Genomic DNA, 113069 nt, shown 5'->3' on the forward strand with positions numbered 1-113069 from the left:
ACGACGAGGCGCAGAGCGCGGACACGACCGATTGGCCGCAGATCGCCGCGCTGTACGAGGTGCTGACGGGGATGTCGGACAACCCCGTGACGCTGCTGAACCACGCGGTCGCGGTGGCGATGAGCCGGGGCCCGCGGGCGGGGCTGGACCTGCTCGACGGGCTGGAGGGTGACGAACGGCTGGCCCGTGACCACCGCCTGCCCGCGGTGCGCGCGCACCTGCTGGAGATGGCCGGAAAGCGGGCGGCGGCACGCGAGGCCTACCTGGCGGCGGCCCGGCGGGCGGCGAGCCTGCCGCGCCGGCGCTACCTCAACGCCCGCGCCGCCCACCTGGGTGACGACGCCTGACGAGCCGGCCGGAGTCCCGGCGACACCGTCCCACGGCCGGATCGCGGTCAGCCGGACTTCCGGCTGGACATGGACGTCGACCTGGACCTTCTGCGCCGCCTCGGCGTCGTGAGCATCGCTGGGCGACGCTCCTGCCGCTCTGTGACCCATGCCACACGCAGTTCCTGTCAGCAATCGGGGCGACGTTCCGCTCAACTCACCGAGAGCGAGCGAACCGACAGGAGCGTCACATGAAGCACCACATCGTCGTCCTCGGCGCCGGCTATGCCGGGGCCTACGTGGCCGGGACCCTGGCCCGCCGGCTGTCCCCGGCGAACACCGAGATCACCGTGGTCAACGCCGTGCCGGACTTCGTCCAGCGAATGCGGCTGCATCAGTTGGCGGCCGGCCAGGACGTCGAGGCTCCGAAGCTCGCCGACGTCTTCGCGGGCACGGGGATACGGCTGCGCGTGGCCCGCGTCACCGCCGTCGACCCCGAGCGCCAGGTCGTCGCCGTGGCCGACGCCGCCGGCGGCGTCGAACTCGGCTACGACACGCTTTTGTACGCGCTCGGCAGTCACGGTGCCGACCGCACTGTCCCCGGCGCGGCCGAGCACGCCTTCGACGTCGCCGCCAGGCCCTCGGCACTGCGCCTGCGCGAGCGCCTGGACAGCCTGGACAGCCTGGGCAGGCGGGACGAAGGCGGGCGCGTCGTGGTCGTCGGCGACGGGTTGACCGGCATCGAGACCGCCACCGAGATCGCCGAATCCCGGCCCGGCCTGTCGGTGGCGCTGGTCGCCCGCGGCGAGCTGGGCGGCCGGCTCTCCGCCGGGGCCCGCAGCCACCTGCGCCATGCCTGCGACCGGCTGGGCGTCACCGTCCTGGAGTACACCAGCGTCGAAGCCGTCGAAGCGACGCGGGTGCTGTGCGCCGACGGCACCGCCCTGGCGTCCGACGCAACCGTCTGGACGGCCGGGTTCGCGGTCGACCCCATCGCCGCCGCCGGCGGGCTGGACGTCACCGAGAACGGTCAGATCGTCGTCGATCGCATCATGCGGTCGGTCTCGCACCCGAACATCTACGCCGTCGGCGACAGCGCGTACGCCATCGGCGACAACGGCCGGCCGCTGCCGATGTCCTGCGCTTCGGCCGGCTACACCGGCCGGCAGGCTGTCGAGGCGATCGTGGGAGGCCTGACCGGCCGCAAGATCGCGAACACCAAGCTGGTCTACACGTACAACCACATCAGCCTCGGGCGGCGGGACGGGATCCTGCAGATGGTCGACGACGAAGGGCGAGCAAAGCCGAAGTACATGGGCGGCCGGAAGCCCGCGCGGATCAAGGCGGGCATCCTCAAGATGTCGCTGTGGGCCACCTCGCACCCGACCTTCGGCGTGCCCAAGCGCAAGCACCGCCCGGCCGCCGCGCCGTGACGAACGCGCCTACCGGCCCCTGACTCACTTCTGAAGGGTGGTCCGCGTGGACAGCACCGCCACTGATCGCTTCGGCACCGGCCGGTTCGAGGCCGGCCGGAGCCGGCTGGCCTCACTGGCCTACCGGCTGCTGGGCTCCGCCGCCGACGCCGAGGACGTCGTGCAGGACGCGTTCCTGCACTGGCAGACCGCGGACCAGCAACGGATCAAGGTGCCGGAAGCATGGCTGGCCAAGGTCGTCACCAACCTGTGCCTCGACCGGCTCCGCTCGGCGCGAGTCCGCCGCGAACGCACCGCCGGCGCCTGGCTGCCCGAACCGCTCCTCGACGGCGACCCGATGCTCGGCCCGGCCGACTCGTTCGAGCAGCGCGAATCGGTCTCCCTGGCCGTGCTGACGCTCATGGAGCGCCTGTCGCCCTTCGAGCGGGCCGTCTACGTCCTGCGCGAAGCGTTCTCCTACAGCCACGCCGAGATCGCAGAGATCCTCGACATCACCGAGTGCGCGAGCCAGCAGCACCTCCACCGGGCCCGGCGCCGCATCACCGCCGCGCGCCGCGGCGGCGAAGTCGACCCGGCATCCGCCCGCAGGGTCGTCGAGGAATTCCTCGCCGCTGCCTCCTCGGGCCGCACCGAACGGCTGGTGGCGCTGCTCACCGACGACGCGACCGCGATCTCCGACGGCGCCGGCCTGGCCGAGAAGCTGCTGCGCTACGACGCTCCGCAGCGCATCGCCGCCGTCGTACGGGCCGGCTTCAGACCCACACCCGCCAAGCGGCGATTTGCCGGCGGCACGCCCGCCATCCACTACGCGCTCGTCAACGGCGCCCCCGCCGTCCTCTTCGTGATCGGCGACCACGTCATCGGCGCCGTGACCTTCGACATCACGGGTGGCAAGATCGCGACCGTGCGCGGCATCGCCGCCCCCACCCGCCTGGTCCGCCTCACCGAAGCCTGGCGGCGGCACGGACCGGACACGCCGCTCATCAGCCAGTGGTGACCCGACGCCGACCGCAGCCAGGCGCAGCGCCCGCATTTCGAACCGCTCCCACGGCGCCGCCCGCCCCGGATGCCGCCTCCGTCGCTGAGGCTCCGCCGCTTCAGGGGATGGGGACGCGTCATCCGGGGGGAGTGAAGCGGGACAGGTCGTAGATGCCGAGCGCCTTCTCGATATCGGCGACCTGGTCGACCACCCCTTCGAAGCCGCGCGGCCCGAAACGCCGGTGCTCTTCGTCTTCGAAGACCTCGGCCAGGCGGAGGAACTCCTTGGCGGGCACGACCTCACGGAAGGCGGGGAACACCACCGTGTCCTCCCGCGCCTCGTGCGGCTCGTACATGCGGACGAACGCCGCCATGTCGGCGACCAGGGTGTGGGCGGCCCTGGCCCCCCTGGTATGCCGGGTGGCGGTGAGGATGCGCCCGGTCAGCTCGCGTCCTCGGCGGTGCTGCAGCAGCAGGACCGAGACGGTGCCGGTGAGCCTGCCGGCCTCGCGCAGCCGGGGGAAGACGTACTTCTCCTCCAGGTGCTCGTGGTAGTCCTCGATGAAGCCGCGGATGATGCGGGCGGCGGCGTTCAGCGGCTGTGTGGGCGCCCGCTCGCCGCCCTCGATCCGCCTGATGCCCTCCCGGTAGACGAGCAGGAGACGCTTCAGCACGCCGTGCTCGCGCATGAGGTCCTCGGGCGGAGTCACCTCCGCCTCCTGTTCAGGGGCTCGCGGCGCGGCCGCCGCGGCGGGGGCCGTGACGGCCGCCGCCCCCGCGAGGGCGGCGGCGGACAGGCCAAGCAGGTCGCGGCGGCGCACCGCCGGTGAATCACGATCGTCCACGCCGTCTCCGTCCTCGCCCGGTCGTCGGGCGCCGCCCGCGTGCTCGTACGCGATCGGAGACTCCCCCGCACGGCCGGACGCCACGCGGCGGCGCGGGTAAACGCTTCGCCTGGCGATCCGTGTCACGCGATCAGCCTGGCCGGCCGAGGTCAGGACCGATTGGCGGGCTCGAACAGTTCGACGAGATTGCCGGCGGGGTCGGGGAGCAGGATCTGCCGGCCGCCGGGGCCGGTGACCACCTCGCCGTGGAACGACAGGCCCGCGGCGTGCAGCCGGCCGATCTCGGCGTCCAGGTCGTCGACGACCAGCTGGATGCGGTTGCGGCCCGCGCCGGTGGCCTCGGCCGGTGTGGCGCGGGCGCCGGAGCTGGCGGGTCCGGACAGCAGCAGCCGCAGCGGCCCGCGTACCACGTCGGCGAAGGCGGGTGCGGCGCTGCTGTTCAGGGTGAAGCCGAGATGGGCGGTGTAGAAGCCGACGGCCGCCTGGACGTCGTCGACGATGTAGCGGACGCAGGCGTAGTGGTCGGTCGCCGTCATGAGTGAGCCTCCGGAGTCTGAGCCAGGACAGGCAGTAGGTAACGGACGCGCGTGTCGATGTCCGCCGCCGCTCGGCCGAGCGCGGCATGGACGTCCTGCTCCGACCGGCCCGCCGCAGCCGGATCGGGGGTGCTCCAGTGGATCCGCCGCGCGTGGTCGCCGAACTCGGGGCAGGCTTCGCGGACCCTGTCGCACAGGGTGATGACGTAGTCGAACCGGCGGCCGCGCAGCGTGTCCAGATGGCGGGGACGCCGGTCGGCGATGTCGATGCCGTACTGCTCACGCAGCACGCGTACGGCATGCGGGTGCACCCGTGCCGCGGGCCGGCTGCCGGCGCTGGTCACGGTCACGCGACCGGCGGTGTGATGGCGCAGCAGAGCTTCGGCGATCGGTGAGCGGGCGCTGTTTCCCGTGCAGGCGAACAGCACCGAGAGACGGGGCCACCGCGGCGGAGGCGCCGGCGGCTCGGGGACGCCGCGCAGTGCGGGATGCAGGGCGGCCCCGGCGCCTGCCAGGGCCTGGGCGCAGCGGTCCAGGTTGAGCCGGTAGTAGCTGTCGCGGCCGTCGCGGCTGCTGCGTGTGGCGGTGACCAGGCCGCCGTCGCGCAGCAGCCGCAGGTGGTAGGAGACCAGATTCTGCGGCGCCCCGACCAGCGTCATCAGCTCGCGGACCCGCAGGTCGCCCGCCGCGAGCTCGGTCAACAGCCGCCAGCGCAGCGTGTGGGCGGCCAGGCGCACGAACGCCGGAAGGGCTTGCTCGGACGACGCCATGACCCGGACAATACATCAAACCCATTTGATGGAACACTGCCGAAGAGGCGGGCTCCGGGGCCGCAGCCTCGTGGCGTATCCGGAACGGGCGCCGGGAGAGGAAGTCGAGTTCTGGCAGGCCGACCGCGACCGCCGGCACACCCGTCTGCGCTACACGCGCGAGGAGGCCGGCTGGGCGCGGCACCGCCTGTGGCCCTGAGACGGAACGCCCGGCCGGTCCGCACTCGCAGGCCGGGAAGTACGGTGATCGATGTCACTGGAGGTGGCCATGGGCACACCGGCCCGCGCTGGGCAGGGACCGCTGGAGCGTCGGCTGGGCCTGTCCGACGCCGTGGTCATCGGGCTGGGTTCGATGATCGGCGCGGGGATCTTCGCCGCCCTGTCGCCGGCGGCGCGGGCGGCCGGCTCCGGACTGCTGCTCGGGCTGGCGGCGGCCGCGGTGGTCGCCTACTGCAACGCGACCTCCTCGGCCCGGCTGGCCGCGCGCTACCCCGCCTCCGGCGGCACCTACGTGTACGGGCGGGAGCGGCTGGGGGACTTCTGGGGCTACCTGGCGGGGTGGGCGTTCGTGGTCGGTAAGATCGCCTCGTGTGCGGCGATGGCGCTGACCGTCGGCTCCTACGTGTGGCCGGAGCAGGCCCACGCGGTGGCGGCGGCGGCCGTGGTGTCGCTGACCGCGGTCAACTACGCGGGGATCCACAAGAGCGCCTGGCTCACCCGCTTCATTGTCGGGGTGGTCCTCGCGGTCCTGGCCGCCGTGGTGATCGCGGGCCTGACCTCCGGCGCCGCGGACCCGGGCCGGCTGGACGTCGGAGCCGACGCCACCGCCGGCGGGGTGTTGCAGGCGGCGGGCCTGCTGTTCTTCGCCTTCGCCGGTTACGCCCGCATCGCCACCCTCGGCGAGGAGGTGCGCGACCCGGCGCGGACCATCCCCCGCGCGATTCCGCTCGCGCTCGGGCTCACCCTGGTCGTCTACGCGGCGGTCGGGGTGTCCGCGCTCGCCGTGCTGGGCGGCGCGGCCCTGGGCGACGCGGCCGCACCCCTGGCCGCCGTCGTGCGGGAGGCCGGGATGCCCGGCCTGGCCCCGGTCGTACGGGCGGGCGCCGCGCTCGCCGCGACCGGCTCGCTGCTCGCGCTGATCCTCGGGGTGTCCCGCACCACGCTCGCCATGGCACGCGACCGGCACCTGCCGCACGCGCTCGCCGCCGTCCACCCGCGCTTCGCGGTGCCCCACCGCGCCGAGCTGGCCGTCGGCGCGGTCGTGGCGATCCTGGCCGCGACGGCGGACCTGCGGGGCGCGATCGGGTTCTCCTCCTTCGGCGTGCTGGTCTACTACGCCGTCGCCAACGCCAGCGCCTGGACTCTCGGCCGCGATGAGGGACGGCCGCCGCGTGCCGTGCCCGCCGTCGGCCTGGCCGGGTGCCTGATCCTGGCCTTCGCCCTGCCGCTGTCCTCGGTGGTCTCCGGTGCCGCCGTGCTGGCGGCCGGCGCCGCCGTCTACGCCCTGCGCCGGGCCGTCACCTGACGAGCGGCACTTGAGACTCGCAGGCGCTTATCATGAGCGGATGCGACCCGAAGCCTCAAGTCCGGTGAGCCACAGGTGAGTCACAGGGCGCTGCGCCCGGTCGATCTGGCGCGGGAGGCAGGAGTCTCCACCCAGCAGATCCGCAACTACGCCGACGCGGGAATCCTCCCGCCTGCCGAGCGGACGGCCGCCGGCTACCGCAGGTTCGACACGCGGCACCGCGAGGCCCTGCTCGCCTACCGGGCGCTGGCCAAGGGGTACGGGTGGGAGGCCGCCCGCACGATCATGCTGGCCGTGCACGACGGCGACCTGACGGGCGCGCTCGCCCTCGTGGACGCCTGCCACGCCGCGCTGCACCAGCAGCGGCTCGCCCTGCGGGCGACGGGGGAGGCGCTCGAAGCGGTGGCCGGGCAGGATCCCGGCGGCCCGGCCGCGCCGCAGTCCGCCCTGCGCGTCGGGGAGGTGGCCGCCCTCCTCGGCGTACGCACCTCGGCGTTGCGGGTGTGGGAGGCCGCCGGGCTGCTGACGCCGCAGCGCGAGCCCGGCACCGGCTACCGGTGGTACGGCCCGGCCGAGGTCCGCGACGCCCGCATGATCCACATGCTGCGGCAGGGACGGTATCCGCTGGCGCGGATCGGAGACGTGCTCGACGGCCTGCGCCGCACCGGCAGCACCGAGGCGCTGCGCGCCGCCCTCGCCGAACGCGGCGCCGTCCTCGCATCCACGGCCGTCGCCATGCTCGAAGGATCGGCGCGTCTGCACGAGTACGTCACCGGCGCCGCCGGGCGCTGACACACCTATCCATTGATCCTTACGACCGCTTAACATCTATATACCTAAAGTGCTAGGAACCTAGATGAATAGAGGTTGTGATGATCGAGCTCTACCTGGACGGCCGGTCCGGCGTCTCGCCGTACCTGCAGCTCGTCCAGCAGGTGCGGCACGCGCTGCGGCTGGGCCTGCTGCGTGAAGGCGATCAGCTTCCGACCGTCAAGGACGTGGTGGCGCGGCTGGCGATCAACCCGAACACGGTGCTCAAGGCCTACCGGGAACTCGAGCACGAGGGCCTGGTGGCGGCCAGGCCGGGGGTCGGGACGTTCGTGACCAGGACGCTGACCGACGCCTCGCTGGCCGCGCACGGCCGGCTGCGGCAGGACCTGCGCCGATGGCTGACCAAGGCCCGCCTGGCCGGCCTCGACGACGAAAGCATCGAGGCGCTGTTCATGACCACCTTCCGGACCGCCGCTCAGGAGGACATCGCGTGAGCGCCGTCCTGCAGGCCCGCGACCTGGGCAAGAAGTACGGCAAGCGATGGGCGCTGCGCGAGTGCACCGTCGACATCCCGGCCGGCCACGTCGTCGGGCTGGTGGGCCCCAACGGCGCCGGCAAGACCACCCTGCTCAAGCTGGCCGCCGGCCAGCTGACGCCGACCTCGGGAACCGTCGCCGTGCTCGGCGGCCGTCCCACGGGAGACCCGGCGCAGCTGGCCAGGATCGGATTCGTCGCCCAGGACACCCCCGTCTACGCGGGCCTGAGCGTCGCCGACCATCTGCGGCTGGGCGCCCGGCTCAACCCCGGCTGGGACGCCGCGCTCGCGCGAGAACGCATCGAACGGCTCGGCCTCGATGCCCGGCACCGGGCGGGGAAGCTGTCGGGCGGGCAGCGCGCCCAGCTCGCCCTCACCCTGGGCCTGGCCAAACGGCCCGAGCTGCTGATCCTGGACGAGCCGGTCGCCGCGCTCGACCCGCTGGCCCGCCGCGAGTTCCTGCAGGGCCTGATGGAGGCCGTCGCCGAGCACGAGCTCAGCGTGGTGCTCTCCTCCCACCTGGTCTCCGACCTGGAACGGACCTGCGACTACCTGATCGTGCTGGTCGGCTCGCGCGTGCAGCTCGCGGGGCAGGTGGACGACCTGCTGGCCACCCACCACCGGCTCACCGGCCCGCGCCGCGACCCCGACCGGCTCCCGGCCGGTCAGCACGTCGTCTCCGCCAGCCACACCGATCGGCAGAGCACGTTCGTCATCCGCACCGAGGACCCGATCCACGACCCCGCCTGGACCGTCAGCCGGCTCACCCTGGAAGACCTCGTCCTGGCCTACATGGAAGGGCCGACTCCCGCCCAGGGGCGACCGGTCCTGGAGGTGCGGCGATGATCTGGCTGACCTGGCGCCAGTTCCGCGTCGCGGCCGCGACGACGGCCGCCGCGCTCGTCGTGCTCGCCGCCGCCCTGGCACTGACCGGGCCGGAACTGGCCTCCGACTACTCCGCCGGCATCACCGCCTGCACCCGGGACGGCGGCTGCGCGCACTTCTTCGACCGGTTCTTCGACGACTACGAGGCCCCCTTCCAGGCCGCCACCGTCGTCGTGCTGGTTCTTCCGGCCCTGATCGGTCTCTTCTGGGGCGCGCCGCTGATCACCCGCGAGCTGGAGGCCGGCACGCATCTGCTGGTGTGGAACCAGAGCATCACCCGCGCCCGCTGGCTGGCCGTCAAGCTCACGGTCACCGGCCTGGCCGCCGCGGCGGCCGCCGGGCTGTGCAGTCTCGCGGTGACCTGGTGGTCCGCCCCCCTGGACAAGTCCGCCGCGCCGGGCTTCACGCTCATGGATCCCCTGGTGTTCGGCGCGCGCGCCATCGTCCCCATGGCCTATGCGGCGTTCGCGTTCGTGCTCGGCGTGACCGCGGGGCTGATCGTCAGGCGCACCCTGCCCGCCATGGCTCTCACCCTAGCCGTCTTCGCGGCGGTTCAGATCGTCATGCCGTTGACGGTCCGGCCCCACCTCCTCCCTCCGGTCAGCTCATCCTTCGAGCTCGGCCCGGAGAACGTGGACTCGTTCAACAAGTCCAGCGACGAGGCGTTTCCGCAAGTGATCCTGGATAAGGCAATACCAGGGCACACCGGCGCCTGGGTGCTGTCCAGCCGCCTCACCGATCCGTCCGGACACGTGGTCGGCGGCGACGGCGCCCCCGTCACCGTTCGCGTGTCCGTGACGTCAGGACCGTGCGCGCCGTCCCAGCAGGCCCAGGATCCGGCACAGGGCTTCGACGCCTGCATCGCCGAGATCAACCGGCTGGGCTACCGGCAGGAGGCGATCTACCAGCCGTTCGAGCGCTTCTGGCCGCTCCAGTGGATCGAGACCGGGATCTACGTCCTCGTCACCGCCGGCCTCGCCGGTCTCTGTTTCCGGTGGATCCGCAGGCGCCTGTCATGACCGCCAAGTTCATGACGGCCGGGCTCGTGCTCTTCCTGGCGGTCGCCTGCACCACGACGCCGCCGCGCACCGAGCCCGCCGCGACGACCGCCGGCGGATCGTCCGTCTGCGCCGAGCCCCAGGGGAATCCCCCACCGGAGACGCCCACCACGATCGACGTCGTCGGGCAGGCGTACTTCTGCATCCTCGCCAACTACTACGGCAGGGCCACGCTGGACGCCCGCGCACTGCTGATCGCGGGATTCGCCGCCTTCACCCGGGAGCTCAACCGCGGCGGGCGCGACCTGCCCGAGGCGACGATGCCGGCGTTGACCGGTGACCGTCACGCCGACTGGGCCGCGTTCGAGGCGGCGTACCGGCGCGTCGCCAGCCGGCTGCCGGACGACGCCGGCCTCCAGGGGAAGCTCGCCGCCGCCACCCTGCAGGCCATCGTGGCCGGCCTGGGTGACGACCACGCCCGCTGGACGCACGGCGTCAAGCGGCCGCCGGACTACTACGACGGCGACCAGTACGGCCTGGGCCTGCGCGCCAACGTCGGCCCCCAGGTGAGAGCCGACCCCGGAACCGCTCTGCCTCCGCTGTTCATCACCGGCGTCCTGGGCGGACCGGCGAAGGACGCGGGGCTGCGCCCCGGCGACGTCATCGAGTCGATCAACGGATCGGCGCCCTTCGTCGACGGAGAGGTCACCCCGGCCGCCGTCGCCGCGCTCTACCCGCAATACCCGGAGGCCAGAGCGGTCCGGCTCCAAATCCTGCGGCAGAAAACCGGCCGGCGCCGGACCGTGACGCTGAAGCCGGGGCTGTACCAGCCCGATCCGGCCACCCTGCAAGTGGTGACGACGAAGCTGCTGCGAGACGGCATCGCCTACGTACGGCTGAGCGGTTTCGCGCCCGACGTCGCGGACCGGGTCTTCCGGGCGATCTCCAGGCTGGGCTCGGGCCGCACGCTCACCGGCCTCGTGCTCGACCTGCGTGGCAACGGCGGCGGCAGCCCCGGCGAGGCGATCCGGCTGCTGAGCGGGTTCGCCCACGGCAAGGTCACGGCCTACCAGTGCGCGGCGGACGGCGCGTGCGACCCCATGCGGACCGACGACAGCGTCGCGCTGCTCGGCCTGCCACTGGTGGTGCTCACCGACCGCGGTTGCGCCTCGGCCTGCGAGCACTTCAGCTCCGCCGTCAAGGACCTGCGTCTCGGCCGGCTGGTCGGAACGCGAACCGCGGGCGCCGTCTCGGGTCCGGCGCAGCCGTACCTCCTCGGCGACAACTCCACCCTGACGTTCCCGTCGACGCATCACCTGGCGCCCAGCCGTGAGGTGATCGACCGGGTCGGCGTGGCACCCGACCACTACGTGCCGCTGACCCCGCAGGACGCCGCCGCAGGGCGTGACCCCGCCCTCGACGAGGCCCTGAACCTGCTGCACAAGTGACCGGCGCGCACGTGAGCACGTACCGCGTGAAAGGACGAACCGCTTCATGAGTCATGCCGTCAAAGACCTGGCGGTCGCCGGGCTGGTCGTCCTCGCCGCGGCCGCCTGCGCCGCACCGGCCCCGCCCAGGTCCGTCGCCGCCGCGACCGCCCCGTCGTCCGCACCCACCGGCGCCGCGACCCTGCCCGCGCCCACCGGCCCCCATCCGGTCGGCGCGACCACCCTGTATCTGAAGGACACCTCCCGCCCCGACCCGTGGGTGCCCGAAGTGAGGGCCAGGGAGCTCATGACCACCCTGTGGTATCCGGCCCAGGCGGGGGAGGGACGGCGGGCCTCCTACATGACCGCCAAGGAGTCCGAGCTCACGCTGAAGGGCAAGAAGGTGACCGGCGTGCCGTACGACGTGCTGAGCCGCACCCGCACCAATGCCCTCAAGGACGCGAAACCGGCCGGGCGCGAAGGCGGCCTGCCCCTGGTGGTGCTGTCGCCGGGGTTCACCTTGCCCCGGAGCACGCTCACGGCCTTGGCCGAGGAACTGGCCAGCAGGGGGTATGTGGTGGCCGGGGTCGACCACACCTACGAGAACTACGCGACGACGTTCCCGGACGGGCGGGTCGCCGAATGCGTCGCGTGCGACAGCGACACCGACCCCGGCTTCGGCGCGAAGGTGGCCGGGGTCCGCGCGGCCGACGTCTCCTTCGTGCTCGACCAGCTGACCGGACCGGACGCGAAGTGGGAGGGATCCTCCCTGATCGACCCGTCCGAGATCGCGATGGCCGGCCAGTCGATCGGCGGTGCCGGCGCCGTGGCGGCCATGCTGAAGGACTCCCGGGTGCGCGCCGGGATCGACATGGACGGCACCACCTACGCCCGGATCGCGAAGAGCGGGCTGTCGCGGCCGTTCCTGTTCATGGGTTCGGCCGGACACCAGCCCGCGGGCCGCGACAACTCCTGGGACCGCGACTGGAAGCTTCTGACCGGCTGGAAGCGCTGGCTCGTCCTGCCCGGAGCCGACCACCAGTCCTTCACCGATGTGCCGCTCCTGGCGGGCGCTCTCGGCATCGCGGTCCCGGGCGACCTGTCCGCGGCCCGCTCCACGGAGATCACCCGCACGTACGTCCGCGCCTTCCTCGACCGGCACCTGCGTCACCAGCCGCAACCCCTTCTGGACGAGCCGTCTCCGCGCTACCCCGAGGTGCGGTTCTGCACCCCGGGCGAGAGGTGCCGGTAGCGCGCGGGACGCTCCCGGCATCCAAGGACCACCAGTGCGCGGCCAGGCAGTCGAGAGTGGGCCGCGGCGGCGCGGGCATCCGGGTGTTCCGCCTCCCCGGCCGCTCAGCGAGCGGGGCTCGGCCTGATATCGGCCGAAGAGGCCGGCCTGCACAGGGGAGAAGAGCTCACGGCCGCCGCCGGAACGGGGCGAGTGTGGCGCGCACGAGGTCGGCGGCGCCCCAGTCGGGGTCGAACTGGGCGATCACGGCCAGGTGCTGGCGTAGCTGGAGGATCGGCATGCGTTCGCGCCAGTCGCGGTCGAGCCCGGTCAGCTCCGCGTACAGCTCGAAGAACACGTGCGCCTCGGGCGGCGGCGCAGTCGTCCACACGTGGGCCAGGTCGACCTCGGCCCACGTGTACGACACGGCCGGGTCGATCAGCGCGGGCCGCCCGCCGGGGGTGGCCATGACGTTCAGCGCCCACAGGTCGCCGTGCGTCAGGCACGCGGGCCTGACCGGCAGCAGTTCGGGCAGCCGATCGCACAGCCGCTCCAGCGCCGCCCGGTCCGCGGTGTCGAGCGCCTCCTGGACGCGACGCTCGCCGAGCCAGCGCAGCAGACGGTGCTGGGCGAAGAACTCGAACCCGTCGTCATCCCAGGTGTTGACCTGCCGACGACGGCCCAGCCAGTTGTCCCGGTGCCACCCGAATCGGGGGTACCGCGTGGTGGTGTGCAGGTGGGCGAGCACATGCGCGAACCGCTCCCAGAAGGCCTCGGTGCCCGGCCGGGGCTGCAGCACGGACAGCACGAGCAGGTCGCGGTCCGCGAGGATGATCTCGGGCGTGGCGACGCCGCCCGCCTCGCGCAGCGCGGTGAGCCCTTCGGCCTCCGCGGCGAAGGCGTCGTCCGACGGCGGCTCGCCGAACGCCTTGACGAACACCGACGTGCCGTCACCGCGGCGCGCGAGCCCCGCGGTCGCGGCGAGGCCCCCAGTGGCCGGCTCGACCGCGACGACGTCGGTCAGGCCGGCCGCATGCAGGCGTTCCAGCAGGAAGGACGTCGTGTCTGTCACGGGTATGCTCCTTTACTCCCCGAGGGCCTGGACAAGCGCACCCGGAGCCGATCAGCCGGTTTTGCGTCTTCGTGGCCGCTCAGTGAGCGGGGCTCGGCCGGGTGCCGATCACGGCGGTCGCGTCCAGTTCCTCGTCGTGTGTCAGGCGGGCGGTGAGCCCCGCGCGGGCGACAGCCTCGGCGGTCTCCTCCGCCTGGCTCTCGCTCGTCTCCACGAGCAGATGGCCGCCCGGCGCGAGCCAGAGGTCCGCCCCGGCGACGACCCGCCGTACGACGTCGAGCCCGTCGGCACCGCCGTCGAGCGCGACCTGCGGCTCGTGCTCGCGCGCCTCCGGCGGCAACAGCCCGATCGCGCCGGTGGGCACGTACGGCGGGCTGGCGACGAGGACGTCCACCCGGCCCCGCAGCGCGGCCGGCAGGGCCGCGTACAGGTCGCCCTCGTACACCCTGCCGCCCACCGGGGCGAGGTTGCGGCGGGCACAGCGTACGGCGGCGGGGTCGACGTCCACGGCGTGCAACTCCACCGGCCCCGCGGCGGCGGCCAGCGCCGCGCCCATCGCACCCGAGCCGCAGCACAAGTCGACGACGACGGCGCCCGGCCGGGCGAGTGCGGCGGCCTGGCGGACCAGGAACCCGGTGCGCGGCCGGGGCACGAAGACCCCCGGATCGACGGCCAGCCGAAGGCCGCAGAACTCGGCCCACCCGACGACGTGTTCCAGGGGCAGGCCGCGGGCGCGCCGGTCCACCATGTCGTCGAGCTCGGCGGGCGTACGCGCGGCGGAGACCAGCAGACGGGCCTCGTCCTCGGCGAACACGCATCCGGCGGCCCGCAGCCGGGCCACGATCGAGGGAGGAGCGGGGGAGAAGGACAGTGACAAGGGAGAGCCTTTCGGAGTGCCGAGGGCGCTCCCGCGGTCGTCTGTCTCTACGCGACCGTACGCATGGGGAGAAGGGAGCACCCGACGTGTTCAGCGGTAATGGGGCTCACCTCCTCGTGTCGTCGCCGCCGTGACCGGCACCCTACACCAGGCCGTAGGTGCACCCCTCACACGGCCTGGCCCACAAGAGCGAGGTCCAGAAGAGCGAGGTCCAGAAGAGCGAGGTCCAGCGCGCGCAGGCGCGCCGGGTCGGCCACCACGTCGATCTCGGCGATCCGCTCGCCCTCGACCGCCAGGGCGAGGGCGAGCAGCAGCCGGCCGCGCGGCGCCACCACGACGCCCACGGCCCCGTTGACGAGCGCCGGTTCGGCGAACCGGGCCCGCCGGCCGAGGACGACGGTCTCCCGCGCGACCGCCCCCGCACCGCGCACCACCACCGGCACACCCGGCGGCAACGCGGCCGGATCGGCCCGGCGCACCACTCCGGGCGCCAGCACCGCCATCAGCCCGTCCATGTCGCCCTCGCGTGAGGCGGTGAGAAAGGCGTCCACGACGCGCCTGTGCCGCACGGCCTCCGCACCGGCGGTCTCTGGCCTGCCCCGCAGCCGGTGACGTGCCCGGCTGGCGAGCTTCTTGGCGGTGGCCGGCGACCGCCCCACGATGGGGCCGATCTGGTCGAACGGCACGGCGAAGACGTCGTGGAGCACGAACGCGACCCGTTCGGCGGGAGTCAGCGTGTCCAGCACGACGAGCAGCGCCCGGCCCACGGAGTCGGCCAGCACGGCCTCCTGCTCGGGGTCGCCCGCGCCGTTCCACACTGCGCCGTCCCACACCGTGCCGTCCACTGCCTGGTCGTCCCGCGCCTGGTCGTACGGCCGCGGCGTTGCCTCCTCCCGGCGGGCGGCCCGGGCGCGCAGCATGTCGAGGGACACGCGGGAGACGACCGTGGTCAGCCATCCGCCCAGGTTCGCGACCCCGCCGACGTCGGAGCGGCTCAGCCGCAGCCAGGTCTCCTGGACGGCGTCGTCGGCCTCGCCCCCGGTGCCGAGCATGCGGTGGGCGACCGCACGCAGATGAGGACGGTGCGTCTCGAACAGTTCCGCCAGCCCGTCGTGCTCGCCCATCGGTCACCTTTCCCCCGCGTGCCTCGTCACCACCATGACGTACACGAGACAGGAGAGGTGACAGGTGACGTCATTGCTGCATGTCGATTCCAGCGCGAGCCTCGCGGGCGATTCGGTCACCCGGCGGCTGACGGCGTCGTTCGCCGACGTCTGGTGCCGGCGGCACGGCACGATCGGGTACCGCTACCGGGATCTGGCGGCCGACCCCGTGCCGCTGGTGTCCCACGCCTACACGACGCTCGGCCGCCGGGTGGAGCGGCACGGGGTCGTCCCGCTCGCGCGGGTGGCCGCGATGGCCACCGACCCGGCCGAGGAACGCGAATGGGCGCTGACGCTGCCGCTGATCAGGGAACTGCTGGCGGCGGACACCGTGCTGGTCGGCGTCCCGATGTACAACTTCACGGTGCCCGCCGCGCTCAAGGCGTGGATCGACCGGGTGACGTTCCCGGGGGCGTACGTCGATCCCGCCACGGAAAGCAGGCGCCTGCGCGACACGAGGGTGGTCGTGGTCACCGCCAGGGGCGGCGCCTACGGTCCCGGCACTCCGCGGGAGGGCTTCGACTTCCAGACGCCCTACCTGCGGACGTACTTCCGCGAACTCGGGGTGGCCGAGGAGAACCTGCACGTCGTGCAGGCCGAGATGACCCGCGCCGGGGACGTCCCGGCGCTGGCCCGCTTCAGGGAGCTGGGCGACAGGTCACTCGCCGAGGCGTACGCCGCGGTGGGCGCGCTGGCCGGGGAAGGGGAGGGTGACCGGGCGTTTCCGCAGGCTCTCGGCTCGCGACCGTGACGTCGTCTACTCGCGGCGGAGGGGCGGGCGGCGGACCCAGGTGGCCCAGCGCCACAGCCACTCCAGCGGGCCCTGCCGGTAGCGGCGCAGCCAGAGGGTGGACCACACCCACTGGACGGCGAGGATGACGCCGGCGATCAGGGGCACGGCCGGGGCCGGCCAGGTGTCCGGCGGGCCGTCGAGGGCGCGGCCCGCCGCCAGCACGAGGACCGTCGCGGACAGGTAGTTGGTCAGCGCCATCCGTCCGAGCGGCGCGAACACGGCCCGCAGCACCGGCCGCAGCGGGGTCCTGAGCACAAGCAGCAGGGCGCAGACGTACACCCCGGCGATCAGCAGTCCTGCACCGGCCAGGGAGACGCTGAAGCCGCGGTCGGCCGAGTCGAACCGGGTCTGGAGCCACAGCACGGGCGCCGCGGCGGCGGCCAGGACCAGCCCGAGCGTGGCCGGCACACGCGCCGACCGCTCCAGCCGGTCGATCACGCCGTACCGGACCAGTGCCGAGCCCAGCAGGAACAGCCCGGCGATCAAAGCGAACCGGTCGCCCCCGACGAGCAGCGACACCGCGACGAACGCGGGAGCGAGGGCGGCGACGGCCAGGCGGGGCAGCCAGGTCGAGGGAAGCAGCACCAGCAGGCCGATGACGGCGTAGGTGCTCAGGATGTCGCCGTGCCACAGCAGCACGAAGTGCGCCACGCCGAGCGCGAGCAGCGCCAGGAGCCGGCGCAGCAGGACCACGCGCGGGCGGGCGGTGCGGGCGGCCGCGGAGTCCAGCAGCAGCGAGAACCCGACGCCGAAGAGCAGGGAGAAGATCGGGAAGAAACGCTGCTCGACGAGCAGGCCCAGCCAGGCGGCCTCACTTCCCCCGGGGGTGGACGGCGCGACGAACGCGCCGGTCGCGGCGATCGGCTGGACGTTGGCGAGCAGGATCCCGCACAAGGCGAACCCGCGCACGACGTCGAGCGCGGCGATGCGCGGGCGGCCCGCCGAGGTGGTGGCGTGGCCGGGCTCGCCGGGCCGGAGGCGCACGGCGGGGGAGGTGGCGTTCTCAGGATGCATGGGGCCTCATCCTGCGGGCGGCGGCCCCCTGTCGTTATCGGCCGGAAGCATGGTTCGCGCCGCCCGCGATCGTACTTCCGGCCGGTTCCGGAGGCCGGACCCAGCGTGGCGTTCCTCTGGTACGGCCAGGCCGGCGGCGCGACCCGGCGCCCCTCGTCCCGCTCGGGCGGGCCGCCCGGCACGTCACCGGGCGCCGACAAGGCACTCCAGGCCGCCGCGACGATCCGAGTGGCGCGAAACGCGATCAGTACTGGCCGGCTTGCCGCGCCGTCTGCTCCAGCCGGTTCCGGTAGCTCTCCCACCACTCCTGATCGCCGGAGGGCAGGTTGAGGTTGCCGTCCCGCATCCCGGCCTCCCCGTCGATGAGCTCCCTGACGATGTCGGCGTGGCCGGCGTGCCGGTTGGTTTCGGCGATCACGTGCACCAGGATCTGGTGCAGCGTCACCTCGCTCCGCTCGTCCGGCCACCACCGCACGCGGCCGGTCGCGTCGAGCGCCAGCGCGGCGATCGTGCTGTCCGCGTGCTGCCATACCCGGCGGTACAGCCCGACGATGTTGTCGCGCGACTCGTCCGCCGTGGCCCACATGTCCGCGTTGTCCTCGGCGTCGTCCTCCATCCACGGCAGCGGTTCGCCGAACGGCCGCCCGAAGGTCTCGCCGAAGTAGCCCGCCTCCACCCCCGCGAGGTGTTTGACGAGCCCCAGGAGGTTGGTGCCGGTGGGGGTCAGCGGGCGGCGGATCTCATACTCGGAGAGCCCGTCGAGCTTCCACAGCAGAGCGTCGCGGGCGGCTTGCAAATAGCGGTGCAGATCATTCTTCGGTTCCCATGCGATCATCCACGCAGTCTTTCAGCCGGCGCCGGCAGCCCGCATCGGCGTTTCTCCGGCTCGGGCGTCGAGCCGCGCGGCGGTGGGAGCGATCGCCGGTATGGCCCAGCCGGGGCGCGGCCGGGAGGCGGTGGTCCTCCTGCAACGCGGAGCGCCCCGCCCCCGGAGGGTCCCGGGGACGGGGCGTGGCGGAGCCGGGGTCAGCAGACGATGAATATGCTCTTCCAGCCGACCGGAGTCCTCTGCTCCGCGTTCCTGTCGGCGGCGAGCGTGAAGTGGGCCACGCCCTGCGCGTCGGGCTGGTTGTACATCCGGCCGCTCTGGCCGTCGCCGTACCACCGGTACGACCCGTGGAAGGGGATGTTGGACACGCCGCAGCGGTCGATGACCACCGACCTGCCGCTGAAGCCGGGTCCCTCATAGGCGACGTACTGGGAGGCGTAGGCGGCGCCGGCGCTGATCGCGATTGTCGCGGCCGTCAGGGCGGGGACGAGGACGAACCTTTTCATGACGCTCCTTGGGCGGGCCGAACTTCTACTCTTAGTAATCGAATAGTAACGCAGAGTGCTCAGCCCGTCACCCCCTGCGCATGGGGAGCTCAGGTGACGGTCGGCGTCGTCACCCCCGTCGCTCCGGTGAAGCCCGTGGTGAGGCACTCGTCGGCGAAGCGGGCCGGCGGGCGGCCGAGGACGTTGCGGTCCTGCTCGGACCGGTGGGCGACGGCGCCGGTGAACACATGCCGGCCTGCCTAGGACTCCTAGGAGGATGCATAATCGATTGCCGCTAAAACCGGTCATCGGTAGGTTCGGGCCTATGAGGCCAATTGCCGAGCGCGAGATCCGCGCCTCGTTCGTCAACTGCACCAAGGGCGAGGCCAAACGCCTTGCCGTACCGAGGGACCTGGATGTGCGGCCCTGGGACGACCTGGACTTCCTGGGCTGGCAGGATCCCTCCTCGCCGGGTCGCGCATACCTGGTCGCCGAGCAGGGTGACCGTCTGGTGGGGGTGGCGCTACGACGGGCCACCTCCAATGCCGGACATGTACGGCGCAGCATGTGCTCGCTCTGCCTGACCACGCACACCGGCGACGGGGTGTCGCTGATGACCGCCCGCCGCACCGGCGGCAGCGGCAACTCCGTTGGCGCCTACATCTGCACCGACCTGGCCTGCTCCCTCTACCTGCGGGGCAAGAAGGACGTCGGGCCCGGCGGGCGGATGCCCGAGTCGCTCACGCTCGAAGAGAAGATCAGCAGGACCGCGGTCAACGTGAGCGAGTTCCTCCAGAAGGTGACCGCGTGACCGCCACTGTCCACACGCGCGGCCTCCTGCGTACGCCGAGGCGGCCGGTCGGCCGTCCCACGCCCTCGACCGGTGTCAGCGGGCGCCGCCACGCCGGTTGATGCCGGTCGCGCCGGCCGGCGCGCCTGCTCCTCGGCGACCGGATGCCGGAGGGCGGCCGCGCTGCCGGGCTCCTGGAACCGCGCCCGTCTCGACCTCGGCCTGCCGATCCCGCCCTGCCTGAACGCCCCTGACTCCACCGATCGGTGGAGTCGCTCCACCACGTGGGCGAGCGGCCGATTCCACCGCCCGCTCGGGAGATCGGGCGATCCGCACGGGGTGCCTCCGTTGCGACGCTGATTCCCGTCAGGGAACGAAGAGACGGAGGCAACCGACATGCGCAATGTGGTCTGGCTGATCAGCGGGTACGCCGCGGTCAGCCTGCTGACACTGGTGGCGGTGATCGTGTTTCGGCACGACGCGACGATGGTCACCACCGCGGTCTGGATCCGCAGCACCATCGTCGCCGCCTCCTCGCTGCTCACGCTGCTCTTCGCGGTCCGGGCGGCCCGCGGCGACCGCCGGATGCTGCTGCGGCTGCGCGTCGTCACCGCGGTCATGCTGGTCGCGATCGTGGTGATCATCGCGCTGCCCGGCACGTTCCCGCTCTGGCTCAAGTTCGAGCAGGGCATCTGCGGCCTGCTCCTGCTGGCCGTGGTCGTGCAGATCAACCGGCGCCGGGCGGTCCGGCCGTGAGTGCGGTGATCGAGGTGGAGAACCTCCACAAGAGCTACGGGGGCACGGTGGCCCTGGATGACGTCTCGTTCACCGTGAGGCAGGGGGAGATCTTCGGCATCCTCGGGCGCAACGGCGCAGGGAAGACCACGGCCGTGGAGTGCCTCGTGGGCCTGCGGGCGCCGGACCGCGGCCGGATCCGCGTACTGGGCCGCGACCCGGGGCGCGACCACGCCGAGCTGACCCGGCGGGTGGGCGTGCAACTGCAGGACAGCCGGCTGCCCGAGCGGCTGCGGGTGGGGGAGGCGATGCGGCTCTACCAGTCGTTCTATCCGGACCCGGCCGATTCGGGGGAGTTGCTGGCACGGCTCGGGCTGGCCGGGCGGGAGAAGACACCGTACGGGAAACTCTCCGGCGGCCAGAAGCAGCGGCTCGCCATCGCGCTCGCGTTGATCGGGCGGCCCCGGATCGCCGTACTCGACGAACTCACCACCGGGCTGGACCCGCACGCCTGTCGCGACACGTGGGATCTGATCGCCGGCGTCCGCGCCGCCGGCGTCACGATTGTGCTGGTCACCCACTTCATGCCGGAGGCCGAACGCCTCTGCGACCGGATCGCGGTGATCGACGCCGGCCGGGTGCTCGTCACCGGTACGCCGGCCGAGCTCCTCCAGCGCGCCGGGCAACCCACGCTGGAGGACGCGTTCGTGGCGCTGACCGGGAGGACCTCATGACCACGCTGACGATGACCGAGCTGAAGCTCTTCCTGCGGGAGAGGTCGGGGCCGGCCTTCGGCGTCGGGCTGCCGTTGCTCCTGCTGATCATCTTCGGCAACCTGCCGTTCTACAAGGAGCACAGGACCGACCTCGGCGGGCTGACGCTCCTGGACACGTACGTACCCATCCTGGTCGCCTTCGCCCTGGCCATGCTCGCCCTGAACGTGCTGCCGCCGGTGCTCGCCGGCTACCGCGAGAAGGGGGTGCTGCGGCGGCTGCGGACCACGCCGGTCGGGCCGGTCCGGGTGCTGGCCGCGCAGCTGATCGTCATGCTGCTGACCGCCGCGGTCGCGGTGGCCGCGTTGCTGCTGGTCGCGCGGTTCGCGTTCGGAGTGGTACTGCCCCGGCAGATGGCAGGCTTCCTGCTGACCACGCTGCTGGCGGCGCTCGCGCTGATGGCCGTCGGCCTGCTCGTCACCGCGGCCGCACCCGGCGGGCGGGCGGCCAACGCGCTCGGCGCCGTCGTCTTCTACCCGCTGGTCTTCCTCGGCGGCCTGTTCCTGCCGATCCCGACCATGCCGGCGATGCTGCGGCAAATCAGCCAGGCCACCCCGATGGGCGCCGCGGTCACCGCGATGCAGGACGCGACGAACGGGCGCTGGCCGCACTGGCTCGCTCTGGTCACGTTGCTCGCGTGGGCGGCCGGGGCGGCCGTGGCGGCGGCTAGATTGTTCCGCTGGGAGTAGGTACGCGATGCAGAGTTGGCAGATGGCCGGGCCGGCGGGCTGGGAACAACGGTTCCGGCCCATGGTCACCGTGGTCCCGTACGTGCTGCTGGCCGTCATGGCCGCCCTGACCATCGCCTTCAAGCACGACCAGCCGGGCTCCCTCGCCATCGACCTCGCGCTCTGCGCGGCGGCCGCGGTGTGGAGCCTGGCGCTCTTCACGCTGCGTCCGGCGTGGCGCGACCGGATCGGCGTGATGGGCGTCTTCCTGGCGGGCCTGATTCTGTTCGGCCTGGTCATGGTCCTGCGCAACCCGTGGTTCGGCTTCTACACGCCGGTGCTGTACTTCTACGCGTACCGGATCATCGGCTGGCCGCGCGAGCTGTACTTCGTCGCCGGCGCCGCGGTGGTGGCCGGCACGGCACAGGCGGCCGGCCTGGACCCCGGCTCCTGGATCGGCCGCCTCGAGTACCTGGGGATCCTGGTCGTCAACATCGCGCCGATGTGCCTGGTGGCCTGGATGGGCGAGATCGGCACGCGGTACTACGCCTCCCGGGAGGCGGCGCTGCGCGAGGCCCGGGAGGCCAACGCTCGGCTGGCCGCGGCGCTGGCCGAAAACGCGGCGCTGCAGGAACGGCTGGTCGAGCAGGCCCGCGCGGCCGGCGTCCTGGACGAGCGGGCCCGGATGGCTCGGGAGATCCACGACACGCTGGCACAGAGCCTGACCGGCATCGTCACCCAGTTGCAGGCCGCCGAGCACGCGGCCGACGATCCGGCCGCGTGGCGCCGGCACCACGCGGCGGCGACCTCGCTGGCCCGGGAGAGCCTGACCGAGGCGCGGCGCTCGGTGAACGAATTGCGCCCGGAGCCGCTCGAGACCGGCCGCCTGGCCGACGCCATCACCGAGGTGGCGGCCAAGTGGTCGGCCCGCCACAGCATCCCGGCCCAGGTCACCGTCACCGGCGAGACCCGCACGATGCGCCCGGAGGCCGAGGTCGCCCTGTTACGGGTCGCCCAAGAGGCCTTGGCCAACGTCGCCAAGCATGCCGGCACCGCCACCCGTGTCGGTCTCACCCTTTCCTACATGGACCGGCAGGTGGCCCTCGACGTCCGCGACGACGGCCGCGGCTTCGACTACCCGACCATCCAGGTCCAGCGCGACGGGGGCTTCGGGTTGGTGGCGATGCGGCAGCGGATCGAGGCGTTGTCGGGCACGTTGCAGATCGAATCGGAGGTGGGGGGTGGGACCGGGATCTCGGCCTGCCTGCCCGCCGAGGCGCCGGAGGTGCGTTCGTGAGTGACCCGATCAAGCTGCTCATCGTCGACGATCACCCGGTGGTACGGGACGGGCTGAGCAGCATGTTCGCCCGCGACCCCGAGTTCGCCGTGGTCGGCGAGGTGGCGGACGGGGCGGAGGCGGTCCGGCTGGCCGAGGCGCTCGGGCCGGACGTGATCCTGATGGACCTGCGGATGGCCGGCATGGACGGCGTCACCGCGATCGGCGAGCTGACCCGGCGCGGCGTACCGGCCCGGGTGCTGGTGCTGACCACCTACGACACGGACAGCCACGTGCTGCCCGCGATCGAGGCCGGCGCCATCGGCTACCTGCTCAAGGACGCGCCGCGGGACGAGTTGCTGCGCGCCGTACGCTCGGCCGCTCGCGGCGAGGTCGCGCTCTCTCCGTCGGTCGCCGCCCGCCTGATGAGCCGGCTGCGCACCCCGGCTCCGTCGACCGGCCCGTTGAGCCAGCGCGAGCTGGAGGTGCTGCGCCTGGTCGCGGCCGGCCACACCAACCGGGAGGCGGCCGCCCGGCTGTTCATCACCGAGGCTACGGTCAAGACGCACCTGCTCAACATCTACGCGAAGCTCGACGTCAACGACCGTGCGGCAGCGGTCGCGGAGGGTTACAACCGCGGCCTGCTCGCTGCTCCCGAGCGTCCGTGACAGGGGTGCCGTCGGAAGACGGTAGCGTCGCCGGTTGTACGCAGTGCCCCGCATGACCGGCGGACGTCAGCAGCCGCCAGTCGAGCGATTGACGAGGGCATCAGTCAGCCGCGGCGCCGTCCGCGCCCAGCTCTCGCAGATCGAGCCTGCCGTCACCATCCGGGTCCGAGGCGGTTGGGGTGGCTACGCGCGTACCGTCAAACGATCCGAGATGCTGATCGATCGTGATCGAACTCGACGTCGAGGAACACGCTAATGCTCAGCGGTCAGGTCACCGTGGGTTTCGAGATGGCTGTTCGGTTCAGCCGTTTGTGATCCGGCGTCCGTCCGGGTGGGTGTTGTCCGGGCCATGGAGGCGAGGAGGCGTAGTTTCTCGTCGCTCTCGCTGCCCTGATCGGCGTAGTAGAGGACCAGGAGCAGGTCGTCTACAGGGAGCTTGTCTCGGTGCAGGCGCAGCTCACCGACAACGGGATGGTTCACGGTAGTGGTGCCGCCCTCGAGATTGCGGATGTCGTGGCGCGCCCAGAGGGTTCGGAAGCGCTCGCTCGACAGGGCGAGCTCGCCCACGAGTTCCACGAACCGCGGGTTGTCGATGTCGTCCCCGACGGACTTCCTGAAGGCGGCGACGAATCCTTCCGTGGAGCGCGTCCAATGCTGCTGGAACGCCTGCTCCTCGGGATCGAGCAGCAGCGACCGCAGACGGTTGTACCCGGGCTGGAGGCGCGGAGAGAACGCGACCGCGAGCCGGTTGGACGCGAGCACGTCGAACGCGCGCCCCTCCACGAAGGCGGGAACCTGCAGGCTCGCCAGGAGCTGGTGCAACCGTGCGGGGACACGTTCGGGCTTCCTACGCCGCTGAGGCTTCGGGCGCGCGGCGGCCAGGCCGAGAAGGTATTCCTCTTCGAGCTCGTCGAGGCGCAGGACCCGCGCGAGCGACTCGAGGACCTGAGATGAGGGATTCTTGTCGCGGCCGCGCTCCAGCCGCAGGTAGTAGTCGGCGCTGATGCCCGCGAGCATGGCGACCTCTTCACGGCGAAGCCCCGGAACGCGACGGTTTGCACCCGGCGCAAGCCCGGCCTGCTCCGGGGTGACCAGGGCCCTCCGGGCACGCAGGTAGCCGCCGAGCAGGTTGGCGCGGTCGTCGTCGCTCATATTCGCCATCGTATTTCGGGCTCTCCCGGCCAAGGGGGGCCCTGACAGGACCCTGGAAGAAGGGGGCACTGCCTCCAGCCGGAGAACGGATCGACACTGAAGGTGTCGCCGCGCCCCCAGGCGGGCGGCAACGGCCTGTTCTCCCGTCCGCGTGACGCGCCCGACGGGAACCGGAACTCAGAACTTCATCGACCGCGCCCACCGGCTTGTCGCTGACCGGCGCGCCCTGAGCAGGAGCAATCAGTGGACATCACCAATCGCACCGTCTTCATCGCCGGCGCCACCTCGGGAATCGGTCTCGAGCTCGCTCGCCGGTTCGCCGCGGCCGGCAGCTCTGTCGTCGTCGGCGGCCGACGAGCCGACCTGCTCGACCAACTCGCAGCTGAGGGGTTCGACACCGTTCCCATCGACGTGACCGACCAGGACAGCGTCGACCGTGCCCGCGACGCGATCCTCCGCAGCCACCCGGGCCTCGACACGATCGTGACGATGTCCGGGATTGGGATCCCTGAGGACCTGCGCGATCCCGCGCACTTCGGTGCCGCACAGCAAATGATCGACACCAACCTCCTTGGCACGATCCGCGTCATCGACGCGTTCACCCCGCACCTGGTCGGGCGCGGCGCCGGAACCATCATCACGGTTACCTCGGGTATCGGGTTCCTGCCGTTCCCGCTCATGCCGACCTACGCAGCCTCGAAGGCCGGCGTGCACGCCTACTCCGAGGCGTTGCGCGCGCAACTGGACGGCACAGGCATCGAGGTGTCCGAACTCGTCCCCCCGGCTGTCGCCACCACGCCGGAGCAGGCTCAGCGCAACCCCCGCGCGCTCGACCTGGCCGAGTTCGCCACCGAGGTGATGGACCTGCTCCAGACCAACCCCACTCCGCACGAGATCCTCGTTGAGGGCGTGCTGATGCACCGGTGGGCCGAGCGCGACGGCACCTACGCCGATTTGGTCGCCCAGCGGTCGCAGGCGCTCGCGATGCTCCCAAGCCGTCAGTAGGCACGAAGCCGCTCGGGGCGTCGAGACGCGGCGGCCTCATCCTCAGCGACGGACTCGGACAACTCGCCGAAGGCGACATCGATCGGGGAAGACGGCGACACGGGCACGGCTTTCCGATGGTCGGTCCAGGCTGACGCTTTCGATCATGGAAAACCGTGCCGCTTGTCAAACCAGACCGAAATCAGTTGGCGGGCCTGCCGAACCAGCGGGAGATGTGGTCGTCCAGGCCCTGTTGATCGTCGCCGATCCAGGCGATGTGGCCATCGGGGCGTAGCAGGACGCACGGGACATCCAGGTCCGCAGTGGGATCCGCGAGGTAATCGACCCGGTCTGACCAGCCGCCGACGGTCAGGCGTTCGGTGCGGTCCAGCAGCAGGCCGCGGCCGCGATGCAGCAGATCGTAGAGGTGGCCCTGTTTCAGGTCGATGTCGCGCAGGCGGCGGCCGAGCAGGTCGGGGCCTTCGCCGAAGTCGTAGCGGACGCCGATCGCGGTGATCTTCTCGATCAGAAAGCGGTTCACCTCGTCGAAGTCCATCAGTTCGGTGAGCAGCCTGCGCACGGCCTGCGGGCCCGGTTCGGTGGACAGCAGTTCCATCTGGGCGCGGGTGTTGTCCAGCACGTCCTCGGCGACCGGATGACGTTCGGCCTGGTAGGTGTCCAGCAGCGTTTCGGGCGCCCAGCCGCGGATCTGTGCGGCCAGTTTCCAGCCGAGGTTGAATGCGTCCTGAACACCCAGGTTGAGGCCCTGTCCGCCGATGGGTGGATGGATGTGTGCCGCATCGCCGGCCAGCAGCACCCGCCCGACCCGATAACGTTCGGCCAGCCGGGTGGCATCCCCGAAGCGGGACATCCAGCGCGGGGAGTGCACGCCGAAATCGGTTCCGGCGACGGTGCGCAACTGTTGTTTGAAATCATCGAGGGTGGGAGGTTGCGCGCGGTCGCTGACTCCCGCGGCGGGCACGACGACGCTGTAGACCCCTTCGCCGAAGGGCCGGAGCCAGAATCGCTTATGGGTCTCGCTGATTTCGGTCACCTTGGTGGTGATCTCCTCCTGCGGCACACCCACTTCCATCTCGCCCATCAGCGTCTCGGTCCGCGAGGGCTCGCCGGGGAAGCCGACGCGGAGCAGTTTGCGCACCGTACTGCGCCCGCCGTCACAGCCGATGAGATAGCGCGAACGCAGCTGTTCCCCGTCGGCCAGCTCGACGGTCACACCCTCGTCGTCCTGCTCGAAACCGGCCACCGCACAACCGCGCCGGACCTGCGCACCCAGTGCGATCGCATGTTCTTCGAGCAGGCGTTCGATGACTGGCTGCGGGATGCCCAGCAGATAGGCGTGCGCGGAATCCAGGCCCTTGGGCGCGGGTTCGTTGATGGCGGCGAAGAAACCGCCGGCCGGACGCTGTCTTCCATGCTGGAGAATGCGCTCCAGCAGTCCGCGCATCGCCATCAGCTCGAGACTGCGAATATGCAGACCGACTATGCGGACGAACGACTTGGGCTCGGTTTCCTTCTCCAGAACGAGTACCCGCACGTCGTGCAGCCGCAATTCGGCGGCCAGCATCGCGCCAGTCGGCCCGCACCCGGCAATGATCACGTCGAACATGGGCGCGCGATCGGCGTCGGAGGCCGGCGACCGCAGTCCGGGGGCGTCGCCCACGGTCAAGTCGCGCTCGACCGTATCGTTCGACGGCGGCTCGGCGGGGAACTGCAGAGAGTCCATAGGTGTTGCCTTTCGGGAGTGCCTTGTTGTCGAGGCGCTCCCGGCGACACCTACGTCAATCGCCGGCCGTGACGGGAATGGGGAGCACCCACATCGATACAGCGTTCATGGGGCTCACCTCCTCGGGCGGTGTCACGGTCAACTGCAAGCTACCAGCCCGATGCGATCCCGCCCACTCCTTTTCCCGCCCCTGATCACGACTCCAAACGGGCCCGTGCGGTTGCAGGGCGAATCGGGCGTGGCGGCCCGGCTGATCACGGTCGCCTGATCCTGGCTGCCCCCGAGAGGGACCGGATCTCGTAGGCGCTGCCCTGATGAGGTTCGCTCGTGGCCACTGCGCGAACTGGTCGTGGGGGCGCCTCCGGTTCGGCCCTTGATCACTCACCGCTGATGACGGCCACGAGGGAGGCCGTCTTCAGCGGTGATGCTCGGCGCGCCGCTGACCGGACGGCCTTATAGCGCTTCGGTGGCGCTTCAGCGTCGCGGCTGGCCCACCGCTGATCTCGTGAGGCGTACGGGGCGGACGAACGCTTCGCGGGCCGAGTGAGCCTCGGGCCGGATGACGCACTTCTTGGGGTGGTCGTTGATCAGCCCCATCGCTGCAGGAACGCGTGCACGGTGGTCGGGCCGACGAACTTCAGCCCTGCTCGTGCAGATCCTTTGACAGCGCGACCGAGGCCGGGGACGTCGAGCGGGTCTGCGGTTCGGGCAGCTCACTGTCATCGGGCTCGTAACGCCAGACGAACGCCGCCAGGCTGCCCTCTGCGGGCGTTGCCTCGATCTTGTCCCGGTGGCGCACGATCCCGGCGTCCCGCAGGAGACGGTCGACGTCGCTGTCGCCTAAGCGAGCGACACCGGCAATGTCGGTGAGCTCCGCAATCGATCTGGTCCACGAGCTTGTCCGCGCTGGGCGCGCTTGAGGAGGTGGAGCGTAGTCGCCGCGACACTGTCGTGCTGTCGGATCGCTGACGACCGGCGTCCCGGAAGATTTTTCAAAGAAGTCTTGGGAGGCGGTGTCGGATCGGGGCGGTGGTGTTCGTAGCACTGGTGAGACCGCCCGCAAGGGGGCGGCGCCAAGGCAAAGGAACCGCGATCATGAAGCTGACGACCATGACTCAGGTCACCATCGATGGAGTGATGCAGGGAAACGGCGGCGCGTCGGACGAGGACCGCAGGAACGGATTCGAGCGCGGCGGATGGGCCCTGGGCAAGGGCGACAACGAGACGCACGCGTTCATCAACCAGACCTACCAGCGCGCCGACGCGTTCCTGCTCGGCCGGCGGACCTACGAGCTGTTCGCCGACTCGTGGGGGTCCTGGACGGTCCAGGATGTCCCGGGCTGGGAGCCTGTCGCGCGGGCGTTGAACACACGGCCCAAGTACGTGGCATCGACCACACTCGCCGATCCGGCGTGGTCGGGCACCACCGTCCTGTCCGACGACCTTGTGACCGCCATCGCGGACCTGAAGGCCAAGCCAGGCGGTGAGCTGCAGGTGCACGGCAGTGGCGCCCTGACCCGGTGGCTGCTGGAGAACGACCTGGTCGACGAGATGACTCTGATCGTGATCCCGGTGATCCTCGGCCAGGGCGCGAGACTGTTCCCGGAGACCGGCCCGGATCTTGCGCTCGACCTGGTCGAGTCGCGCGTCGACTCGAAGGGCGTGACGATCCAGGTCTACCGGCCGGCCGGGCGCCCGCAGTATGCGACAGCTTGAAGTCCCTGACCACCGAACCACGCCGTCTTGACACCACAGGGGATGATCTCTAGATGCAGTACCTGGTTTCCGTGATCCACGACCAGGCCGGCCTCGCCACCCCGGACGAGGAGGCTGCGATCGACGTGTTCAACGACCGGCTCCAGGCCGAGGGTCACTGGGTCTTCGCCGGCGGCCTCGCCTCGCCCGACACGGCCACCGTCATCGACAACCGGGGTGGGGAGGCGATGGTCACCGACGGACCCTTCCTGGAGTCGAAGGAGTACCTCGCCGGCTTCTGGATCATCGAGGCAGCCGACCTCGACGTGGCGCTCAAGCTGGCAGCCGAGGGGTCGAAGGCCTGCAATCGGAAAGTCGAGGTGCGGCCGTTCCTGTGAAAAGGATCGACGTCCGCGAGGCGATCACCCAGGCCCACCATGAGGAGTGGGCACGGGTGGTCGCCTCCCTGACCAGGCGCTTCGGTGACCTCGACATCGCCGAGGAGGCGGCGGCCGAGGCGTTCGCGACCGCCGTCCAGCGGTGGCCGGCCGACGGCGTACCGCCCAACCCGGGCGCCTGGCTGACCACCACCGCCAACCGCAAGGCCATCGACCGGATCCGGCGCGAGAACAAACGCGACGACAAGCACAAGGAGGCTCAGATGTCATATGACGACCCGCCCGAGCCTCTCGGCGCCATCGACGACGACCGGCTCCGGCTGATCTTCATCTGCTGTCACCCGGCGCTGGCGATGGAAGCGCGCGTGGCGCTGACGCTGCGTATGGTCGCCGGCCTGACCATGCCCGAGATCGCCCGCGCCTTCCTGGTGGCAGAGAGCGCCATGGGGCAGCGCATCACCCGCGCGAAGGCCAAGATCAAGGCGGCTCGCATCCCCTATCGCATGCCGTCCGCCGACGATCTCCCGGCGCGCGTCTCCGGCGTCCTCGCCGTCCTCTACCTCGTCTTCAACGAGGGCTACCTGGCCAGCGGCCCCGACACCGATCCCGTACGGCACGAGCTGACCACCGAGGCGATCCGGCTCACCCGCCTGATCCGCGTGCTCCTGCCGGACGACGGTGAGGTGGCCGGCCTGCTGGCGCTGATGCTGCTCATCGAGGCCCGCCGCCCCGCCCGGGTCTCGGCCGGCGGCGAACTGGTCCCCCTGGCCGAGCAGGACCGCGGCGCCTGGGACGCGGAACTGATCGCCGAGGGTCACCGGCTGGTGCGCGAGCGCCTCGCCGCTGCCGCCGCCGGGGCGGCTCCGGGCCGCTATCAGATCCTCGCCGCGATCAACGCGGTGCACACCTCCGCCCGCGACATCCGCGACACCGACTGGTCGCAGGTTCTCGCCCTCTACGACCAGCTCGTCCGCCTCGACCCCTCGCCGATCATCGCCCTCAACCGGGCCATCGCGGTCGCCGAGCTCGACGGCCCGGAGGTGGCACTGGCGGCCGTCGACCGTCTTGAGGACAAGTTGGCCGGCTATCACGCCTACCACGCCACCCGCGCCGATCTGCTGCGCAGGCTGGGCCGCGGTCATGAGTCGCGCGCGGCCTACGACCGGGCCATCGAGCTGGCCGGCAACACCGCCGAGACCGCCTACCTGACCCGCCGTCGCGACCAACTGCGGTAGCGCCCACGGACGCATCTCGCACGGGAAGCCCGGTGGTGTTCCGAGCAGGTCCAGTTCGTCGTCTTCGTCGTCGGAGGCGTTGAGGGCCAGGGCCTCGCGCAGCCGGCCCAGCTCGTCGGAGTGCAGCACCACCGTGGTCCAGCGACGGGCCACGGCGCCTTCGGGCAGGCCGTCCGCCCTCGTACGATCCGGGCAGCTTCACCGCGATCCACACGTGGGAATGACGCCCTGAGCCGCCCCCGGCGCGAGCTTCGGTCTGCGGTGATGGCCGACGCGGCGCGTCCGGGTGCATGAGCCGGCCGCGCCCCTTCGAAGGCCGCTGACCCCAGCCATCTCGATAGAACCAATTTAAAATGAGTTACCCCGTTCACTGGACAATCCCCGCACGCTATGGCCGGCAGTCGAGCGAATAGTCGGTGGCCGGAGAGATACATGATGAAAATTGAGATGTCTATCTCGTTGCGCGAAGCGGCATTTCATGCCCCTGCCAGTGGAGTCGACCTGCTGCCGACCCTGCTGACCTGGGGTGGACTGTCTTGGACGGCAGAACGAGTGCGTGACTTCGGCCAGTGAAGGTGGCCGTTTCGACTTTTCCGGCGAATGCGGGCGACTTGTGTGGTGACAAGCGTCTACGGCAGGCCGTTAGAGTCAACTCCATGGAATGGAATTTTCAGGCGGCCGAAGACCTCGCAGCTGCATTGCGTGCCGGTGAAGTGAGCTCGGTGGAACTGACCGACGAGGCGATCGCCCGTATCGAGCGGGACGACGAGGTGATCAACGCTATTTGCGTGCCGGACTTCGACCGTGCGCGGGCCGCCGCGCGCGGTGCTGACCAGGCACGCGCGCGTGGTGAGGACCGGCCGCTGCTCGGCATTCCGGTGACGGTCAAGGAGTCGTACAACATCGCCGGGCTGCCCACGACCTGGGGCATGCCGCCGCACCGGAACTATATGCCGGCCGAGGACGCGGTACAGGTGTCGCGACTCAAGGCCGCGGGCGCGGTGGTGCTCGGCAAGACCAATGTGCCGTTGGGGCTGCAAGATATACAGAGCTTCAACGAGATCTACGGCACCACCACCAACCCGTGGGATCACGGTCGCACGCCGGGCGGATCCTCCGGCGGGTCGGCGGCGGCCCTGGCGTCCGGGTTCGGCGCGCTGTCCATCGGCTCCGACATCGCCGGCTCGCTGCGCACCCCCGCGCATTTCTGCGGCGTCTACGCGCACAAGCCGACGCTTGGACTGGCGGCTAACCGCGGTATGGTCCCGCCGTCCGAGCCGGCATTGCCGGTCGACCTCGACCTCGCCGTCGTCGGTCCGATGGCGCGCACCGCCCGCGACCTCACGCTCCTGCTCGACGTCATGGCCGGACCGGACCCGCTGACTCTCGGCGTGGCGCACCGTTTGGCACTGCCGCCCGCCCGCCACGAGCGGCTCTGCGATTTCCGGGTCTTGGTCCTCGACGAGCATCCGCTCATTCGGACCGGGTCCGCCGTGCGGGCGGGCGTGAACCGGGTTGCCGCCGCGCTCGTCGACGGCGGCGCCCGCGTCGAACGGCACACTCCGCTGCTGCCGGATCTGACCGAAGCCGCGACGCTCTACATGCAGTTGCTGATTTCGGGCTCCGTTGCGCGTTTTCCCATCGAATCGCACGAGCAGCTGAGGACCCGCGCCGCAGAACTGAGCGCGGACGACCAGAGTCTTGACGCCGTGCGGCTGCGCGCGACGGTGTTCAGCCACGGCGACTGGATGGAGGCGAACAACCGCCGCGAGCTCCACCGCCACGGCTGGCGGCAGCTGTTCGCCGAGTTCGACGCCGTGGTGTGCCCGATCACGCCGACGCCCGCGTTCCCGCACGACCACCACCCCAATCCGTTGGAACGGCGCATCGACATCGACGGCGTCGAGTACCCGTACTTCGATCAGCTCGTCTGGGCCGGCCTGGCCACCATGCCCGGCCTGCCCGCCACCGCCATACCAGCGGGTCTGTCCCCCGAGGGCCTGCCGGTGGGAGTGCAGCTCATCGGTCCGATGTTCGAGGACCGCACCCCGTTGCGGCTGGCCGAACTGCTCGAGCAGAAGATCGGCGGCTTCCACGCACCGAAATAGAGCGCATTGCCGGGTATCCGCCGAGGACGAGGTACGGATCAGTCTCCTCCCGGCACAGGAAGTCCACGGTGCCGGCCATCCGGCGCCGACACCCCCCGATGATGCCGCCATCGCGCCCCGCGCCGGCCATCGGCAGCGGACGGGCTGCAGGTGAGGGGTGAGATCGCGTCGGCGCGCTGGCGGACCCAGGCCATCATCGCGGCCGCCCGTCCGCTGAACGACGCTCGCGGGCGGCCAAGCCTGTGCGGGGCCGCCCGGGAGATCGACATTCGTCCGTGAACCGGCAGAGCTGTTTCATATCCAAATCCGGACAATGCTTCCCGGGTGTACGGAGTTCGCACGGCAAAAATGGGAAGCGGCGAGGCGCAGGACAGGGCTAGGCTTCCTGGTGTTCCAGGTGCGAAGGCTCCGGCTACTTCTTCGGGTGAAACTACGCCGGTTTCCGTCCCCGACCTCTGGAGCGCACAACTTGATATGCACCTCCCGGTGCGAAGGCAACGGCTACTTCCTCTTCCAAAGGAGCAACGCGGGTTCGAATCCCGCCGCCGACTCGTTCGGCGTCGTCTAGTGGCCTAAGACGCTTACGTATCCCGTCGCCGAATCTGATCTCGGGGGGCACAACTTCATATGCACCTCCCGGTGCGCCGACAGCGGCTACTTCGAGGTTCGATCCCTTGCAGCCCCCGTCTGGGGCTGTCGCCCGATTGGCGGGCAAGCCGCAGTCACCTTGATCTCGGGGGGAACACAACTTCAGAACGTGCTCCGTGCGCAGGCGAGGCCTACTTCCACTGTTAATGGGGTTGTCGCTGGTTCGAGTCCAGCCGGGGGCTTCGGTCTCCGTAGCTCAGTTGGCAGAGCACCACGTGGCTTCACCGACTTGATCTCGAGCACGGTCTCTGGACGCGGGCTCCTCCTGTCGCGGAAGGGGCCCGTTTTCATGTCCAAGTTCAACCGTGGCACGACCCAGGCCGCGACCAACAGCCCGGTCACCACCGAGGCGAAGCCGACCGGCCGCACGCACGAGGGTGCGCCCGGCTACATCCGCGACGCCAAGTCCGAGCTGTTCCTGCTCGCCGTCTCGAACATGGTCGGCGAGGACACCTTCTATGAGAAGGCCGGCGACCGCGACGAGCGCTTCCGCGCCCTCGTCCACCAGGTAGCCGTCGAGGACGGGGACTGGATGGCCCGCTTCCTGCCCTGGCTGCGCGGCGAGGCGAACATGCGGTCCGCACCGGTCGTGGCCGCGCTGGAGGCCGTACGGGCCCGCCTGGCGGCTGGACTGCAGGGCGGCAACCGCGAGCTGGTCGCCTCCGTGCTGCAGCGTGCCGACGAGCCGGGCGAGGCACTTGCGTACTGGACGTCGCGGTACGGCCGGGCCGTCCCGAAGCCGGTGAAGCGCGGCATCGCCGACGCCGTCCAGCGGCTCTACACGGAGCGGTCCCTGGCGAAGTACGACAGCGACGCCCGTGGCTTCCGCTTCGGCGACGTCATCGATCTCGTCCACCCCACCCCGGCCGGCGACAAGCGGCTGTGGCAGGGCGACCTGTTCGCCCACGCGCTCGACCGGCGTCACGGCCGGGACAAGCCGGTCCCGCAGTCGCTGCGCATGCTGCGCGACCGGGCCGAGCTGCTCTCCATCCCGGTGGGGGAGCGACGCGATGTGCTGGCCGACCCGCGCCGCCTGGCTGCCGCGGGCATCACCTGGGAGGCGCTCGCCGGCTGGCTGCAGAGCCCGATGGACGCCCAGGCCTGGGCGGCGGTCATTCCCTCCATGGGGTACATGGCGCTGCTTCGGAACCTGCGCAACTTCGACGAGGCCGGCATCGGCGACGAGCTCGCGGGTCAGATCATCGCCAAGCTGACCAACCCGGAGGAGGTCGCGCGGTCGCGGCAGCTGCCGTTCCGCTTCTACTCGGCGTACCGGACGGCGCCGTCGCTGCGGTGGGGCCACGCGCTGGACACGGCGCTGACTCTGGCCACCCGGAACGTGCCCTCGTTCCCGGGGCGGACGCTCGTGCTCGTCGACACGTCGGCGTCGATGTCGTCCGGCGCGGTCGATGGTCACGCCGGTCCAGGCCGCTGCGCTGTTCGGCGTCACCTTGGCGGCGCGCGGCGACCAGGTGGATCTCGTGGGCTTCGCAGACGGCACGTTCCGGCACGAGATCCGGCCGGGAGCGTCGGTGCTGCGCGAGGTCGAGCGCTTCTGCGGACGGATCGGCGAGGTCGGCCACGGCACGCAAATCGCCGACGCGCTGCGCAGGTCCTGGAAGGGGCACGACCGAGCGGTGATCCTCTCGGACATGCAGACCATGACGGGCCACTACGCGAGCGGGGTCACGACCGCGGTCCCGGTGCATGTGCCGCTGTACGGGTTCAACCTGGTCGGATACAAGGCGGCGGCGATGCCGACCGGCTCGGGCAACCGCCATGAGTTCGGCGGGTTCTCCGACGCGTGCTTCCGGCTGATCCCGCTGCTGGAGGCGGGCCGTCACGCCGGCTGGCCGTTCTAACAATGAGGCCGCCTCGTCTGCCATACGGTCAGGCGAGGCGGCCGTGAGCGGAGGACATGACGAACCCGATCTACGGCAACCCGCCGCAGCCGAGCGCGGCGAGCCTGTGCGGTTCCTCGCCGACGCCGTCGAGGTCCTCCGTCCGAACGGCAGCGTCGTCCGCATGGACCTCGTGGCCCTGGCCGAACGTTGCCATCGGGCCGAGCGCGCGCTCGGCGAGCTCCGGCGCGAGAACCAGCGCCTCCGCGAGCGCGTCGATGCCCTCGAGGGGAAAGCGACGAACTGCGTGACAAGGCCGACGAACGGCCTTGGACACTGCTGGGTTCTGGCGTGTGCCCTGGTGCCAGACGAGGTAATCAACGAGGCGCCTCCAGGGGAGGAAAGGCACTGACGATCTCCAGACCGGTTGATCAGAGTAGGGCGGGTCGCGCTACCGTGCGCGTATGGAGGACGACGCCGCCCCGCCTCTGGCGAACCGATGGGTTGACGCCGTCGGCGAAGGTGGGCACTTGGCCGACAGGGAGATCTGCCGGTGTTTCGATCAGTACGAGGTACGTCCGCCTCGCGATGTGCGCTTCCATGGACAGCGTCAGGACACTGCATCTTCTGGGTGGCAACACCTGCTTGAGCTCGTGGAAGAAGCGGCGGCTGACGGCCGAGAGGTGTTCCGGCCCCTGCTTGAGCTCAGCCCGGCCGAACGGCGTCAGATCATTACACTGCCACCGACCATTGCCAAGCTCGTTGAGGTTAAGCATCTGGTCCTCTACGGCAGCAATTTGCTGCGGATCCCACCGGAGATCGGCGCAATGACCAACTTGCAGGAGTTCACCCCCTACACGTCGCATCGCCTGCACTGGTTCCCGTACGAGCTGACACGGTGCCGACAATTGAAGGCCAGCACGGTCAGCACCCGATCGCTGTACGGCAACTCCAAGATTCGACCGCCGTTTCCTCCGCTGCAGCCGAACAGAACATCAACCCGGGACCTCAATCTCATGAACCTCGACCCTGCGATGTGGGGGACCGAGGTGATTCAGGCATGCAGTGTCTGCGATCGGCCGATCGCCGACGCCGGCCTCTACCAAGTATGGATCTCTCTGCGGGTCGGCACCGACACTCTTCCTCTCTTGGTCAACGCCTGTTCGCTGGACTACATCGACGCGCTTCCCACTCCTTCAAAGGGCTATGTGCCAACACCGCATACTGGTGGGGTCGGTATCGTTCAGCCCCCGCCGACTACGCGTAGCGGGCCGGGGCACTTTTTTGGGGGCGGCGACGTGCACCCTGGCTATCTATGGCTTGTGGCGGGGTTGTCGACTCTGTTCGCGCTGGTACGGCTCGGCTTGTTGATGCCTGGCTGGGGCTACCGCATGAGAGTCGCTGTCGGATTCCTCGTCGTGTTCGGCGGGCTGGTGGCTGTAATGGCCTTTGATTCCGGACCGGACTCCTCGGAGGCGAGGGGCCTGACGATCTACGCCGCGACAATGATCGCCCTGTTCGCGGCAACGATCGGGCAGGGTGAGGAGATCAGAGAAGCGGCCGCTCACGCACTGCAGAACCCGGACGGGGACACGCGCCAGGTGCGGCCCGGCCCATTCACCGTGAAGTTCCTGTTGGTGCTCGGTGCCGAGATACTGCTGTTGTCCTTGGTGTTTCCCGACTTCTGAGAATCGGCCAGGCGCTCAGGTGAGCCGGGCCCACCGCCTGAGGGTGTCCGTGGCCTCGGCGAAGTCGCGAGAGGACAGGTGGCTGATGCTCGCGCCGTGGTTGGCGCGCGGGGCGACGTACACATGGCAGTCCGTCCCCTTCGGCGTGAACCGCTCGGCACTCCAGGGATCCCGCCCGCCGTAGACGAACATCATCCGGCTCGCCTGCCGGGTCACCCACGCGTCCACGTCCCGCATGGCCCTGCCGTCGAAGCGGGAGCGGAGGGACGCGGGCAGCACCGAGTTCGGCTGGTAGAGCCCCGGATACCGGGTCAGGCCCTTGAGGTGGGCGAAGCTCAGGGACGCCCAGCCGAGCTGGGTGGCCGCCTGGTAGTAGTAGGGCAGGTACGGCTCGATGCCCTGATCGGTGTACTCCTCCCAGGTCTGGATCTTGTCCACCCATCGGAAGATGGCGGCGTCGGAAGCCTTCTCACCGGGGATGCCCTTGCAGTCCTGCTGCCGGAAGTACTGCCAGAACGTCCAGGCGGAGTCGAGCACGCTCAGCTCGAAGGAGCGGTCGGCCGTGCCGATGGTGCGGCGGAAGGTGAGGCCCTCGCGCCTGGCCATGGCCGTAAGCCGGGGCACCAGGCTCTTGCGACGCTTGAGCGCCTCTCGCTGCACGATACGCAGGGCGGCCCGGCACGACGGCGTGCCCACGGTTGTGAAGAACCGCTCGTAGACGCGGTCGTCATCGTTGACCGCGTCGTTGGGCGCGACATAGGCCACGACCCCGTCGAGGTCGCCCGGATAGAACCGGTGGTGGTAGACGGCGGTCATGCCGCCCTTGCTGGCCCCGGTGCCGATCCAGGCGCCGCCGTAGACCTGCTTGAGCGCCTCGACGATCGCGTGCTCGTCACTCGCCTCCTGCCAGATGTCGAGCTTCGCCCAGTCCTTCCGCTTCGGAAGCGAGGTGCCGAAGAAACGGTGCTCGACGGAGAGCTGGTTGGCGTCGAGCCCATAGGTGGGCTCCTGGAGCCACACCTTCTCCGGCATCAAGTATCCGCTGGTGTAGAGGACCACGGGCCGGTCCACCGACCGGTGCGAGAGAGTGAGCCGCTGCTGGAACGTGCCGCCGCGCGGGTTCCGGTGGTCCACCGGCTGGGTGAAGGTGAGGGTGTAGTCCTTGTAGCCCTTCGCCCGCCCCTTCTTCACCGACACCACCCGGAGACCGGGGACGGCCCTGAGCTGCGCCAGGAGGTCGTCCTTCGCGGTCCCGGCCTTGGAAGCCGCGGACTTCGCCAGGACCGTCCCTGCACCGGTCGCCGGGGCGGCCGCCGCGGGGACCGCGATCAGGAGGGACGGCGCCAGCGCCGCCGAGAACAACGCCAGGGGCCCCCGCGTCCGCCGGACCGGACTCTTCAGCCGCGCGTACCGGCGACCCGCCATGCCGTTTCCTCCCACGTCGACGTAGATCCACAACAGTGATCGGAAAGACTCTGGCGTATCGGTATATGTCGGCACAACCGCAAAAGGGATCCGGCTCACGGCCGCCCGTGTCGCCCCAGGCCGGGCAGATGTTGTCGGTGGCGTAGTGCAGCATCGGATCACCGAGCTGTCGACGCTTCACCCGCCTCGACGCCGCCCGCTCTTGCAACCGGGGCGGGGCGGCCTCGGCCTGGCGATCGTGCGGAACATCCTGTACGGCCACGAGGGCGAGGTACATGCGGAGCCGTCGCCGGCCGGTGGTCCGGCTCCCACCGGCCTGACCCGCCGCAGGCGGACCACACAGCAGTGAGTGGCTCGTGCGGCGAACAGGACGCGGTAGACCCGCGTGTCGTGGAACCCGTCGGGCACCGGCGGCGGGCCGAGCCGCAGGGGAACCGAACTACGCCGTCCTTCGCTGAGGTGCACTCCCGGCAGGAGAAGGACGGCCGCGTCCTACCTTGCCACCCACGGCGGGACGGGAAGACGTGCCGCATGGGCGGGTCATGTCTTGCACGGCTCGGCATGGGGCCGAGAGGGGGTGCCTCGGCAAGTCGATGTGCCCGGACCGATACGACTACTCGGGCTCCTTCGCCAAGGTCGAGGAATACCAGCGACGCGGCGTCGTCTACCTGCACGCCGTGATCCGCCCCCTCCCTGGGCGGATCACGTTCTCGGACTTCGCGGGCTCGGTCCCGGGTCAGCGGGCGGGGCGGGGCAGCGCCTGGACCAGCGCGGCGACGGCGGCGGCCAGACCGACCAGGAGCGCCAGGCCGAGAGCGAAGGCATGCGGGTAGTGGGCCGGGGCGGGAGCGCCAAGGGCGCCGTAGAAGACCATCCCGACCAGCGCCACCCCGATCGCGCCGCCCGCCTGCTGGGCCGTGCTGAGGACGCCCGAGGCCGCGGCGGCGTGCCGGGGATCGGTCCCGGCCAGGACGATCGCGGGCAGCGGGGCCATGATCAAGCCCATTCCCGCACCGGCGACGAGCAGGCCCGGGATGACCCATGCGACGGGACGCCCGGTGCCCAGGGCCGAGGCCGTCTCGGCCAGGGCCGCGTACCCGAGGGCGACGACCAGGGCTCCCAGGGTGACGACCTGGCGGCCGAGCCGGGCCGCGACCCGTCCGGACAGGGCCGAGGAGACGAAGTAGCCGAGGCCCAGGGGAAGGAAGATCAGGCCGGAGCCGAGAGCGTCCAGGCCGCGGCCCTCCTGGAGGTAGAGCGCCAGGACCAGGAAGAACGAGCCCGTCGTCATCGAATAGATCAGGCTGACGACCACGCCCGCGGAGAACGAGCGGTGCCGGAACAGCGCCGGGTCGATCAGGGGCGCGGCCGTCCGGCGCTGGTGCAGGGCGAAGGCGGCCAGGAGGGCGCCGGCGGCGGCCAGGCAGAGCCACGTCCAGGCCGGCCAGCCCTGCTGCTGGCCCTGGACGAGCGGGTACACGATGGCCACCAGGCCCAGGCCGGCCAGCGCGGCACCGGTCAGGTCCAGACGGGCCCCGGCGGCCCGTGATTCAGGGATCAGCCGCCGGGTCAGCAGCAGAGTGACCGCGCCCACCGGGACGTTGATCAGGAAGATGGTGCGCCAGCCGAGACCGGCGATGTCGGCCCTGATGAGCGCGCCGCCGATGAGCTGCCCGAACACGCCGCCGAAGCCGAGGGCCATGCCGTAGGCGTTGAACGCCTTGGTGCGGTGCGCGCCGGTGTAGAGGGTGTTGATGAGGGCGAGGACCTGCGGCATCAGCAGCGCCGCCCCGGCGCCCTGGGCGACCCGGGCACCGATGAGGAACCCTGCGGTCGGGGCCTCGCCGCAGGCCGCCGAGGCCAGGGTGAAGACGGCCAGGCCGATCGAGAAGAGCCGCCGGCGCCCGTACAGGTCACCCAGCCGTCCGCCGAGGACGAGCCCGGAGGCCAGGGCGATGCCGAATCCGGCGACGATGAACTGGATCGCCGACGGGCCGGCGTTCAGCTCGCGCTGTGTCGCGGGGATCGCGACGTTGACGATGAAGAAGTCGAGGGTGGTGATGAAGACACCGGTGAGGAGCACCAGCAGGCTTCCCCACCCGGCGCTGCCGCCGGTCGCCGCAACCCGCGGGGACCGCGGTGACGTGATGGTCGTCAATGTTCTCCTCCTGCTCGCGCCGTTCCACGCTCAGCTTCGCGGTGGGTACGGCATTACGGCGATTACGCCTGAGGTCATGAAGCCCGTGCGGATGCGCCGGGCGCGGCCCGGCCGAGGCGTGCGGGCCGCGCCCGGGGGTCAGATCCCGGTCGGCACCTTGTCGAGGAACCCGTACACCTTGCCGATGCGTCCGTCGGCGGTGAGGACCGCGACGTCGAAGCCCACGACGAGGGCCTCGTGGCCGGCCGGCCCGAGTTCCCAGCAGAAGCGGGCGATGTCGTGGTGGGCGTCCACCGGGCCGGCCAGGGTGAAGGTGAGGCCCGGGAACTGGCCCTGCACGGCGGCGATGGTGGCGTCGATCTCCGCGCGGCCCTCGGCGACCGCGATCGGGTCGGTGTAGGCGCCGTCTTCGGCCCAGATCTCGTCGATCGCCGCGCGGCGGGCGGCCGGGTCGATCTCGTTCCACGTGGCGATGTAGCGGGCGACGAGGTCGTTGACGTCGGACATGTGTTCCTCCGTTGTTCGTGCTTCGTGTCGATGCAGGTCACGAAGGTACGGAGAATCACCGGACGAGGAATCCGTCGTGCTTAGGCAACCGTGATCGCTGTGACCGGATTCGTATAGGTAACTTGTCCTCCATGCTGCACGGACGGGAGCCGGAGATATCGGCCATCGATCGGCTTCTCGCCGAGGTTCGCGCGGGAAGCAGCGGCGCACTGGTCGTGCGCGGTGAACCGGGCATCGGCAAGACGGCGCTGCTGGAGTACGCGGCGGAGCACGGCGGCGACCTCCAGATCATGCGGAGCGTCGGCGTGCGGTCCGAGAGCGATCTGGCGTTCGCCGGGCTCCACCTGCTGATCCGTCCCGTCCTCGACCGGATCGCGGCGCTGCCCGAACCGCAGCGGCAGGCCCTCGAGGGAGCCTTCGGCCTGGCCGACGCGCGGGGCGCCGACCGCCTGCTCGTCGGCCTCGGCGTGCTCTCCCTCCTGGCCGAGGCCGCCGAGGACGGGCCGGTCCTCTGCCTGGTGGACGACGCGCACTGGCTGGACCGCTCCTCGCTGGACGCGCTGACCTTCGCCGCGCGGCGGCTCGGCGCCGAGAGCGTCGCACTGATCATGGCCACCCGCGGCGACCACATGCCCGGCCTGCCGGAGATCAGGTTGCGGGGGCTGAGCGCGGCCGCCGCGGCGGCCGTACTGGAGGACGCGGCGCTGACGACCCCGGCCCTGCGTTACCGCGTGCTCGCCGAGGCGCAGGGCAACCCGCTGGCGCTGATCGAGCTGCCCGCCGCGCTGAGCGGCGACGCCTCGCCGTCGCGGCCCGGCGGCCTTCCACTGACCAGCAGGCTGCGGGCGGCGTTCGCCGGACAGGTCGACCACCTGCCCGAGGCGACCCAGACCCTGCTGCTGGTCGCGGCCATGACCGACCGGCTCGGCGAGGTGCTGGCGGCGGGAGAGCGGTTCGGCTTCGGCGCCGAAGCCCTGCTCCCGGCCGAGAAGGCCGGGCTCGTGGCGGTCGACGATCGGGCGGTCACCTTCCGCCATCCGCTGATCAGGGAGGCGGTCTACCAGCGCGCGCCGGTGGGCCTCCGCCTCGCCGTCCACGCCGCGCTCGCCGACGTCCTGTCCGGTGACCACAACGCCGACCGCCGGGCATGGCACCGGGCCGCGGCGGCCGTCGGGCCGAATGAGGAGACCGCGGCGGAGCTGGAGCGCACCGCTCTGCGTGCCGCCGACCGCCGCGGCTACGCGGCCGCGGCGGCAGCGTACGAACGCGCCGCGGCGCTCACCGACGACGCCGGCGCACGGGGAAGACGGCTCGCCTTGGCCGCCGAGGCCGCCACCGAGGCCGGCGAGCTCGACCGGGCGGGGGCGCTGGCCGGGGAGGCGGCCGAGCACCTCACCGACCCGCTGCTGAAGGCGAGGCTCCTCCACGTCCGGTCCACCGCCGACTTCTGGCGCGGGCGGTACGGCGAGGCCCACAGGCTGGTGCTGTCGGCCGCCGACCTCGTCCGCGAGATCGCCCCGGCTCAGGCCGTGCGCATGCTGACGCAGGCATTCCACACCGGGTGGTACGTCGGCGAACCCGAACTCAAGGACGTGGCGCGGAGGCTGAGCCGCATCCCGATCCCGACCGGTGACCCGATGGGAGCCGTCGCACGGGTACAGGCCGGAGCGTTCGCCCGGCTGGTCGACGGGACCGCCGCGGGCCTGCCGCCGCTCGGCGAGGCCGTTGCCGACGCGCGGGCCCTGCTAACGAGCGATCACCCTCGCGAGCAGGTGCTGCTGGCGGGGGCCCCGCTTGTCATCGGGGCGGACGTCCACACCCTGGAGATCACCACGCGCCTGGCGGAGGAGTGCCGGGCGCGGGGACGCATCGGCATCCTGCCGACGGTGCTGTTCTTCCTGGCGGAGGCGGAGCTCTTCCACGAAGGGCGCCACCACGATGCGCTGACCACGGTGTCCTCGGCGCTGCGCATCGCCGAGGACACCGGCCAGCACCAGTGGGTCATCCAGCTGAAGAGCGTCCTGGCCTATCTGGCCGCCCTCGCCGGTGACGAGGAGGGGTGCCGCCGGCTCTGCGACGAGGCGGTGGGCGGAGCGGTCGTCCCGATGCAGGGAGCGCTGTGGGTCGACTGGGCGCGTGGCGTGCTCGACCTCGGGTGCGGGCGGGTCGAGGCCGCCCTGACCCGGTTGGAGGCCCTCGCCCAGGGACCCGGCTGGTATCACATCTCCGCCATGCGTTGCGTGCCTGACCTGGTCGAGGCCGCCGTACGTCACGGCGAGCCCGCGCGCGCCCGGCCCGCCTTCGCCCGCTACGAGCGCTGGGCACTGCTCTCCGAGCAGCCCCTGCCCCAGGCGCTGGCGGACCGGTGCCGCGCACTCCTGGGCGCGGAGGACGAGGTCGAGGACCGTTACCTGGCCGCGCTGAGCCACCGCGGCCAGCCGTTCGAGCACGCCCGCACGTCATTGCTGTACGGCGAGTGGCTGCGCCGGTCCCGTCGGAAGGCGGCGGCGGGCGGCCACCTGCGTGAGGCGCTGGAGACGTTCGAGAGGCTGGGCGCGCGCCCCTGGGCCGACCGAGCCAGGGCGGAGCTGGAGGCGACCGGTACGAGGGCCCCGAAGCTCCGTGCCAGGGGGATCCTGGCCGACCTCACGCCGCAGGAACTGCAGATCGTACGCCTGGCGGCCCAAGGCCTGTCGAACAAGGACATCGCCGCCCAGCTGATCCTCAGCCCACGCACCGTCGGCTACCACCTGTACAAGGCCTACCCCAAGCTCGGTGTCGCCTCCCGCGCCGAGCTCGCCGCCCTCGACCTGAGCGATCCCGCCTGAGCCGACATATCTCACCGGACGGGGCCATCGCCTCATCAGCGGGGAACGACCTGTGCGTGCGCCAGAGAGATCGTCGAATTCCCCGGTCAGGGGGTGGCCAGTGATTCGGTCGGGGACAGCCGGGCCGCGCGGATCGACGGCGGCGGCGACGGCTACGCCCGCGTCAGCGTCCGGTAAGAACGCTGTCATTGGCCCCAAACGGCGCGGATCTAGGCTGGTGAGAGGCCGGATGCAGAGTTTTGATCAGCCGATCAGCAGTTCTAAACGAGGTAGATTGCGCCCCCACTCGCCATCGGGGTTAGCGCTGTGGATCAAGCTGTCGTCGCGCTGCTCTTCGGAGATCGTTTCTCCAAGCACGCCTGGACTTCGACGATGACGGCGTCACAGGGCTCGTCGGGCCCGACCCGGACAGGGCGTACGTCCCCGTCGAACAAGACGATTCCGTCGACGTCGCATCGGGCGCGAGAGCGGACGGCGGCCGTGTGGGTGACGAAATGTCGCCCGCATCCACGATCTTGTCGTGCAGGGCGACGACGAGATCCCTCTCGGCGGCCGCGACCGATCGTGGGTTCGTCAGCTGCGCCAGGTTCGGGTTGCACCAGTCCAGGCCTGAGGTCGGTGCTCTGAGAGTGCGCAGAAGGGCTGAACTCGCCAAAGCATTTCCATAAACTATGAATATAAAAATGCTATGCTTCGAGCATGAGTCGTCAAGACACCGCTCTTGGCGCGTCCGCCGCCATCGGGGCAGCCCTCTACGGCCTGGCCACCAGGGCCGCGAGACGCCTGCCCCGGGACATGAGCCTGACGTCCGCCGCCACCCTGGCCACCCTGGACCGGACCGGCCCGCGGCGCATCACCGATCTGGCCGCGGTCGAGGGCGTCACCCAGCCCGCGATGACCGCCCTGGTCCGGGTGATGGAGGAGTCCGGCCTGGTCGAGCGGCGGGGCGACGCGTCCGACAAGCGGGTCACGCTGGTGTGCCTGACCGAGGCCGGCGCCTCCTATGTCCGGACGCGGCGCCAGGCGGGCGTCCACGCGTTCGAGCGGTTGATCGGCGAGCTCACCGGCGACGAGGTCGAGGCGCTGGTGGCGGCCCTTCCGGCGCTGAAGCATCTGGCAGAGCTCGAAAGCCAGGACCGCGAAGGGCCGAAGCAGTGACCGGGCAGCCGGTCGGCGGGGGCGCGGTGAAGGCGTTCCCGGTGGCGCGTTCCGAGGCGCGGCTGCTGGTCCCCGCCCTGATGTTCATCGCTCTGGTCGTGGCGGCGGTCGCCAGCCTCGGGACGCCGCTCATCACCAGCGTGGCGACCTCGTTCCACGTCTCGCTCGGCAGCGCGCAGTGGACGCTGACCGTCGCGCTGTTCAGCGGCGCCGTCGCCACGCCGGTCCTGGGCCGGCTCGGAGCCGGCCCGCACCGGCGGGCCACGATCCTCGCCACGCTGGCGGTCGTCGTCGCCGGCAGCGCGCTCACCGTGCTGCCGCTGCCGTTCGCGTGGCTGCTGGCCGGCAGGGCGGCCCAGGGCGTCGGGCTCGGGCTGACGGCGCTGATGATGGGCGTGGCCCGGGACCACCTCCCCGAGGAGCGCAGCGCGGCCGTGATCGCCCTGATCTCGGTGGTCTCGATCATCGGGGCCGGCGTCGGCTACCCGCTGGCCGCACTGCTCGCCGAGCTCGGCGGGGTACGGGCCGCCTACGGCCTCGGCCTGGTCGTCACCGCCGCCGCCCTCCTGACCGCGTGGCGCTCCATGCCCGAAGCCCCCGAAGGCCGCTCCGCCCACGTGGACGTGGCAGGCGCGGTCGTCCTGGCCGCTGCGCTGCTCCTGGTGCTGTTCCTCGCCGGCGAACGGACTCTGTGGAGCCGGCACCTCGCCGTGGCGGCGGGCCTCGCCGTCGTCGCGGTGGTGCTGCTCTGCGTCTGGGCCGTCATCGAGCTGCGCAGCACGACGCCCCTGGTCGATGTGCGGGCGGTGCGGCACCCGGCGGTCGCCGGGGCGAACCTCGCCATGTTCGTCGGCGGGATCGGCATGTACCTCCTGCTCACGCTCATCACCCGGTACGCGCAGACGCCGCACGGCGCCGGCTACGGCTTCGGGCTGACGACCTTCGTCGCCGGGCTGGTCCTCATCCCGTTCTCGGTGCTGGGGTTCGTCGCCGGCAAGCTCACGCCGCGGGTCCGGACGCGGATCGCCGACCCCCCGCTCCTGGCCGGCAGCGCCGTCGTGGTCGGCGGCGGGTTCGCCCTGTTCGCGGCGGCCCGGTCGGACCTGGCCGAACTGTTCGCGGCGATGGGCGTGCTCGGCTTCGGCGTCGGCGGCTTCTCGGCCGCGATGCCCGGCGTCATCCTGGCCGTCACCCCCAAGAGCGAGACGTCGAGCGCCATGAGCTTCAACTACGTCGTCCGCAGCGTCGGGTACTCCCTGGGCAGCGCCATCGGCGGCCTGATCCTCGCCGCGGGCACCGGCCCCGGCCACCTCTTCCCCGACGACAGCGCCTACACCACCGCGGCGCTGGTCGGCATCGGCGCCATGGCGATCACGACGCTGACAAGCCTCGCTCTCGCCCGCCGACGCTCGTCCGAGACCAACCCGTAAGTCAGATGCACTCATCCCAACACTGGAGGTTCCATGCCCAAGGGCTACTGGGTCAGCGCCTACCGCACCATTTCAGACCCTGAGAAGCTGGCTGCTTACAACAAGCTGGCCGGTCCGGCCGTCAAGGCCGGGGGCGGTCGGACCCTCGTCCGTGGCGGTCGGGTCGTGGCGCATGACGCCGGACTCGCCGAGCGCACCGTCCTGGTCGAGTTCGACAGCTTCGAGCAGGCCGTGGCGGCGTACGAGAGTGCGGCCTACCAGGAGGCGCTGGCCGCCCTCTCCGACGGCGTCGAGCGCGACTTCCGCATCGTCGAAGGCATCGACTGACCGAGGTCCAGTCGGATCTTCACTGAAGATCCACCATCTTGGTTTTCGCTGGTGCGGCTGGCTGGTGTGGCGGGGTTCGTGGGTGCTCGTGCTGGTCGTGGCGGCTGTCTTCGGTCTTGATCGTCTGTCAGCCGTCGAGTTCGAGGTTCGTCAGGACGAGCAGGGCGCGGAGCGGGTTGGTGGCGCGGGCGGGGCTCGTGCGGAGTTTGGTGAGGGTGCGCCAGGTCTTCAGGTGCGCGAAGCCGTGCTCGACGGGGGCGCAGCCGGCGGCTTTCAGGTGCTCGACGATGTGGTCGTGGCGGGCGGCGGTGATGTCGTGGGTGCGCCCGGGCCTCGCGGCGGAGATCCAGATCAGGCGTCCGCGTTCGTCGGTGAGCGCGAGGAAGTGCAGGCCGTGGCGCTTGTGCTTCCCCGAATAGTTCTTGCGGTTGTCCTTGCCGGTGCGGCGGCGGGTGGGGATGAGGGTGCCGTCGATCAGCACGGCCTCCCCGCCGCGTCTGGCGACCTTGGCCAGGGCGCGGTCCAGGCGCGGTGCCCCGGCCGCCAGCAGGGCGACGACCTAGTCGGTCCAGCGGCGGATCGTCGTGGCCGCGATGCCGTTACCGCCGGCCAGGTCGGCGGCGCGGTGGTCGTGGCGCAGCACGGCCAGGACGATCACGACGATCCGGCCCGCCGGCAGGGACGCCACCGCGATCTGATTGCCTTCAGGTGCTTGCGCAGCAGGTCGGTGACGTATTGGACAGTTCTCGTGGACAGCGGCAGGGCGCACTGATAGATCAGGGAGACGGCGTCCCCGGCCTGCTGGTTCTTGTTCTTCACACAACTTCAACGAGCACCGGGGACGCCCCTTACAGCGCCTTGTTGATCTGCTTGATGCGCGGGAGCAGGTCGAAGCCCAGGAGCCTGGTCACTCCGAACCCGATTTCGGACTGGCCATGCGAGTCGACGTAGTTGCCCACGACCTTCATGGTGGTGCCGTGCCGTACGGCGCCTTCCACCATGGGGTGCCGTTAACCAACGTGTCATAGGCCGCCAAACCTCGAAGATCCCAAGCCTGACCTTCTGTAATGCCGAAGGCCCCGGCGCGGATCTATGGGCATGGAACGTCCGCCGCTTGGCATGGATGAGCTCATCGAGCACTGGACTGTGCTGAGCGATGAGGTCGGCCTGGTCAGTGCAAAGCAGGAAGGCACTCGTCTGGCCTTCGCGCTGTTGCTGAAGTACTTCACGCAGCACGGGCGCTTCCCACGCGGGCGGGCGGAGTTTCCCGACGAGGTGGTCGACTACGTCGCGAAGCAGACCAAGACGTCGGCCAGCAGCCTGGGCTTGTACGACTGGTCAGGCCGGACGATCGAGCGTCATCGCAGCGAGATCCGCGACCATCTCGGCTTCCGGGATTGCTCCGTCGCCGACGCCGACAAGCTGACCAACTGGCTGGCCGTGAACGTCGCGCACGCCGAACGGCAGCCCGACCGGGTCCGCGAGGAGCTGCTCAAGCAGTGCCGGGCCGAACGGATCGAGCCGCCCTCACCGGGGCGGATCACTCGGATCGTACGGTCGGCACTGCACAACGCGGAGCAGACATGGTTCCACCGGATTGCGGCGCGGCTGGATGCGATGACGGTGGCCCGGGTGCTTGCCCTGGTGGCCGCCGACAATACTGCGGTGGAGACCGAGGAGAGCGATGACGATCTGGACGAGGATGAGGGCTCGGTCCTGTCCTTGATCAAGGCGATGCCGGGCAACGTGAGCCTGGACTTGATGCTGGCGGAGATCCGCAAGCTGAACGCGATCAGGGCCATCGAATTGCCGGCCGGGTTGTTCGCTGACGTGGCGCCGAAGGTGCTAGGCGGGTGGCGCTTCCGCGCTGCGGTGGAGTCTCCCTCACACCTGCGACGGCGGGCCCGCAACGCGCCGGAGGCGACGGTCACCTTGCTGGCCGCGCTGCTGGTGGAGCGGGAACGTGAGGTCACCGACGCCTTGGTCGACCTGCTGATCGCCACGGTGCACCGCGTGGGCGCTCGCGCCTGCTGATCGAGGGGCTGGGGCTGCAACACCTGCCGCCGAGCATCGCCACCATCCACCGCCAGGGCGCCGTCGTGGCCGCCGAGCAGGGCTGGCCGACCCCCAGCTACGCCACCACCTACGCGGTGGTCTCTGCCTTGGATCCCGCCCTGGCACGTTGGCTCAGGATGGCACGCGCGGTTATCGGGAGCGGTATGAGCTGGTGCATCGCCGGGAGGCGAGCCAGCCCACCAGATCCGGCTGGCCGACCACACGCAGTTTGACCTGTGGGAGATCGCCCCGTCCGGTAAACCGGCCCGGTCCTGGCTGACCGTCATCGAGGACGATCATTCCCGTGCGATCGAGGGGTACGCGGTCAACCTGGGCGCTCCATCGAGCTCGTCCGCACCCACAATTCGCATCTGGCAGTTCCGGCTGCCCCGCGCTGCTGGCGCTCCTGGTCGGCCTCGAAGCCGATGTCGGCGTAGGGGTCGGGTCTGTCGGCCCTACCGCAGCGGGACGATCGCACCCAGCGCCTTGACCAGGGCGGGAGGCAGCGGAATGGCGGCTGAGCCGCCGGCTCCCACCGTGACGTAGACGACGCAGCCGGTACACGTCGGTCTCCCGTCCCGCCGGAAGGCGAAGTCCAAGGTGAAGCTCTTGCCTCCGATGCGTGAGGTGCTGATCAGCACCTCAGGTCGTTCAGCATCGCCGATGCCCTCCTTCCAGTCGAGTTCGGCGTGCACGACACGTACGTCGAACCCCATGTCGGGCCACTGGCCGTACGGCAGGCCACGATGGACGAAGAAGCCGGTCACCGCCTCGTCGACATAGGCCAGGTACCACATGTTGAACATGACGCCCTGACCGTCGATCTCGTAGAAGCGGGGCGTGAACGCCTGGGCGAAGACGCCGTCGAAGTCGGCCGAGAACTCTGTGTCGTCCATGGCAGAGCCTTTCTCAGGGGCGGTGAGCGGCCTGGCGCCAGGCCGGCGGAAAACAACCGGCAAATGGGATGCCGGCCACCGTTGACGCTCTGATGTACTTCATACAATATATTGTCTATGCATCTGGAGCACTCAGTCACGTCAGCGCGGGACGCGGCGTATGCGTACCTCCGCAGCGGGCTCGTGGAGGGGCGCCTCCGCCCCGGGGAAATCCTTGACGACGCCACGATCGCCCAGGAGATCTCCATCAGCAGGACTCCGGTCCGAGAGGCGCTCATCCAGCTGGAGCGCGAAGGCATGGTGACCGCCGCGCCACGTCGCAGGCCCAAGGTCGCCGAGGCCCAGCCGGACGACCTGGTGTCGATCATCGCGCCGCTCGGCACGCTGCAGGCGCTGGCCGCTCAGCTCGCCGCGCCGCACGCGACCGACGACGACGTGGCCGCCATGCGCGGCCACAACGACGAGCTGCTGCAGGCGATCGAGGACGGGGACATCGTCCGGGCGCGCCTGGCGGACATGGCCTTTCATCGGGTGCTGGTGAGCAGGGCGGACAACCGGTTCCTCACCTCCTGCATCGACTCGCTGGAGATGCACACCAGCCGCGTCATGTCGCTGTATTTCCGCAACCGCGGCCCTGATGGACAGTCCGCCCACGAGCATGCCGAGATCATCCAGGCCGTTCTCGACCGTGACTCCACCGCAGCGGCCAGCGCTACGAGCAGCAACTATCTGCGGGGGCTTCGCCTCGGCGGGGAGGAGGCATGATGGTTCGCTCGGTGAACAGGATCGTGGAGGACCTGCGGGCCGATCGCCGCACCGACCCCGATGCCGTCAATCTCTCCTCCGACACCCAGACCAGGCCGACCGGCGGCATGCGGCAGGCCATCGCGCAGGCGGTCGTCGGAGACGAGCAGACACGCTCCGACCCGACGACTCTGGCCCTGGAGGAACGGGTCGCCGACCTGCTCGGCCATGAGGCGGCCGTCTTCCTGCCCTCGGGCACCATGTGCAATGAGATCGCGGTGCGGCTGCACGTGGGTCATGCGGGTGATGAGGTCCTGGCCGAGGCGTCGTCCCACCTGATCAACGCCGAGGCCGGCGGTCCCGCCGTGCTCTCGGGCGCGGTGCTCACTCCCATCCAGGGCGAACGTGGTGTCTTCACCGGTGACCGGCTGGCGAGCATGATCCGGCCGCCGGGCAACCGGTATACGCCGGTCACCCGGCTGGTGTCCGTCGAGCAGACCGCCAACGCCGGTGGCGGGCGCGTTTGGCCGCTGGACGCCATCCGGGAGGTCGTCGAGATCGCGAGGGAACGCGGGATCGTCACCCACCTGGACGGTGCGCGCCTGCTGAACGCCTCGGTCGCCGGCGGGGTCGAGCCGCGGAGCTACGCGAGCCTCTTCGACACCGCCTGGATCGACTTCTCCAAAGGTCTGGGCGCGCCGGTGGGGGCAGTGCTCGTGGGCAGCGCGAGCCTGATCGAGCAGGCATGGCGCTACAAGCAGATGTGGGGCGGCGCGTTTCGCCAGTCGGGCATGCTCGCCGCGGCGGCCCTGTACGCGCTCGACCACCATGTCGAGCGGCTGTCCGTGGATCACGCCAATGCCAAGGCGCTGGCCGAGGGGCTGGCCGGCATCGACGGCATCGACATCGACCCGGCACATGCGGAGACGAACATCGTCTACTTCGAGGTCGACGACGCCCCCGCCTTCGAGGCCGGGCTCGCCGCGCATGGCGTGCTCGTCGGAGCCAAGGGACGCCGCCGCGTCAGGGCCGTCACCCACCTCGACATCACGGCGGACGACATCGCCACCGCGATCGCGGCGGCCAGGAAAGTCATGGGAGAACGACGATGATGCACACGGTCCCGAGGCCGGATCCGGTGGCGAACCTGCCTCGCCTGTCCGCGCTGTTCGCGCAGGCGGGAGTGGACGCGCTGGTGGCCTCCAGCGTGGAGAACGTCATCTACCTCACCGGCTATGAACACTGGCCGCTGCACGTCTTCCGGGAGCACGACGTCTTCGCCGTGGTGCGGGCCGATGGGCGCCGCGCCCTGATCGCCCCCCGCAACGCGGGCGAATACCTCGCCATGTGCCCGCCCGACGACTGCGACCTGTACACCTACGGCGACTTCTTCGTGGCATCCGCCCCCTTCGAGGAGCTCTCGACGGTGGACCGGGCGCTGATGGCCGTCAGGCAGGAGCCACCGCACGACGACACGGCCGCCCTCGCACTCGCCCGAGCCTTGCGCGACCTGGGCGTGGCCGGCCAGCGAGTGAGCATCGACGGCCAGGCCATGAGCGCGGGAGCGCGGGCCCGGCTGGCCGAAAGCCTCTCAGCGGTCTCCGAGGTCGACGGCAACACGCTGATGCGCGCCGTACGGCGGGTCAAGACCGCGACCGAGATCGAGCGCCTGCGCGAGGTGGCGCGCGCCACCGAGGGCGCGATGCGCTCCATGCTGGAGAGTGCGCGCGTCGGCGACTCCGAGCCGGAACTGGTCCGCCGCTTCCGGCACGCGGCGCTGGAACGCGGCATCGAGCCGGGACACTGCGAGACCAACATCGGCGAGCGCGCGGGCGGCTGTTTCCCACCCGACCCCGACGTCAGGGTGCGTGAAGGGGTGGCGATCAGGTCCGACTGCGGCGGACGGTTGCGCGGCTACTGGGCCGACACCGGACGCAACTCCTTCGTCGGCGACGTGCCGAGCGCACTGGTCAAGGCGCTGGACGCGACGCGAGCCGGCATGGAGACCCTGGCAGAACTGGTCAGGCCGGGCGTGGTCGTCTCGGAACTGGCGGCGGCGGGCATCGAGGCCGTCCGACGGGCGGGGCTCCCCGAATTCCGGCGTCACCATGTCGGGCACGGAATCGGCCTGGAGATGTACGAGCACCCCATCCTGAGCCCCCGGCCGGGCGGCGAACGCCACACCCTGATCGAGGGCGAGGTCATCAACCTCGAAGTGCCCTTCTACGCCGTCGGCATCGGCGGACTCCAACTGGAGGACACGGTGGTCGTCACCGCGAACGGCCCCGAGTTCCTCACCTCCGGCCCGAGCACGTGGACGCCGTGAGCGCCCTGCCATCCAGGGTCCTGCTCACCGGAGCGGCGGGCACCATCGGCACCTCATTGCGCGAAACCGCGCTCCGCCGGATCGCTCACCTCCGCCTCTCGGACCTCCGTCCCCTCGGCGCGACAGCGGCCCACGAGGAGTTCCTCCAGGCCGACCTCACCGACCTCGACCAGGTCAGGGCGGCCGTCCGCGGCATGGACGCGGTCATCCACCTCGGCGGCGTCGCCGACGAGACCGGTTTCGCCGCACTCAAGGGCCCTAACCTCGAAGGCGTCCGCAACGTGTTCGAGGCCTGCCGGCTGGAGCGGGTGCCACGGGTGATCAACGCCAGCTCCAACCGGGTCACCGGCTTCCACCCCGTGGACCGGACACTCGACGGGACGGAAGCCGTCCGCCCCGACGGCCTGTACGGCGCGACCAAGGCGTTCGGGGAGGCGCTGGCGAGCCTGTACGCCGACCGGTTCGGCCTCGACGTCGTCTCGGTCCGCATCGGTTCCTTCGAGGAGCGGCCGTCCGAACCGCGCCACCTGCACACCTGGTTCAGCCCCGCCGACGCGGCCAGGCTCTACGAGGCGTGCCTGGCGGCGCCGGCCGGGTTCGGCCACATCGTGATCTACGGGGTCTCACGCAACACGCGCTCATGGTGGTCGCAGAACGCGGCCGCGAGAGCGCTCGGCTACGAGCCGCAGGACGACGCGGAGCGCTTCGCGCACCTCCTGCAGCCGTATGCCGAGCGTTACCAGGGGGGTCAGTACACGCACTACGAGTACGGAGGCTGGGCCGCCAGACCGGGCGCCGACTCCACTCTCTGATCGAAGGATCGCACCATGCTCACACCCCCCGCCCAACCCACTGCCACGCGTAAATCGCGGGTGATCGCCGCGGCTGCGGTCGGCACCATGCTGGAGTGGTACGACTTCTCCGTCTACGCGGCGCTGGCGACCTGGATCGCGGCCGCTTTCTTCCCCGCCGACACTCCTGGCGTCTCGCTGTTGAGCGCCCTGGCGGTGTTCGGCGTCGGCTTCCTGTTCCGCCCGCTCGGCGCCGTGGCCTTCGGCCACATCGGCGACCGGATCGGGCGCAAGGAGGCGCTCGCGCTGACCATCATCGTGATGGGCGTTTCCACCGCCCTGCTGGCCGTCGCCCCCACCCACGCGACCGCCGGCATCCTCGGCCCCGTGGTGCTGGTCGTGGCCCGCTGCGGGCAAGGCTTCTCCGGCGGCGGCGAGTTCGCGGGCGGCGCCTCCTTCCTCATCGAGCACGCGCCGGAGGGCCGCCGGGGCTTCTACGGCGCCATCCACTACATGGCGCTCATCGGCGGCAACCTGGTCGGCGCCGGCATCGTGGCGGGGCTGAGTTTCTCCCTCACCCAAGCGCAGATGGAGACCTGGGGATGGCGGGTGCCGTTCGTGATCGGGGCCGTCGCGGCCTTCGCCGGTCTCTACATCCGCCGCCGCCTGGGTGACACCCCGGTCATGGAGGGGGCCAAGAAGCAGGACGACATCCCCCGCTCACCCTTCATCGAGGCGCTGCGGAGCGACGGCCGCGCCGTCCTGCGCGGGATGGGCCTGGTCGTCGGGTTCACCATCATGAGCTACACCTACGTCAACATGCAGTCCTACATCGTCACCGTCTCCGACCTGTCGCAGGGCACGGCGGTGGCGCTCTACAGCCTCTCGCTGCTCGTCCAGCTCGGGATGATCGGCCTGTTCGGCCGCCTGTCCGACCGCGTCGGCCGCAAGCCCGTCCTCGTCGCGGGCGCGGCGCTGATGGTCGTGGTCACCTACCCGAGCTTCCTGCTCATCTCCTCCGGTTCCACCGGCCTGATCCTCGCCGGGCTGATGCTCATGGCGGTGGCGATCGCCGTCTACGCCGGCGCCTTCACCACCGTCATCACCGAGCTGATGTCCAGGCGCACCCGCTACACGGCTCTGGCGGTCAGCTACGGCTTCGCGGTGGCCATCTTCGGCGGCACCGCCGGCTTCGTGGTCGCCTGGCTGCGACAGGCGATGGGCTCCGGCATCGCGCCCGCCCTGTTCGGCGTCGTGGCGGCGGTCATCACCCTCGTCACCGCGCTCACCACCCGTGAGACCCGGTTCGCCCGGCTCGAAGACTAGGAAAGGCCTGCCATGACATCCGGATCACCGGCCGGTGAGACGGTCATGACGATCGGTGGCCCCGTTCCCGCCGCCGAGCTCGGCGTCACCCTCATGCACGAGCACCTGTTCATCAACCAGATGCGAGAACAGCGGCGAGCAGGGCTCGTCAACGACCTGGACATGATCGTAGGTGAGGTCGGCAGGTTCGCCGGTGCGGGCGGCGGCACCATCGTCGAGCTGACCGTGGCGGAGCTGGCCGACGGCGCCGCCCCCGACCCGGCGGGCTGCCACACGCGCGAGGAGGCGGGCACCGGCTGCTCGTCCGGCAGCGCCCGCCCCCTCGCGAACGTGACCGCGCTGGCCCAGGTCGCGGCCAGGACCGGCGTCCGCCTGGTGCTGGGAACGGGCCATTATCGCGACCCCTACCTGGACCGCGACTGGTTCGACCGGCACTGCGCCGACAGCATCGCCGACGAGCTCGTCCGGGACATCCAGGAGGGCATTCCTGGGACCGAGGGGGTACGCGCCGGCATCATCGGCGAGATCGGCGCCGACAAGTGGTATCTGTCGGCCGCCGAGGAACGTTCCTTCCGCGCCGCGGCCCGGGCGCACCGCCGTACCGGTGTCCCGGTGACCACGCACGCCGCGCGGTGGCCGGTGGGCCTGGTCCAGCTCGACCTGCTGTGCGGGGAAGAGGGGGTGCCGCCGGAGCGGGTGATCATCGGTCACGTCGACACGGTAAAGGCGCCCCTGGAGTACGCGCTTGAGCTGGCCGCCAGGGGAGCCTGGGTGCAGTTCGACAACCTGCGCTCACGCCGCCCGCAGGACCTCGACCACCTGGCCTCCCGCGTCCTGGGCTTCGCCAGGGCAGGACGGCTGGATCGGCTGCTGCTCTCGCACGACCTGTGCACCACCGCCGACTGGCCGGACGAGGGCGGGGTCGGGCTCACCCACCTGCTCACCACCGTCAGAGGGCACCTGGTCGCCGCGGGCCTGGAGGAAGAGGAGTTCGACCAGCTCATGATCGACAACCCACGCCGCGCGCTGGCGGGCACATGATGGACGCCGTCACAACCGCCGTCTCCGCGCTGCGGGAGAACGGGGTCCAGGTCGAGACGGACAAGCGGCGGATCGCGGAGTACTCCTACGACGCGTCCAACTACCGCGTGCGGCCCGCCGCGGTCGCCTTCCCCCGCGACGCCGGCGAGGTGACCCTGATCGCACAGCGGTGCCATGCGGCGAACCTGCCCCTGACCGGCCGCGGCGGCGGCACGTCCATGGCGGGCAACGCGATCGGCCCCGGGCTCGTCATCGACTTCTCCCGGTACTTGAACAGAATCCTGGAGATCGACGAACGGCAGGCGACCGCACGCGTGGAGGCCGGTGTCGTACTCAGCGACCTGGCGCGCGAAGCGGAGGCCGCCACCTGCGGGAGGCTCACGTTCGTGCCCGATCCCTCCTCCAGGACCAGGGCGACCATCGGCGGCGCCGTCGGCAACGACGCCTGCGGCAACCGCTCCGTTCGGCACGGCAGGACGTCCGACCACGTGCTCTCGCTGGACGTGGTGACCGCCGACGGCCTGCGCCTGACCGCGCACCGCGGCGGCCTGACCGCGACCGACCCCGGCGACACGGCGTCCGCCCGCAGGGCCGCCGAGCTGTCGGCCGGGCTCGGCGATCTGGCCCGCCACCACCTGGCCGCCCTACGCACCGAGCTGAGCAGGATCCCGCGCCAGGTGTCCGGCTTCCACCTGGGGCACCTGCTGCCGGAGAACGGCTTCGACGTGGCGCGCTCCCTGGTCGGCAGCGAGGGAGCGTGCGCGCTGGTGGTCGCCGCCACGGTCCGGCTGGTCCCGGTGGCGCCCGCGACACGACTGCTGTGCCTGGGCTACCGGGACGTGGTCGAGGCGGCCATGGACGTCGAGACGATCTTGCAGTTCCGGCCCACCGCCGTGGAGGGCATGGACCGGGTGATCGTCGACACGATGCGGCGGCGGCGCGGGCACGAGTCGGTCAGCGGGCTGCCGGAGGGCGAGGCGTGGTTGTATGTCGAACTCGACGGCGATCACCTCGCCGCCGTCGACGACTCCGCCGCCGACCTGATGCGCCGCCTGGTCGCGGCGGGACGGCTGGTCGACGGGCGGGTGGTCGACAGCGCCGACGATCGCGCCTCGCTGTGGCGGGTGCGCGAGGACGGCGCCGGGCTGTCCAGCCGACTGCCACCGCCATCGCAAGACGAGCCGTCGCGGGATGAGTCGTGGCCCGGTGAGGAGTCATGGCCGGGCTGGGAGGATTCGGCCGTCGCACCGGAACGCCTGGCGGCCTACCTCGCCGACCTGCGCGAGTTGCTGTCCGCGCACGGGCTGCGAGGGGTGATGTACGGGCACTTCGGGGCCGGCTGCGTCCACATGCGGGTCACCTTTGACCAGCGCACGAGCCAGGGCAGGCGCGTGATGCGCGACTTCCTGCGCGCCGCGGCCGAGCTCGTCGTCTCCCACGGCGGCTCCCTGTCCGGCGAGCACGGCGACGGACGGGCCCGATCCGAGCTGCTGCCGCTCATGTACTCCGCCGAGATGATCATCGCCTTCGAGGAGTTCAAGGACCTCTGGGACCCCGACGGCCTGCTCAACCCCGGCACCATCGTGCGCGCGGGCAGCCCGACCGGCGAGCTCGCACTCGCCGAGGTGCCGGACCGGGGCTGGGAGACGGCCTTCGACTTCGCTCCCGCCCACAGCGTCGCCCCCTTCGCCCATGTGGTCCAGAGTTGCGTGGGCGTGGGCCGCTGCCGTACCACCGGCGGGGGTTTCATGTGCCCGAGCTACCGCGCCACCCGAGACGAGAAGGACTCCACCCGCGGCAGGGCACGGGTCCTGCAGGAGATGCTCAGGGGAGACACCGGCTGGCGCTCGGAAGACGCGCGCGAGGCACTGGACCTGTGCCTGTCCTGCAAGGCGTGCTCCAGCGACTGCCCCACCGGGGTCGACATGGCGACCTACAAGGCCGAGTTCCTCCACCACTACTACCAGGGCCGGCCACGCCCGGTCTCCCACTACAGCCTCGGCTGGCTCCCGCGGTGGCTGCGTGTCACCGGACGGCTCGCGCCGGCGGTGAACGCGCTGCTGGCCACCCGGCTCGGACCCCACCTGGCCCGGCTCGGCGGCGTGGCGCCCGGCAGGGCCCTGCCCCGCTTCGCCGGAAGGCGAGAGCTGAGCCGCGCCCTCGGCCGGCCGGGCCCGTCCGGCGGGCCCGACGGGCTCGTGCTGGTCGTGGACAGCTTCACCAAGGGCTTCCGCCCGCACGTGGCCGGTGCGGCGGCGCGGGTGCTGCGCACCGCCGCGGACTCCGTCGAATGCCGGAGCGACGTATGCTGCGGCCTCACGTGGATCTCCACCGGGCAGTTGCGCGCCGCCGCCGAACGGCTCAGCCGGATGGTCGAGCTCCTCGACGACGGCACCGACCGGCCCATCGTCGTGCTCGAACCGAGCTGCGCGGCGGCTCTGACCAAGGACCTGCCCGAGCTCGTCGGCACCCCGGCCGCCCGCAGGGTGGCCGCCCGGGTGCGCGGCTTCTCGGCGATCGTGACCGAGTTGGCCGCGGCAGGCTGGCGGCCCCGGCCCGCCGCCGACCGGGCGCCGGACGGCGTCGCGGTCCAGACCCACTGCCACGAGTACGCGGTCCTCGGCGCGGCCCACCAACGCCAGGCTCTCCAGGTGGCCGGCGTCACAGTCGCGCGAGAGTCGGCCGGCTGCTGCGGCGTGGCCGGCAACTTCGGCTTCGAGGCCCAGCACTTCCAGATGAGCATGCGGGTCGCCGAGCAGTCCCTGGCCCCCGCCCTGCGCGACACGCCCGGCCTGCCGGTGCTGACCGACGGGTTCAGCTGCCACATGCAGGTGCGCCAGCTCGACCCCGGCAGGACGGCCATGCACCTGGCCGAGCTGCTCGACCCCGCTCCAGAAGAAAGGCACCACCCATGACCACGCACGGCCTGTTCATCGACGGCACGTGGGGCCCGGCCGCGTCCGGGCGGACCTTCGCCGTAGAGAACCCGGCGACCGGCGAGACCATCGCCATGGTCGCCGACGGCGACGGCGACGACGCCCGCCGCGCCATCGAGGCCGCGGGCGCACGGCAATCCGACTGGTCGCGAAGCGCGCCGCGCGAGCGCGGAGAGATCCTGCGCCGCACCTACGAGATCATCATGAACCGCGCGGACGAGCTGGCAGCCCTCATCACCGCCGAGATGGGCAAGCCGCTGGCCGAAGCGCGCGGCGAGGTGATGTACGGCGCCGAGTTCTTCCGATGGTTCGCCGAGGAAGCGGTCAGGATCGGGGGCGACCACACTCTCAGCGGAGACGGACGCACCCGCATCCTGGTGACCAAGGGCCCGGTCGGGCCGTGCGTGCTGGTGACCCCGTGGAACTTCCCGCTCGCCATGGGCTCGCGCAAGATCGGCCCGGCCGTCGCCGCCGGCTGCACCATGGTGTTCAAGCCGGCCGAGCAGACGCCGCTCACCTCACTCGCCCTGACCCGCATCCTCACCGAGGCGGGACTGCCGGCGGGAGTGCTGAACGTCGTCACCACCTCCGACCCCGGCGGCGTGGTCGGCCCGTGGATGAGCAGCGGCATCGCCCGGAAGATCAGCTTCACCGGGTCCACCGACGTCGGCAGGCTGCTGCTCGCCCAGGCCGCCGAGAACGTCATGCGTTCGTCCATGGAGCTGGGCGGCAACGCGCCCTTCCTCGTCTGCGAGGACGCTGCCCTCGACCGCGCCGTCGAGGGCGCCGTGACCGCGAAGATGCGCAACATGGGCGAGGCGTGCACGGCCGCCAACCGGTTCTTCGTCCACCGGTCCGTGGCCGGCGAGTTCAGCGCCAAGCTGGGCGAGCGCCTGTCGGCGCTCAAGGTCGCCGACGGCGCGGCCCGAGGAGCCGAGGTCGGGCCGCTCATCGACCGGGCCGGGCTGGAAAAGGTCGAACAGCTGGTGGACGACGCGGTAGGCAGGGGCGCGTCGGTCGTCGTGGGCGGATCGCGGCTCAGCGGCAGCGGCTACTTCTACGCCCCCACGGTGCTTGCCGACGTGCCCCCGGACGCCGCGCTGATGTCCACCGAGATCTTCGGCCCCGTGGCGCCGATCATCCCGTTCGACGACGAGGAGGAGGCCGTGCGGCTGGCCAACGACACCGAGTGGGGACTGGTCGGCTACGTGTTCACCACGGACCTCGACCGCGCCTTCCGGCTCGGCGAGGCGCTGGACGTCGGCATGGTGGGCGTCAACACCGGCCTGGTCTCCAACCCTGGGGCTCCCTTCGGCGGCGTCAAGCATTCCGGCCTGGGCAGAGAAGGCGGACGAGCCGGGATCGAGGAGTATCTGGAGAGCAAGTATCTGGCCATTCCCCGTTCCTGATGGCACCGTCAGACCGCGGCGAAGGAACCCCCTCGAACGGCCAACGGGCGAGCTGAGCTGAAACCAGGAAGCTGATTTCCCAGTTCAGGACGTATATGGCGGCTGGTGCCACGTTGGTTAACGGCACCCCACCATGGCGTGCACCTCGGAAGCGGAGGCGCGCAGGGTCTGGGAGTGCACGACCATGGATCCGCGTTCGACGTGCCAGTAGATGAGCGATCTTGGTGGCGTCAGCGGTTGAGCAGGTACGAAAGCCCAGATGCTTGCGGATCTGGCTGCGGTGGTAACTGAGGCAGGCACCTTGACCTGCTTGGCGACGTGCTCGATGGCCTCGTCGGCCAGCTCCGAGCGCCCTCGCGGAAAGCGGCCTTGCTTCAGCAAGATCCCGAAAGCGAGTCGCGTTGCGCCGCGCTTTCCGGAGATAAGTTCGCGTTCCTCGTTCAGGATCGTCCAGTGCTCGACGAGTTCGTCGATGTGAAGCGGGGGGGCGTGTCATGCCCGCTCGGTATCACCTATGCGGGTCGAAACAAGATCAACGCCGTTAGGGGCCTATGACAGCGTTCTTACCGACGCCCCTTCTACCGCGGTCAGGCGGGTGCGGCGTTTGCAGTGACAGAAACCTGGCGCTCGACAGGAACCGGCCGGAGACGGGGGAGACCCGTCCGGTTCGATAGCTTGCGAGAATTACCCATCTCCCAAGTGATCCGAGCGATGTCGGCGCGCAACAGATGTCCTTTTCTGTTTTCTATTTCCAGAAATCCGGAAATTCGCTACGCTGGGCCGCCGTGACGACCTCCGTGACCATCACTGCGTGCAAGCACTGCGGCGCGCCCATCGAGCAGCCGGTCCGGCGGGGCAGGCCGCGGGAGTACTGCCCGGACGGCGACTGCCAGGCGGCGGCCAAGAGGGAGCGGGAGCTTCGCCGCGCCACACCGGGCCTGGAGGGCGCACTGGCGCGCGTGGAAGACCTGTACGAACGCATGGAGAAAGGCCTGGCGGCGGCGATCGAGCCGCTGGCGCAGGTGCTCGCCCAGGAGCTGAGCCCGGCGGGAGTCGAGGCGAAACTGAGCGCGATCCAGGCCGAGGCGCACACGAGCGTCGCCATCGCCCGCGCCGAGCGCGAGCAGGCGCTGGAGCAGGTGCGGCTGGCCCGCGAGGCCGCAGAGGAGGCCCGGCGGGAGGCGGAGGAGGCCCGTCGCCGGATGGAGGAGGCCTACACCGAGCGGGACACCGCCTTCGCCGACGCGGAGACCGCCCGCGAGCAGGCCCTGGCCGCGCTGCGGGAGGCGGCGAGCACGGAACGCCGGGCCAGGCAGGAGGCCGACCAGGCCGGCCGCCGGGCCGAGACCGCCGAGGCCGCCCGCGAGCAGGCCGTACGCGAACTGGCCGACCGGGTGGACCAGGCCGCGGCCGAGGTCCGCCTGGCCCGGGAGCAGGCGGAGCAGGCCGTTCAGGAACGCGACGAGGCGCGGGCCGACGCGCGGGCGGCGCGGGCGGAGGCGGAGCTGGCCCGCCGCGCGCATCGCGAGGCCGAGCAGTCCAGCGCCGCCGCGCTGGCCCGTGCCCAGGCGGCCGAGGCCGAACGCGACCGCGCGGTCGCGCGGGCGGAGGCCGAACGCGACCGGGCCGTGGCGCAGGCCCACGACGAGCGTGACCGGGTGCTGGCCAGGGCCGAGGCGGCGGAGGCGGCCCGCGAGCAGGCCGTCGCGGAGGCCGCCCGGCTGCGCGCGGAGGCGGCGCAGGCCGAGGCGCGCGCCGGCGCGGCTGACACGGAGGCCGCCCGGGCGGAGCAGGACGCCCGCGCCGCCACGGCGGAGCGGGAGCGGATCCAGGCGGAGCTGTCGTTGGAACGGGCCCGGCTGGCCGACCTGCGCGCGCAGCTCGACGTGGCCCGGGCCGAGGCGGCCCAGCTGCGCGAACGCGCGGTCGCCGCCGAGCTGCGGCTGCGCCAGGAGGCTCCCGAGCCCCCGCCCGGGCCGTGACGACGCTCCGTCGTCTCCTCCACCCGCCTGCTTCGCTCTACGCCGGCGCCTTCACGGCCGAGCCCGCCGCGGCCGGCTTCCGCGTGACGCGGCGGCGCCGGGTGGGCAGCCCGAGCGTCGGGTTGGCGACGCTCCAGGCGGCGCCCTTGCAGATCAGCTCCTTGTAGACGGCGGCCAGCCGTCCGGTCAGGACCGCCCGCACGGCCCGGTCGTCGGCGGTGACGTACTGGATCAAGCCCTCCTTCCGGCCAAGGGAGATGCACTGGTTGAAGTAGCGGATCGGCGCGTTCGGGAGCTTCCCGCCGGTCAGGCGCGCCGCGATCGCCCCGGCGGCCTGCCAGGCGGCCGGGGTTCCCGAGGCGCACGACATGCGCAGCGGCTTGTTCCCGGGGCCCATCGCCATGGCCGCGTCGCCGATGGCGTACACGTCCGGGTGGGAGACCGAGCGCATGGTCCCGTCGACCACGATCTGGCCGGTGCCGGTGACCTCCAGGCTGGTGGCCTTGGCGATCGGGTGGACCGCGAAGCCGGTGGCCCACACGGTGACCGCGGCGGGGACGGCCGTGCCGTCGGCGGTGAGCACGCGGTCGGCTTCGACGCCGGTGACGGTGGTGTGCTCGTGCACGGTGATCTTCAGCCTGCCGAAGACCTTCCGGAGGTGCTCACGGCCCTTGGGCGACAGCCAGTCGCCGAGATCGCCGCCGGCGGCGAGTGCGACATCGAGGTCCGGGCGGGCCTCGGCGATCTCGGTCGCGGCCTCCACGCCGGTGAGGCCGCCGCCGACGACGACCACGGTCTGCCCGGCGTCGAGGCGGGCCAGGCGCTCGCGCAGCCGCAGTGCTCCGGGACGGCCGGCGATCTCATAGGCGTGCTCGGCTGCCCCGGGGACGTCCTGGGCGTTCCAGCCGCTGCCGAGGGCGTAGACGAGCGTGTCATAGGCGAGTTCTTCGGTGCCGGACCCGGGTGCGGTCACGCCGGCGCCGTTCGCGTCGGTGATGGTGACGGTCTTGCGGTCGACGTCGACGCCGGTGACCTTCGCGAGCCTCAGCTCGACGCCGGTGCCCGCGAACATCTCGCTGAACGGCCGGTGCTTGAGGTCCTGACCGGTCGCCAGCTGGTGCATGCGGACGCGTTCGACGAAGTCGGGCTCGGCGTTGACGAGGGTGATGGCGACGTCATCGCGGCGGAGCCGCTTGGCCAGGCGCCCGGCGGCGATCGCTCCGGTGTATCCGCCTCCGAGGACGATGATGCGGTGCTGCATGCCCTTGCTCCTGTCTTGCGCGATTTGCCACCTGAACCGGGCGGCGCGCCGTTTCCTGACACGAACGCGGTGTGAAGCACCTCACACAGCGATCAGAAAGCCGTGAACAGGGGCTCCCCGTGGTCGGTGACCGCCCACTGCTCGGTCGCGCGTTCGAGCTTGTCGGGGTTGACCTGGTTGCGGAACGCGGCGATGCCCTCGGCGGTGACCTCCAGGCACATGACGCCGACGACCCGGCCGTCCACGACGGCCACGACGGCGGGGTCGCCGTTGGCGGTCCAGATGTAGACTTCGGGCGCGCCGCCGACCATGGCGCGCTTGACCTCGGCCGGTTTGAACAGGCCCCGCAGGAACTTCGCGACCGCGACGGCGCCCTGGAACGCCTTGGCGCGGGCCGGGACCTTCCCGCCGCCGTCGCCGATCGCGACGGCGTCCTCGGTGAGCAGGCGCACGAGCGGCTCGATCCGGCCGCTGGTGGCGGCCGCCAGGAACTCCTCGACGATGCGCCGGGTGACGACCTCGTCGATCTCGGTGCGGGCCTTGCCGTCCGCGACGTGCTTCTTGGCGCGGTGGAAGATCTGCTGGCTGGCGGCCTCGGTGATGTCGAGGATCTCGGCGATCTCCCGGTGCGGGTAGTCGAAGGCCTCCCGCAGCACGTACACCGCCCGCTCGTTGGGGGACAGGCGCTCCATGAGGGTGAGGACCGCGTACGAGACCGATTCGCGCTGCTCGGCGGTGTCGGCCGGGCCGAGCATCGGGTCCCCGGCGAGCAGCGGCTCGGGAAGCCACTGGCCCACATAGGTCTCGCGGCGCGCCCGAGCGGAGGTGAGCTGGTTGAGGCACAGGTTGGTGAGGACCTTCGTCAGCCAGGCCTCGGGGACCTCGATGCGGTCGACATCGACGGCCTGCCAGCGCAGGAACGTCTCCTGCACGGCGTCCTCGGCCTCACCGGCAGAGCCGAGGAGGCGGTAGGCGATGGCCTCCAGGCGCGGCCGAGAGGCCTCGAACCGGTCGACGTCGTACGCGGTCAAGGGCATGACCCGATCCTAGATCGGGCGGCGTGCACCGCCGCCGTCGCATCCGCGTCCCGCAGTTGTTCGCCGTACGCGTCGTGAGCAGGCCGGTCATCGGGTCTCGGCTTTATCGGCGCCGTCGGCGAAGTGCCGCAGAACCATGTCGACCAGTGCGGTGACGTCGGCGTCGGCCATCGGCGAGCCGGTCATGCCCATCCGGTGAAGCAGGGTTCCGACGACGACGTCGATGAAGAACAGGACCCGGTTCTCCGGCTCGCCGAGCGCGTCCTGCAACTGGAGCCGGTACGGGTCCTGGAACCGCGCGGACAAGATCTCGCGCAGGGGCGGATCGCTGACGGCGTCGCTGAACACGCCGGCGAACGCGTCGCCGATGCCGGGCTCGCCGATCTTCGCCGCGATCCAGCGGATGGTCGAGGACATCAGCTCCGCCTGGCTGGTGCCCTCCAGCGGCACCGGGCCGAGCGCGTCAAGCAGGCAGTCCACGATCAGCTCGCCCTTCGACGGCCAGCGACGGTAGATCGTCGTCTTCGCGACGCCGGCCCTGGCGGCGATGCGGTCGACGGTGGCACGCGCGTAGCCGAGCTCGTGGACCGTGCTCAGGGTCGCGGCGAAGACCACAGCGTTGACGCCGGACCGCGGGCGACCGGGTGGTCTGGCTGATGCGGTCCCTCGAGTCATGACCACACGATAACCTATTTCGCTACCATAGGTATCGATACTCGCGGTAGCGAAACTATCGGGCTGAGGAGGAGACATGAACGAGGTCACCGATGCGGAACGGCCGCCGATGGGCATCCGGCTGCTGCATGCCCTGCAGAAGGAACCGGACTGGCCGGCGATGACGGCCGAGGAGCTGGCCGCCTTGCGCGAGGCGGTGAACCGCAAGCGGGCGTCCCCTCTGGCACGGCTGATCAGCGGGTTCCCGGATCGGGACGCCACGATCCAGTGGCAGGAGGTGGCGCTGCCCGGCCGCGGGCTCAAGGTCCGGGTCTACCGGCCCTCACCCGGCCGGGCCGGCGTACGCGACGACCTGCCGCTCGTGCTCCACGTGCACGGAGGCGGATTCGTGGGCACGGCGGTGCAGAGCGACTGGGTGAACAGCCACCTCGCCGCGCGACTGCCCGCGGTCGTCGTCTCGGTCGAGCACCGCCTCCTCGACCATGACACTCCGCTGTCGGCGGCCGTCGACGACGCCTGGGACGTGCTCCGGCACGTCGTGCAGAACGCCCCGCAGTGGGGGATCGACCCGGCGCGGACCGCCGTCTTCGGTGAGAGCACCGGCGCGATGGTCACGGCCCTGGCCGCGATCCGGGCCAGAGAGTGCGGCCTGCTCCTACGGGCGCAGGTGCTGGTCAACGCCGCTGTCGACCTGACGCCGACGGGGTTCGAGCACGCCTCGATGAGCCGCCACGCCGACAGCCCGACCCTCAGCACGCCGCAGATTCGGCTGTTCCAGCGGCTCGCTGTTCCGCCGGGAACCGATCCTCGTGCGCTGTCGCCCGTGTACGCCGACGACCTGAGCGGGCTGGCCCCGGCGCTCGTGGTGGTGCCGACCCTCGACCCGGTAGCCGATCACGGCCGCTGTTACGCCGAACGACTGCGAGCGGCCGGGACGCCCGCGCGGTTCACCGAGTATCCCGGAGCGACGCACGCGTTCCTCAGCATGCCGAGGCTGGTGCCGCAGGCGAGGGCCGCGCGAGCGGAGATCGTCGAGTTCCTCCGGGAGGCCCTCGCCGGATGACGGACCCGCTGGAGGCCCCTCGCACGTGCATTCTCAGGGGCATCGCTCGGTGGCGAGGGGGAGACGCAGGACGAAGCGGGCTCCACAGTGGTGTTCCGCGGCGTACAGCCGGCCGCCGTGCTCCTGGGCGATCTCCCGGGCGATGGACAGGCCGAGCCCGGACCCGCCGGGATCCAGTGCGCGGGCCTCCTCCCGCCGGTAGCGGCGCTCGAAGACGCGTTCGCGGTCCTCCGGAGGGATGCCGGGGCCGTCGTCGATGACTTCGAGGACGGCGTCGGGAGGGTCGGCGGCGACCACGACCTCGATCGTGGTGTGGGTGTGCCGCTCGGCGTTGGTCAGCAGATTGCCCAGCAGGCGGGCCAGGCGGATCGCCGAGGCGCGTACGTGCACATCCGGGTCGAGGCGGGTGAGGACGGCGGCGCACGGGGTGCGGCGGTCCAGTTCCTCGCTGACGAACTCGGCGAGGGCGATCAGGTGCTCGCCCTCGTGCGTCTCGCTGTCGAGGCGGGCGAGGTCGAGCAGGTCGGCCACGATGTCGTTGAGCCGTTCCGCGTCGCGCAGCAGCTTGCGCAAGATCCGCTGCAGGTCGATGCCGGGTTCGGACAGCGCGACCTCGAGCTCGGTGAGCAGGCCCGTGATGGGGTTGCGCAGGTCGTGGGAGGCGTCGTTGACCAGCCGCCGCTGCCGTTCGATGGCCTCGCGCAGGGCGGAGGTCGTCTCGCGCTGCTCCCGGTGCGCCCGCCTGAGCTGGTCGTTGAGAGTCTGCAGTTGCAGGGCCAGGGAATCCTGCTCGCCTGCCGCACCTGTGCGCCGCAGCGCGCGGACGAAGTCGGTGACCTCCTCGCTGCTGAGGACGATCCACCGGACCTCGCCGTGCGGGCCGAGCACGGGCGTGTTCACCGTGCTCCAATACCGCTCCTCGAACACCCCGGGCCGGCCTGGTGCCTCGATGTCGTACCTCTGCAGGGGCATGAAGTCGCGGCGGCAGGTGGTCAGCACATGTTCCAAGGAGATCCGCAGTATCCGCGCCCCCTGCTGCTCGGCGTCCTGCGGTCCCGCGGGATTGGGCGGGAAGACGTCGAACAGGTTGCGGCCCAGCATGTCCCCCGCGCTGCGCCCGGCCAGTTTGAGACAGGCGTCGTTGGCGGCGATCACGACGAAATCGGCGGTCAGCAGCATCGACGGGGCCTGGCCGGCCCTGAACACCGCCTCATAGTCGATCTCTGGCCTCATGACCACGGTGCCCTTCTCGCACCCCGTCTTCCAGCCCCCGCAGTCGGCATGACTCCCGGCCGTCCGTCCCTCGGCCGTGCCCTCTCCCATTCCCGCGAGGTCGCGGGTCAACGGGGTACGCCCCTGAAGGGGCCACGCAAAAAGAGATGAACGCGCCCGAAACCATCACCACGAGCGCCCATCGGCGGCGTCTCACCCGGCCGGGCGCCGGGCCGGCCGGGCGATGGCGACGGCCGCCGCGGCGCAGACCACGGCCGGCACGACCAGCGCGTACGCCGCGCCACGGTGTCCCTGATCGGGAACGCCGACGGTCACGAACGCGCCCGTCACGGCGACGCCGATCGTGGCGCCGCACTGCCGGGCCGCGTTGAGCAGCCCACCCGCCACCCCGGCGGTGCCTTCGGGAGCCGCGGTCACGACCAGGGTCGCCAGGGCGGGCAGCGCGAACGACACACCGAAGCCGGTGGCCACCAGCCCGGCCAGCAGGAACGGATAGGAGGCGCCCGCCCAGACGGCCGCGCCGAACGCGACGCCGCCGGCCGCGAGCAGGCCGAGCCCTGCCAGCACCGGCGGCCGCGGCCCGGACCTGGCGACGATCCTGCCGGTCAGCAGCGGATTGACGGCGAAGGGCAGCGTCATGGGCAGGAGCGCCGCCCCGATCTGCCCCGGCGTCAGGCCCAGCGCCTGCTGGAAGAGCAGCGGCAGCACGAACAGCACCCCGCTCATCGCGAAGTTGACCGCCGCCCCCGCCAGCAGCGCGCCGGGGACGCCGGGTGTCCGCAGCACGGCGGGCGCCAGGACCGGCGCGTGGCCGCGCCGCTCGCGTACGGCGAAGGCGCACACCGCCACAGCCGTGGCGCCCGCCGACCAGGCGGCGTGGACCAAGAAGTGGGCGCCGAGCGCGATCAGCGTGTCGGTCAGCAGCGCCACCGCCGCGCAGGCCAGGATCTGGGCGGCCCAGTCGATACGCCGGTCGCCGCGCGGGCAGCGTATGGCCGGTCCGGCCGTTAGCGCGAGGGTGACAGCGGCGAGCGGGGCGTTGATCAGGAAGATCGCCCGCCAGCCCGCCAGGTCGGTCAGCGCCCCGCCGGCCACCGGACCGGCCACGAGCGCGGCGCCGCTTGTCGCCGCCCAGACGGCGACCGCCCTGGCCCGCTCGGCGGGCACCGGATACAGCCGGGCGATCATCGCCATCGACGCGGGGACGCAGCCCGCCGCGGCCAGGCCGAGCAGCGCCCGCAGGCCGACGAGCGCCCACAGCGACGGCGCGAACGCGCTCAGCAGGCTGCCGAGGCCGAAGGCGGCGACGGCCACCCGGAACATGCGGTGCGCGCCGTACCGGTCGGCCACCGACCCGGCCGTCAGCAGCGCGGCGCCGAACACGAGGGTGTAGCCGGTCACGGTCCACTGCAGCCCAGCGACACCCGCGCCGCCGAAGGACCGGGCGAGGTCGGGCTCGGCGACCGACAGGACGGTGGTGTCGAGCAGCACCATGAAATAACCGAGCGCGATCCCGGCCAGCGCGCGGGCCCGGGCGGGTGCCGCCGGGGGAGCGGCGGAAACAGTCGACGTCACGAGGATCTCCAGGAGGTAGACAACCTGGGGGTCACTGTGGCGTCGGCCGGCGTAGGGCTCCACCGCCCAAGCCGCAGGCGGCGTTCGGAATAACCGAATGCTCCGGGCCCGTTCGGTGCGGCATGGAACTGCGGCAGTTGCGCACCTTCGAGGCGGTCGTGGCACATCGGACGGTCACCGACGCCGCCGTCGCCCTGGATCTCGCGCCGTCGTCGGTGTCGGAGCAGATCAGGACGCTGGAACGGGGCCTCGGAGTCGCCCTGTTCGAGCGGGGTCCCCGGGGGATGCGCCTCACCGCGGCGGGCGAGCGCCTGCGCGGCTGGGCGCGCCGTCTGCTGGACCAGGCCGACCAGGCCCGGCGCGACGTCGTGGAGGCCCGCCCGGTGCTGCGGCTCGGCGCATTGGAGACGATCGCCGCCGTGCACGTGCCCGCGGTCCTGGCCCGGCTGGCCGAGCGCCGTCCCGACCTCGTGGTGGAGGTGCGGTCGGACGGCGCCCGCGACCGTCTCCTGGACGCGGTCGCCGCCGCGGACCTCGACGCGGCGCTGCTGCTCGACACCGGGAGCGATCTGGGCGGGCTTGGCTTCGGCGCGCCGGCCGCGCCGCTGGCCTTCCTCGACCTCGATCCCGTGCCGCTCGCGCTTGTCGCCGCGCCGGACCATCCGCTGGCCGCCGCGTCCCGGCTGCGTAAGGAGGACCTGTACGGCCAGCGGCTGCTGGTCAACGTGCCCGCCTGCTCGTTCTGGCTGGCGGGGGAGCGCCTGCTGGGCGACCGGGTGGAGCGGGTGCGGGCGGGCGGCGTACCCGTCATGCGGGCGTGGGCCGAGCGCGGCCTCGGGATCACGCTGCTGCCGTGGTTCGCGGTCGCCGATCGGGTCGCCGCCGGAGCCCTCGCCCGGCTCGCGTTCGACGTCCCCGGCCTGAGCCTGCGCCTGGTGTGGAGGGCCGACCGCGAGGCCCTCCCCGGCATGCGCGAGATCCTGTACGCGAGCGCCGCCTCCGATGCGGTCGGCCTCCCTTCGCCCGCCGATCACGGCGCCGCGCGGCGGTGAGTCAGGCCGCCCCGGTGAGATCCGCGCGATTTCAGGAGCGAGACGGGCTCGTATCCGGGGTTGAACCACGAGAATGGGATCGGACCCGGCGTTGTCCTCGCGCACCGGCCAGACGCTGCACGATCCCGCGCTGATCGCCGTCGGCGCGAAGATCGATGTGTTTCTCCAGCCTCACGGCCCTTCCCCTGCCGCGGCGGCTCCGGTCGCCGGTCTTCCTGGTCGTCGTGGTCTTCATCGGGGCGGGCGTGCTGGCCAGGCCGTACGCCTACACGAGCTCGACCGACGCAGCCCGGTGCTGATGGTCGCCCGGGACGTCCCGATCGGCCAAGTGATCAACGCCGACGACCTGGCCTCGGTGCAGATCTCGGCGGATCCCCGGATCGCCACCGTCCCGGCGGAGCGCCTGGCGTCGACGGTCGGACGGGTCGCGGCCGCCGACCTGGCGGCCGGCACGCTCCTGGCGGAGACCCAGACGACAGACGCGATGACGCCGGGGCCCGGCCAGCAGCTGGTGCCGCTCGCGCTCAAGCCGGGTCAGCTTCCGGCCAGGGGCCTGCGTGCCGGCGACCGCGTCCTGGTCGCCGCCGAACTGACCGACCCCGGCCAGGAGACCAGGGCCGTGGTGAAGGGCCTTCCCGCCGTCGTCGACCGGGTGGGGGAGGCCGACCCCGACGGGGTGCGGGTCGTCGACCTGCTGGTCGGCCTCGTGGCGGGTTCATCGCGCGTGAGGCCATGGGCGGCCACATCGCCCTCATCCTCACCTCCCGGAGGGACACCCCGTGACCGGGCGAGGTTTCGTCGTGTGGTGGTCGCGCTTCTGCCGGTACGGCTCGCGCGGGCCGGTCGTCGGTGCTCCGGTGTTCGCCGTGCCGCTGTCGTCTGGCCGGGGGGTGGGCGGATGGCGCTGATCGCGGTCGCGTCTCCCGGTGGGGCGCACGGGGTCACCACGGTGTGCCTGGCTGCCGCGTTCACTTGGCCCGACCCGGTGCTGCTCGCCGAATGCGACCCCTCGGTGGCGGCGTCTTGCCGGGCTACTTCGCCGGGCGGCAGCCGTACCGGACTGGGGTGGCCGAGGTGGCCATGACGGCGGCGCGTGACCTGGAGGCGGCGCGGGCGCAGCTGGCCGAGGAGGCCGTCGCGCTGGACGGGCAGGCCCGGCGGAGGCTGCTGCTGCCTGGGGTGGCCGACGACACCTGGGGCGAGGTGACCGGCACCTTGGTCCCGCCAAGGTCCCGCAAGATCCCGAACGGAACCGTGCCACCGGAGATGACCGCCATCCAGGTGACAGAAATCCCAGAACCGAGCGAGCCGTACGAGTAAGCCGACCGATGATCAGGAGTGCGGCCCGGCATCGTTGCAGCGATCCTCTTGTTCGAAGCGTGGTAGCGCGCGAAACGACGGCAGTTTCACCTGCCTTTCGAGATCCATGCCAGTACCACCGCAGTTGGGAGGAGTCCTTCGTCGGCTCGCGGCTGTCAGCCGTGGCCGTCCGGGCGGTCGGCGGCGTCGAACGTGTCGCAGTTGTGCTGGATCAGGGGCATGTACTGCTCAGCCCAGGCTCGCAGACTTCGCAGCGGTGCGACGAGCGTGGTGCCCAGGTTGGTCAGACGGTAGTACACCCGTGGAGGCTTGCTCGCCTCGACACGACGAGCGACAAGTCCGTCTCGCTCCAGCGCCCTGAGGGTCTGCGCCAGCATCTTCTGCGACACGCCGGTCATTTCACGCTTCAACTCGGTGAACCGCAGCTCGCCCTCGGCGGCGGCAAGCGATAGCACCGCCATGGTCGTCCATCGCGACCCCACTCGGTCGAGCAGGAGCCTTGTCGGGCACAGGGGATCGAATAGGTTCCCCTGCCGCGAGGCGGTCACCACGAGGTCACCTGGTGTCGGGAAAGTGCCGTCTTCCCCGTTCATTGAAGGTCTCCTACGGTTACCACGTTCCCAAGCGTAACCAAGGAGGGTACTCGTGCGCCAGATGACTCTTTCTCCTCACCTTCCCGGCGCGACCGTGCACCGGATACCGATCGACGGGGTCGAACTCGCCGTGGAGACTCTCGGGCAGGGGCCGGCTGTGCTGCTGCTGCACGGCTTCCCGCACACCCGCGCTATCTGGCGCGATGTCGCACCCCGGCTGGCCGCGGCAGGTTTCCGGGCCGTCGCGCCGGACCTGCACGGGCTGGGCGACAGCACACCCGCCGTCCGCGGCTACCAGGCATCCGCGATCGCCACGGACCTGCTCCGAATGTTGGACGTCCTCGGTGACCGCGAGGCACACATCGTCGGCACCGATCTAGGTGTCACTCCGGCATTCGCCCTGGCAGCATCGTCACCTGAGCGCGTAACCAGTCTGACCCTGTCCGAAGGGTTGATCGGATTTCTGCCCGGCGCCGAGGCCTTCCTACGGCAGGGGCCGCCGTGGTGGTTCGGCTTCCACCAGGCGCCCGGTGGTCTAGCCGAGGACGTTCTGGAGAACTCGGCGGAGCGCTACGTCCGCTTCTTTCTCTCCGCTGGCAGTCGCCGAGGTGTGCCGGCAGACCTTACACGGGTGATCGTCGAGGCCTATCGGGGCAGACCGAGTCTCGGCAATGCCTTCGACCACTACCGCGCGGTGCCGGCCACCGCGGAATGGATCGGGAACTGGGCGCAGGACCACCGACTGACGACGCCGACCCTCGCCATCGGCGGTGGCGCGATCGGCGCGGCCACCGCCCGCCAGCTCGAACCGATCACCGGCTGCCTCACCCAGCACCTGCTTGAGGACTGCGGTCACATCACCCCGATCGACCAGCCGGACGCCTTCGCCGATCTTTTCATCGAGCACGCCCGGGCCGTCTGAGCTGAACGTCAAGACCCGTACGGAACAAAGCCGACCAACCCACAGCAAGGAGCAGATATGAGCCGCGAGCAGCGAGAGGCCATCCGGCAGTTGCGCGCGTCGTCCCCCCTCGATCTCGGCGGTGCGGTCCACGAACAGCGCGCCCTGTTCGAGCAGCTGTTGTCCCACCATCCTGTCCCTGAGGACGTCATCGTCACCGAAGCCCACTACGACACGATCCCTGGCCTTCTGGTCGAACTCGCGGAAGAGCCCTGCGCCGGCACCGTCCTGTACTTCCACGGCGGGGCGTATATCCTCGGGTCGGCGCGCAGCTCGCTGGGGATCGTCGCAGACCTCGCCCGCAGGTCACAGACACGGGTGATCACCATCGACTACCGCTTGGCACCCGATCATCCCGCCCCTGCCGCCACCGAGGACGCGGTACGCGCTTATCGCGCCCTGATCGCCTCCGGCGTCGATCCGCAACAGGTGGTGGTCGCCGGCGAGTCGGCCGGCGGCGGGGTAGCGCTCGACCTCCTGGCGGCGCTTTCCGCCGCCGACGAGCCGATGCCCGCCGCGGCGTTGCTGTTCTCGCCATGGGTTGACCTCACCCTCAGCGGCGATTCGATGACGGTCAGGGCCGAGGCGGACTTCATCGTGAACCGCGCCGCCCTCGAACGCCGCGTGCGTGACTACCTCGGCGACGCATCCTCGGCGGAACAGCGCAGCCCGCTGTTCGCGGACCTGCACGGTCTGCCACCCACGTTGATCCAGGTCGGCACTGACGAGGTGCTGCTGGACGACTCCACCCGGCTCGCGGCAAGGCTCGTGGCGGCCGACGTGTCGGTGACGCTGGACGTCAGCGCGCACGCGACACACGTCTTCCAGTCATTCGCCGCCTCGTGGGACGAGGCCGACGCGGCGATGACCCGCGCGGCCGCATTCGTCCGCACGATGGTGAAGCCGTGAGCGGCAAGCCACCTCGATCTGCTCGACGCCGCCGCGGGTACGGGAACCTCCGCTCGCGTCTCAGGCCTTGCGAGCGGTGGCCGGAGTGACGGGGCGACCGGCGCACCAGGCGGCGCGGATGTCGCGGGTGGCCGTGATGTCCCGGGTTGGGTCGCCGTTGACCAGCAACAGGTCGGCCCGCATGCCCGGCCGGACGGCGCCCCGGTCGGTCAGGCCGAAGGCGCGGGCGGGCAGCACGGTCGCCGAGCGCAGGATCTCCACCGGCGTCATTCCGGCCCGCGCCATCAGCTCGAATTCGTGATGCAGGCTCTCGCCGTGGGGCATGGGCAGCGGCGCGGACGGCTCGGCGTTCGCGTCCGTCCCTGCGAGGATCTCAACACCGGCCCGGTGCAGACGGCCGACGTCGCCCAGCACCTCCTCCAGGTGGTCGGCCCGCCCAGGCGGCGGGCCGGAGGTCATGAAGGCGGTGAGCAAAGCCTCCATCATGGTGATCGTCGGGATGGACCTCTGGCCGGCGCTCCTCATCGCGGCCACGTCGTGCGCCCGGATCCCGCTGGCGATCGGCGTGTGCGTGACGAACTCCGCTCCCGACTCCACGGCCATCGTGTAGGCGCCCGGAGTGGCGGCGTGCACGATCGTCTTGAGCCCGTACTCGCGCGCCGCCTCCACCAGCGCGCGCAGCGCGTCCGCGGGCGGCCCGCCCTCGCCGGGGGCCTCGGCGACGCCCTTGATGTAGTCGACACCCTCCGCCGCCCGCGCCTCGACGTGCCGCCGGGCATCGGCTGCCGTCAGGATGACGGCTTCCGGCGGCATTCCCGGCATGCGGGCGTGGTGGCCGCCCGGCCCGATCGCGGGCAGTCCGGCAGTACGGAAGTCGGCCGCTCCCTCGGTCTCGCGCAGCGAGGCCACCCGCTCGGCCGGCCAGCAGGCCATGTCGAGTCCGGTCGTCACCCCCCAGGCGGCCAGGGCGGCCAGGTTCCCGGGGGCGTGCAGGTGGACATGCGCGTCGATCAGCCCGGGCAGCAGCGCTGCCCCCGCCGCGTCGATCTCCTCCGCGCCTGCGGGATCGTCGCCGATCAGCGCACCGTCGATGACGACGGTACGGGGCTCGCCGAGCCGCTTGCCATCGAAGACCCGCACATTGCGCAAGGCTGTCCTGCCGTCAGTGGACATGGGCCACCTACCTCAAATAAGGAACAACTTTGTTCACTAACGGAGGCTAGCACGGCGAAGTGCGTGATATATCCGTCCTATGAGTCCCACCCGCCGCCGCGGAGACGCCCTCACCACCGCGATCTTCCAGGCCGTCCTGAGCGAACTGGCCGGGAGCAGCTTCGAGGAGCTGACGTTCGACAAGATCGCCTCCGCGGCCGGGACCGGGAAAGCGGCCTTGTACCGGCGCTGGTCCACCCCGGCCGAACTCGTCCTCGCCGCGCTGAGCGACCCCGCGACCGGCTTCGGCGACCCGCCGGCACCGCCCGGCACGGGCACACTGCGCGATGACCTGATCGCCCTGCTCGAGCACCTCGTACGGGCACTCGACGAGCCGCGCGGCCGCGCACTGCTCCCGCTCATCGCCCACCGCCACCGCCACCCCGAGCTGTTCGAGCAGGTCCACCGGCTGGTGATCCGCCCGCACCAGGAAGTACTGCTGTCCGTCCTGCGCCAGGCGGTCGAACGCGGCGAAGCCTCACCCCGCAGCCTCACCCCGCGCATTGTCTCAGTCGGGCCACGCCTGATCCTCCTCCAGGCATGGGAAGGCGGTCTCGTGGACTCCGGCGAGATCGCCTCCACCGTCGATGAGGTGCTCATTCCGCTGGTCAGGCCATGACCCGCTGGCCGGCATCCCGCAGGGCGGCAGCGCGAGACGAAAGGTGCACGTTGTGGGTGGATCACACCTCCACGAAACTCGGCGCGGTTCACCGGGCTGCTCGTAGAACGCTGCCGACCAGAAAACAACCCCATCCGGCATCACGACGGAACCGTCAGCGTCCCTACAAGGGTTGCGTCCACGGGAGTGGTGTAAGAGTTTCCGCTGGTAGAGGCGTGGCGTCGTGAAATGAGGACGGCCATCGCGTGATCCTTCGTGATTGTGAAGTCAAGATCGAAGGAGAACAAAGCGATGGCCGTGAACGACAGTGTGGACCCTGCCGCGTGGCTGGCGGAGCAGATCCAGGCGCAGGATCCGGATCTGTTGCGATCCATGGTGAAGACCATGGCCGAGGCGTTGATGTCGGCCCAGGCCGACAGCTTGTGCGGCGCCTCGTATGGCGAGCGCAGCAGCGAGCGGACCAACTCCCGCAACGGTTACCGCAAGCGGGAGTGGGACACCCGGGCCGGCACCGTCGAGCTGGCCGTCCCGAAACTGCGGCAGGGCTCCTACTTCCCCGACTGGCTGCTGGAACGCCGCCGGCGGGCCGAGCAAGCCCTGGTCAGCGTCGTGGCCACCTCCTACCTGCTGGGTGTGTCGACGCGTCGGGTGGACAAGCTGGTCGAGCAGCTGGGGATCGGCGGCATCTCCAAGAGCCAGGTCTCGGCTATGGCCAAGGTGCTGGATGAGCAGGTGGAGGCTTTCCGCACCCGGGCGTTGGACGGCGGCCCCTACACCTTCGTGTGGCTGGACGCCCTCACCCAGAAGGTCCGTGAGGGCGGGCGGACGGTCAACGTGCATGCCCTGGTCGCCACCGCGGTCAACGCCAACGGCCAGCGGGAGATCCTCGGTGTGTCGCCGCAGATCACGCGGAGGCGTGCTTTGGCCAGGACGTCCAGACCTATGTAGCGGCGGGCTTCGGTCCACTCGTCGGTCTGTTCGGCGAGTACGGCGCCGACGAGCCGGATGATGGCGGCGCGGTCAGGGAAGATGCCCACGACGTCGGTGCGGCGGCGGATCTCCTTGTTCAGCCGCTCTTGGGGGTTGTTGGACCAGATCTGCTTCCAGATCTCCCGGGGGAACTGGGCGAAGGCCAGCAGGTCCTCGCGTGTGTCGGTAAGGCTGCTGCCACCAGGTACACGCGGTCGCATCGGGCCTGGTCAGCGGTTCCCCCTGCCGACCGGGCAGACTCGGCAAGGTGGCTGCGCCATCCGGTATCGCCATGGCTGCCACCTGTACTGACGCGATCGCGTGTACCTGGTGAGGTGAGTCTTACCGACACCCCGAACACGAGCGGCCCGGCGCGCAGGTCGCGGCCCGTTTCCTCAGGGCCATGCGGACGGCCCTGGTCAGTTCACGTACGCCCACAGGTCGTAGGTGGGGTTCCAGGGGTCGTTCTGCGGCTGATGCGTGCTGCACCACCAGGTGCCCCACTGGCCGTTCTGGTAGCCCGACTGTCCCCACGAGATGCACAGCGAGTAGGGCAGGCTGGAGTAGACGCGCTGGAGGGTCGAGGCGCTCGCGGGGGCGGCCGAGGCCACGGCCGGAACGACGACGGCCGTGGCGAGGATCAGCAGGGCTGCGAGTCGGTGACGCACGTGATCTCCTCTGAAGAAGGTCGTGATCAGACACTCGCATTGCACGTTGCGGAGGAACGCCTGGCAACCCCCCGCGCGCCGGCGGCCGGCATGCAGCGCCGATGCCGGACGCCGTGGCACGCGACGTGTAACTTTCACCCGGCGGAGCCCGCGGAGACCGGCCTGCCCGCCCCGGGCCCGGAACCGCGTCAGCGGGTCGTGCGGTCGGCCGGGGTGGTGAGGCGGGCGACGGCGGCGACGACCTCGGAGGGGTTGGATAGGTCGGGCAGCACGATGTCGGCGCCCGCCTCCTGCAACTCGGCTGACGTCGACCTGCCCGACGCGACGGCGATCATCGCCGCCCCGCCGATCTTCGCCGCCTGGACGTCGCGGGTGGAGTCGCCGATCAGCACGGTGTTGCCGGCGGTGAAGACGGCGCCGTACCGGGCCTTGGCCCGCCCCTGGGCCACCTGGAGCAGGGTGGCCTTCGGGTACACCTCCTCGCCGTAGCCGCCCACCTCAACGTCGATCCACTTGTCCAGCCCGAACGCCTTGAGCTTGTGCACGGTGTTACAGCTTCGCGGCCATCGTTGACGCCGTAGCCGCTGGCGAGCTCGCCGAGGTCGGCTTCGGCAGCCACTACTGTCTCGACGACATGCACCTCGACGGCGAGGCCACCGGCGTCGCGGCCGGGTTCTACCCCGGTGATCCGGTTGGACCTCTCCAGGTCACCGGTGTCGGCATCATCGACAGCAGCGGCAACGAAGCCGGGGCCGATGCCTTCGTCGACTTCATGCTGTCGGTCACGAGCTCGTCTCCAGGATCTGCCCCATAACAACTGGGCGGGCGGACGAGGATGAGCTCGCCGGCCCGCCACCTGCCGGCTACCGCACCGTCAACTTCTGGTAGTTGGCCGCGTGGGGCTGGTAGGTCGGGTTGCCGGAGTAGGCAACGTGGACCGTGTACTCCCCGGACTGCAGATCGGCAGTCTGCAGTGTGACGACGGCCTCGCCGTCCGCCAGTGGCACGACCTGCACGGTGCCGCCGAAGGTGACGGTGACCTCGCCGGTCGGGGTCGGAGCGTTCTTCTTCTGCCCGCGCGCTGGTCCAACAGTCACATTCAGCTTGAACGTGTCCCCGCGGACAACCGACGCCGGCGCGGTTTTCGCATGGACCTTGACGGCGTCCGGGCCGGACGGCACCTCGAACGACGCCGTACCTTCCGACGCCTTCAGGTAGTCGAAGCCGAGGTACTCGGCCTTGACCGTCCGGGTACCAGCAGGCAGACCCGTCGGCAGCGTGACCGTGGCCGCGCCGTCCTTCAGGTAGGCGAGCTTCGACCACGAACCGATGCTGAACCGCACCTGACCGCCGGTCTCGAACCCATCAGCTGCCTTGACTGTGGCGGTGGCCGTGGTCGTCTGGGCCCCGCTCGCGTACGGCTCGACAGCCACCTCCGTGGTGGTCGTGACGTCGCTGTTCGGGATCCTGCGGATGTCGTTCCACTCCCGGAGGGTGATCGGGATCACGGTGCCGTGACGCGGACGGGCGACGCCCGCGTTGGTCATCGTGATCGCCTTGGCGTTCCAGGTCGGAGCCTCGATGTTGTCGTGGCACGCGGCCTGGTATCCACCACCGTTCGTGTACCGGTCACCCCAGAGGTAGAACTGGCCGGGGCAGGAGGTGTCACCAGGGTTGGCCTTGAAGATGATCGGCCCCTCGTACCCCTGGTTGGCGACCCACGTCGTGCGCCCCAGAGCCGGAGCGACCAACGTCCAGTTGCCGATGTTGCTGTCCAGGAAGTCGGTGTGCTTCTCCGAGAAGATGTCCGAGCCCTGGTTGCCGGCCTCGTTCTTGGTCACGCGGTAGTAGTAGTCACCGACCCGGATGGCGGTCGTGTCGATCCGCGACAGAGGGGCCGGGTTCTGCCAGACCTTGGGACCGGAGAACGTCTGGAAGTCGCGCGTCGTGGTGTACCACATCTGCGCGTTCCCCTGACCGGTGCGGTTCACGGGGTCGTTCCACAGCGACTGTGCCCAGAAGACGGCGTAGGCGCCGATCTCCTCGACCCACAGCGACTCGGGTGCGAAGGCGTTGCCCGCGTTGTCGGGTGCGACTTTCACGTGTCGCTGAGGAGTCCAATGCACGAGGTCGTGCGACTCGAACACCTCGATGTACTGGGTGTCGTTGATGGCGTATCCGCCCTGGTCGTACCAGTTCAGGTCGGTGGCGATCATGTAGAACGTGTCGCCGTCGGGTGAGCGGACGATGTGCGGGTCACGAAGGCCCTGGTCGCCCAGCTGGGAGATGAGCGACGGCCGGCCTCCGGTCAGACCGGTCCAGTCCAGAGCGGTGTTTCCGTTGGACGTTGCGAACATGATCTGCTCGCCGTCGGCGATCCCCTCGCCCTTGAAGTACCCCAGGAAGTACCGCTCGTACTCCTCGGAACGGGGCATGGCGGTGATGGTCACCGGGAACGACTTCGTCTTCGAGGCCGAACCCTTGGTGATGGTCGCCGTCAGGACGGCGTCGACATCCTCACGGCCGAAGGCCGGGCGGGTCACCTCACCCGTCGGGGTGACGAGGTCGGTGGTCGACTTCCAGGTGATCGTGGATCCGAACTCGCCGGTTGCAGGGAGGTTGATGCTTCCGCGTACGTGGTCGGTGGCGTGCAGGGTCAGGTCGAATGTGTCACGGTCGACCGCCTGCGCGTCGTCGAACTCGGCCTTCACCACGATGGGGATCTCCCGTGTGGTGACCTCTTGGGCGCCCTTGCGGACAGTCGCCGTGAGCGTGGCTGTCGCGTCGGGCTGCCCCTTCGCGGGTCGGGTGATCTTGCCGGTCACCGCAACCTTGCGTGCGCTGGGGAGGGCCGGCGGGGTATAGACCTGGACGACCGACGGGTCCGAACTCGTCCACGTGATGGTCGAGCCCGCCACGGAGCCCACCTTGGGCAGAACGATGTCGCGTACGATCGCACTGGTCAGGCCGAGGTCGATCGCGTCGGCGTCGGCGTGAACGCCATTGGAGACGGTCCTTTTCGCCAGGGCGAGTGTCTCGTCGAGGCTCACTGCCCGGTCGTAGACCCGGAAGTCCCGGATCGTTCCGCGGAATGAGTAGTGGCCCGACGTCTGCGAGCGAGCGAGGAAGTTGCAGTTGGTCCCCGCAGCGTTCACCGACGGCGCCGTGGTCAGGTTGGTTGACGTCGCGTGCAGCATGCCGTCGAGGTAAAGCCTGCCGGTCCAGCTCGTACTGTTCGCGTTCAGCGACTGGGTGTAGGTGACATGCGTCCACGCTCCCTCGGGCATGCGGACCCGGGTCTGCTGGAGGTTCGCCGAACCCACCGCGATGCGGAACCGCTGGGTGTTCGACGCGAAGATGGAGCCCTGGGCGCCGGTGTCGACGTCGCACGAGCCGGACTTCGCGCCGAAGCTCCACATCTGGTGCTCGCCGACGTTCGCCGGGTCGATCCACACGTCATAGTCAACGGTGAGGTTCGACATGCCGGCGGTGATGTTGTTCGGCAGCGCCACGTACGCACCGTCGAGGGCGTTCTCGTAGGAGTCGGGGTTGAATCTGACTCCATCGCCGGTCAAGGTCGCCTTCTCCGGATGCACGAGCGTGGCGTTCGCCGCCGAGCCCGCGCTACCCGAGTTGACCAGCGTCGTCCCGCTGGTCTCGTCGAGGGTGAAGTGGTGCACCAGCCCCTCGTTGAGCTCCTCCTCGGCCGCGTGCGAGGGCGTCGCTGCGAGCGAGACCGAGAGAAGCGCACCCAGTACCAGGCCCGCGACACCTCTACCCGTGCGACTCAGTCTGCGGCGTGACCTTTGCTGTCGCACTCTCAATCGATTCTCCTTGATCCGGTCGCTGTGGACACGTGAGGCACGGCCCCGTTTGTTGCGGGGCCGACCGCACGCGCGGGAGAGGCGAAGCCCGAAAGGGTGGTCAGCGTGCCGACGAGGCCCAGCGTGATCAGGCCTCGTTGAGCGCTCCGACGAGACGAGGGCAGCACAGGCAAAGGTTCACCTCGCTGTGAGATGTGGGGGACGGCGTGAACTGGGGATGGGGCCATATGTCGCAGGTGTCCGGGTCTTGAATGCAGACACTAACCTCCAGCCGCAGCGAAAGGTAGCTTCAAGAGAAGCAAACTTTGTGAGTAAACCGATGAAAGCTACGCTGGCCCTGGATAAATCTCATCCGATGCTGGTTGCTGGCTGCCTGCTGCTCGCCGTATCACCTGCTTAGGCCGACGCGGACGGCTGAAGCGACGAGTGGAGCGGCGTCGGACGGGTCACGGTAAGCAGCGACCGCCAGCACATCAAGGTATGCAATCTCCGCCGCGACGACGTGACGTTTCACGTCGAGTACGTCACAGATAACCCCTTTACCAAGGCCATCGAAACCCTGAAGGCCCTACAGGGAGGATGCGCCGGCGACCGGACCTTCTGGGTGCCGTGACGTCCGACCCCGCCGGGACGCCCACGCCGACCGGCGCGCATGGGACGAAGGTTCTCCGAATCCGCGGCCTGAAATGATCCCCTGTCGTGACGTGAGCACGCGCGGCCGGGTGCGCGGGGCCTGGACTGCCACTACGAGCCCGTCATGACGAAGAACCGCCGCCGGAGGCGCTCGGGTGAGCCGGGGGTTCCCCCGATGTGTGGACACTGGCTGTTATGCGGCGATCAGCACCTTATCGGGCTGCTGCTCGTAGGTCGATCGGGCTGAGGTAGCCCAGGCTCGAATGCCTCCTTCGGGTGTGTAGCGGTGATCCAGGCGAAGACGGCCAGCCATATCCGCCCGATCTTTCCCCAGTACTATGGGGACCCCTACCTGGACATCGAGGGTGTGCCCGACCCGAACACGTCCCCTGGATCGGCCCCGACCCATCCGGCCTGACGAACGGCCCGGTGTCAGCGGCTTCACCGATCAGAAATCCTCCGCCACGTCGTCAGTTCTGGTAGCCCCTCGCCACCCGCGGAAGGATTGACGACCATGACCGACGCCAGGCTGCTAGGCGACGACGAGGCCGCGTTCATCGCGGCGGCTCGCTCAAATGACGCAGCACAGTTCGCGCTCATCACGGAGCGCTACCGGCGTGAGCTGCAGGTGCACTGCTACCGGATGCTCGCGAACTACGAGGACGCCCAGGACATGACGCAGGAGACGTTCCTGCGGGTGTGGAGCAAGCGGGAGTCGTTCAAGGGCCACGCTGCGCTGCGGACCTGGCTGTACCGGATCGCGACGAACGCCTGCCTCGACTTCCTGGAGAAGCGCAACGACCGCACACCCGTGCCTGCCGAGCTGCCGGACGCGGGCTCGGAAGTGCGCTATCTGCAGCCCTATCCGGACCGGATGCTTCCGGAGGACCCGCAGGAATCGGTGGTGGCGCGGGAAACGATCGAGCTGGCGTTCATCGTCGCCGTCCAGCACCTGCCGCCGCGGCAGCGGGCGGTGTTCATCTTGCGCGACGTCCTCGGCTGGCCGGCGTCGAAGGCCGCCGACGCCCTCGAGCTGACCGTCGCATCGGTGACCAGCGCACTGCAGCGGGCGCGCGTGACGATGCGCGAGCAGCTGCCCGACCGCCGCCTCGACTGGCGGAGCCCTGCCACGCACGAGCTGTCGGATGACGAGCGCGGCGTGGTGAAGTCGTATATGGACGCCCATGAGCGCAACGACCTCAACGGGCTGATGGCCCTGCTGCGCGACGACCTGCGCTTCGCGATGCTGCCCGAGCCGGGCACCTTGATCGTCACGGCCAAGGACGCGGTGGACGGCTGGGTCTCCGGTGGGCTCTTCCAGCGCGGCTACGACGACTGGCGCTGCATCGCCACGACGGTCAACCGCATGCCTGCCGCCGCGCTGTACCTCCGCACCTCCGACGACCCGGAATACCGTTTGTTCACCATCGCGGTCCTGCACATCGTCGACGGGAAGATCGCCGAGCTCACCGGATTCGACGCCACCGACAAACCATGGCTGAGCCTGCCCGCGACGCTGTGATCAGACAAGTCCCCATCGTCGTCGAGTTCAGCGCACGGGCCGGCGTCACCGTCGTCATCATCTTCAGCGAGTCGGTCAACAGCTCACTCGGAACGCAAGGAAGGGCCGGGAAAAGGTTCCGTCATCGCCGAGGGTCACGGTGAGCACGCCAGGAAGGATTTCGACCTGGCCTCACGAGCCGAGCATTTGGCCCGTGCTCATCGCCTCGTCTCGTACCTGGTCAGCACCTCGCCGCCGGGAAACGTCCGCGTCTCGACCAGGTTCAGGTTCACCCAGCTGTCCAGCGCGGTGAAGAACGGCGTGCCGCCGCCCACCAGGACCGGATGGGTGACGATCGCGTACTCGTCGATCAGCCCGGCCCGCATGGCCGCCGCGGCGAGTGTGGCACCGCCGATGTCCATGGGGCCGCCGTCGTCGGCCTTGAGCCTGGTGATCTCGGTGACCGCGTCGCCGGTGACCAGACGGGTGTTCCAGTCGACCTTGTCGATCGTCGATGAGAACACCACCTTCGGCATGTCCCGCCAGCGGCCGGCGAACTCGATCACCGCCGGTGTGGCACCCGGTTGCTTGTCGGCGGTCGGCCAGTGGGAGCTCATCGTCTCCCACAGCTTGCGCCCGTACAGCGCCAGGCCCGTCGCGTCCACCCGGTCGGACCACCACTGGAACAGCTCGTCGCTCGGTGATGAGTCCGGTCCCTCCCCTCCACTCCAGCCGATGTCGTCGCCGGTTGCGGCGATGTAGCCGTCCAGGGTCACGTTCATGCCAAAGATCAGTTTCCGCATCGTGCCAGCCTCCCGTGAGTCGATCTCGTACGTACAGACGGGCGCGGCGCGGAAACCTAATCGGTGCGCGATCTGCGTCCGCAGGTAGTTCTCGCGTTCCGGACTCAGCACGGCGTACTCGGCGGGCTCGAGCACCACCGACCGGATCTCGATTTCACCCTCGCAAACGCCTGGTCACACAGCTACAGCGCCGGGCCCTCTCGCCGCGCTGGAGATCGCCAAGCAGTTCCCGACGCTGGGCATCTCGCTCGGCGACCAGCGGCCGCACGCGCGCCGCAAGATCCGCGAGTACCTACCTCTCTACCAGCGCCGACGCAGCTAAAGCGTTGTTTTCAGCGCCTGCTACTGAAGGGCCAGTGGGGGCCAGCACCGGGCGTGGGACCGCTACTGGGGCACCGCGTAGTCCGGCCCGGTCATCGCCGGCCTCCAGCTCTGCGCCCGGCGGGGTCGCGTTCGGCCTGCCATCGGCCGAGCGCCTCGGCCGACACCCGGGCGTACTCGGCCAGTGATCGCACCGAGGTGTGCCCGGACAGTGCCATCAGCATCGGTGGTGCCGCGCGAAGTCACTTTCGCGCTGATAAAAGAGCTTGGCGAGCATGTCGGCGATCGTCGGCCTCCAGATAGCAGACCGTGATGTCCTTGCGGTCTGATTCCTCGGCACCGTCGGAGAGGCGGCTTGGCGATGGTGAGCAGGAGCAGGTCCTGGCTGCACGATCGATTGTTAGAAGCGTGTTCGCCTCCGGAGGCCAGGAGGGGATCTTCGAGGGGCGCACGCACGCCTTCAGAGTGCGTACTCGATGAGCGGATCCTCGACCGGCCCCCGAATTGGTCCTGTATTGGGCTACAAGATCGGACCTTATCGAGTGTACCGATTCCTGCCAGGCTGAGTGGCATGACAACGACAGCGACCCGCTTCGACGGCCGGCTCCTCACGCCTGGCGACGCCGGCTACGACACCGCCCGTACCGTTTGGAATGCCATGGTCGACCGGCGTCCACGCATGATCGTCCGTCCGGTGGGCGTCCCCGAGGTGGTCGCCGCCGTGCGGATGGCCCGGGAACTGGACCTGGAGATCGGCGTGCGCTGCGGCGGCCACAACGTCGCCGGCTTCGCCGTGCCTGACGGTGGTCTCATGATCGACCTGACGCTCATGGGGGGCGTGCGGATCGACCCGGCCCGTCGCCGGGCTCGGGTGCAGGGCGGCGCGCTGCTCGGCGCGCTGGACCGGGCGTCCCAGGCGTACGGCCTGGCGACCACGGCGGGCAACGTCTCGCACACCGGCGTCGGCGGGCTCACGCTCGGCGGCGGCATGGGCTGGCTGGCCCGCCAGTACGGCCTGGCCTGCGACAACGTCGTCTCCTACACGATGGTCACCGCCGAGGGGGACGTGGTGACCGCGAGCCGCATCGAGAACCCCGACCTGTTCTGGGGCCTGCGCGGCGGTGGTGGCAACTTCGGCATCGTCACCGAGTTCGAGTTCCAGTTGCATCGCATCGGCACGCGGACGCTGGTCGCCGAGTTCGACTTCCGCGCCGAGGACGCCGTCCCGGTCATCGAGGGCTGGCGCGACTTGAACGCCGTCGCGCCCCGGCAGGCGACGTTCACCGCCAGTGTCGCCAGCAGTCCCGCCGGCCCGATCGCCACGCTGGGGTTCGTGTGGGTCGGCGACCCGGCCGAGGGCCGCCGGCTGCTCCCCGCGATGCGGGCGCTCGGGCGTCCGGTCGCCTCCCGCGTCACCGCTCCGTCGTACCTCGAACTTCAGCAACGTGACGACTCCACCGGCGGTCACGCCTACCGCCGCTATTCCAAGGGGCACTACCTGCGGAGCTTTCCCACCGCGGCGATCGAGGCGTTCCTGCTACGCGGCGGCGCTGACCTGAGCGCGAGCCTGGACCTGCCGAGCGTCGGCCTGCAGGCGCACGGCGGCGCGATCGCCGATGTTCCGGAAGCAGACGCGGCGTTCAGTCACCGCGGCACGATGTTCGAGTTCGGTGCCGGCTCTCGCTGGAGCGACCCGGCCGAGGACGACGCCAGGATCAATGCCACCCGCGCCGCCGGTGCGTCGCTCGAACCGTACGCCAATGGGGTGTACGTCAACTCGTTGACGGCCGACGAGCTGGCCGATGGGCAGCGCGGCGTACGGCGGGCGTATTCGATCGCGAAGCTGGCCCGGCTGACCGCGGTGAAGACCGCGTACGACCCGGCCAACGTGTTCCATCTGAACCAGAACATCCGCCCGGCCTGCTGATGCGCATGTCCTGGATATGCCGCCTGTGCGGGATCAGGGTACCCGTACGTCCCGGATGGCCGTCGCCAGCAGCGCGACCCCCTCAGCGATGGCGGCCTCTCCGAGAGTGGCGTAGCCAAAGATGAGGCCACCCGGTCCAGTGTCGGCGATCCGGTATGGGCCGACGCCGTGGATGGCGAGCCCGTGCCGGGCGGCGGCCGTCACCACCGCCGCCTCGTCGAGGTCGGGCGGGAGCCAGGCGACCACATGTTGCCCGGCGGCGATCCCGGCCGGTTCCAGATCGGGCAGGTGGGTGCGCAGGGCGCCCAGCAGGGCGTCGCGGCGGCGGCGGTAAAGAGGACGCATCCGGCGCAGGTGGCGGTCGAACTCGCCGCGTGCGAGGAAGTCGGCGAACGTCAACTGGTCAATGACCGGCGAACCGCGGTCGGCGAGAACCTTTGCCGCGGCGACGTCAGCGACCAGATGGGGAGGCACTACCAGCCAGCCGAGCCGCAACCCCGGCGCGAGCGTCTTGCTGGCCGTACCGCAGTAGACGACACGATCGGGCGCCAGGCCCTGCATGGCGCCCACCGGCGACCGGTCGTAGCGGTACTCCGCGTCGTAATCGTCCTCGACCACGATCGCGCCGCGGCGTTTCGCCCAGCGGATCACCTCGGCCCGCGCCGCGGCCGACAGCACTCCTCCGGTGGGCCACTGGTGCGACGGTGTGAGCACGACCGCATCGGCGTCGGCCCGATGGAGCGCATCGACCTGAACGCCGTCAGGCCCCACCGGGATGCCGACCACGTCCAGACCGGCGGCGCCGGCCAGGACTCGGGCATCGTCGTTGGACGACGGGTCTTCCAGGGCGATCCGCCTGGCGCCGTGCTGGACGAGCACCTGGATCAGCAGCGAGATGCCCTGCCCATAGCCGTTGCAGATCACCACGTTGCCGGGGAGGGCCGATGTGCCGCGCACCCGGTTGAGGTAGTCGCACAGGGTCTCGTGCAGTTCCGGCACGCCACGCCCGTCGAGGTAGGCGAACCGGTCGTTGGGCGTGGTGGTGAGCACGGTTCGGACCGAGCGCAGCCATGCGGCCCGCGGGAACTGTGAAACGTCGGTGCGCCCGTACCCGAAGTCGACCCTGATGTCGACCCCGATGCCGACACTGCGCGCGGTCGGCTGCGCCGTCGAAGCCGCGGAGCCTGCGGCGGCTGGCGGCATCGACGCGGCGACCTGGGTGTAACCGCCCGATCGGCTGACGAGGTAGCCCTCGGCGACGAGTTGCTGATAGGCCTCCACCACGACCCCGCGGGAAACCCCGAGGCCTGTCGCGAGGGTGCGGGTGGGTGGTAGCGACGCGCCCGCTCGCATCAGGCCGGCCCGGATGCCTGCGCGGATGGACGTCTCGATCTGCCGGTGCAGCGGCACCCCGGCGTCGCGGTCCAGCTTGATGAGCAGGTCCTCGGCCGGCCCGGAATTGGTTCTCAATCGCCCCACAGGATCGGACCTTACCGGCGTGTACCAATTCCTGCCAGGCTGAGTGACCTGCCCGGTTCCTCGGTGGAGAACTATCCAGATGAGCTCTGGCCGGGGGCACGGGCACTGTGGCCATCTCCATCGACGATGCGTTGTGCCGCTACGACTCCGAGCGCCGCCCTCACGCGCAGGACACCGCAATGGGCGCACGGAAGGACGGCGCCCGCAGCACCTCCAAGGGTGCCTACCGGCTGATGACGCCGATGGCTCTGAAGCCCTTGGGTGTGATCCGCGAAGGCGCTGTGGCCCGAGCGCGGGCGCGCGCGAGAAACGGCCCCGAAGCCGCACGCCTGGACGGCGGGCGGCAGAGGGCCGGGGTACGGTGGCGACGTCGAACCGGGGGGCGACCAGCATCGGAACGAAAAGTCACGGTAGGCGGTCGCCTGGATTGACGCTGGTGTGACTTCTCGTTCTGATGCGTCCGGGGCCCCTGGTGCTTCGAAGCTGATGTGGCAGGTGAACGAACGTCCCGCTAAGGGCGCCAGGTGGTCTGCCGTCGGAGCTGATCGTCTGCGTGCCTGGTAAGAGGCCTGGGGATGCGACGCGGCGCTGGCCTGAGGGCTTTCAGGCCAGCAGGGCGCGCAGCGCCAAGTCACCGATCTGCCGCAGTTCGTCGTGGCTGCGGCCGGCTGCCGCCTGGACGGCGATGCCGTCGGAGATCGTGTGGACGAGTGCAGCTAGGGCGGCCGGTTCGTAGTGGGACGGCAGATCGGTGGCCTGCTCCAGCCGCCTGCGCAACGCCGCCTCACCGGCTTTGCGAACCGCGATGGCGTCCTGGCGTGCGGTGTGCGCGTCGGGTCCGCAGGCGTGAACGGTGTTGACGCACAGACAGCCATGGGGCGTGTTCTGGCCCGCGGTCAGGTTCGCGGCTCCGCAGATCAGCTGCTCGACGACCTCGCGGCCGGTGGGCGCGTCCAGCGCGTCAGCGGCGTAGGCGCCGGGGCCGTTGAGGTAGCGGGCCAGCACCTTGGCGAACAGTTCCTCCTTGTTGCCGAAGGCGGCGTAGAGACTGGGCTTGTTGATGCCCATCGCTGCGGTCAAGTCGGTCAGCGAGGTGCCCTCGTATCCGTGCCGCCAGAACACCTCCAGCGCCTGGTCGAGTGCGGCGTCTGCGTCGAACGAGCGTGGGCGTCCGCCGGGCATGCCGTCCTCCGTGCTCTCCTAAGTTTTATACCTATCGGTACGTTACCTCTTGCGGGAAGACGGCGCGCCGGTCTAGTTTCATACCGGAAGGTACACAACTACGGGGGGCACATGATCCGAGTCGGAGTTGTCGGGGCCAGCGGCTGGGCGGACGGCTCGCACCTGCCCGCACTCGCTGCACTCGAGGCGTTCGAGGTGACCGCGGTCGCGACCACCAATCAGGCCAGCGCGGACCGGGCGGCCGCCGCTCATGGCGTGCGGCATGCCTTCGCCGACGCGGGCGAGCTCGCCGAGCACCCTGATGTCGACCTGGTCGTCGTCTCGGTGAAGGCTTCCGGGCACGCCGCTGTGATCAGGGCCGCGCTCAAGGCCAGCAAGCACGTGGTGTCGGAGTGGCCGCTGGGTGTCGACGCCGACCAAGCGAGAGAACTGACCGAGGCCGCCGTCGCCGCAGGCGTCGTACACGCGGTGGTCCTCCAGGGACACCACTCGCCGAGCGCCCGCTTCACTGCCGACCTGTTGGCTGATGGCCGGATCGGCACGCTCGAATCGGTCGCGCTGGTGGCCGAGGGCGCACCCTGGGGCGGCAGCCGGGTCTGGCCGAACCTGGTGTTCGGCCTCGACCCAGCAGAGGGGACCAACATCCTGACCATCATGGCCGGCCACTTCCTGGCCGCGCTCGAACGGGTCGCGGGCCCGCTGACCGAGGTCTCGGCGCGGCTGCCCCGCACGCACGACCGCGTGCTGGTCGCCGGGACGGAACAGACCGCGCCCAACGCAACACCCAGCCACGTGCTGCTGCACGGGCTGCTGGCCGGCGGCGCCACCGCATCCGTCGCCGTGCACGGCGGCAACGGCCCCATCCAGGACGCATTCGTGCTCAAACTCGTCGGCAGCGACGCAACATTGACCGCCACCCCGGCCCGGCGTGGAACGTTCATCCACTGGGGCGACTGGGACATCAGAATCGGAGACGACCCCGTAGCCGTGCCCGACACCTATCGCACCGTCCCCTTGGGGGTCCGGTCCGGCCCGCCGGCCAACATAGCGGCCCTCTACCAGGAGGTCGCCCAGGCCATCGCCGAAGACCGGCAGCCACACCCCAGTTTCGAGACCGCTCTGCGCCACCATCGGCTCCTTGCCGCCATCGAACGGTCCGCGACCGATGGAACCGCCCGGGAAATCTCGTAACTCACCTGGCACTGGCGACGGCGGCTGGGCGCTGATGCCCCCGCCGGCGCCGTGTTCTTCGTACAGGGGCCCGGTCCGGGCCTGTTGTTCAGTGGCCGGTGTTTCATAGGCGGTCGCTTATGAAACGCCGTTCTCGTCGAGGCCGGTCCTGGTCGAATCGTGTTTCATGGGTTGTTTCAAATGATTGGACGTGTGAAACACCCACATGAAACGCTCTGGGGGTGAACGAGGACGACTTCATCCGCGTGGAGGCGCACGATTGCCCCATGTCGATGTGCTCCGCTCCGGCCGGGTCGCCGTGCCGCACCGGCAAGGGCAGGGTGGCCGTTCAGTACCACACCGCCCGGTTCCGGCTCGTGCCCTCCCTGGCCAAGGCTCTCAATGTCCCGACTCCGGCCATCCGCAAGCCGGGCTCGGCGTGGGTCGAGCTGCCCCGGCCGGCGTCCGCCGGCGCCGAACCGGCCGGGTACGCGCGGATCGGCTATGCCCGGGCTTCCACTGTCCGCCAGTCCCTGGACACCCAGCTCGACTCGCTCAGGAAGGCGGGGGTCGCCCGGATCTTCTCGGAGAAGATCTCCACCCGGGCCGCCACCCGGCCCGAGCTCGACAGGGCCGTCGCTCTCGCCCGGGAGATGCGGGCATCGGGAGTCGCGGTCACGCTCGTGGTCCACGAGCACAAGCGCCTGGGCCGCGGCATCGAGCTGGCCGCGCTGGCCGAGCAGTTGAAAGCCTCGGGCATCGGGCTGGAGTTCCTCGCCGGCGAACTGCAGGGCTCGCACGACCCGTCGGGGATCGTGTTCACCGTGCTGGCCGCCCTGTCGGGAATGGAACGCGAGTACATCCGCGACCGGACCCTGGAAGGCCACGAGTCCGCCCGCACCCGCGGCAAGCGCATCGGCGGCGCCGCCGTCACCGACAAGGCGATGCTCTCCCACGCCCTTCACCTGCGTGAGCAGGGGATGAGCCTGCGTGCCATCGCCGGACACCTGGTCATCACCCAGGGCAAGAAGAAGGGGCGTCACCCTTCACCTGCCACCGTCCTGCGGATGTTCCGCGAGCACGACGCCGACGGCCAGGACGACGGCCAGGACGACGGGGAGGAGGACGGGCGGCTCGAGTTGGAAGCCGTGCTCGCCGCGCTGCCGGCCGACACCCGTCCCGCGCCGTCGGTCACGCAGTGCGACCAGCTGATGCGTCTGCCTCGGAACCGCTGAGCCCGTCGGCGAGCACCCGGACGGGGCCTGTGCGCGAGGCCCTCTGCTTAGCGGCGGGTGTTCAGCGTGACCGCCCGGCATCAGGGCGGCTCAGGACGACCCAGCGGTTGCCTGCCTGGTTGGACTTCTTTGTCGCTGGCAGTGATCTCGCTGCGGGGCCCGCCGATCAGATGGCCGACGTGTTCCACGGCCTCCCAAGAAGGAAGAGGGTCCCGGGTGGGAGTGCATTCGGTGGGCGACCCTGTGGGGAGAGCCGGATCCGGTAAGCGACGTCCTCGCCGAGTTCGCCGATGAGTTCCTGCCGGAACTCCGCCAGAGCTAGGTCGGTGTCCACGGGCTATCGGGGTTTCCTCTTCCACCACGGCATGGATCGATGGTGCCACCCGCCGCCCGCGCGGGTCAGTCGTCTTCATCGTCGGTGTCGGGGTCGCGGAGCTCGCGGGCACCCGAGGGGCCGAGGTCGGGGGCGGTGAAGGAGTAGGTGCCGATCACGCTGATGTGCTTGCGGCCGAAGGGCGACAGGCGGGCGACGTCTTCGTCCAGCAGCGGGTAGCCATCGGCGCGCAGCCGGTCCAGGGCCTTGTCCATGTAGAAGGTGTTCCACAGCGTGATGCAGTTCAGGACGAGGCCGAGCGCGCCGAGCTGGTCTTCCATGCCCTTGTAGTAGCGCTGGTAGATCTCGCCCTTGCGGCCGTGGAAGACCTTGCCGGCCAGGGCGTGCCGGGATTCTTGCAGGTTGCGGACGCCTTTGATGTCGCGGCGGTAAGGCTCTTCGACGGCGTAGGTGAGGATGTGCAGGGTCTTGAAGATCCGGCCGTAGTGCGCGATCGCCTCGCCGAGCTGGGTGGGGTTGCCGTCGCGCTGGAGCATCTTCATCACGTCGTGCGCGCGGACCTTCCCGGTGTAGATCGACACGACCACGCGCAGGATGTCGTCCCAGTGCCGCTTGATCTTGTTCAGGTCGATCTTTCCTCGGGCGAAGCGGGACAGCGGCCCGTAGTCGGCGTCCTGGATCCGCCAGCCCTTCTGGTCGGGCAGGTCGGCCAGCGCCGGCCGGTACTGCATGCCCAGCAGATGGACCAGGCCGAAGACAACGTCGGAGTAAGAGCCGGTGTCGGTGACGATGACCTCGGGGCGGCGGCCGCCGTCGCGGCGGAACAGCACGTCGATCATGTGCAGGGAGTCGCGGACGGTGCCGGTGACGACCTTGGCCCCCAGCCCGACACCCTGGTCGTTGATCATGTTGAGCCAGGTCAGACCGCGTTTGTTCCCGAAATACTTACGGTTGGGGCGGGTGTAGATCGACGGGACCGGCACCACGAACCGCATCCCGTCGATCGCGGCGACCAGCCCGCCGCCGAGCTGCCGGGCGAAGCCGATCCCGGCTTGGGCGTCGATGAGCGGGGCGTTGGCGGCCGAGAACGTCTCGGCCGACAGGTAGTTCTGCGCCACGTGCGACAGCCGCGCGCGCTCCAGCGCGGCCGTGCCGGGCTTGATCACCGGCGCGTACCCGATGTTGAGGGCCTGGGAGGTCAGGCACGCCGCGACCGAGACATCGAAGTCGGCCAGCTTGCTGACCCCGCCGGCGACCGAGGTGAACGCGGCCTCGAACCCCTTCACCCGGCCGATGGTCTCCAGCAGCAGCTCGGGCAGGTCCACCCGCGGCAGCATCCCGGCCACCCGCTTGCGCAGGTCGGTCAGCGAAGCTGGATCGGGCAGCGCGACCAGCTTGGCCACGTGCAGACGGCCCTGGTCATCGACGCTCAGACCGCTCTCACCGCCGACCCGCCGGGACACATCGCCCAGCGCCATGTGCAGCACCATCGCGTTCTCGGCCAGCAGCGTGGCGGGATCGGCGGGCAGCCGCAGATCGGTCAGCACCCTGCCCTTGGCCGCGGCGTAGGCATCCCCGGCCAGCAGCTCGGCGCGCGGGTCGCGCCAGCGCGCCGACGCCTGGGAGTAGATGTCGCGGCGCCTCAGGTGGCGGTGGAACTGGGTCAGCACGCACATGGTGTAGGCGTTCTTGTCCACGGTGCTGCCGTGCGCGCCGGGCCGGTGCACCAGCCGCTTCCACGACCCGGTCACCAGGCCGGTGTCGATGTCGGCCTCAGCGACCTTCTTCTTGCGGCCGTCCAGCAGCCGCGGCAACGCCTTGGTCGCCGTCAGCACCCGGGCCGCCTCGGCGGTCGCACCGAACTCGATCACCTCGGTGAGGGTCTTCAAGAACCCCGACACCGTCCCGATCCGCTCGGCCAAAAGCGCTCGCATCGGCCCGTCGTCGTCGGCCTCGGGCGGCGGCACCATCCCGGTCACCGCCGCCACCGCGCTCCGCAGCTCCCGGCGCGGCACCACCGCGTCGATCGACTCCCACACCTGCTCCAGCGACAGTTCCTCGCCGTACTCGGTGACCTCCAGCAGCATCTCCACCGCCGCCGCCAGCGTCGCCGAATGCCGCGCCAGCTTCGGGTGCTGGCGGGCGCGTTCCTTGTCGGTCGCGGTCTCGGCCTTGCCGATCAGCTCGGTCGTCATCAGCAGATCCAGCAGGTCCAGGCAGTCATCGACCGACTTGCCCTCCAGGTAGATGACCGTGGCCAGCAGCGTGGCCAACTGCCGCGAGGGACCGTGCCGCCGAAGCGTGGTCGCGGTCGCGCTCATCCCGTAGCGGGCCAGGTCCACCAGCCGCCGCTGCGGAACCTCCGCCGGCAACTTCACCGCGCCCAGCCCCGCGCCCAGGATCTCCTGGGCCCGCTTCAGCGCCTTCTCCAGGTTCTTGCCCGACGGCACCGATGGCCCTTTGCGCCACCGCTCCAGGTCCGAGGTCCGCGCCCCCTCGGGCACCTCCAGCACCGCCCGCTGCCGCGGCGACAGCACCGCGTACAAGCTCTGGTGCAGCCGCTCGACCGCCTGCTCACGCACCCGCGCCACCAGCCGCGCCAGCGTCGTTACCCCCGGCAGCAGCACCTTCTCACCGCGCAGCCAGGTCACCCCCTCGGTGAAGACACTCTTGGCGCCGTCCCCGGTGTTCCACGCCCGCGCATCCGCCCACGCCACGAACTCGTCCTCGGCCTCGGCGAAGCTGCGCAGCCCGTAAGCCCTGCGGATGTCGTCCTGATGGTCGAACACCGTCTGCTGCCGCTCGGCATAGGACTTCACCACTGACGCATCAGCGATCCCGAGCTGAGCCGCCAGGTAGTCCACCACCTCGTTCGGCACGTCCAGCGGATCGGGCAGGAACCGGCCCACAAACCGGGCCGTGGTCACCTGCAACGCGAACCCCAGACGGTTGTCCTCGCCCCGCCGCTTGGCGATCAGCTTGCGGTCGGCGTCGTCCAGGAAGAACAGCTTCTCCAGCTCCGCCCGCGACGGCGCCCCGGTGTAGCGGCCGTAGGTGCTGGCTTCCTCATCGCTCAAGAACTCAACTGGCATAGCCCCAGAAAGTAGGACTCACCCACCGGACGAACCCCGCCAAAGATCAGACCGTTACCCGGTCCGACCACCAACCACCCCGATATCCAGTACAAACGCCCAGCTCACACGCATCGGAACGAGTTTCCGCGCTAGCCCGACCCGACGGGTCCCCTTAGCGCGGATTTTCGTTCCGATGCTCGTCAACCCCCGAACCGCTGCCCGAGCTGAAGGCCCGCGCCTCCTGCGGCGCCGCGCCGTCCGGCTGACCCGGCTCAGGTCCGGGCGGCGCGTTCGATCGCCACTTCCACTCCGTCGAGCAGGTGGTCCAGGCCGGCGCGGAAGTCGTCGTCCGGACCGGCCCCCGGGTGGGGGGCGAACACCCCGGCTTCGACGGCGCGGGCCAGCGCCGGGAACCGGCCGGGGTCGGCGAGCTCGGTGAGCAGGGCGGCGTACGCCCCGTCGGCCATTTCCTCTGGTTCGGCGGTCGCGGACGTCCGGAGCTGGGCCGCGCCGCGCACGTAGTGCAGCACCAGCATGACCACCGAGAACCGGGCCCGCCAGTCCAGCGGGGTGCCGCCGAGGGAGCGCAGCGCGGCGTCCAGCCAGGCGAGCTGGCCGGGGTCCATCGGCGGGGAGCTCACCAGCTGGACGATCCACGGATGCCGCAGGTAAACGCCGAACAGCTCGACGGCCCAGCGGGTGAGTGAGCCGCGCCAGTCGGCCGGCGCCGTGCCGAACTCCGGCGGCGGGCCGGGCGCGGCGTCCAGCATGAACAGCTGCAGGTCGTCCTTGCCTGCCACGTGCCGGTACAGCGACATGGGCGCGCAGCCGAGCCGTTCGGCGAGCCGGGCCATGGACAGCGCGGCCAGGCCCTCCTCGTCGGCGAGGGCGATGGCCGCCGCCACGATCCGCTCCAGGCTGAGCGCGGGCGTGCGTCCCCGCCCCTTCGGCTTGGCCCGCCCCCACAGCACGTTCAGCGCGTGCGGCAGCTCGTCTCCGATGTCGTCCGGCATTCCAGGGAGCTTACCAGTTTGCGTATGGCCTACGCGTTGCGTATATGGTACGCATTAAGCGTATGGCATACGCATCTACTCGACCGTCCCCCCTTGGAGCCGTCATGCACACGACGATCGACAGTCCTCCGCCGGTATCGGCCCGCCGGCGTCCGTGGTGGCGGCGCCGCTGGACGGTGCCGCTCGGCCTGGTCACGGCCGGGTTCCTCGCGTTCTCGCTGCCGCCGTACCTGACCGGGGACCCGTCGCTGTCCCGGGTGCCGCAGCCTGAGGGGTTCGGCCTGCACTACCCGCTGCTCGTGGCGCACGTGCTGTTCGCCTCGGTCGCCATGGTCACCGGGTTCTTCCAGGTGTGGCCGTGGTTCCGCCGAAGGCACCCGGTGGGGCACCGGCGCGCCGGGCGGGTCTACGTGTTCGCCGGGGTGCTGCCGGCCGGGCTGACCGGCGTGGTCATCGGGGCGCGCAGCCCGTTCGGGCTGTTCCTCGCGGTCAGCGACGTGCTCCTCGCCTTGCTGTGGCTCGCCTTCACCGTGGCGGGCTGGCGCGCCGCCCGCGCCCGCCGGTACGCAGACCACCGGCGCTGGATGCTGCGCAGTGCCGTGCTGACCTACTCCATCATCACCAACCGAGTGTGGACCGGGATCCTGATCATCGCCCTGCCCCCGTTGCAGGACACCGTCTTCCACGGCGACCCCGACCTGGTGGCGTGGACGATCTCCGGGCTGTCCGGCTGGCTCGGCTGGACCATCCCGCTGCTGACCGTGGAGTGGTACCTGGAGCGCGAGGTGGCCCGCCGCGGCCGCCGCACCGCGCTCGCGACCTGATCCCGGCGGCCGATCCCGGAACGACCGCCCGCCCCGGAACCGCCGTCGGTTCCGGGGTGTTCGCGTTCGCGGAGGGCCTGAAATGCGCACAGATTGGCCGACCAGTACGCCGGACGGCAGCTACTCGACTCTGCGGTTCTCGCTGCCGGCGGTGCTGTGCGTCGACAGCACCGCCGGCCTTCGGTCGCGCAGGCCGAGGAGCCGGCCCGGCGGCTGGAGAAACACACCCGATCTCCGCGCCGACGGCGATCAGCGCGGGCGCGTGGACGAGGTCAACGCGCACCTGCTCGACGGGACGGTCCCCGCCAAGGGCACACGCTGCGGCTGATCAGCGGGGGTCACAGGCCGTAGGAGGGGAAGAGGTCCGTGGTCGGCCAATCGGTGATCTTGTCGGCCACCACGTGCAACGGGTAGTCGATGTCATCGGTGAAGCTACGCTCCGTGGCGTCGTTCCACCGATTGAAGAGCACGACCCAGCTCAGCCCGTCATACCGCCGCACCATGAGGGTGGAGGTGCCGGGATACGTCCCGTCGTGCCAGGTGTTCAGGGCGCCGTTGGTGGGACGGACCGACCAGCCCTTGCCGTAGTACCACTCGCTCCAGGGGACATTGTCGGGAGGCGGGGCGAACATCTGCCCGATCGTCGACGAGGTGAGCAGGCCCGGAGCATCGAAGATCGTGGTGAACCTCGCCATGTCGACGGCCGAGGAGAGCCAGGCGCCGTGCGCGGCCATGTTCTCGAGGTTGAACGTCCCGTACGGCATCGGCACCTGGGCCCCGGAGTTGTCCAGGACGGTCGTGTCGCTGTAGTCCGAGTAGTAGGTGATCTCCGTGGACCGCCGGAGATTCTGCGCCGTGCGGCCCTGCACCATGCGGGTGATCTTCGCCGGGGCGAGCACGTTCTGCTGGACGTAGGTCGCGTACGGTAGGCCGGTGACCTTCTCGATGACCTTGCCGAGCAGCATGTAACCGTAGTTCGAGTAGACGTACTTCGAGCCGGGGTCGAAGTCCAGCACGCGCGCCGACATGAAGTCCATGATGTTCGCCTGCGTCACCGGCAGCGGCACGTGGAGTGTGCCGCTGATGGTGAAATCCGCCCGGTACATCGGATCGATCCCGGATGCGCCGCGATCCCAGCCGCCGAGGTGGTGCAGCAGGTGTAGCACGGTGACCTGACCGAGGCGGGAGTCGGCGGCCGTGCTGAGGCCCAGCATCGGCGCCACCGGGGCCGACAGGCTGAGCCTGCCGTCCTGGACGAGCTTCATGATCGCGGTGGCCGTGACCGGCTTGCTCACGCTGGCCAGGCGGAACAACGTCGTCGGCTGGGCCAGGGCGGGGCCCGACGTGGAGTTGTATCCCCGCGCGAGCATCAGCTTGCCGTTCCGCACCACGGCGAGCGAGGCGTACGAGATCTTCTGCGCCTCCATGACACTTCTCATCAGGTCGTCGAAGGCCTGTAGCGACTGCGAACTCGAGCCGGTGACCGTCCAGGGAGGAGGAGTGTCGGTCGCGATCGCCGAGCCGGCGGGCAGTACGGCGGCGGCCGCCTGCCGGGCGGGCAGTGCGGCGGCTCCCACGACGGCGCCCGCGAGCAGGCGCAGCGAATCCCTGCGAGTCAGCATGAGTCGATCCCCGTTCTCCGGTCAGATGACACTGTGGACGAAAATAAAGACCGAAGATCGGGCTTTAGTGTGACATCCACATCCCTTTAAGGTGTTCCGCTGCTGGTTGGCGGCTGTGAGCGGACCGGTGGTGTCGAGACGCGCGTCAGCCCGTCGTCCAGCGACGAAGTTTCTCGGGGTTGCGTACGGCCCAGATGTGCTTGATCCGATCGCCCGCGACGTCGAACGCGTACACCGTCACGGTGACGCCGTCCTGCTGAGCCACCAGGCCGGGCTGACCGTTGACCGTACGCTCCAGGAACGTCATGTTGCCGGGCCTCCGGCGGGCGATTTCGACCCAGGCGTGCGCGATCCGCTCGCCGCCTTCGATGGGGCGCAGGAAGGTGGTGGCGAGGCCGCCGCCGTCGGCGGTCGCGGTGGCGTCGGGGTCGAGTAGGCCGATGAGGGCGTCGATGTCCTTGGCTTCCCATGCCTGCTTGAAGTCCCTGACGATGCCGGCGCGCTGGGCTGCCGGAGTCGCGGAAGGCTGCGAGGCCCGGATGCGGCGGCGGGCCGAGGAGGCCAGCTGGCGGCACGCCGCCGGGGTGCGGCCGACGATCTCGGCCACTTCGGCGAAGGAGTGGCAGAAGACGTCGTGCAGGATGAACGCGACGCGCTCGGCCGGGGTCATCGATTCGAGCACGACGAGGAAGGCCAGGTTGACCGACTCGTCCAGGGTGACCCGGTCGGCCGGGTCGACGGTGGTGCCGCCCGGCCGCCCGGTGCTCCGCTCCGTATGTTCGGGTAGCGGCTCGGGGATCCATTCGCCCACGTAGGTCTCTCGCCGGGCCCGGGCGGAGCCGAGCAGGTTGAGACAGATGCGGCTGGTGACCGTCGTCAGCCAGGCGCCGGGGGATTCGATGGCGTCCTGCTGCTGCGGGGACATTGCATACCAGCGGGCGTAGGCCTCTTGGACGGCGTCCTCGGCCTCGGCCAGGGAGCCCAGGAGCCGGTAGGCGATATTGAGCAGCTGGTGCCGCTCGCTCGTGATCGCGTCCAGGCCGGGATCGGGCCGGCCGTGTCCTGGCCGGAATCGGGTGGTCATGGTGCCGACGGCTCCCTTGGTCGCATCTGCCCTCACCAGCTCGACAAGACAGCCCCCCGGAATGTGAGGCGACGCACCGGCCTCACATTCCGGGGGGCTGCGTGGTCGAACCGCTGAGACGAACCGACATTCAGCGAACAGGAAGCTCACAGACATCATGACTACCTCAATGCCGGCGACGCCGTTCGCCGACCCGGCGCCCGCGCAGCGCCTGGAGCGGGCGGCCGCTGCGCTGACCGCACACGGTTTCACCGTCGAGATCCTGGACGACGCCGCCACCGCGCGTACCCGCATCAAAGAGCTGATACCGGAGGGTGCCACCGTGTTCACCGGGGCCAGCGAGACCCTCCGCCTGTCCGGCATCGATGAGGACATCAACAGCAGTGGGCGATACGAGTCCGTCAAGGCACGCAGCAGGACCATGGACCGCGCCACCCAATTGGCCGAGATCTGGCGGATGATCGCCTGCCCCGACGTCATCGTGGGCAGCGTCGCCGCGGTCACCGAGACCGGAGCCCTTGTGGCCGCCTCGGCCATCGGAAGCCAGCTGGCCGGCTACTCGGGCGCCGCGGCCCGCGCGATCTGGATCGTCGGGGCGCAGAAGGTGGTGCCCGACCTGGGCACCGCGCTGCGGCGCGTCGAAGACCACTGTCTTCCGCTGGAGAACGAGCGCGCGATGAAGGCCTACGGGCAGCCCAGTGCCCTCAACCGCCTTCTCATCCTCAACGCAGAACCCCATCCAGGGCGCGGCACCGTCCTGCTGCTCCGCGAAGCCATCGGATACTGAACCACCAGCGTTCCTCGCCGCTTCCGACATCGTCGATGCCCAGTGGGTCGCCGAGCGGCGCGGCCTGGAACGGTTCCGCACCGCGGTGATCCGGCCGCGCCGCAGGTCAGGCGGCAGGTGTGGGTTGCCCGGCACGCCGAATTTGTCGGTGGCGCGACGTACGATTCTGGCGTGAGCAGCAAACCCGCCTCGGAACAGCATCTGCGCGATCTCGCGCTGCTGCGCCGAGTTCGTGACCGGATCGACCGGGAGTACGCCCAGCCGCTGGACGTCGAGGCGCTCGCCCGCGGCGTGAACATGTCCGCCGGGCACCTCAGCCGCCAGTTCCGGCTCGCCTACGGGGAGTCGCCCTACAGCTATCTGATGACGCGGCGGATCGAGCGCGCGATGGCGCTGCTGCGTCGTGGCGACATGAGCGTCACCGAGGTCTGTTTCGCGGTGGGCTGCTCGTCGCTCGGCACCTTCAGCACCCGCTTCACCGAGCTGGTCGGTGTGCCGCCCAGCACCTACCGGCGCCAGGCGGCGAGCGCGACGGCCGGAATGCCACCGTGTGTCGCGAAACAGGTGACCCGGCCTGTCAGGAATCGAGAAGCACGAGTCACCGAGCCGCAGCTAGCGTGACTGCCATGGACGTCACCATTCACTCGACCTTCCTCCCGCACGACGACCCCGACACGGCCCGGGCCTTCTACCGCGACGTCCTCGGGTTCGAGGTCCGTAACGATGTCGGTTACGGCGGGATGCGCTGGATCACGGTCGGCCCCGTCAACCAGCCCGGCACGTCCATCGTCCTTTACCCGCCCGGTGGCAACCCCGGCGTCACTGACGACGAGCGCCGCACCATCGCCGAGATGATGGCCAAGGGCACCTACGCCATGATCACCCTGGCCGTCGACGACCTCGACGGCCTCTTCGAGCGGCTGCAGGCCGGCGGCGCCGAGGTCGTGCAGGAGCCGATCGAGCAGCCGTACGGGGTGCGCGACTGCGCCTTCCGCGATCCCGCCGGCAACATGATCCGTATCAACGAACTGCGCTGAACCGGCCACGCCGCACCGCTGGTTCCTCGTCCCCCGCGCCGGCGAAGAGAACCAGACGTACCGCTCGAAGCTGGTTAGATCGAGCCTGGCGACGCCGACGGAGACCGCGAACGCGGCCCCGCCTGAACACATGGAGAACACGATAAGCATGGCCACGAGGACGGACGCGCAGTCCCCTGCGCTGCACGTTGCCGACACCCACGACCTGATCCGCGTCTACGGCGCGCGCGAGAACAACCTCAAGGACGTCAGCATCGAGATCCCGAAGCGCCGGCTCACGGTGTTCACCGGTGTCTCCGGCTCGGGCAAGAGCTCGCTGGTGTTCAGCACGATCGCCGCCGAATCGCAGCGGCTGATCAACGAGACCTACTCCGCGTTCGTGCAGGGGTTCATGCCGACGCTGTCTCGTCCCGAGGTCGACGTGCTCGACGGGCTGACGACCGCGATCGTCGTCGATCAGGAGCGGATGGGCCCCAATCCCCGCTCCACGGTCGGCACCGTCACCGACGCCAACGCGATGCTGCGCATCCTGTTCAGCCGGCTCGGCAAGCCGCACATCGGCTCGCCCCAGGCGTTCTCCTTCAACGTCGCCTCGATCAGCGGGGCGGGCGCGGTCAAGTTCGAGCGCGACGGCAAGACCGTGAAGGAGCGGCGCGAGTTCAGCATCACCGGCGGCATGTGCCCGCGCTGCGAAGGCCTGGGCCGGACCTCCGACATCGACCTGTCCCAGCTGTACGACGACTCCAAGTCCCTGAACGAGGGCGCGCTCACGATCCCCGGCTACAGCGTCGACGGCTGGTACGGCCGCATCTTCAGCGGCTGCGGTTTCTTCGACCCGGACAAGCCGATCCGCAAGTTCACCAAGGCCGAGCTCCACGACCTGCTCTACAAGGAGCCGACCAAGATCAAGGTCGACAACATCAACCTCACCTACGAGGGTCTGATTCCGCGCATCCAGAAGTCGATGCTGTCCAAGGACAAGGAGGCGTTGCAGCCGCACGTCCGGGCGTTCGTGGAGCGGGCGGTGAAGTTCACCACCTGCCCCGAGTGCGGCGGCACCCGGCTCAGCGAGGCCGCCCGGTCATCCAAGATCAAGGAGATCAGCATCGCCGACGCCTGCGCGATGCAGATCAGCGACCTGGCCGACTGGGTCCGCGGCCTCGACGAGCCGTCGGTCGCGCCGCTGCTCACCACGTTGCAGCAGCTCCTCGACTCGTTCGTGGAGATCGGGCTGGGCTACCTGTCGCTCGACCGCGCGTCGGGCACGCTGTCGGGCGGTGAGGCGCAGCGCGTCAAGATGATCCGCCACCTCGGCTCCTCGCTGACCGACGTCACCTACGTCTTCGACGAGCCCACGACGGGCCTGCACCCTCACGACATCCAGCGGATGAACGATCTGCTGCTGCGGCTGCGAGACAAGGGCAACACGGTGCTGGTCGTGGAGCACAAGCCGGAGATGATCGCAATCGCCGACCACGTCGTCGACCTCGGCCCCGGCGCCGGTACGGCGGGCGGCATGGTCTGCTTCGAGGGCACCGTCGAGGGGCTGCGGACCAGCGGCACCATCACCGGCCGCCATTTCGACGACCGGGCCTCTCTCAAGGAGACGGTGCGCAAGCCCACCGGCACGCTGGAGATCCGCGGCGCGACGGCCAACAACCTGCGCGACGTCGACGTCGACATCCCGCTCGGGGTGCTCGTCGTCGTCACCGGAGTCGCCGGGTCGGGCAAGAGCTCGCTCATCCACGGGTCGGTCCCCGCCGGCGCGGATGTGGTGTCGGTCGACCAGGGCGGGATCCGCGGCTCGCGGCGGAGCAACCCGGCGACGTACACCGGACTGCTCGACCCGATCCGTAAGGCGTTCGCCAAGGCCAACGGCGTGAAGCCGGCACTGTTCAGCGCCAACTCCGAGGGCGCCTGCCCCACCTGCAACGGCGCCGGCGTCATCTACACCGACCTGGCGATGATGGCGGGGGTCTCCACCACCTGCGAGGAGTGCGAGGGGAAGCGGTTCCAGGCAGCGGTGCTGGAGCACAAGCTCGGCGGGCGGGACATCAGCGAGGTGCTCGCGATGCCGGTGGCCGAGGCCCAGGAGTTCTTCGGCTCCGGTGATGCGCGCACGCCCGCCGCGCGCGCCATCCTCGACCGCCTCGCCGACGTCGGGCTCGGCTACCTCACCCTCGGCCAGCCGCTCACCACGCTGTCCGGCGGCGAGCGGCAGCGGCTCAAGCTGGCCACCCACATGGCCGACAAGGGCGGTGTCTACGTCCTCGACGAGCCGACCGCCGGCCTCCACCTCGCCGACGTCGAGCAACTGCTCGGGCTGCTCGACCGGCTGGTCGACTCCGGCAAGTCGGTCATCGTGATCGAGCACCACCAGGCGGTCATGGCGCACGCCGACTGGATCGTCGACCTCGGTCCCGGCGCCGGTCACGACGGCGGCCGGATCGTCTTCGAGGGCACGCCAGCCGACCTCGTCGCCGCCCGCTCCACCCTCACCGGCCAGCACCTCGCGGCCTACGTCGGCGCCTGAGCCAGGCCGTCGAGGACGGCCGCCGGGGCGCGGGCCGCAGAGGTCCTGGCAGACGGGCTCCGGGGATAAGGGGGGCTGGGGCATAACGGGATAAGGTGCGTCGGTGGAGGAACTGAGCCGTCTGTTCCGCTCGGCCGCCGACCACGCGGCCGCTTACCGGAGCTCGTTGCCCGAGCGGCCGGTCGGAGTGCCGGTCGATCAGAAGGCGTTGACCGACGCGTTCTCCGGCCCGTTGCCCTCGGCCCCTTCCTCGCCGGAGCAGGTCCTGACGGACCTGCTCGCCGCGGCCGAGCCCGGCCTGGTCGCGAGCGCCGGCCCGCGATACTTCGGGTTCGTGGTCGGCGGCGCGACGCCGGCCGCGACCGCGGCCGACATCCTCGCGGCCGGTTGGGACCAGATCGCGACCAACGCCGTCACGTCGCCGGCGGCCATCGCGGCCGAGGCCGCCGCCGGCGCCTGGCTGAAGGAGCTGCTGGGGATCCCGCCGTCGGCGTCGGTCGGTTTCGTCACGGGCGGCCAAGCGGCCAACACCGTCGGGCTCGCCGCCGCCCGGCATCAGGTGCTGGCGGACGCGGGCTGGGACGTGGAACGGCGCGGGCTGCTCGGAGCGCCGCCGATCCGGGTGATCGCGGGGGAGGAGCGGCACGGGACCATCGACCGGTCGCTGCGCCTGCTCGGGCTCGGGACGGACGTGGTGGAGCCGGTGCCCGCCGGGCCGAACGGTGCCATCGACCCCGAGGCGCTGCGGGATGTGCTGCGAGCCGGCTCCCCGGGCCCCGCCATCGTGTGCCTCCAGGCCGGCAACGTGAACACCGGCGCCTGCGACCGGCTGCGGGAGGCGTGTGAACTGGTTCGCCGGCATGGTGGATGGGTGCACGTCGACGGGGCGTTCGGGCTGTGGGCCGCGGCGAGCCCTGCGACCCGGCATCTGGTCGACGGGCTGGAACTGGCGGACTCGTGGGCCTGCGACGGCCACAAATGGCTGAACCTCCCGTACGACTCGGGCTTCGCGTTCTGCGCCCGGCCCGCCGTGCACACGGCGGCGATGTCCTACGCCGCCCCTTACCTGGTCGGTTCGGGCGGCGTCCCGGTGGGAGCGGACCTCACCGCCGAATCCTCGCGCCGGGCCCGCGGGTTCGCCGTGTGGGCGGGACTGCGGGAACTGGGCCGGGACGGGGTCGCGGCACTGGTCGGCCGCTGCTGCGCCCTTGCCCGCCGGTTCGCCGAGGGCCTGGCCTCCGCCGGGTTCGAGGTGGCCAACGAGGTGGTCCTCAACCAGGTGCTGGTGGGCTTCGGCGACGACGCGCGCACCGACAGGGTGGTCGCGGCGGTGCAGGCGGACGGCACCTGCTGGGCGGGCGGCACGACCTGGCGGGGACGGCGGCTGATGCGGATCTCGGTGTCGAACGCCACCACGACCGAGGCGGACGTGGACCGGTCGGTCGCCGCGATCACCCGCCTCGCCACCTGACAGATGCCGACTACTCTCGGCGCGGCTGACTAACGGTGCGATAGGTGTCGGGCACGGCTAGAACGTCGTCTCCGATCCTGATGTCCCAGTCGCCCCAGTGGATGAACGTCCCGGGCTGGGCCGGGGTGGCGGTCAACGTTCCGTCGTTGCCGACGAGCTTGCGAAGGACTCGCGTTTCGTCCCAAGGCCCGTCACGGGCCACGCACGATTCACGGACGGGCGTCGTCCCGCAGGCGGCGCTCCCGCCTGCCGCGGGCGAGTTCGGTGCCCAGGGCGTCCAGGCGCTGGTTCCAGAAGCGGCGGAAGTGGTCGAGCCAGGTGTCGACCTCGCGCAGCGGCGCGGGGTCGACGGCGTACAGGCGCCGGGTGCCCTCGGCCCGGACCGTCGCGAAGCCGCTTTCCCGCAGCACGCGCAGGTGCTGGGACACCCCGGGCTGGGAGATCCCGAACTCCTCCTGCACGATCGCGCCGATCTCCCCGGCGGAGCGCTCTCCCTCGGCGAGCAGTTCCAGGATCCGGCGGCGCACCGGATCGCCGAGGACGTCGAACGCGTGCATGCCGCCAGGCTCGCAGCTCACGCTTATATAGGTCAATTTGGCGGGAGCCGGACGCTCTCGGCGGGGACGGCGAAGCGCGCCGGGATCACCGGCGCGCTTCGGGGCCGTCGTCCGTCAGGAGGAGGCTGAGGCAGAGGCGGATGCGTCCCCGGGATACATCGGGTAGCCATATCCGGCCACCTGCCAGGTGGGACGGGTGCGGGCCTCGACGGCACCGCCGTCGCCGGTGTTGCCCTCGATTGTCCGGATCGTGCCGTCGCCGTTGTCCTTGACGACGAACCCGACGTGCTGGACGTCGTCGATGTCCTTGCTGCCGTTCCAGTTGAAGAACACCACCGCGCCTGGCTTGGGCGTGCGGCCCCAGCGGCCGTGGTCGGCGAACCAGCGGGCGTGCTCCACGGTGTAGGCGTCGGAGCCCATGACCGGACCGATGCCGAGCTGCTGTCCCACCCACGAGACGAACATGTCGCACCAGGCCGCGTTCAGGTAGCCCTTGAGCGTGCCGCCGTCGCGGGCGAGCGTCTCGCGGGCGCGGGGAGTGGACATGTACCACTGCTGGAACTTGGTCCCGCCGCCGTTGGCGTTCTCGCTGATCCCGACCTGGCTCCTGGCCAGGGTCAGCACGTCGGTCGCGCTGACCTTGGGCAGCGTGGAGGCGATCTCGGACATGGACTTCGCGGCCGCCGGGCCCTTGCCGGTGGCCGGGTTGTCCGCGTGCGCGGCCGGCGACGCGATCAGCACCGCCGAGGCCAGTGCCCCGCCCGCGAGGGCAGCGCGAAGACAGGTGTTGAGGACGTGCATGGTGGGGCGTACTCCCTTACTTCCATGCCGCCTACCGGGTTAGCTGACGGGTTCGGGCTGGAAGTCGCCCTACGGCACGCATGCCGATTCACCCCAGGAGAGGTGGGTCCCCGGCTCCGCGCGGACGCGGACTCGGCGGCCGGGCGGCAGGCCGGGATCGGCCGGCCGCGTCGGTCTGAGGAGGGCTTCTTGACCATTGAGATGAGCAAGTGCGCCCTGAGCTGCCTAAAACGTAATAGACCAGGTCAAACCGGTCAAGTTAGAACAACTCAGATTTTACTGGACAGTAGGCAGCGAACCTGGCGCGGACGGGTAGCGGGCGCGCCGCGATCACCGGCGTCAGGAAAATCCGGGCTCACCCGGGCAGGCGTACGGTCACCGTCAGGCCGCCCTCCGGCCGGGCGAGCGCCTCCACCTCGCCGCCGTGCGCCACGGCGATGGCCCGGACGATGGACAGGCCCAGCCCCGCCCCCCGGGCGGAGCGGACGCGGTCGCCGCCGAGCCGGCGGAACGGCTCGAACAGGTCGTCCACCTCGTACGGCGGGACCAGGGGCCCGGTGTTCTCCACCGTCACGCTCACCCCGGCCTCCTCCTCCCGCAACCGGACCCAGACCTCCCCGTCCCGCACGTTGTACTTGATCGCGTTCTCCAGCAGGTTGACCAGGCAGCGTTCGAGGAACAGCGGGTCGCCGTGCGCGACCGCCGGGCACAGGTCCTCGTGGACGACCACCTTCCTGCGGCGCGGCTGCAGGTCGATCTGCTCCATCGCCGTACGGACGACCTGCCGCAGGTCGACCGGCTTGCGGGCCGCCAGCTCCTGCTCCGACTGCGCCAGCATGAGAAGGCCCTCGATCAGCCGCTCGTACCTCGCATTGGTGCCGAGCAGCGTGCGGGCCAGCGCCTTGAGGTCCTCCGACGCCGCCGGCTCCTCCAGCGACACCTCCAGGACCGTACGGTTGACCGCCAGCGGGGTGCGCAGCTCGTGGGAGGCGTTGGCGATGAACCGGCGCTGGGCGTCGAACACCCCGTGCAGCCGGTCGAGCATCGCGTCGAAGGTGTCGGCGAGCCGCTTGACCTCGTCCTGCGGCCCGCGCAGCCCGATCCGCTCGTGCAGCGTGCTCTCCGACAGCCGCTGCGCGGTCTCGGTCACCCGGTCCAGCGGGCGCAGCGCGCGGTCGGCCACCAGGTAGCCCAGCACCACCGCGACGACCCCCACCAGGACCATGACGATCACCGACGACCTGAGCACGTCGGTGAGCACGTCGGCCGCCCCCTGCTCGACGTTGGTGCGCACCCGCTGCGCGAGCATGTCGCTGTCGGGCAGCCTGTCCCCGAACACGGTTTGGGGGGCACCGGTCACCTTCGACGCCACCGCCACCACGAACCGCTGGTTGAGCGCCCGCGCGGTCAGCAGGTGGGTGAACCACAGCAGCACCGACCCCGCCAGGAAGAACAGCCCGCCGTACAGCAGGGTGAGCCGCATGCGCAGGCCGAGCCTGCTCCACGGGGACAGGACGCGGGTCACAGCCGGTACCCCCGGCCCGGCACGTTCTCGATCACCGCGGGCTCGCCCAGCTTGCGGCGCAGCGAGGTGATCGTGACGCGCAGCACGCCCGTGCCGGCGTCGGCGTGCTCGTCCCACACGTTCGCGCGCAGCCGGGCCGAGGTCACCAGCCCTCCGCCGGCACACATGAGCTCGCGCAGCACGTCGAACTCCTTGCGGCCCAGCGCCACCTCCCGCCCGTCGCGCACCACCGTACGGCGGGCGGGGTCGAGCCGGATCCCGGCTCGCTCCAGCACGGGCGGCACCACCCGGGGCGAGCGCCGGGCCAGCGCCCGGATCCGGGCCACCAGCTCGGCGAACGCGAACGGCTTGACCAGGTAGTCGTCGGCGCCCAGGGACAGACCCCCGACCCGGTCCCGCACCCGCCCGGCCGCCGTCAGCATGAGGATGCGGCCGGTCCCGCTGGCCGTGACCAGTTCCCGGCACACCTCGTCGCCGTGCACCTCGGGCAGGTCGCGGTCGAGCACGACCACGTCGTAGTCGACGTAGGCGGCCAGCTCAAGCGCCTCCTGACCGTCGTAGGCCACGTCCACCGCGATCGCGTGCAGCCGCAGCCCTCGGGCGAGGGCGTCGGCCAGCTGTTCCTCGTCCTCGACCACGAGCACCCGCATCCCAACCTCCCGCTCGGCTCCGAGAGTGGCGTACGCGGTGTTAGCCGTGCATAAGCGGATCTCGCTTATCCGCGTTTAGCACCGCCTCCGCTGAAGTTGGGCTCCGTCCCGGGTGAACGCCCTGGATGAGAAGGAGCGACAGAGGAGGAACGACTCATGCGCTTACGACCGCTGCGCGCCCTGGGCCCGGCACTCGGGCTGGCACTGGCACTGGCCGGGTGCGGCGCGGCTCCCGCGGACGACGGGATCGCCAGCGCGGGCGGCGCCAGGCCGGGCACCGCGGACGGCGCGACGGCCAGGCCGTCGGCGTCGGCCACGGTGGACCGCCAGGAGGCCCAGCTCAAGTTCGCCCAGTGCATGCGCGAGCACGGCGTGGACGTGCCCGACCCCGGTCCCGACGGCCGCGTCCGAATCATGGGCAAGAAGGGCGACGAGGCCGCGATGCAGAAGGCCATGCAGGCCTGCCAGCACTTCATGAAGGACGCGGTCGGCGACAAGCTCGGCGGCGACGACCCCGAGGCGCGCGACCGGATGGTCAAGTTCGCCCAGTGCATGCGCGAGCACGGCATCGACATCGCCGACCCGGCCCCCGGACAGGGGATCCAGATCAAGCTCAAGCCGGGCCAGGAGAAGGCGATGGAAAAGGCGCAGAAGGACTGCGAGGAGTACGCGCCGGGGAGGAAGCCGTGAGGAAGGGCCTGGTGATCGCGGGCGCCGGCGTCCTCGCCCTGGCCGCCGCGGGAACGGCCGTCGCCATGGCGGGCGGCGACGGCGCAGGCGCGGCCGAGCCGTCCCCGCCCCCGGTGCCCGCCACCGCGTCGATCACCCGTCAGGACCTCGTCGACACCAAGACCGTGGAGGGGTCGCTGACCTACTCCGGCGAGCGGCAGGTGAGCACCGACGCCTCCGGCACCGTGACCTGGGCGCCCGCCGAGGGCGCGGTCGTCCGGCGCGGCCGCCCGCTGCTCAGGGTCGACCGCAGGCCGGTGGTCCTCATGTACGGATCGCTGCCGCTGTACCGCCCACTGCGACAGGGCGTCGACGACGGCCCGGACGTCGAGCAGCTCGAACGCAACCTCAAGGTCCTCGGCTACGGCGACGACCTGACCGTGGACGACCACTTCAGCTACGCCACCTACGTGGCCGTCAAGGAGTGGCAGGACGACGCCGGGCTGCCCGAGACCGGGCAGGTGGACGCCTCCCAGGTGGTCTTCCTGCCCGCCGCCGCCCGGGTGACCGACGCCAAGGTCGAGGTCGGCGACAGGACCACGCCCGGACGTCCGGCCCTCACCGTGTCGGGCGTACGGCGGCTGGTGCACGTCGACCTGTCCACCGACGACCAGTCGCTGGCCAGGAAGGGCGCCAAGGTCACCGTGGAACTGCCCGGCGGCGAGCGGGTCACCGGGAAGATCACCGCGGTCGGCACGGTGGCCGAGGCCGTCTCCTCCGGGCAGGGCCAGGACGAGGGCAGCACCATCGACGTCGACATCACCTTGGGCACGACCCCGAAGACCCGCCTCGACAAGGCCCCGGTCGAGGTGGAGCTGGTCAGCGAGCGGCGCGAGAACGTGCTGGCCGTGCCCGTGGAGGCGCTGCTGGCCCTGCGCGAGGGCGGCTTCGGCGTCGAGGTGGTCGAGGGCGCGTCCACCCGCGTGGTCCCGGTCGAGCTCGGCGCCTTCGGCAGCGGCATGGTCGAGATCACCGGCGCCGGGCTCGCCGAGGGCACGAAGGTCGGGGTGCCCGCCACATGAGCATCCAGCAGCCCGAGCAGCCCTACGTGGTGGAGCTACGCGAGGTGACCAAGGTGTACGGCGGCGGCGTGCGGGCCCTGCGCGGCGTGGACCTGCTGGTCGGACGCGGCGAACTGGTCGCCATCGCCGGGCCGTCCGGCTCCGGAAAGTCGACCCTGCTGCACCTGATCGGGACCCTGGACCGGCCCACCACGGGCACCGTACGGATCGCGGGGCACGACGTGGCCGGGCTTTCCGACCGCGAGCTGTCCGCGCTGCGCGCCCGCCACCTGGGCTTCGTCTTCCAGCAGTTCCACCTCGCGCCCGGAGTGAGCGCGCTGGACAACGTCGCCGACGGTCTGCTTTACACCGGCACGCCGCTGCGGGCGCGGCGGGAGCGCGCCGCCGCCGCGCTGGAGCGGGTGGGCCTCGGCCACCGGCTGGGCCACCGCCCCAACCAGCTGTCCGGCGGCGAGCAGCAGCGGGTGGCGGTGGCCCGCGCCGTAGCGGGCGACCCGCCGCTGCTGCTGGCCGACGAGCCGACCGGCAACCTGGACTCCGCGGCGGGCGCCGAGGTGCTGGGGGTCCTGCGCGACCTGCACGCCGCCGGCACCACGATCGCGGTCATCACCCACGACCCCGAGATCGCCGAATGGTGCCCCCGGCAGGTGCGCGTACGCGACGGCAACGTCGTCGCCGACACCGGGGCGGGCACCGGACGCCGCCCACCCGGGCCCAACCCCAAGCGCACCCCTGAAACGGAGCCGAATGCCGAAACCGCGGGGGCGGCGAAGGGAGCACCACGATGACCAGTCAGCGGCTGACCCCCGCCAGGCTCGGGCCGTCCGACGTCCTGCGGACCGGCGCGGCCGGGCTGCGCACCCGCCCCGCGCGGGTGGTCCTGTCCGCGCTCGGCATCGCCATCGGCATCGCCACCATGATCGCGGTGCTGGGCATCTCCTCCTCCTCCCGCGAGCAGTTGCTGCGCCAGCTCGACCGGCTCGGCACCAACCTGCTCACCGTCGCGCCGGGGCAGACGGTGTTCGGCGAGGAGGCCAAGCTGCCCGTTGAGGCGCTCGGCATGGTCCGGCGCATCGGGCCGGTCCGCACGGCCTCGGCCACCGGCACGGTCGACACCACGATCCGGCGCACCGACCGCATCCCCAAGGCCGTGACCGGCGGCATCGCCGTCCAGGCCGCGACCGCCGACCTGCTCACCACCCTGGAGGGCCGGGTGGTCAAGGGCGCCTGGCTGAACGCCGCCACCGAGGCGCGTCCCACCGTCGTGCTGGGCGCCAAGGCCGCCGAACGGCTCGGCATCTCCAGAACCGGCGTACAGGTCTGGATGGGCGAACGGTGGTTCACCGTCGTCGGGGTCCTCGGCCCGATGCCGCTCGCCCCGGAGATCGAGCGCTCGGCGCTCGTCGGGTTCCCGGCCGCCGAGAAGTACCTGGGCTTCGACGGCCACCCGACGACCGTCTACGAGCGGTCCGCGGAGGAGTCGGTGGAGGCTGTGCGGGCCGTGCTGCCGCGCACGGTCAACCCGGAGAACCCGGAGGAGGTCACGGTCAGCAGGCCCTCCGACGCGCTGGCGGCCCGGGCGGCGGCCGCGAGCGCGTTCACCAACCTGCTGCTCGGCCTCGGCGCGGTCGCGCTGCTGGTCGGCGGGGTCGGCGTGGCCAACACGATGGTGATCTCGGTGCTGGAGCGGCGCAAGGAGATCGGCCTGCGGCGCTCGCTGGGCGCCACCCGCGGGCAGGTGCGCCTGCAGTTCCTCGCCGAGTCGCTGCTGCTGTCGGCGCTCGGCGGGATCGTGGGCGCGGCGCTGGGCGGCCTGGCCACCGCCGGCTACGCGCTGTCGCGTGACTGGCCGCCGGTGGTCCCGGCCTGGGCGTTCGCGGGCGCCGTCGGCGCCACGCTCGTCATCGGCACCCTCGCCGGCCTCTATCCGGCGATGCGCGCGGCCCGCCTGTCGCCGACGGTCGCGCTGGCCACCACCTGACGGGTCATCTCCAGCCGGCCGGATCGACGCCGCCCGGCACCGGGGCCGCCGGGTCGTACGGCTCACGCGTGAAGACGAACGTGTTGAGGTCGAGGTGGGTCACCCCGCCGGGGGAGCGGACCACCCGCAGGGTCTCCCCGGCGTAGTAGCCGTCGAGCCCGACCCAGGTGCCGTCGGTCCGGGCGGCGAACCGGGAGGCGCGGCCCTGCCCGTTCACCGGGGTCAGCGAAAGGCCCCGCTGCGGCAGGACCCGGAGCACGTACGCCGTCGGCCCCCAGTACCACGGCCCGGTCAGCGCCAGCAGGTCCTCGTCCACGGGGGAGGGCGACCACTCGGCCGGCAGCGGCGGCTCGTGCTCGGCCAGGATGTCCAGCAGGGCGGTGTCGAGGTTGCGCACGCCCGAGGTGGTGTTGGCCATCCACAGCACGGCCACGCCGTCGGCGGGGTCGGCCCACACGGTGGCGAGGAAGCCGGGCATCGACCCGCCGTGGCCGGCCAGCCGCCGCGGGCCCCCGGGCCCGATGTGCCGGGCCAGCTGGAGGCCGAGCCCGAAGCCGCGAACCCACAC

106 protein-coding genes, 1 tRNA gene, 4 pseudogenes and 1 riboswitch (2 of these 112 running past the window's edge) are annotated in these 113069 nt (G+C 70.7%); of the genes and pseudogenes, 66 read left to right on the forward strand and 45 right to left on the reverse strand.

Annotated features, from left to right (window positions below; genetic code table 11):
- The 3 genes from QSK36_RS08065 to QSK36_RS08075 form a co-directional block, all read left to right on the forward strand.
- Positions 1-347, forward strand: the 3' end of a protein-coding gene (locus tag QSK36_RS08065; protein WP_285781890.1) for an RNA polymerase sigma factor. It extends 898 nt beyond the left edge of the window; 347 of the gene's 1245 nt are visible here — the last part of the coding sequence; its start codon lies beyond the left edge, outside the window; its stop codon occupies positions 345-347.
- A 230-nt stretch (positions 348-577) separates the two neighbouring features.
- Positions 578-1759 carry an NAD(P)/FAD-dependent oxidoreductase gene (locus QSK36_RS08070; RefSeq protein ID WP_285781891.1) on the forward strand — a complete coding sequence of 394 codons (1182 nt, stop codon included), beginning with the start codon at positions 578-580 and terminating at the stop codon, positions 1757-1759.
- Between the two features lie 46 nt (positions 1760-1805).
- Positions 1806-2756 carry a sigma-70 family RNA polymerase sigma factor gene (locus QSK36_RS08075; RefSeq protein WP_183532478.1) on the forward strand — a complete coding sequence of 317 codons (951 nt, stop codon included), beginning with the start codon at positions 1806-1808 and terminating at the stop codon, positions 2754-2756.
- A 118-nt stretch (positions 2757-2874) separates the two neighbouring features.
- Here QSK36_RS08075 and QSK36_RS08080 read toward each other — a convergent pair whose 3' ends face one another.
- The 3 genes from QSK36_RS08080 to QSK36_RS08090 form a co-directional block, all read right to left on the reverse strand.
- Entirely contained in the window at positions 2875-3582 is a 708-nt protein-coding gene (locus tag QSK36_RS08080) for a hemerythrin domain-containing protein (RefSeq protein WP_183532467.1), read from the reverse strand.
- 149 nt (positions 3583-3731) lie between these two features.
- On the reverse strand, positions 3732-4118 hold the full coding sequence (locus QSK36_RS08085) for a VOC family protein (RefSeq protein WP_285781892.1): 387 nt from the start codon (positions 4116-4118) through the stop codon (positions 3732-3734).
- Positions 4115-4888 carry an arsenate reductase/protein-tyrosine-phosphatase family protein gene (locus QSK36_RS08090; RefSeq protein ID WP_285781893.1) on the reverse strand — a complete coding sequence of 258 codons (774 nt, stop codon included), beginning with the start codon at positions 4886-4888 and terminating at the stop codon, positions 4115-4117. The genes QSK36_RS08085 and QSK36_RS08090 overlap by 4 nt, the downstream gene beginning before the upstream one ends.
- A 70-nt stretch (positions 4889-4958) precedes the next feature.
- Here QSK36_RS08090 and QSK36_RS08095 point away from each other — a divergent pair, with 70 nt between their 5' ends.
- From QSK36_RS08095 to QSK36_RS08130, 8 genes are all read left to right on the forward strand, one after another.
- Positions 4959-5087, forward strand: a complete 129-nt coding sequence (locus QSK36_RS08095) for a pyridoxine 5'-phosphate oxidase C-terminal domain-containing protein (RefSeq protein ID WP_502883292.1) — start codon at positions 4959-4961, stop codon at positions 5085-5087.
- Positions 5088-5138: 51 nt separating this feature from the next.
- A complete protein-coding gene (locus QSK36_RS08100) occupies positions 5139-6413 on the forward strand; it encodes an APC family permease (RefSeq protein ID WP_285781894.1) in 1275 nt (424 codons plus the stop codon).
- A 75-nt stretch (positions 6414-6488) separates the two neighbouring features.
- Positions 6489-7205 (forward strand): MerR family transcriptional regulator, encoded by a 717-nt coding sequence (locus tag QSK36_RS08105; RefSeq protein ID WP_285781895.1) that lies wholly within the window; start codon positions 6489-6491, stop codon positions 7203-7205.
- Between the two features lie 80 nt (positions 7206-7285).
- Positions 7286-7678 carry a GntR family transcriptional regulator gene (locus QSK36_RS08110; protein ID WP_183532459.1) on the forward strand — a complete coding sequence of 131 codons (393 nt, stop codon included), beginning with the start codon at positions 7286-7288 and terminating at the stop codon, positions 7676-7678.
- Positions 7675-8565, forward strand: a complete 891-nt coding sequence (locus QSK36_RS08115; protein ID WP_285781896.1) for an ABC transporter ATP-binding protein — start codon at positions 7675-7677, stop codon at positions 8563-8565. Before QSK36_RS08110 ends, QSK36_RS08115 begins: the two co-directional genes overlap by 4 nt.
- Positions 8562-9623, forward strand: coding sequence for an ABC-2 membrane transporter-related protein (locus tag QSK36_RS08120; RefSeq protein WP_285781897.1), 1062 nt, complete (start codon positions 8562-8564; stop codon positions 9621-9623). Before QSK36_RS08115 ends, QSK36_RS08120 begins: the two co-directional genes overlap by 4 nt.
- On the forward strand, positions 9620-11050 hold the full coding sequence (locus QSK36_RS08125) for a S41 family peptidase (RefSeq protein ID WP_285781898.1): 1431 nt from the start codon (positions 9620-9622) through the stop codon (positions 11048-11050). Before QSK36_RS08120 ends, QSK36_RS08125 begins: the two co-directional genes overlap by 4 nt.
- A 46-nt stretch (positions 11051-11096) precedes the next feature.
- On the forward strand, positions 11097-12281 hold the full coding sequence (locus QSK36_RS08130) for an alpha/beta hydrolase family protein (protein ID WP_285781899.1): 1185 nt from the start codon (positions 11097-11099) through the stop codon (positions 12279-12281).
- Positions 12282-12447: 166 nt separating this feature from the next.
- On the opposite strand, the gene QSK36_RS08135 is transcribed toward QSK36_RS08130, so the two are convergent.
- From QSK36_RS08135 to QSK36_RS08145, 3 genes are all read right to left on the reverse strand, one after another.
- Positions 12448-13332, reverse strand: coding sequence for a fructosamine kinase family protein (locus tag QSK36_RS08135; RefSeq protein WP_285781900.1), 885 nt, complete (start codon positions 13330-13332; stop codon positions 12448-12450).
- 79 nt (positions 13333-13411) lie between these two features.
- Positions 13412-14209, reverse strand: coding sequence for a putative protein N(5)-glutamine methyltransferase (locus tag QSK36_RS08140; protein ID WP_285781901.1), 798 nt, complete (start codon positions 14207-14209; stop codon positions 13412-13414).
- 167 nt (positions 14210-14376) lie between these two features.
- A complete protein-coding gene (locus QSK36_RS08145) occupies positions 14377-15333 on the reverse strand; it encodes a sigma-70 family RNA polymerase sigma factor (protein WP_285781902.1) in 957 nt (318 codons plus the stop codon).
- Positions 15334-15397: 64 nt separating this feature from the next.
- Between QSK36_RS08145 and QSK36_RS08150 the strand changes: the two genes are divergently transcribed.
- A complete protein-coding gene (locus QSK36_RS08150; protein ID WP_285781903.1) occupies positions 15398-16123 on the forward strand; it encodes an FMN-dependent NADH-azoreductase in 726 nt (241 codons plus the stop codon).
- A 6-nt stretch (positions 16124-16129) separates the two neighbouring features.
- Here QSK36_RS08150 and QSK36_RS08155 read toward each other — a convergent pair whose 3' ends face one another.
- The 4 genes from QSK36_RS08155 to QSK36_RS08170 form a co-directional block, all read right to left on the reverse strand.
- Positions 16130-17179, reverse strand: coding sequence for a DUF418 domain-containing protein (locus tag QSK36_RS08155; protein ID WP_183532442.1), 1050 nt, complete (start codon positions 17177-17179; stop codon positions 16130-16132).
- 244 nt (positions 17180-17423) lie between these two features.
- Entirely contained in the window at positions 17424-18014 is a 591-nt protein-coding gene (locus QSK36_RS08160) for a DinB family protein (protein WP_285781904.1), read from the reverse strand.
- 191 nt (positions 18015-18205) lie between these two features.
- Positions 18206-18514 carry a MiAMP1 family antimicrobial peptide gene (locus QSK36_RS08165; RefSeq protein ID WP_076441895.1) on the reverse strand — a complete coding sequence of 103 codons (309 nt, stop codon included), beginning with the start codon at positions 18512-18514 and terminating at the stop codon, positions 18206-18208.
- Positions 18515-18603: 89 nt separating this feature from the next.
- Positions 18604-18741 carry a hypothetical protein gene (locus QSK36_RS08170; protein ID WP_183532438.1) on the reverse strand — a complete coding sequence of 46 codons (138 nt, stop codon included), beginning with the start codon at positions 18739-18741 and terminating at the stop codon, positions 18604-18606.
- A gap of 77 nt (positions 18742-18818) precedes the next feature.
- On the opposite strand from QSK36_RS08170, the gene QSK36_RS08175 reads away from it, so the two are divergent.
- The 6 genes and pseudogenes from QSK36_RS08175 (at position 18819) to QSK36_RS08200 (ending at position 23403) form a co-directional block, all read left to right on the forward strand.
- Positions 18819-19304, forward strand: a complete 486-nt coding sequence (locus QSK36_RS08175) for an FBP domain-containing protein (RefSeq protein ID WP_285781905.1) — start codon at positions 18819-18821, stop codon at positions 19302-19304.
- Positions 19305-19679: 375 nt separating this feature from the next.
- The gene (locus tag QSK36_RS08180; protein ID WP_285781906.1) at positions 19680-20039 is read left to right on the forward strand and encodes a hypothetical protein; all 360 of its coding nucleotides are present in this window, start codon (positions 19680-19682) and stop codon (positions 20037-20039) included.
- Positions 20036-20698 (forward strand): annotated as a pseudogene (locus QSK36_RS08185) (ABC transporter ATP-binding protein); the annotation flags it as partial. The gene QSK36_RS08180 and the pseudogene QSK36_RS08185, both read left to right, overlap by 4 nt.
- Positions 20699-20748: 50 nt before the next feature.
- Complete coding sequence (locus QSK36_RS08190) at positions 20749-21480, forward strand: ABC transporter permease (protein ID WP_285781908.1); 732 nt, start codon at positions 20749-20751, stop codon at positions 21478-21480.
- Positions 21481-21502: 22 nt separating this feature from the next.
- Entirely contained in the window at positions 21503-22756 is a 1254-nt protein-coding gene (locus QSK36_RS08195) for a sensor histidine kinase (RefSeq protein ID WP_285781909.1), read from the forward strand.
- The gene (locus tag QSK36_RS08200; RefSeq protein WP_285781910.1) at positions 22753-23403 is read left to right on the forward strand and encodes a response regulator; all 651 of its coding nucleotides are present in this window, start codon (positions 22753-22755) and stop codon (positions 23401-23403) included. The genes QSK36_RS08195 and QSK36_RS08200 overlap by 4 nt, the downstream gene beginning before the upstream one ends.
- A 252-nt stretch (positions 23404-23655) precedes the next feature.
- Here the strand turns inward: QSK36_RS08200 and QSK36_RS08205 are convergent, their stop codons facing one another.
- Positions 23656-24555, reverse strand: a complete 900-nt coding sequence (locus tag QSK36_RS08205; protein WP_285781911.1) for a helix-turn-helix domain-containing protein — start codon at positions 24553-24555, stop codon at positions 23656-23658.
- 243 nt (positions 24556-24798) lie between these two features.
- On the opposite strand from QSK36_RS08205, the gene QSK36_RS08210 reads away from it, so the two are divergent.
- The gene (locus tag QSK36_RS08210) at positions 24799-25560 is read left to right on the forward strand and encodes an SDR family oxidoreductase (protein WP_285781912.1); all 762 of its coding nucleotides are present in this window, start codon (positions 24799-24801) and stop codon (positions 25558-25560) included.
- A 181-nt stretch (positions 25561-25741) separates the two neighbouring features.
- On the opposite strand, the gene rox is transcribed toward QSK36_RS08210, so the two are convergent.
- Entirely contained in the window at positions 25742-27166 is a 1425-nt protein-coding gene (rox, locus tag QSK36_RS08215; RefSeq protein ID WP_285782299.1) for a rifampin monooxygenase, read from the reverse strand.
- A 754-nt stretch (positions 27167-27920) separates the two neighbouring features.
- Positions 27921-28328 (reverse strand): DNA-3-methyladenine glycosylase I, encoded by a 408-nt coding sequence (locus QSK36_RS08220; protein ID WP_285781913.1) that lies wholly within the window; start codon positions 28326-28328, stop codon positions 27921-27923.
- Between the two features lie 50 nt (positions 28329-28378).
- Between QSK36_RS08220 and QSK36_RS08225 the strand changes: the two genes are divergently transcribed.
- The 7 genes from QSK36_RS08225 (at position 28379) to QSK36_RS08255 (ending at position 35150) form a co-directional block, all read left to right on the forward strand.
- Complete coding sequence (locus QSK36_RS08225) at positions 28379-28999, forward strand: dihydrofolate reductase family protein (protein ID WP_285781914.1); 621 nt, start codon at positions 28379-28381, stop codon at positions 28997-28999.
- 53 nt (positions 29000-29052) lie between these two features.
- Positions 29053-29376, forward strand: coding sequence for a YciI family protein (locus tag QSK36_RS08230; RefSeq protein WP_183532417.1), 324 nt, complete (start codon positions 29053-29055; stop codon positions 29374-29376).
- Positions 29373-30611 carry an RNA polymerase sigma factor gene (locus QSK36_RS08235; protein ID WP_285781915.1) on the forward strand — a complete coding sequence of 413 codons (1239 nt, stop codon included), beginning with the start codon at positions 29373-29375 and terminating at the stop codon, positions 30609-30611. Before QSK36_RS08230 ends, QSK36_RS08235 begins: the two co-directional genes overlap by 4 nt.
- Positions 30612-31043: 432 nt before the next feature.
- Positions 31044-31184, forward strand: coding sequence for a hypothetical protein (locus QSK36_RS08240; RefSeq protein ID WP_285781916.1), 141 nt, complete (start codon positions 31044-31046; stop codon positions 31182-31184).
- An 83-nt stretch (positions 31185-31267) separates the two neighbouring features.
- Positions 31268-32719, forward strand: coding sequence for an amidase (locus QSK36_RS08245; RefSeq protein WP_285781917.1), 1452 nt, complete (start codon positions 31268-31270; stop codon positions 32717-32719).
- A 484-nt stretch (positions 32720-33203) separates the two neighbouring features.
- Positions 33204-33268, forward strand: a tRNA-OTHER gene (locus QSK36_RS08250).
- Between the two features lie 388 nt (positions 33269-33656).
- Entirely contained in the window at positions 33657-35150 is a 1494-nt protein-coding gene (locus tag QSK36_RS08255; protein WP_352239904.1) for a TROVE domain-containing protein, read from the forward strand.
- Positions 35151-35299: 149 nt separating this feature from the next.
- On the opposite strand, the gene QSK36_RS08260 is transcribed toward QSK36_RS08255, so the two are convergent.
- Entirely contained in the window at positions 35300-35545 is a 246-nt protein-coding gene (locus tag QSK36_RS08260; protein ID WP_285781918.1) for a hypothetical protein, read from the reverse strand.
- Positions 35546-35672: 127 nt separating this feature from the next.
- Between QSK36_RS08260 and QSK36_RS08265 the strand changes: the two genes are divergently transcribed.
- On the forward strand, positions 35673-36896 hold the full coding sequence (locus QSK36_RS08265; protein ID WP_285781919.1) for a hypothetical protein: 1224 nt from the start codon (positions 35673-35675) through the stop codon (positions 36894-36896).
- 15 nt (positions 36897-36911) lie between these two features.
- Here QSK36_RS08265 and QSK36_RS08270 read toward each other — a convergent pair whose 3' ends face one another.
- From QSK36_RS08270 to QSK36_RS08280, 3 genes are all read right to left on the reverse strand, one after another.
- Positions 36912-38321, reverse strand: coding sequence for a S28 family serine protease (locus QSK36_RS08270; protein ID WP_285781920.1), 1410 nt, complete (start codon positions 38319-38321; stop codon positions 36912-36914).
- A gap of 736 nt (positions 38322-39057) precedes the next feature.
- Positions 39058-40479 carry an MFS transporter gene (locus QSK36_RS08275; protein WP_285781921.1) on the reverse strand — a complete coding sequence of 474 codons (1422 nt, stop codon included), beginning with the start codon at positions 40477-40479 and terminating at the stop codon, positions 39058-39060.
- Between the two features lie 138 nt (positions 40480-40617).
- Positions 40618-40986 (reverse strand): nuclear transport factor 2 family protein, encoded by a 369-nt coding sequence (locus QSK36_RS08280; RefSeq protein WP_285781922.1) that lies wholly within the window; start codon positions 40984-40986, stop codon positions 40618-40620.
- 131 nt (positions 40987-41117) lie between these two features.
- Between QSK36_RS08280 and QSK36_RS08285 the strand changes: the two genes are divergently transcribed.
- The 4 genes from QSK36_RS08285 to QSK36_RS08300 all read left to right on the forward strand — a co-directional run bounded on the left by QSK36_RS08285 (position 41118) and on the right by QSK36_RS08300 (position 46729).
- Positions 41118-43814, forward strand: coding sequence for an AAA family ATPase (locus QSK36_RS08285; protein WP_285781923.1), 2697 nt, complete (start codon positions 41118-41120; stop codon positions 43812-43814).
- Between the two features lie 699 nt (positions 43815-44513).
- On the forward strand, positions 44514-44972 hold the full coding sequence (locus QSK36_RS08290) for a MarR family winged helix-turn-helix transcriptional regulator (protein ID WP_225897498.1): 459 nt from the start codon (positions 44514-44516) through the stop codon (positions 44970-44972).
- Positions 44969-46402, forward strand: coding sequence for an MFS transporter (locus QSK36_RS08295; protein ID WP_285781924.1), 1434 nt, complete (start codon positions 44969-44971; stop codon positions 46400-46402). The genes QSK36_RS08290 and QSK36_RS08295 overlap by 4 nt, the downstream gene beginning before the upstream one ends.
- A 33-nt stretch (positions 46403-46435) precedes the next feature.
- Positions 46436-46729, forward strand: coding sequence for a DUF1330 domain-containing protein (locus QSK36_RS08300; RefSeq protein WP_139572630.1), 294 nt, complete (start codon positions 46436-46438; stop codon positions 46727-46729).
- Positions 46730-46856: 127 nt separating this feature from the next.
- Here QSK36_RS08300 and QSK36_RS08305 read toward each other — a convergent pair whose 3' ends face one another.
- From QSK36_RS08305 to QSK36_RS08315, 3 genes and pseudogenes are all read right to left on the reverse strand, one after another.
- Positions 46857-47210, reverse strand: a complete 354-nt coding sequence (locus tag QSK36_RS08305; RefSeq protein WP_285781925.1) for a transposase family protein — start codon at positions 47208-47210, stop codon at positions 46857-46859.
- 78 nt (positions 47211-47288) lie between these two features.
- Positions 47289-47417: a hypothetical protein gene (locus QSK36_RS08310; protein WP_285781926.1), complete on the reverse strand. Its 129-nt coding sequence runs from the start codon at positions 47415-47417 to the stop codon at positions 47289-47291.
- 169 nt (positions 47418-47586) lie between these two features.
- Positions 47587-47736: pseudogene (locus QSK36_RS08315) on the reverse strand (Tn3 family transposase); the annotation flags it as partial.
- A 91-nt stretch (positions 47737-47827) separates the two neighbouring features.
- Here QSK36_RS08315 and QSK36_RS08320 point away from each other — a divergent pair.
- Positions 47828-48763: a DUF4158 domain-containing protein gene (locus QSK36_RS08320; RefSeq protein WP_285781928.1), complete on the forward strand. Its 936-nt coding sequence runs from the start codon at positions 47828-47830 to the stop codon at positions 48761-48763.
- A 476-nt stretch (positions 48764-49239) separates the two neighbouring features.
- Here the strand turns inward: QSK36_RS08320 and QSK36_RS08325 are convergent, their stop codons facing one another.
- Positions 49240-49680 carry an acyl-CoA thioesterase gene (locus tag QSK36_RS08325; protein ID WP_285781929.1) on the reverse strand — a complete coding sequence of 147 codons (441 nt, stop codon included), beginning with the start codon at positions 49678-49680 and terminating at the stop codon, positions 49240-49242.
- Between the two features lie 117 nt (positions 49681-49797).
- Between QSK36_RS08325 and QSK36_RS08330 the strand changes: the two genes are divergently transcribed.
- The 9 genes from QSK36_RS08330 (at position 49798) to QSK36_RS08370 (ending at position 62235) form a co-directional block, all read left to right on the forward strand.
- Positions 49798-50445: a GntR family transcriptional regulator gene (locus tag QSK36_RS08330; RefSeq protein WP_183532372.1), complete on the forward strand. Its 648-nt coding sequence runs from the start codon at positions 49798-49800 to the stop codon at positions 50443-50445.
- Positions 50442-51536, forward strand: a complete 1095-nt coding sequence (locus QSK36_RS08335; RefSeq protein WP_285781930.1) for a threonine aldolase family protein — start codon at positions 50442-50444, stop codon at positions 51534-51536. The genes QSK36_RS08330 and QSK36_RS08335 overlap by 4 nt, the downstream gene beginning before the upstream one ends.
- Positions 51533-52750, forward strand: coding sequence for a M24 family metallopeptidase (locus tag QSK36_RS08340; protein WP_285781931.1), 1218 nt, complete (start codon positions 51533-51535; stop codon positions 52748-52750). Before QSK36_RS08335 ends, QSK36_RS08340 begins: the two co-directional genes overlap by 4 nt.
- Entirely contained in the window at positions 52747-53562 is an 816-nt protein-coding gene (locus QSK36_RS08345; protein ID WP_183532369.1) for an NAD-dependent epimerase/dehydratase family protein, read from the forward strand. The genes QSK36_RS08340 and QSK36_RS08345 overlap by 4 nt, the downstream gene beginning before the upstream one ends.
- A 15-nt stretch (positions 53563-53577) precedes the next feature.
- Complete coding sequence (locus QSK36_RS08350) at positions 53578-54867, forward strand: MFS transporter (RefSeq protein WP_183532367.1); 1290 nt, start codon at positions 53578-53580, stop codon at positions 54865-54867.
- A 12-nt stretch (positions 54868-54879) separates the two neighbouring features.
- A complete protein-coding gene (locus QSK36_RS08355) occupies positions 54880-55908 on the forward strand; it encodes a phosphotriesterase family protein (RefSeq protein ID WP_285781932.1) in 1029 nt (342 codons plus the stop codon).
- A complete protein-coding gene (locus QSK36_RS08360) occupies positions 55905-58823 on the forward strand; it encodes an FAD-binding and (Fe-S)-binding domain-containing protein (protein WP_285781933.1) in 2919 nt (972 codons plus the stop codon). Before QSK36_RS08355 ends, QSK36_RS08360 begins: the two co-directional genes overlap by 4 nt.
- Entirely contained in the window at positions 58820-60253 is a 1434-nt protein-coding gene (locus QSK36_RS08365; protein ID WP_285781934.1) for an NAD-dependent succinate-semialdehyde dehydrogenase, read from the forward strand. Before QSK36_RS08360 ends, QSK36_RS08365 begins: the two co-directional genes overlap by 4 nt.
- Before the next feature lie 785 nt (positions 60254-61038).
- Positions 61039-62235, forward strand: coding sequence for a coiled-coil domain-containing protein (locus tag QSK36_RS08370; protein ID WP_285781935.1), 1197 nt, complete (start codon positions 61039-61041; stop codon positions 62233-62235).
- 37 nt (positions 62236-62272) lie between these two features.
- On the opposite strand, the gene QSK36_RS08375 is transcribed toward QSK36_RS08370, so the two are convergent.
- The 3 genes from QSK36_RS08375 to QSK36_RS08385 form a co-directional block, all read right to left on the reverse strand.
- Positions 62273-63496 carry an NAD(P)/FAD-dependent oxidoreductase gene (locus QSK36_RS08375; protein WP_285781936.1) on the reverse strand — a complete coding sequence of 408 codons (1224 nt, stop codon included), beginning with the start codon at positions 63494-63496 and terminating at the stop codon, positions 62273-62275.
- A gap of 92 nt (positions 63497-63588) precedes the next feature.
- Entirely contained in the window at positions 63589-64533 is a 945-nt protein-coding gene (locus QSK36_RS08380; RefSeq protein ID WP_183532353.1) for an RNA polymerase sigma-70 factor, read from the reverse strand.
- A gap of 87 nt (positions 64534-64620) precedes the next feature.
- Entirely contained in the window at positions 64621-65208 is a 588-nt protein-coding gene (locus QSK36_RS08385; RefSeq protein WP_183532351.1) for a TetR/AcrR family transcriptional regulator, read from the reverse strand.
- Positions 65209-65284: 76 nt separating this feature from the next.
- Between QSK36_RS08385 and QSK36_RS08390 the strand changes: the two genes are divergently transcribed.
- The gene (locus QSK36_RS08390; protein ID WP_183532349.1) at positions 65285-66271 is read left to right on the forward strand and encodes an alpha/beta hydrolase; all 987 of its coding nucleotides are present in this window, start codon (positions 65285-65287) and stop codon (positions 66269-66271) included.
- Positions 66272-66304: 33 nt separating this feature from the next.
- On the opposite strand, the gene QSK36_RS08395 is transcribed toward QSK36_RS08390, so the two are convergent.
- Together QSK36_RS08395 and QSK36_RS08400 are read right to left on the reverse strand one after the other, a co-directional pair.
- Positions 66305-67504, reverse strand: coding sequence for a PAS domain-containing sensor histidine kinase (locus QSK36_RS08395; protein WP_285781937.1), 1200 nt, complete (start codon positions 67502-67504; stop codon positions 66305-66307).
- Positions 67505-67696: 192 nt separating this feature from the next.
- Positions 67697-69079 (reverse strand): MFS transporter, encoded by a 1383-nt coding sequence (locus QSK36_RS08400; protein WP_285781938.1) that lies wholly within the window; start codon positions 69077-69079, stop codon positions 67697-67699.
- A 122-nt stretch (positions 69080-69201) separates the two neighbouring features.
- On the opposite strand from QSK36_RS08400, the gene QSK36_RS08405 reads away from it, so the two are divergent.
- The 4 genes from QSK36_RS08405 (at position 69202) to QSK36_RS08420 (ending at position 71451) form a co-directional block, all read left to right on the forward strand.
- Positions 69202-70131, forward strand: coding sequence for a LysR family transcriptional regulator (locus tag QSK36_RS08405; protein ID WP_285781939.1), 930 nt, complete (start codon positions 69202-69204; stop codon positions 70129-70131).
- A 155-nt stretch (positions 70132-70286) separates the two neighbouring features.
- Positions 70287-70430 carry a hypothetical protein gene (locus tag QSK36_RS08410; protein WP_183532341.1) on the forward strand — a complete coding sequence of 48 codons (144 nt, stop codon included), beginning with the start codon at positions 70287-70289 and terminating at the stop codon, positions 70428-70430.
- Positions 70430-71215 (forward strand): SAF domain-containing protein, encoded by a 786-nt coding sequence (locus QSK36_RS08415; RefSeq protein ID WP_285781940.1) that lies wholly within the window; start codon positions 70430-70432, stop codon positions 71213-71215. The genes QSK36_RS08410 and QSK36_RS08415 overlap by 1 nt, the downstream gene beginning before the upstream one ends.
- The gene (locus tag QSK36_RS08420) at positions 71212-71451 is read left to right on the forward strand and encodes a hypothetical protein (protein WP_183532337.1); all 240 of its coding nucleotides are present in this window, start codon (positions 71212-71214) and stop codon (positions 71449-71451) included. The genes QSK36_RS08415 and QSK36_RS08420 overlap by 4 nt, the downstream gene beginning before the upstream one ends.
- A 155-nt stretch (positions 71452-71606) precedes the next feature.
- Here the strand turns inward: QSK36_RS08420 and QSK36_RS08425 are convergent, their stop codons facing one another.
- Entirely contained in the window at positions 71607-72044 is a 438-nt protein-coding gene (locus QSK36_RS08425) for a winged helix-turn-helix transcriptional regulator (protein ID WP_183532335.1), read from the reverse strand.
- A gap of 61 nt (positions 72045-72105) precedes the next feature.
- Here QSK36_RS08425 and QSK36_RS08430 point away from each other — a divergent pair, with 61 nt between their 5' ends.
- Positions 72106-72966: an alpha/beta fold hydrolase gene (locus tag QSK36_RS08430; RefSeq protein ID WP_285782300.1), complete on the forward strand. Its 861-nt coding sequence runs from the start codon at positions 72106-72108 to the stop codon at positions 72964-72966.
- A 57-nt stretch (positions 72967-73023) separates the two neighbouring features.
- Positions 73024-73914: an alpha/beta hydrolase gene (locus QSK36_RS08435; protein WP_285781941.1), complete on the forward strand. Its 891-nt coding sequence runs from the start codon at positions 73024-73026 to the stop codon at positions 73912-73914.
- 60 nt (positions 73915-73974) lie between these two features.
- Here QSK36_RS08435 and QSK36_RS08440 read toward each other — a convergent pair whose 3' ends face one another.
- Positions 73975-75054: an amidohydrolase family protein gene (locus QSK36_RS08440; RefSeq protein ID WP_285781942.1), complete on the reverse strand. Its 1080-nt coding sequence runs from the start codon at positions 75052-75054 to the stop codon at positions 73975-73977.
- Positions 75055-75166: 112 nt separating this feature from the next.
- Between QSK36_RS08440 and QSK36_RS08445 the strand changes: the two genes are divergently transcribed.
- Positions 75167-75745, forward strand: a complete 579-nt coding sequence (locus QSK36_RS08445; RefSeq protein ID WP_182900993.1) for a TetR/AcrR family transcriptional regulator — start codon at positions 75167-75169, stop codon at positions 75743-75745.
- Positions 75746-76036: 291 nt separating this feature from the next.
- Positions 76037-76639, forward strand: a pseudogene (locus tag QSK36_RS08450) (IS256 family transposase); the annotation flags it as partial.
- 8 nt (positions 76640-76647) lie between these two features.
- On the opposite strand, the pseudogene QSK36_RS08455 reads toward QSK36_RS08450, so the two are convergent.
- The 3 genes and pseudogenes from QSK36_RS08455 to QSK36_RS08465 form a co-directional block, all read right to left on the reverse strand.
- Positions 76648-76905: pseudogene (locus QSK36_RS08455) on the reverse strand (transposase); the annotation flags it as partial.
- Between the two features lie 228 nt (positions 76906-77133).
- Positions 77134-77382, reverse strand: a complete 249-nt coding sequence (locus QSK36_RS08460) for a hypothetical protein (RefSeq protein ID WP_183532323.1) — start codon at positions 77380-77382, stop codon at positions 77134-77136.
- Positions 77383-77570: 188 nt separating this feature from the next.
- Positions 77571-77927: an HAD family hydrolase gene (locus tag QSK36_RS08465; RefSeq protein WP_285781943.1), complete on the reverse strand. Its 357-nt coding sequence runs from the start codon at positions 77925-77927 to the stop codon at positions 77571-77573.
- 89 nt (positions 77928-78016) lie between these two features.
- On the opposite strand from QSK36_RS08465, the gene QSK36_RS08470 reads away from it, so the two are divergent.
- Positions 78017-78196, forward strand: coding sequence for a hypothetical protein (locus QSK36_RS08470; RefSeq protein ID WP_285781944.1), 180 nt, complete (start codon positions 78017-78019; stop codon positions 78194-78196).
- A 49-nt stretch (positions 78197-78245) separates the two neighbouring features.
- Here QSK36_RS08470 and QSK36_RS08475 read toward each other — a convergent pair whose 3' ends face one another.
- The gene (locus tag QSK36_RS08475; protein ID WP_285781945.1) at positions 78246-81062 is read right to left on the reverse strand and encodes an immunoglobulin-like domain-containing protein; all 2817 of its coding nucleotides are present in this window, start codon (positions 81060-81062) and stop codon (positions 78246-78248) included.
- A 1291-nt stretch (positions 81063-82353) separates the two neighbouring features.
- Here QSK36_RS08475 and QSK36_RS08480 point away from each other — a divergent pair.
- On the forward strand, positions 82354-83361 hold the full coding sequence (locus QSK36_RS08480; protein ID WP_285781946.1) for an RNA polymerase subunit sigma-70: 1008 nt from the start codon (positions 82354-82356) through the stop codon (positions 83359-83361).
- A gap of 197 nt (positions 83362-83558) precedes the next feature.
- Here the strand turns inward: QSK36_RS08480 and QSK36_RS08485 are convergent, their stop codons facing one another.
- A complete protein-coding gene (locus QSK36_RS08485) occupies positions 83559-84143 on the reverse strand; it encodes a dihydrofolate reductase family protein (RefSeq protein ID WP_183533623.1) in 585 nt (194 codons plus the stop codon).
- Positions 84144-84556: 413 nt separating this feature from the next.
- Positions 84557-84688 carry a hypothetical protein gene (locus QSK36_RS08490; protein WP_285781948.1) on the reverse strand — a complete coding sequence of 44 codons (132 nt, stop codon included), beginning with the start codon at positions 84686-84688 and terminating at the stop codon, positions 84557-84559.
- A gap of 347 nt (positions 84689-85035) precedes the next feature.
- On the opposite strand from QSK36_RS08490, the gene QSK36_RS08495 reads away from it, so the two are divergent.
- Complete coding sequence (locus QSK36_RS08495) at positions 85036-86391, forward strand: FAD-binding oxidoreductase (RefSeq protein ID WP_285781949.1); 1356 nt, start codon at positions 85036-85038, stop codon at positions 86389-86391.
- A gap of 33 nt (positions 86392-86424) precedes the next feature.
- On the opposite strand, the gene pdxR is transcribed toward QSK36_RS08495, so the two are convergent.
- Both pdxR and QSK36_RS08505 read right to left on the reverse strand, forming a co-directional pair.
- On the reverse strand, positions 86425-87870 hold the full coding sequence (pdxR, locus tag QSK36_RS08500) for a MocR-like pyridoxine biosynthesis transcription factor PdxR (RefSeq protein WP_285781950.1): 1446 nt from the start codon (positions 87868-87870) through the stop codon (positions 86425-86427).
- Positions 87871-88473: 603 nt separating this feature from the next.
- Complete coding sequence (locus QSK36_RS08505; RefSeq protein WP_285781951.1) at positions 88474-89052, reverse strand: TetR/AcrR family transcriptional regulator; 579 nt, start codon at positions 89050-89052, stop codon at positions 88474-88476.
- A gap of 111 nt (positions 89053-89163) precedes the next feature.
- On the opposite strand from QSK36_RS08505, the gene QSK36_RS08510 reads away from it, so the two are divergent.
- The gene (locus QSK36_RS08510; RefSeq protein ID WP_285781952.1) at positions 89164-90243 is read left to right on the forward strand and encodes a Gfo/Idh/MocA family protein; all 1080 of its coding nucleotides are present in this window, start codon (positions 89164-89166) and stop codon (positions 90241-90243) included.
- Between the two features lie 221 nt (positions 90244-90464).
- Entirely contained in the window at positions 90465-91457 is a 993-nt protein-coding gene (locus QSK36_RS08515) for a recombinase family protein (protein WP_285781953.1), read from the forward strand.
- 399 nt (positions 91458-91856) lie between these two features.
- Here QSK36_RS08515 and QSK36_RS08520 read toward each other — a convergent pair whose 3' ends face one another.
- Positions 91857-94883, reverse strand: coding sequence for a Tn3 family transposase (locus QSK36_RS08520; protein WP_285781954.1), 3027 nt, complete (start codon positions 94881-94883; stop codon positions 91857-91859).
- A 254-nt stretch (positions 94884-95137) separates the two neighbouring features.
- Positions 95138-95878: a TetR/AcrR family transcriptional regulator gene (locus tag QSK36_RS08525; protein WP_183532309.1), complete on the reverse strand. Its 741-nt coding sequence runs from the start codon at positions 95876-95878 to the stop codon at positions 95138-95140.
- A gap of 104 nt (positions 95879-95982) precedes the next feature.
- On the opposite strand from QSK36_RS08525, the gene QSK36_RS08530 reads away from it, so the two are divergent.
- Complete coding sequence (locus QSK36_RS08530) at positions 95983-96702, forward strand: DUF2306 domain-containing protein (protein ID WP_183532307.1); 720 nt, start codon at positions 95983-95985, stop codon at positions 96700-96702.
- Positions 96703-96784: 82 nt separating this feature from the next.
- Positions 96785-97030 (forward strand): hypothetical protein, encoded by a 246-nt coding sequence (locus QSK36_RS08535; protein ID WP_183532305.1) that lies wholly within the window; start codon positions 96785-96787, stop codon positions 97028-97030.
- A 10-nt stretch (positions 97031-97040) separates the two neighbouring features.
- Here QSK36_RS08535 and QSK36_RS08540 read toward each other — a convergent pair whose 3' ends face one another.
- Positions 97041-98324 (reverse strand): serine hydrolase domain-containing protein, encoded by a 1284-nt coding sequence (locus tag QSK36_RS08540; protein WP_285781955.1) that lies wholly within the window; start codon positions 98322-98324, stop codon positions 97041-97043.
- Positions 98325-98469: 145 nt separating this feature from the next.
- Positions 98470-99408 (reverse strand): RNA polymerase sigma factor SigJ, encoded by a 939-nt coding sequence (gene sigJ, locus QSK36_RS08545; protein WP_285781956.1) that lies wholly within the window; start codon positions 99406-99408, stop codon positions 98470-98472.
- Positions 99409-99565: 157 nt separating this feature from the next.
- Between sigJ and QSK36_RS08550 the strand changes: the two genes are divergently transcribed.
- From QSK36_RS08550 to QSK36_RS08570, 5 genes are all read left to right on the forward strand, one after another.
- Positions 99566-100195: an LUD domain-containing protein gene (locus tag QSK36_RS08550; protein ID WP_183532299.1), complete on the forward strand. Its 630-nt coding sequence runs from the start codon at positions 99566-99568 to the stop codon at positions 100193-100195.
- 171 nt (positions 100196-100366) lie between these two features.
- Positions 100367-100816, forward strand: coding sequence for a helix-turn-helix transcriptional regulator (locus tag QSK36_RS08555; RefSeq protein WP_182900977.1), 450 nt, complete (start codon positions 100367-100369; stop codon positions 100814-100816).
- A 5-nt stretch (positions 100817-100821) separates the two neighbouring features.
- Positions 100822-101232 (forward strand): VOC family protein, encoded by a 411-nt coding sequence (locus QSK36_RS08560; RefSeq protein ID WP_183532297.1) that lies wholly within the window; start codon positions 100822-100824, stop codon positions 101230-101232.
- 148 nt (positions 101233-101380) lie between these two features.
- Positions 101381-103765, forward strand: a complete 2385-nt coding sequence (locus tag QSK36_RS08565) for an ATP-binding cassette domain-containing protein (protein WP_285781957.1) — start codon at positions 101381-101383, stop codon at positions 103763-103765.
- 103 nt (positions 103766-103868) lie between these two features.
- Positions 103869-105236 carry a pyridoxal phosphate-dependent decarboxylase family protein gene (locus QSK36_RS08570; RefSeq protein ID WP_285781958.1) on the forward strand — a complete coding sequence of 456 codons (1368 nt, stop codon included), beginning with the start codon at positions 103869-103871 and terminating at the stop codon, positions 105234-105236.
- A 209-nt stretch (positions 105237-105445) separates the two neighbouring features.
- Here QSK36_RS08570 and QSK36_RS08575 read toward each other — a convergent pair whose 3' ends face one another.
- The 4 genes from QSK36_RS08575 to QSK36_RS08590 form a co-directional block, all read right to left on the reverse strand.
- Positions 105446-105793 (reverse strand): ArsR/SmtB family transcription factor, encoded by a 348-nt coding sequence (locus tag QSK36_RS08575; protein WP_183532293.1) that lies wholly within the window; start codon positions 105791-105793, stop codon positions 105446-105448.
- A gap of 114 nt (positions 105794-105907) precedes the next feature.
- Positions 105908-106594, reverse strand: a complete 687-nt coding sequence (locus QSK36_RS08580) for a CHAP domain-containing protein (RefSeq protein WP_285781959.1) — start codon at positions 106592-106594, stop codon at positions 105908-105910.
- A gap of 14 nt (positions 106595-106608) precedes the next feature.
- Positions 106609-106742: riboswitch (cyclic di-AMP (ydaO/yuaA leader) on the reverse strand.
- 207 nt (positions 106743-106949) lie between these two features.
- The gene (locus QSK36_RS08585) at positions 106950-108119 is read right to left on the reverse strand and encodes a sensor histidine kinase (protein WP_285781960.1); all 1170 of its coding nucleotides are present in this window, start codon (positions 108117-108119) and stop codon (positions 106950-106952) included.
- A complete protein-coding gene (locus QSK36_RS08590; protein WP_183532289.1) occupies positions 108116-108769 on the reverse strand; it encodes a response regulator transcription factor in 654 nt (217 codons plus the stop codon). The genes QSK36_RS08585 and QSK36_RS08590 overlap by 4 nt, the downstream gene beginning before the upstream one ends.
- A 156-nt stretch (positions 108770-108925) precedes the next feature.
- Between QSK36_RS08590 and QSK36_RS08595 the strand changes: the two genes are divergently transcribed.
- Genes QSK36_RS08595 through QSK36_RS08610 form a run of 4 tightly spaced genes read left to right on the forward strand, consistent with a single transcriptional unit; the run spans position 108926 to position 112501 of the window.
- The gene (locus tag QSK36_RS08595) at positions 108926-109459 is read left to right on the forward strand and encodes a hypothetical protein (protein ID WP_285781961.1); all 534 of its coding nucleotides are present in this window, start codon (positions 108926-108928) and stop codon (positions 109457-109459) included.
- Complete coding sequence (locus QSK36_RS08600; RefSeq protein ID WP_285781962.1) at positions 109456-110520, forward strand: efflux RND transporter periplasmic adaptor subunit; 1065 nt, start codon at positions 109456-109458, stop codon at positions 110518-110520. The genes QSK36_RS08595 and QSK36_RS08600 overlap by 4 nt, the downstream gene beginning before the upstream one ends.
- A complete protein-coding gene (locus QSK36_RS08605) occupies positions 110517-111308 on the forward strand; it encodes an ABC transporter ATP-binding protein (RefSeq protein WP_285781963.1) in 792 nt (263 codons plus the stop codon). The genes QSK36_RS08600 and QSK36_RS08605 overlap by 4 nt, the downstream gene beginning before the upstream one ends.
- Entirely contained in the window at positions 111305-112501 is a 1197-nt protein-coding gene (locus QSK36_RS08610; protein WP_285781964.1) for an ABC transporter permease, read from the forward strand. The genes QSK36_RS08605 and QSK36_RS08610 overlap by 4 nt, the downstream gene beginning before the upstream one ends.
- 4 nt (positions 112502-112505) lie before the next feature.
- Here the strand turns inward: QSK36_RS08610 and QSK36_RS08615 are convergent, their stop codons facing one another.
- Positions 112506-113069, reverse strand: partial view of a serine hydrolase domain-containing protein gene (locus QSK36_RS08615; protein WP_183532283.1) — the 3' portion only. It continues 789 nt past the right edge of the window; only the last 564 of its 1353 coding nucleotides appear in the window; its start codon lies off the right edge, out of view; the stop codon is at positions 112506-112508.

The sequence above is a fragment of the Microbispora sp. NBRC 16548 genome (assembly GCF_030268985.1).
GTDB classification, from domain to species: Bacteria; Actinomycetota; Actinomycetes; order Streptosporangiales; family Streptosporangiaceae; genus Microbispora; species Microbispora catharanthi.

Bases quoted from the DNA above. Each gene is read 5' to 3' on its own strand.
- QSK36_RS08485 (WP_183533623.1), bottom strand. From the start codon at position 84,143: ATGCGGAAACTGATCTTTGGCATGAACGTGACCCTGGACGGCTACATC.
- QSK36_RS08240 (WP_285781916.1), top strand. From the start codon at position 31,044: ATGATGAAAATTGAGATGTCTATCTCGTTGCGCGAAGCGGCATTTCAT.
- QSK36_RS08175 (WP_285781905.1), top strand. From the start codon at position 18,819: ATGAGGCCAATTGCCGAGCGCGAGATCCGCGCCTCGTTCGTCAACTGC.
- QSK36_RS08085 (WP_285781892.1), bottom strand. From the start codon at position 4,118: ATGACGGCGACCGACCACTACGCCTGCGTCCGCTACATCGTCGACGAC.
- QSK36_RS08180 (WP_285781906.1), top strand. From the start codon at position 19,680: ATGCGCAATGTGGTCTGGCTGATCAGCGGGTACGCCGCGGTCAGCCTG.
- QSK36_RS08425 (WP_183532335.1), bottom strand. From the start codon at position 72,044: ATGAACGGGGAAGACGGCACTTTCCCGACACCAGGTGACCTCGTGGTG.
- QSK36_RS08195 (WP_285781909.1), top strand. From the start codon at position 21,503: ATGGCCGGGCCGGCGGGCTGGGAACAACGGTTCCGGCCCATGGTCACC.
- QSK36_RS08255 (WP_352239904.1), top strand. From the start codon at position 33,657: ATGTCCAAGTTCAACCGTGGCACGACCCAGGCCGCGACCAACAGCCCG.
- QSK36_RS08330 (WP_183532372.1), top strand. From the start codon at position 49,798: ATGCATCTGGAGCACTCAGTCACGTCAGCGCGGGACGCGGCGTATGCG.
- QSK36_RS08190 (WP_285781908.1), top strand. From the start codon at position 20,749: ATGACCACGCTGACGATGACCGAGCTGAAGCTCTTCCTGCGGGAGAGG.
- QSK36_RS08125 (WP_285781898.1), top strand. From the start codon at position 9,620: ATGACCGCCAAGTTCATGACGGCCGGGCTCGTGCTCTTCCTGGCGGTC.
- QSK36_RS08535 (WP_183532305.1), top strand. From the start codon at position 96,785: ATGCGCACAGATTGGCCGACCAGTACGCCGGACGGCAGCTACTCGACT.
- QSK36_RS08590 (WP_183532289.1), bottom strand. From the start codon at position 108,769: ATGCGGGTGCTCGTGGTCGAGGACGAGGAACAGCTGGCCGACGCCCTC.
- QSK36_RS08470 (WP_285781944.1), top strand. From the start codon at position 78,017: ATGCACCTCGACGGCGAGGCCACCGGCGTCGCGGCCGGGTTCTACCCC.
- QSK36_RS08520 (WP_285781954.1), bottom strand. From the start codon at position 94,883: ATGCCAGTTGAGTTCTTGAGCGATGAGGAAGCCAGCACCTACGGCCGC.
- QSK36_RS08495 (WP_285781949.1), top strand. From the start codon at position 85,036: ATGACAACGACAGCGACCCGCTTCGACGGCCGGCTCCTCACGCCTGGC.
- QSK36_RS08490 (WP_285781948.1), bottom strand. From the start codon at position 84,688: ATGCTGATGGCACTGTCCGGGCACACCTCGGTGCGATCACTGGCCGAG.
- QSK36_RS08350 (WP_183532367.1), top strand. From the start codon at position 53,578: ATGCTCACACCCCCCGCCCAACCCACTGCCACGCGTAAATCGCGGGTG.
- QSK36_RS08225 (WP_285781914.1), top strand. From the start codon at position 28,379: ATGAAGCTGACGACCATGACTCAGGTCACCATCGATGGAGTGATGCAG.
- QSK36_RS08360 (WP_285781933.1), top strand. From the start codon at position 55,905: ATGATGGACGCCGTCACAACCGCCGTCTCCGCGCTGCGGGAGAACGGG.
- QSK36_RS08510 (WP_285781952.1), top strand. From the start codon at position 89,164: ATGATCCGAGTCGGAGTTGTCGGGGCCAGCGGCTGGGCGGACGGCTCG.
- QSK36_RS08480 (WP_285781946.1), top strand. From the start codon at position 82,354: ATGACCGACGCCAGGCTGCTAGGCGACGACGAGGCCGCGTTCATCGCG.
- QSK36_RS08405 (WP_285781939.1), top strand. From the start codon at position 69,202: ATGGAACTGCGGCAGTTGCGCACCTTCGAGGCGGTCGTGGCACATCGG.
- QSK36_RS08130 (WP_285781899.1), top strand. From the start codon at position 11,097: ATGAGTCATGCCGTCAAAGACCTGGCGGTCGCCGGGCTGGTCGTCCTC.
- QSK36_RS08385 (WP_183532351.1), bottom strand. From the start codon at position 65,208: ATGACTCGAGGGACCGCATCAGCCAGACCACCCGGTCGCCCGCGGTCC.
- QSK36_RS08110 (WP_183532459.1), top strand. From the start codon at position 7,286: ATGATCGAGCTCTACCTGGACGGCCGGTCCGGCGTCTCGCCGTACCTG.
- QSK36_RS08160 (WP_285781904.1), bottom strand. From the start codon at position 18,014: ATGATCGCATGGGAACCGAAGAATGATCTGCACCGCTATTTGCAAGCC.
- QSK36_RS08420 (WP_183532337.1), top strand. From the start codon at position 71,212: ATGACGGCGGCGCGTGACCTGGAGGCGGCGCGGGCGCAGCTGGCCGAG.
- QSK36_RS08335 (WP_285781930.1), top strand. From the start codon at position 50,442: ATGATGGTTCGCTCGGTGAACAGGATCGTGGAGGACCTGCGGGCCGAT.
- QSK36_RS08435 (WP_285781941.1), top strand. From the start codon at position 73,024: ATGAGCCGCGAGCAGCGAGAGGCCATCCGGCAGTTGCGCGCGTCGTCC.
- QSK36_RS08280 (WP_285781922.1), bottom strand. From the start codon at position 40,986: ATGTCCGACGTCAACGACCTCGTCGCCCGCTACATCGCCACGTGGAAC.
- QSK36_RS08070 (WP_285781891.1), top strand. From the start codon at position 578: ATGAAGCACCACATCGTCGTCCTCGGCGCCGGCTATGCCGGGGCCTAC.
- QSK36_RS08355 (WP_285781932.1), top strand. From the start codon at position 54,880: ATGACATCCGGATCACCGGCCGGTGAGACGGTCATGACGATCGGTGGC.
- QSK36_RS08540 (WP_285781955.1), bottom strand. From the start codon at position 98,324: ATGCTGACTCGCAGGGATTCGCTGCGCCTGCTCGCGGGCGCCGTCGTG.
- QSK36_RS08090 (WP_285781893.1), bottom strand. From the start codon at position 4,888: ATGGCGTCGTCCGAGCAAGCCCTTCCGGCGTTCGTGCGCCTGGCCGCC.
- QSK36_RS08285 (WP_285781923.1), top strand. From the start codon at position 41,118: ATGCTGCACGGACGGGAGCCGGAGATATCGGCCATCGATCGGCTTCTC.
- QSK36_RS08320 (WP_285781928.1), top strand. From the start codon at position 47,828: ATGGAACGTCCGCCGCTTGGCATGGATGAGCTCATCGAGCACTGGACT.
- QSK36_RS08340 (WP_285781931.1), top strand. From the start codon at position 51,533: ATGATGCACACGGTCCCGAGGCCGGATCCGGTGGCGAACCTGCCTCGC.
- QSK36_RS08290 (WP_225897498.1), top strand. From the start codon at position 44,514: ATGAGTCGTCAAGACACCGCTCTTGGCGCGTCCGCCGCCATCGGGGCA.
- QSK36_RS08270 (WP_285781920.1), bottom strand. From the start codon at position 38,321: ATGGCGGGTCGCCGGTACGCGCGGCTGAAGAGTCCGGTCCGGCGGACG.
- QSK36_RS08595 (WP_285781961.1), top strand. From the start codon at position 108,926: ATGCGCTTACGACCGCTGCGCGCCCTGGGCCCGGCACTCGGGCTGGCA.
- QSK36_RS08300 (WP_139572630.1), top strand. From the start codon at position 46,436: ATGCCCAAGGGCTACTGGGTCAGCGCCTACCGCACCATTTCAGACCCT.
- QSK36_RS08245 (WP_285781917.1), top strand. From the start codon at position 31,268: ATGGAATGGAATTTTCAGGCGGCCGAAGACCTCGCAGCTGCATTGCGT.
- QSK36_RS08100 (WP_285781894.1), top strand. From the start codon at position 5,139: ATGTCACTGGAGGTGGCCATGGGCACACCGGCCCGCGCTGGGCAGGGA.
- QSK36_RS08165 (WP_076441895.1), bottom strand. From the start codon at position 18,514: ATGAAAAGGTTCGTCCTCGTCCCCGCCCTGACGGCCGCGACAATCGCG.
- QSK36_RS08505 (WP_285781951.1), bottom strand. From the start codon at position 89,052: ATGCCCGGCGGACGCCCACGCTCGTTCGACGCAGACGCCGCACTCGAC.
- QSK36_RS08375 (WP_285781936.1), bottom strand. From the start codon at position 63,496: ATGCAGCACCGCATCATCGTCCTCGGAGGCGGATACACCGGAGCGATC.
- QSK36_RS08145 (WP_285781902.1), bottom strand. From the start codon at position 15,333: ATGGGCGAGCACGACGGGCTGGCGGAACTGTTCGAGACGCACCGTCCT.
- sigJ (WP_285781956.1), bottom strand. From the start codon at position 99,408: ATGACCACCCGATTCCGGCCAGGACACGGCCGGCCCGATCCCGGCCTG.
- QSK36_RS08415 (WP_285781940.1), top strand. From the start codon at position 70,430: ATGGTCGCCCGGGACGTCCCGATCGGCCAAGTGATCAACGCCGACGAC.
- QSK36_RS08550 (WP_183532299.1), top strand. From the start codon at position 99,566: ATGACTACCTCAATGCCGGCGACGCCGTTCGCCGACCCGGCGCCCGCG.
- QSK36_RS08575 (WP_183532293.1), bottom strand. From the start codon at position 105,793: ATGCACGCGTTCGACGTCCTCGGCGATCCGGTGCGCCGCCGGATCCTG.
- QSK36_RS08155 (WP_183532442.1), bottom strand. From the start codon at position 17,179: ATGCATCCTGAGAACGCCACCTCCCCCGCCGTGCGCCTCCGGCCCGGC.
- QSK36_RS08580 (WP_285781959.1), bottom strand. From the start codon at position 106,594: ATGCACGTCCTCAACACCTGTCTTCGCGCTGCCCTCGCGGGCGGGGCA.
- QSK36_RS08605 (WP_285781963.1), top strand. From the start codon at position 110,517: ATGAGCATCCAGCAGCCCGAGCAGCCCTACGTGGTGGAGCTACGCGAG.
- QSK36_RS08525 (WP_183532309.1), bottom strand. From the start codon at position 95,878: ATGCCGGACGACATCGGAGACGAGCTGCCGCACGCGCTGAACGTGCTG.
- QSK36_RS08395 (WP_285781937.1), bottom strand. From the start codon at position 67,504: ATGAGGCCAGAGATCGACTATGAGGCGGTGTTCAGGGCCGGCCAGGCC.
- QSK36_RS08565 (WP_285781957.1), top strand. From the start codon at position 101,381: ATGGCCACGAGGACGGACGCGCAGTCCCCTGCGCTGCACGTTGCCGAC.
- QSK36_RS08610 (WP_285781964.1), top strand. From the start codon at position 111,305: ATGACCAGTCAGCGGCTGACCCCCGCCAGGCTCGGGCCGTCCGACGTC.
- rox (WP_285782299.1), bottom strand. From the start codon at position 27,166: ATGTTCGACGTGATCATTGCCGGGTGCGGGCCGACTGGCGCGATGCTG.
- QSK36_RS08205 (WP_285781911.1), bottom strand. From the start codon at position 24,555: ATGAGCGACGACGACCGCGCCAACCTGCTCGGCGGCTACCTGCGTGCC.
- QSK36_RS08120 (WP_285781897.1), top strand. From the start codon at position 8,562: ATGATCTGGCTGACCTGGCGCCAGTTCCGCGTCGCGGCCGCGACGACG.
- QSK36_RS08380 (WP_183532353.1), bottom strand. From the start codon at position 64,533: ATGCCCTTGACCGCGTACGACGTCGACCGGTTCGAGGCCTCTCGGCCG.
- QSK36_RS08445 (WP_182900993.1), top strand. From the start codon at position 75,167: ATGAGTCCCACCCGCCGCCGCGGAGACGCCCTCACCACCGCGATCTTC.
- QSK36_RS08430 (WP_285782300.1), top strand. From the start codon at position 72,106: ATGACTCTTTCTCCTCACCTTCCCGGCGCGACCGTGCACCGGATACCG.
- QSK36_RS08560 (WP_183532297.1), top strand. From the start codon at position 100,822: ATGGACGTCACCATTCACTCGACCTTCCTCCCGCACGACGACCCCGAC.
- QSK36_RS08325 (WP_285781929.1), bottom strand. From the start codon at position 49,680: ATGGACGACACAGAGTTCTCGGCCGACTTCGACGGCGTCTTCGCCCAG.
- QSK36_RS08365 (WP_285781934.1), top strand. From the start codon at position 58,820: ATGACCACGCACGGCCTGTTCATCGACGGCACGTGGGGCCCGGCCGCG.
- QSK36_RS08230 (WP_183532417.1), top strand. From the start codon at position 29,053: ATGCAGTACCTGGTTTCCGTGATCCACGACCAGGCCGGCCTCGCCACC.
- QSK36_RS08265 (WP_285781919.1), top strand. From the start codon at position 35,673: ATGGAGGACGACGCCGCCCCGCCTCTGGCGAACCGATGGGTTGACGCC.
- QSK36_RS08410 (WP_183532341.1), top strand. From the start codon at position 70,287: ATGTGTTTCTCCAGCCTCACGGCCCTTCCCCTGCCGCGGCGGCTCCGG.
- QSK36_RS08390 (WP_183532349.1), top strand. From the start codon at position 65,285: ATGAACGAGGTCACCGATGCGGAACGGCCGCCGATGGGCATCCGGCTG.
- QSK36_RS08530 (WP_183532307.1), top strand. From the start codon at position 95,983: ATGCACACGACGATCGACAGTCCTCCGCCGGTATCGGCCCGCCGGCGT.